This is a genomic window from Halobacillus sp. K22, from assembly GCF_052246795.1.
Classification (GTDB): Bacteria; Bacillota; Bacilli; order Bacillales; family Halobacillaceae; genus Halobacillus.
Genome location: NZ_JBQQCN010000006.1, coordinates 57,672 through 149,421, shown reverse-complemented (window position 1 = coordinate 149,421; position 91,750 = coordinate 57,672). Strand labels below are relative to the sequence as shown.

Sequence of the window (91,750 nt, the reverse complement as noted above, 5' to 3'; positions counted from 1 at the left end):
GAATAACGAACCCTGCCAGAATAGAGTGTGCTCTTTTTCTTAACAGGTCTTAAATGCTCCTATGACAGGTTATTCCCCATCTTTATAGCATGACAAATCCTCATGCTCCCATGCTCATTTTGTGCATCAAGAAGATATCTTAAGTGGTTTAGAGTTGCTGATTTGGCAAATTCCGGAGGGGGACGATGAAGAGTCCTGCGGGATGAACATGATCGGTGAGATCCCGCAGGGCTGTTAAGCCCGAGGAAGCTCACCACATGCCCGCGGAAAGTGTTCAAGAGCGGAATCGCCCCGATAGACACGACACGCATAAGCAGGAAATTCAAAAGGGATGCGTTCATTCGTCCCGCTGAAATTCCTGCTTATGACGCGAGTGTCTGGGCGATGCAGCTGGCCCAAATCGTCCCCCGAAGGACCTTCCTCATAACCAATATCTCGAAACTGAGTCTTAAAGTAAACGGCCCTTTAGTTTAATAACCAATTTATAAACATAACAACCGAGTTTAATAAATATTTTATTAAAAGACTCGTACGGGTTTTACATATCCTGCCTTAGTTGGATGCTGCTGATAGATGGCCAACGCTTCTTCTTCACATAGTACTAGAAAGTTATCGGCATCAAGATGCTCTGGCTTATCTAATACCCGCCCATGTTGAATCAGAGGCTTCATATCCTCCGTTACCTTCCAGGATGGCATGTGGGCTAGTCCTCTTTTTATGGGTAACAGGAGTTCATCGTGTTTTTGCTCATCCACTTTACGTTGAATTTCGTCAAAGCGAAAACACTCTTGCTCGGTAATATCAGCTGTCTTTGTACGCACAAGGGCGGACATATGGGCAGGATATCCAAGAGCGCGTCCCAAATCTGCGCAGAGCGTTCGTATATAAGTCCCCTTTGAACATACGACTCGAATAGAAAAAGAAGCCGTTTGTTGTTCAAACACTAAATCATCACTGGTTAATTCTATTTCTTCGATTCTTACCTGACGCTTAGGTCGTTCAACTTCAATGCCTTCTCTAGCATATTCATATAACTTCTTTCCATTTACTTTAACAGCTGAGTACATAGGAGGAATCTGCTCGATATCCCCTCGAAAAGAAGCTATTACTTTTTTAATTGTTTCTAAGTTAAGTAAAGGCTCAACCGCTTTTCTTTCGATTATTTCACCCTCAGCATCTTCTGTAGCTGTTGAGTAGCCAAGCATTACCGAAGCTTCGTATACCTTTATCGTATCGGTTAAAAATGGAACGATTTTAGTAGCTTTTCCTACACATAAAGGTAATACTCCTTCTACTTCCGGGTCAAGCGTTCCCGTATGACCAATTTTCTTAGTTCTTAACATCCCTCTTGCTTTACTTACACAATCATGGGAAGTAAATCCTTTAGGCTTCCACAATGGAAGAATCCCATCCATGAAACCACCTCAGAGTAAGTTTTTTTACACACATAGAATCCGTGCTGCAGGAGCACGGATTCGTCATAACCTTAGCTATCTGTATCATTTAAATCGCGAAGGATCGTTTCAATACGATTTCCTCTTTCAATCGCCTCGTCAAACTCAAACATGATTTCTGGAGTTTTACGAAGACGAATACGCTGCCCGATCTCGGAACGTATGAACCCTTTGGCTTTTGCTAGACCAACCAGGGTATCATGTTTTTGTTTTTCATCCCCTAATACAGAAATGTAAATCTTAGCTTGCTGCAAATCGCCAGTGACTTTCACTTCAGTCACTGTAACAAAGCCCACACGCGGGTCTTTGATTTTTTTGCCGATAATATCGCTTAATTCTTTCTTCATTTGTTCTCCGACGCGATTGGCACGTAAATCATTCATAACTTCTTCACCTCTTCTAAACGAACGTTATAGCCATTCCAGAACGGTTTCCGTTCTTTCCAATTCTGGAAAAGAATCGATGAAGGACAGGGTCCTTTGAATGGTTTGTTCGGCTATAACCTTATCACTGGCTATCGTAACTAAACCGATACATGTGCGCTGCCAGAGATCTTGATAATCAAGTTCACTGACAGCTACATTGAATTCATTTTGAATCCTTGTTTTCACACGCTTGAGGACAGACCTTTTTTCCTTCAGCGACTGAGCATCATAGATGATGCATTCGACCTCAGCACTCAAAATCATGTGCGTTCGATTTCCTGCATTTCATACGGCTCGATAATATCTCCAACTTTAATATCATTAAAGTTTTTGATCGTAATTCCACACTCATAACCTTGCTGAACTTCTTTAGTATCATCTTTATAACGTTTAAGGGCATCGATCTCCCCTTCAAATATAACCACGCCATCACGAATAATACGTACTCCGGAGTTACGGGAGATCTTTCCATCTGTTACATAAGAACCAGCGATTGTGCCCACTTTGGAAACTTTGAAGATTTCCCGAACCTCAACTTGACCTATGATTTTCTCTTCATATTCAGGATCAAGCATTCCTTTCATCGCTGCTTCAATCTCTTCCATTACTTTGTAGATAATGTTATGAAGTCGAATCTGTACATCCTCGGATTCAGCAGCTTTTCGGGCATTGCCATCTGGTCGGACATTAAATCCGATAATGATCGCGTTAGAAGCAGCGGCCAGGGCCACATCCGATTCTGTGATAGCGCCAACACCCGTATGGATGATTTTAACTTTAACGCCTTCAACGTCAATTTTCTCAAGAGAACCCGCTAGAGCTTCCACAGAGCCTTGAACATCACCTTTAACAATCAAGTTGATATCTTTAATATCCCCTTGTTTGATTTGTTCAAACAAATCGTCCAGGCTTACTTTAGCTGTAGAGCTTCGATTTTGTTCAAGAGCCTTCTGGGCGCGTGCTTCACCGATAGAACGTGCTTTCTTCTCATCTTCGAACACGAGGAATCGATCGCCTGCTTGAGGTACATTATTTAAGCCTGTTATTTCCACAGGAGTGGACGGTCCTGCCACTTTCACGCGGCGTCCGACATCATTCACCATGGCCCGTACACGTCCATACGTATTTCCCACGACTACGGAGTCGCTTACGTTAAGTGTTCCATTTTGGACGAGAAGGGTTGCAACAGGGCCACGACCTTTATCAAGCTCTGCTTCAATAACCGTTCCATTCGCAAGACGGTCAGGATTAGCTTTCAATTCTTCCATTTCAGAAACGAGTACAATCATTTCCACTAACTCATCGATTCCTTCACCTTGGACCGCTGACATTTTAACAAAAATGGTTTCGCCACCGTAATCTTCAGCAATTAATTCATATTCCATTAATTCCTGCATTACGCGATCAGGATTCGCACCTTCTTTATCCATTTTGTTAACAGCAACAATAATTGGAACTCCTGCAGCTTTTGCATGACTAATTGCTTCCTTCGTCTGCGGCATAACGCCGTCATCCGCTGCTACTACCAAAATGGCAATATCTGTAACCTGAGCACCGCGGGAACGCATGCTGGTAAAGGCAGCGTGACCTGGTGTATCAAGGAAGGTGATTTGTTTCTCATCATGTTTGATCTGGTATGCACCAATATGCTGTGTAATTCCTCCAGCTTCACCTTCCGTTACTTTCGTATGACGGATTTGGTCGAGTAATGTAGTTTTACCATGGTCAACGTGTCCCATAATCGTCACGACAGCTGGTCGTTCTTTCAAGTCTTCAGGATCGTCATCAAATGCGATGTTTTCGATATCCGTTTCATCAACGATTACTTCTTCTTCCACTTCCACATTAAATTCATCACAGATCAATTCAATGGAATCAGCCTCAAGTTCCTGGTTTTTTGTAGCCATTACGCCTAGGAACATTAATTTTTTTATAATTTCAGAGGAATCTTTATTTAGCTTTTCAGCCAGCTCTCCTACCGTTAAGCTTCCGGAATACGTAACTTTTTCTGGAGTTTGTTTCTTCTGCTTTTTCTGAGGAGGCTGCTGCTGGTTGGAAAACTTTTGATTTTTCTGGTTTTTATTCTTATTATTTTTCTGGTTTTTCTGGTTTGGTTTTTGCTGCTTATTAGATGGTTTAGTGTTCTTTTGGCCATCAGTTTTTTTAGCTTCAGTCTTTTGCTGACCTTTGCCAAAAGCTTGGTCCAATTGTTTCGCCACATCATCCTCTACGGTTGACATATGGTTGGAAACTTCCACATTCATCTTCTTCAATTGCTCAATTACTTGTTTACTTGCTAATTCATTTTTCTTGGCATATTCATATACGCGCATTTTAGTCATATATATCTTCACCCCCGAATAGATTCATCGAGTAGCGATTGCAACTTTTTCGCAAATCCTTGGTCAAGAACTGCGATCGCGACTCTCCCTGCCTTTCCGATGGCTTGTGATAGTGTTTCCCGATCATCCACCATGTAGCAAGGTATATCATAAAAGCTGCATTTATCTGTCAGCTTTTTTTTTGTTTGTTTTCCTGTATCCGAAGCGATAAGAACGATTTTTGCTCTGTTTTTTTGGATATCACGAACAATCGCTTCTTCCCCAAGTGTACACTTTCCGGCACGGAAAGCTAATCCTAATAAATTCAAATAACGTTTGTTCATTTTTCGTCTGCCTTAATTGTTGCTTTTAGTTCTTCATAAACGGCTGCGTCTACAGATGCATTCAAATGGCGATTCAACACCTGTTGTTTTTCTGCTTTTTCTATCACATCAAGGTCTCTGGAGAGGTATGCTCCTCGTCCGTTTTTTTTGCCGGATTCATCTACAAAGACTTCTCCTTCTTTGTTGCGAACGACCCTGATCAACTGTTTCTTAGGGTACATTTCTTGAGTAACTACACATTTTCTGAGCGGTTGCTTTTTAGAACGGGACATGAGTTCCCCTCCTTACTCATCAAACAATTCATCTTCTAATTCTTCGTCGAGCTCACCTTGTTCATTCTCATCAAGCAAACCCTGTTCACGTGCTTCGCTTTCACTCTTAATATCAATCTTCCAGCCGGTCAATTTTGCAGCAAGACGAGCGTTTTGACCACGTTTGCCTATAGCAAGAGAGAGTTGATAATCAGGAACGATAACCGTTGTGGCCTTTTCTTCCTCATCCACAAGAACTTCCACTACTTTTGAAGGACTTAGAGCATTAGAAACATATTCAATCGGATCTTCCGACCACTGAACAATGTCAATTTTTTCACCCTTTAATTCATTAACGATAGCCTGAACCCGCTGACCTCGCTGGCCGACACAGGAGCCGACTGGATCAATTTCCTGGTCCTCAGCGTAAACAGAAATTTTAGAGCGATCCCCTGCTTCCCGAGCAACCGAACGTACTTCTACGGTGCCATCATAAATCTCAGGAACTTCCATTTCAAACAATCGTTTTAAGAGTCCAGGGTGTGTACGGGAAACATAGATATGAGGACCTTTATTACTGTTTTCCACCTTAGTTACAAATACTTTTAAACGATCATGAACTTCATAAGTTTCCGTGGGCATTTGTTCGCCTTCAGGCAGTCTCGCCTCAATTTTACCAAGGTTAACATAAACAAAGCGTGGATCTTTACGCTGAATAATGCCAGTCATGACGTCTTCTTCACGGTCAACATATTCACCATAAATGATGCCTCGTTCAGCTTCCCGCACTCGCTGAGTCACTACTTGTTTGGCTGCCTGCGCCGCAATTCGGCCGAAGTCCATAGGTGTTACTTCGACTTCAATGACATCTTCTTCCTCATAGTTTGGATCAATTTCTTTTGCGCTTTCTAAAGCAATTTCCTGCTGGGGATCCATCACTTCATCCACGATTGTTTTTCTGGCAAATACTTTCATGCTGCCTTCATCTTCATTAATATCTACCCGAACATTGGTGGCTGAATTAAAGTTCTTTTTATATGCAGAAATTAACGCAGCTTCAAGTGCTTCCAACAACAAACCTTTGTCGATGCCTTTTTCCTTTTCTAAATAATTCATGGCATCAAATAGTTCACTACTCAACAGTTTTCTCCCCCTTAGTTAAACGTGACAGCCAGATTCGCCTTAGCGATTTTGCTGAATGGTACTTCCAGCTGTTTCTTTTTTGTTTTTATACGAATTTCTACTATAGCTGTTTCATTTTCGAAAGAAACGAGCGTTCCTTCGAATTCTTTCTCTTGATCAATGGGTTCGTATAGTTTCATATATACATGTTCGCCTACATACTTTTTAAAATCTTCTTGAGTTTTTAAAGGTCTTTCAGCCCCAGGTGAAGCTACTTCTAAAAAGTATGGAAACTCAATAGGGTCCTCTTCATCAAGTTTTTCACTCAATTTCTCAGAAACCTGACCACACTCTTCAATATCTACGCCTTCAGGTTTATCGATAAATACACGAAGGTACCAGTTTTTCCCTTCCTGTTTATACTCGACCTCAACCAGCTCCAGGTTCATATCCTCCAAAATTGGCTGAACGAGCTTTTCCGTAACGGCTGTTACATGATGATGACTCATGATTTTCCCTCCTTTAAAAACACTTTTATACATTTTAATTTAGTATGGCATCTAATCATTGATTTCATTTCAATCTTGCTTGAGCGGTGAAGACTAAAGTAGGTCCACGAGAAACCGCTATGAAATAAATCATAGCGGTCGAGTCACTCGGCCTTGAAGCCTCTAATGGTTCCGGTTTCTTGACAGTCATCAGCATTAAATATGACGAAAGAGTGGGTTGCCCCACTCTTCTGGTCGTCCATATCGCTCTTCTCACCATAAAAAAATATACCATAGATGCTTAAAATATGCAATAGAGGAAGAACGGTACCACTACTTAGAAGGTAAAGACTTCCTTGATGTTCATCAAAACAAAGAGAGCTGATTCTCATCAGGCATTCCTTCCAAACAACCGAAGTTATCCAGATACTCAAGCACAGTCTTTGAAATCCTGCTTCTTTCTCTTAAATCCTGTTTAGATAAGAATTCTCCTTCTTCTCTAGCTTTTACAATGTTAATAGCTGCGTTCGTCCCTAATCCATCCACAGCATTAAACGGAGGAATTAATTGATTGTCTTCCACAAGAAAGTCAGTGGCACTGGATTCATATAGATCCACATTCTTAAAGCCATAGCCGCGCTCACACATTTCCAAGGAAAGTTCCAGCACGGTCATAAGGCTCTTTTCCTTAGGTGTTGCATCTAGACCTTTAGCCTGAATTTCCTCAATTCGTTTTCGAATCGCTTCTGATCCTTTAACCATCGTCTCTAACTCAAAGTCACTGGCTCTTACTGTGAAATAAGCTGCGTAAAAATAGATAGGATAATGGACTTTAAAGTAAGCTATGCGTACAGCCATCAGTACGTAAGCCGCAGCGTGAGCTTTAGGGAACATGTACTTGATCTTTTTACAAGAGTCAATGTACCAGTCTGGCACCCCATGCTTCTTCATTTCTTCAATCCACTCGTCCTGAAGCCCCCGGCCCTTACGAACAAATTCCATAATTTTAAAAGCTAATGAAGGCTCAAGACCTTTATGCATAAGATATACCATGATGTCATCACGGCAACCGATAACTTCAGGAAGTGTACAAATCCCATCATTAATCAACTGTTCAGCATTACCAAGCCAAACATCCGTACCATGAGACAGACCAGATATAATAACTAGTTCAGCAAACGTACTAGGCTTTGTATCCTCAAGCATTTGCCGTACAAATCTCGTTCCAAATTCAGGAACGCCAAGCGTCCCTGTTTTACACATAATCTGTTCAGCATTTACACCTAGTGCTTCCGGTCCGCTGAAAATCTTCATTACTTCCGGATCATCCACAGGAATTTCCTTCTGATCAATTCCACTTAAATCCTGGAGCATACGAATAACGGTAGGGTCATCGTGCCCGAGTATATCAAGCTTCAGCAAGTTATCGTGAATAGAGTGGAAATCAAAGTGTGTAGTTCGCCATTCCGATTTTGTATCATCTGCTGGAAACTGAATTGGAGAAAAATCATAGATTTCCATATCATCTGGCACTACGATAATCCCTCCAGGGTGCTGCCCTGTCGTACGCTTAACCCCTGTACACCCTTGAACCAGACGGTCAATTTCAGCATTTTTATACTGCAGCTGGTGATCGCCAGCGTAACCTTTAACGTAACCATAAGCGGTTTTTTCAGCAATTGTTCCTATAGTCCCCGCACGAAATACATTGGCTTCACCAAATAAATATTTCGTATAATTGTGAGCGTGAGGCTGGTATTCACCAGAGAAGTTCAGATCAATATCGGGTACTTTGTCGCCTTTAAATCCTAGGAATGTTTCAAACGGGATGTCCTGTCCATCCTTACGGAAAGCTGTACCGCACTCAGGACAATCTTTCTCAGGCAGGTCAAATCCACTGCCCACCGACCCGTCCGTGAAAAATTCATGGAACTGACATGATGGACAAACGTAATGGGGCGGAAGCGGGTTTACTTCGGTAATATCCGTCATCGTTGCGACAAAAGAAGACCCTACAGAGCCACGGGACCCAACGAGGTAGCCATCCTCCAAGGATTTTGTTACAAGCTTCTGAGAGATTAAATAGATTACAGCAAATCCATGGCCAATGATGCTCTCCAGCTCTTTTTCCAGTCTTTTTTCAACCAGCTCTGGGATTGGATCGCCATACAGGCTCTTCGCTTTATTATAAGACATCTCGCGGATTTCCTGGTCTGCACCTTCGATATTAGGCGTAAAGAGGTCTTCCTTTACCGGGGTTACTTCACCAATTTGAGACAAGATCTTACGAGTATTAGTGACTACTAGTTCTTTAGCTTTGGCATCTCCAATAAATGAAAGCTCTTCAATCATCTCATTTGTGGTTTTGAAGTGAACATCAGGCAGCGTCTGTCGATTAAGCGGATTACCACTTTGTGAAGCAATCATTATTTGCCGGTATTGCTTTTCATGAGGTTCTACATAGTGGGTATTACCTGTAGCCACTACTGTTTTCCCAAGGCGTTCTCCCATCGCGACCAGTCTTTTCAGAATGTCATAGATTTGAGCTTCGTTCTGAACCAGGTCTTTCTCGAGTAAATGATAATAGTTACCTGGGGGTTGAATTTCGATATAGTCGTAGAACTCAGCAACCTTTTCTGCTTCTTCTTCTGACTTTTGCATGATCGTTTCGAATAATTCACCTTTGTCGCATCCGGAGCCCACAAGAATACCTTCTCTCAGCTTGGCTAAACGTGACCTGGGTATTCTGGGCACGCGGTAAAAGTAATCCACATGTGCCTCTGATACTAGTTTATAAATGTTTTTCAGCCCGGTGCTGTTAGTAGCTAGGAGCGTACAATGAGAAGGACGTGAGCGCTGATATGCTTTTCCTTCCCCCATATAATCATTTAAATTCTTATGATTTGTAATGCCACGCTCTATGGCTCGCTTAATAAGCTTCCACAATAAATAACCCGTTGCTTCAGCGTCATAAATAGCCCTGTGGTGCTGAGTTAATTCGATGTCGAATTTCTTACAAAGTGTATTTAACCGGTGATTCTTAAGCTCTGGCACGAGAAACCTTGCCAGTTCGAGCGTATCGATAACTGGATTTTGGGCCTTCTCATACCCAATCGCTTTAAAGCCTGCATTCAGGAATCCCATGTCAAAGCTTGCGTTATGAGCAACAAGTATATCGTCATCCATCCATTTATGAAAATCTTTTAATACTTCCTCAATCTCTGGTGCATCTTTAACCATGTCATCTGTGATTCCAGTTAAATCCACAGTGGTCTGGGACAGAGGCTGATGAGGGTTTGCAAAGGATTCGAATCGATCAATAATTTCCCCGCCTTTAACTTTAACGGCTGCTAGTTCTATGATTTTATCATAGACAGCAGATAGACCCGTTGTTTCTACGTCAAAGACAACGTAAACATCAGATTCGAGATCACGATCCTGTTCTTCATACGCGATCGGAACACCATCATCGACCAAATTAGCTTCAAGGCCATAAATAACTTGGATCCCGTTTTTTTCACCAGCTGCATGGGCATCCGGGTAAGCCTGGACAACGGCGTGGTCTGTGATCGCAATTGCTTCATGACCCCATTCTGCTGCTTTAGCGATAAGCCTCGATGGAGATACTGGAGCATCCATCTGGCTCATCGTCGTATGAGAATGAAGCTCAATTCGTTTTTCTCCTTCTGGAGCTTCGTCTTTTCGCAGGTTAGGTTTAACTTCATTAATGTCATTAGCCATCATAGTGAGTTCGCTCGTAAAATTGTCCGTTTGAATACTTCCGCGTGCCTTTATCCAAAGTCCTTCTTTTACATGCTTAAACATTTCTGCATGCTCGTCTCCACGTGAGAACATCTTTATGGAGAAAGAATCCGTATAATCCGTAACTTTAAGAAGTAGCAAAAACCTGCCTGATCGAAGTTCTTTCACTTCAGCATCAAACACATATCCCTGCACAATTTTGCGACGCTCTTCTTCCAAAATATTTTCCATAGGTTCAGGATCCTCTTGTATTTTGTACCCAATCTCAATAGGTCCCTTAGGCTTGGAATCGTCTTTCTCTTTTGCCCGCTCTTCTTGATCTTTGACCGCCTGCTGGACGATCTTCTTATCCTCTTTCTGGCGCTCTTCCTGGAATTTTTTAATTTGTTCCTGTTCCTCTTTTACTCGTGTTGAGACCATATATGGAGGAAGTCCTGACTTTATACAAAATTTTTGCAATGGTTCTTCCAGCTTCTTCTTAACTGCATGACTTTCAGCCAAATTTCTACAGGTTAACATAATCTTGTTTCCGATAATCTCCGGCTTTTGCTCCATCAGCAGATCTTTATAACCCGGAGACAAATTGGTCATCGTTTTGATAAACCCATTCCAATATTCAAGAGTATCGCTTTCTGTGATGTCTTTTTCATTGGTTTCAATGGTCCAATTTACTTCAGCAATTGCTCTAAAAGCTGATTGGAGTTTTGTAGTAAACAACTCATAAACCGCCGGTGGTAATGGCTGTTCCATTTTAAAATGAAAATGCCACTCTTTCGTTTCTCGATAAACGATAAGCTTTTCCATCGTGCTATCTCTAAAATGAGGTTCAATCAGTTCGTGTGGAAACTGGATCTGTTCCAGTAAATAATGCATTTTATCCTTATTGGTCACACCCAATATGATTCCTCCCCCTATTCTCCCCTGTGCAAGGTCTTTACATGAATATACCCCTGCTCACCTTTAAGCAAGGGTATATTCAAAGCTGTACTTGAAGTCAGGCTTTATACCAATTGGTTACATAGTCCAAAACTTCTTTTTGTTCCAGATCAAACTGTTCACTGGAGATTCGTTCTTTTACTTCTACAACCCCTTCAGAAGCACGCTTTCCTACCGTAATACGAAGCGGAATTCCAAATAGGTCGCTGTCAGCAAACTTAACGCCGGCACGCTCTTTACGATCATCATACAAAACTTCTACTCCTGCTTCAATGAGTGTGTTGTATAGAGCATCTGCCAATTCTTTCTGTTCATCTTTTTTAGAATTTAAGGATAACAAGTGAACTTGATAAGGTGCAATATTCTTAGGCCACGTGATCCCACTTTCATCATGGTATTGCTCTACAATAGCTGCGAGTGTCCGGGATACACCAATACCATACGACCCCATAATCATTGTCGTTGCTTTCCCTTGATCATTCAGGAAAGTGGCATTCATTCGTTCTGAATAAAACTCTCCAAGTTTAAATACGTGGCCCACTTCAATACCTCGAGCAAATAAGATCTTTCCTTCACCATCCGGAGATGGATCTCCTTCTTCGATAAATCGGAGGTCAGCATATTGGCTGACTTGGAAATCTTCACCTGGAGTAACATTGGTAAAATGATAGCCTTCTTCATTGGCTCCGCAGGAAACGTTAACAAGAGCTTCTACCGCAAAATCTGCTACAACTTCAACATCTTCAGCCACTTGAACAGGGCCTAAAGAGCCGAAACCCGCACCTATGACTTCTTTTGCTTCTGCTTCACTCGCAAGCTCAATAATTTCAGCATCATATAGATTTTTAAGTTTCACATCATTTACTTCATGATCACCGCGAGTAATGGTCATAACTAACTTTTCATCCACTTTAAATAAAATGGACTTTAATCCTTTTTGAAGTTCGTGACCTAGAAAGTCCGCTACCTCCCTCATGGTTTTTTGATCAGGTGTATGGACTTTTTTAATATCTAAAGGAGTTTCATCAGATTTAGTGTATGTCTGGTTCACCGGAGCCATTTCAATGTTTGCGGCATAACGTGAAGTATCCGAATAAGCAATTACATCTTCACCTACTTCAGAGAGTACCATGAATTCATGTGTATCTTTACCACCCATAGCACCTGAATCTGCAATAACCGCTCTAAAATTCAGACCGCATCGCCTGAATACATTCGAATAGGCATCAAACATTTGCTGATACGTTCGATCCAAGCTTTCATAAGACTCATTAAAAGAGTAAGCATCTTTCATTAGAAATTCGCGCCCTCTTAAAAGGCCAAATCGTGGACGAGCTTCATCACGGAATTTTGTTTGAATCTGATAAACACTCAAAGGAAGCTGTTTATAACTTTTTACCTCATTGCGAACCATGCTGGTGATTACTTCTTCATGAGTTGCTCCTAGTGCAAACTCTCGCCCATGACGATCGTTTATTCTCATTAATTCGGATCCAAAAGTCGTCCAGCGTCCAGTTTCTTTCCATAATTCCGATGGTTCAAGCGCAGGCATCAACATTTCATGAGCACCAATCTTTTCCATCTCTTCTCTTACAATAGCTTCCACCTTAGAAAGGACCCGTCGTCCAATTGGTAAAAAGCTGTAGATTCCTGAAGCAAGCTGACGTATGTAACCAGCACGAACGAGGAGCTGGTGGCTCATAATTTCGGCATCTGCAGGATTTTCTTTCAAAGTAGGGATCAGCATTTGGCTTTGTTTCATTAGATGCACCTCAGTTCTATGAATTAATAAATTTTTTATGTTCATTAACTTAAAAAGCAAGCCGGAAGCCAATGAGAGCTGTTGTCTCCACAGGCTTCCAGCTCTTTATTTTACAAGAATAGTCGTTGGATATCATTCCATGTGACAAGCAGCATCAACAACATTAACAAGGCGAATCCGATAAAGTGAACAATCCCCTCTTTCTGAGGATCTACCGGTTTTCCGCGTACCCCTTCTAAACCAACAAACAGCAAACGTCCGCCATCAAGGGCTGGAAGCGGGAGTAAATTTACAATACCAAGGTTAATGCTTAGAATCGCTGTCCACATAATGAAGTTTGTTAACCCCGTTTTTACCACTTGATCTGTGGCATCATATATACCTACGGGGCCAGATAACATGTCCAGTGAAAATTGTCCGGTCACCAATTTACCAAGATTAGTTAAAATCAACGTAGACCATTCATAGGTTTGAGTAAATCCGAACGTAATCTTTTTGAAGAAAGAATCTTCAAAAGAAGTCGCTACTCCAACTTGGCCAATCTCCATGTCCTGATTCTCAATCGTTGCTGGGGTAACAGCTATCTGCTGGGTCTGACCCTCACGATCCACCGTCATCGTAATTTCCTCCGACGGGTGGTTGCGTACAATTGTGGTGAATTCATCCCAGCTGCTTACGGATTCTCCATCAATGGCGATGACTTCATCACCTTTTTGAAGTCCAGCAGACTGTGCAGGTGAGCCTTCTTGGATTTCGCCAAGTACTGCTTCGTTCGACGGGACCCCTTGAATAAATCCAAGAATCATGAAAAGAACAATAGCAAGTACAAAATTCATGAGAGGCCCAGCGAAGAGCTGCATTGCTCTTTGAGGGACAGATTTAGAAGCAAATTGGCGATCATAAGGAGCAATTTGTGTTTCTTTTTCATCCATAACGAACATAGCTTTGGGATCCACTTCAAAGACCAACCGCTCATCCTCATCAATTTCGTAACCTTCGATCATTAAACGATGATCAAGGTCAGCTCTTTCTACCTCAATCACCCGAGCATGAGGATGCTTAGATTTATTATTGACAATAATCCGCTTGACCTTTCCTTCATCATTGAACTCAAGACCTACATGATGGCCCGCCTTTAGTTCAACTAGTTCAGGATCCTCACCGGCCACACGAACATAACCGCCAATAGGTAGAAGACGAATCGTGTACAATGTTTCATTTTTTGTGAAAGCAAATATTTTTGGCCCGAAGCCAATTGCAAATTCACGTGCAAGCATGCCAGCTCGTTTGGCAAAAATCAGATGCCCCCACTCATGCACAAACACCAGTAGTCCGAACATGAGTATAAATGCAATCACTGTAGTCAAATGAAGCACCTTCCTTTTAATTTAAATGGAAACGAACTCGTTTCCTAGTTTCCTCGTCAATAGAAAGTATGGTAGACAAGTCAGGGTTATGAATACGATCGTGATTTTCCAAAGACTGTTCGATCTTTTTCTCTATATCCAGAAATGAAATTTCTCCTTCTAAAAACAGCTGAACGGCTTCTTCATTAGCTGCATTTAACACAGTCGTCATGGAACCTCCAGCACGTCCTGCTTCATAAGCCATCCGCAGACAAGGAAAACGTTCAAAGTCCATTTTCTCAAAGTTCAGAGTAGCTATTTCCTCTAAATTAAGCTGTTTTGTAATCGGTAAATTCAGTCGGTTTGGATAAGTTAAAGCGTATTGGATTGGAACCTTCATATCAGGGGTTCCAAGCTGAGCCATGACACTTCCATCTACATACTCAACCATTGAGTGGATGACACTTTCTCTATGAAGAATAACATGGATCTGGTCATAAGGTACATCAAAAAGCCAATGAGCTTCAATAACCTCTAAACCTTTATTCATCATAGAGGCAGAGTCGATTGTGATTTTTGCTCCCATACTCCAGTTTGGATGATTAAGAGCATCTTTAACCGTCACTCCTTCAAGTTCTTTTCTTGTATTATCTCTAAAGCTCCCCCCTGATGCCGTAACAATTAACTTATGAAGATCTTCTTTACGTTCACCATTCAGGGATTGGTATATGGCAGAGTGCTCACTATCCACAGGTAATAGTTCTACCTGGTGTTTGTGAGCTTCTGCCATTACAAGATGACCGGCGGTTACGAGCGTTTCTTTATTAGCGATGGCAATCAGCTTTTTAGCCTGTATAGCTTTAAGTGTTGCTGGGAGACCTATGCTTCCCATTACAGCATTTACTACAACATCTACCCTGTCTTCAACACTCGCTTCAATCATACCTCCACTTCCAGTAAGAATAGGAGTTCCATTTACATGACTTTCTAACCTTTTCTTTGTATCTTCGTCTTGTACAACGATCAAGCGAGGTTTGAATTCCTTTATAAGTGGCAATGCTTTCTCGATATTCCGGCCAAAGGCCATAGAATGGAGGGAAAATTCTTCAGGGTGCAGACGGATCACATCCAAGGTTTGCAATCCAATAGACCCTGTTGCGCCTAGCAAAGTTATTTGCTTCATTATTCGCGCTCCTCTCTAAATTGAGATGAAATTAATGAGGTGAAGAATCGGCAGGATGAAAATTAAGCTGTCAAAGCGATCAAGCACTCCACCATGTCCTGGCAGGATTTTTCCTGAATCTTTAACCGCATAGTGCCGTTTGAATGCTGACTCCACTAAATCTCCAATCTGGCCCGCAATCGAAACGAGTACAGTAACGAGAATCACTATGAAAAGAGAATGATCAAGAGGAGCAACCGATTGGAAAATAATCGCTACCAGTACAGCTAGAAGGACGCCGCCGACGGAACCTTCAATTGTTTTCTTTGGGCTTATCTGCGGCCACAATTTGTGTTTTCCAAATGCCCTTCCAAACACATAAGCGCCCGTGTCTGTGGACCACACCACAAACAAAGCAAAGAAAATATAAGCAAGTTCCGCCTCTCGCGTTTCAATTAAATAGTTAAAGCCCATCCCTATATAGATAGCTGATAGTAGCAAGAATCCAGCGTCGTCAAATGTAAAGCGGTTCTTTACAAGTACGGTATAGCTAAGCAGTACCAGTACAGCAAGTAAAGTAATTTCTGATTTTGTAATTAAATTCTCTAAATCCATGTAAGCATTCAGATCCCTGTAAGGGAACATAAGTGCCCACATTAATAACAAACCCAGCCCCGAAGGAACAGAGTATCTTGAAATTTTCTTCATTCTTACAAGCTCCAGGAGAGCAATACTTGCAATGATATAAATAAAGATTCTAAACAGTGTCCCACCGGTCATTACGATCGGTAAAAATATTAAAGCCGCGACTACGGCCGTTATTGTCCGTTGTTTCATAGCATACGTTCACACCTTATACTCCGCCATAACGACGTTTCCTTTTTTGGTAATCAAGCAGCGCCTTTTCAAACTGGCTTTCATCAAAGTCCGGCCAATACACTTCTGTAAACCAGAACTCTGCATATGCTAACTGCCACAATAAAAAGTTGCTCAAACGTTGTTCCCCACTAGTCCGTATTAGTAAATCCGGCTCAATTAACTCACACGTGTAGAGTTTAGAGGTAAACAACTCTTCATTAACATCTTCACTGGTTATTTCTCCATCTTCTACTTGAGCTGCTATTTGCTTCACTGCATTGATCATTTCAAAGCGGCTGCCATAGTTTAAAGCGAAATTAAGAATAAGCCCATCATTGTGCTTAGTCTTCTCAGTTGCTTCCTGAACTGCTTTTTTTGTATGGGGTGGCAGAACACTAAAATCACCAATTGTCCTAACTTGGACGTTTCTCTCAATGAGTTCTGGCAAATATGTATTCAGAAAATCTACAGGTAATTTCATTAAGAAATCAACTTCATTTTTAGGGCGTTTCCAGTTTTCAGTAGAAAATGCATAAAGTGTTAAAACTTTTACACCGATGTCCGAAGCATGACGTACAATCCTTTTAACCACGCCCATACCTTCTTTATGGCCGGCAATGCGCGGCATGTTACGGTTTTTAGCCCAACGTCCATTTCCGTCCATGATAATCGCTACATGTTGGGGCAAATGGCTTTGATCGAGACCTAGAGGCTGCGGCTTTATTTCTTTTCTATTTTTTGTAAATGGAAACTTGAGTGGCATACTAGATCCTCCAGTCCGTTTCTTCCATCTTTCTATTATATACTATCATCCTACAACATGCTGAGCATGACATAAAGACCTGTGTAAAAGAAAGCGTAAAGGTGGAAGAATCATTTTACTTCACAAGAGCTTAGGGAAGAAGAGCTCCCTGGTCCTTATTACTACTGTCACAGCATTGCTTTTCTTCAAAGTTATATAACAGACCTAACATAAAAAGCCGCGCTGCCTAACATCAACAGCGCGGCTCTATATACCTATTGGCATAACTGAAAATGAAGCAGATTATACTTCCATGATCTCTTCTTCTTTCGTTTTAGCCAACTGATCGATTTTTTCAACGTGCTTGTCCGTAGTCTTCTGCACGTCGTCAAAATAGGAGCGGAGATCATCTTCAGTTAGTTCTCCGTCTTTTTCAAGTTTTTTCAAACGATCGTTGGATTCACGACGAATGTTTCGAACCTGTATTTTTGCTTCTTCTGAATATTTACCTACAACTTTAGCCAAGTCTTTACGGCGTTCTTCAGTTAATGCTGGAATGTTAATACGTACAACATTTCCATCACTGGAAGGAGACAAGCCAAGATCTGCTTTCTGAATCGCTTTTTCAATTTCCGCAATCGCTGATTTATCATATGGAGTAATAACCAGCAGGCGAGGTTCTGGAGCACCAACCTGAGCCAACTGGTTCAAAGGTGTTGCTGCACCATAATAGTCAACATATACATTGTCCAGAATAGATGGGTTCGCACGGCCTGCCCTTACAGTAGCAAGCTGACGAGAGAAAGCTTGTACGGCTTGTTCCATTTGTTGATTTGTCTCATTAATCACTGCTTTAGACATGATTATTTCCCCCTTACAATCGTTCCAATATTTTCGCCCATTACGGCTTTTTTGATATTACCTTCTTCTGTAATAGAGAATACCAGTAAATCAATATCATTGTCCATACATAATGATGATGCTGTTGAATCCATAACCCCAAGCCCCTCATTTAATACATCCATATATGAGAGCTGATCGTATTTAGTTGCATCTTCATTCAATTTAGGGTCATCGGTGTATACGCCATCCACATTATTCTTCGCCATAAGAATGACATCTGCTTCTATTTCGGCTGCTCTAAGCGCTGCAGTTGTATCTGTTGAAAAATAAGGATTTCCGGTACCTGCAGCAAAAATAACGACGCGCTTCTTTTCTAAATGACGTATGGCTTTACGTCTAATGTAAGGCTCGGCTACTTGTCTCATTTCAATAGAAGTTTGAACACGGGTCGGGATGCCCTGGTTTTCTAAACTGTCCTGCAAGGCTAGAGAATTCATTACAGTAGCCAGCATTCCCATATAATCGGCATTGGCACGATCCATACCCATTTCACTTCCGACTTTCCCGCGCCAGATGTTGCCGCCACCGACAACCACGGCAATTTCTACACCGAGTTCGGCCACTTCCTTCACTTGACGTGAAACAGATTGGATAATACTTGGTTCTAGTCCGAAACCAGCTTCACCGCTCAAAGCCTCTCCGCTGAGTTTCAGTACAATACGACGATAACGAGCAGTAGTCATAGTAACCTCCCGTGTAATTGCTATTCTTTAAGTTGGTCTGCTACAAATTCTTTAGTGTTATGTAGCCTTTGAAAATAGGGAACACGCCATGTGTGTTCCCTATTTTCAGCAGTCATTATTTTTTAACTTGGCTCATTACTTCATCAGCAAAGTTTTCTTCACGTTTCTGCATTCCTTCACCGACTTCGAAGCGTTGGAAAGAAGTAACAGAACCGCCAGCAGATTTAACAAACTGCTTCACTTTTTGATCAGGATCTTTAACAAAGTCCTGTTCAAGCAGGCAAATCTCTTGGAAGAATTTATTCAGACGGCCTTCTACCATTTTCTCAACGATATTTTCCGGCTTTCCTTCATTTAGTGCCTGAGTCTTAAGCATTTCGCGCTCACTGTTAATTTCTTCTTCAGGAATAGCATCTGTAGAAACATAACGAGGATTTACAGCTGCGATGTGCATAGCTACATCTTTTGCTGCAGCTTCATCTGTAGAGCCTTCAAGTACAGTAAGAACACCGATGTTACCGCCCATGTGGAGATAAGCACCAAAAGCGTCATTATCTGTTTTTTCCTGGATAGAGAAGCGGCGCAGGGAAATCTTTTCACCAATTTTAGCTACTACGTCTGTAATATAGCTGCTTAGTACTTCCCCTTCACCATGAAGTTTCTGTTCTAGAGCTTCTTCAACTGTTGCTGGTTTTTGATTTACAAGGTGCTGTCCAAGTTCTTGAAGCAATTTTTTAAACTGATCGTTTTTTGTTACGAAATCCGTTTCACAGTTTACTTCGAAAAGAACAGCTGTGTTACCAGAGATTTCAATTGCGGCTGCACCTTCAGCAGCTACACGGTCTGCTTTTTTCTGTGCTTTGGAAATTCCTTTTTCACGAAGCCAAGCCATTGCTTCTTCCATGTTTCCGTCCGTTTCAGTTAGTGCTTTCTTACAATCCATCATTCCAGCACCAGTTTTTTCACGAAGTTCTTTTACCATTTTAGCGTTTACAGCCATTGTAAAGCCTCCTTATGAGTTGAACTAATTTTATTATGTTTTTAAGCACCTTGCACCGAAGTGGAGGTGCATTTCTTCTTTAAAAAAGGTGATAAAAGGAAAACCCCCTTATCACCTCCTGAAACTTCATTACTCTTGAGCAGCTTCTACTTGAGCTTCTACTTCTTCTGTAGCTTCAGTTTCTTCCCCTTGCTTAGCTTCAAGAACAGCATCTGCCATTTTAGAAGTTAGCAGCTTAACGGCACGGATTGCGTCATCGTTTGCCGGGATAACGTAATCGATCTCGTCCGGGTCACAGTTTGTGTCAACAATTCCTACAACAGGAATGTCCAATTTATGAGCTTCCGCAATAGCAATGCGCTCTTTACGTGGATCGATGACAAACATTGCATCTGGAAGACTCTTCATTTCTTTAATACCACCTAGGAATTTAACTAGACGATCTTTTTCTTTAAGCATGTCAACAACTTCTTTCTTAGGAAGTACATCTGTTGTACCGTCCTCTTCCATACGCTCAATATCTTTAAGACGATTGATACGCTTACGGATCGTTTCGAAGTTTGTAAGAGTTCCGCCCAACCAACGCTGGTTGATGTAGTACATGCCGCAACGAGTTGCTTCGTCACGTACAGTATCCTGGGCTTGTTTTTTAGTACCTACGAAAAGAATGTTACCACCATCAGCGGCTACATCTTTCACATAATTGTATGCTTCATCTACCTTCTTAACGGTTTTTTGCAGGTCGATGATGTAAATTCCGTTACGCTCCGTGAAGATGTATTTCTTCATCTTCGGGTTCCAGCGACGGGTTTGGTGTCCAAAATGAACACCAGCTTCTAAAAGCTGTTTCATAGAAATTACAGACATAATTTGTTCCTCCTGTTTGGTTTATTTTTAGTATCCTCCGCCTTTATCATCTTCTTTTACAAACTCTTTTTGTAAGAGCAACCTATAAAAGAATCCAAAGACGTGTGTATTGACACCGACAGTAAATATACCATAACACCGTGGCTCTATCAAGTTTTTCAACTAATGTTTTTGCTGAAATTTAAGAAATAGTTCAATTTCTGTTTTACCCCTGTCTAATTTCTTCGCAATATCATCTACTGAATAACCCGCCCTGCTTAACTCTTGAATTCGGTAGTTGCCGCTGCGTTCAAAAACGTCTTTCTGTTTGTCGGGCATTGGAGGTGAATAAATTTTGTTTTTTCCCGAAGCTTCATCCAAAGAATCATTCGAGAATCCAGTTTCTTTAGAATCAGATTTACTATCTTCTGTTTTTATTCCTCTTAATGGATCCGTTTCGGACTTAAGCCACTCGCTCATTCGGTTGTTCTCTTCTTTGATTTCAATTAAATATGATGTAAACATATCTTCGATTTCTTTAGCTACTTCCTCCTGGCGCATTTCAAGCTTTTCGTTCTTTTTCACTCTGATAGATAGAGTGATAAAGGCCAATATTAATACACCATCAAATATAAAACTGACGACTAATAAGAACGTGGTCATCTTGATTTTCACCTGCTATACACGATCAGTCTGTTAATACCCTGTCGTTTGTTTTGATTATTCGTGAAGCACTGTAATAAACTCTATTCGTTTCAGCTGACCGGTAAGAAAAGACGGCTGATCCGTCCTTTCCATTAAATAGGCTTTACTGCAAGCAGCAAATAGGCTGAAGTAGAACCTGTTTGAAAAATGACTCTCCAGGGTTGTTTCCATGAACCCAAACGGTATATGACTTTATTCAAGGCTCCGTTAAACATTATGGTTGATTTTTCATAAAAATCTTTCTTAAGCTATCGGGCCGTATATTGTAAGAATCAGTTTCGAGATACCAGGTTACAGTGAAGGTCCTGCGGGAGACGATTCGCTTTCCGGCCCTGCACGATGCAGGGTCGATCGACCCTACGTCGTGTAAGGCCATAGGAAAGTGTTCAAATATGGAATCGCCCCGTTAGACTCGACCAGCATAAGCCGAGCATCAAAAGGCTGGTGGTTTTTCCAGCCGTTGATGAACGGCTTATGTCTCGAGTGTCTGGGTGATGAAACAAGACGAGTTATTCCCCCACCAACCCTTATCCATTTTACGTAAGGGACCTAACTAACTTCCAGTATCGGGAGCTTATCTGTAAAGTCAACACTGAGATTTAATATAGTCTTTTTCAATAGAAGAAGACGTTCCTCTACACGGATTTCTGCCGGTTGAAAATCTGACATTTCTATGTAAGCTACCATTTTATCCTGAAAGACCATTATTTTAATTATTCACACATTTTTCCCGCGCTTAAATTTCCATTAAATACCTTAATGCGGATTTCAGCTTAAATATAGCCTTTGCATGAATCTGAGAAATTCGAGATGTAGTTAAGTTAAGCACTTCGCCTATTTCCGTCAGCGTAAGTTCCTCATTGTAAAATAGACTTATCACCAACTGTTCTTTCTCGTTAAGCTGTTGAATTTGAATCGCCAGCTCCTGATAGTTCTCTCCTTGAATCATTGAAGCCGAGGGAGTCATTGTCTGTTCATCGGGGATAGAGTAACCGATCCCTTCTTTATGTTCCTCTCCCCCTTCTTTCGGTCTTTCTTCCATTGAAAGCACATTAGCGTATAACGAATCCTTAACCGTTTCTTCTACCTCTGCTGCTGTCATATTTAATTCTTTTCCGATTTCTGCTGAAGTAGCCGGCCGCTGAAGACGCTGCTCCAGCTTTTCAGTCATCTGCTCAATCTTTTTTGCCCGATCCCGAACAGAGCGCGGCAGCCAGTCTTCTTTTCTAAGACCATCCATAATAGAACCGCGGATTCTGAAGGAAGCATATGTATCAAACTTTAAATCTCTTGATGTGTCGAACTTCTTCAGTGCATCAAATAATCCGAGCATGCCTAAGCTTCTAACGTCGTCCTTACTTACGCTTTTGGGTAAGTGGGCAGATATTCTCTGCACATGGTAGCTTACTAGGTAATCATAAAGCTGCACTAATTGATTAGCAGCTTCCCCATCTTTACTAGTTGTCCATAGTTCCCATAACTTTTCTTCTTGAGGAGATGAACAGTTTGCCATTATAACCCTCCAAGCTCGTTTTTATATTAATTTCATTTTCTGTATCTCATTATTTATTTTAAAATGTGTGTATATATCAGAAGGCTCTTCTCAGTGTTAGCCTCCTTTTACTTCTGCATGGAAATTGACAGAGGTAGAATCAAACCTAAGTTCTCGTTGTCCGGCTTTCAAACAGCTCGCTGGTCCTCTTATGCTATAAGAAGCAAAAAAGAAAAACCTATCCACCTCGTACAATAGAGATTTTCCATATATTTTACATAAGGGTAAGAAACAGAAAAAGCATCCAAAAATAGCAGCGTACAAGTTCCATTTAATAGATCCACTCATCAAATAATCAGGGAAAGTAATTCAGGCTTTTCCTCTGAAGAAAGTATTTCTCACACGTCTTTCTACAAGACGAGCGGGACTACTTTCCCTCTGAAATCGATAACTTGTTTTCTATGAAAAAACATCACCTCTTCTTTCTTAACAATAGCTGTCTCAATATCGAGCTAAGAGGGATCGCAAATTTCTCTTCTTGCACTTCTACTAGGATGACAGCTATGAGGGAGTTGGACAGAAAATGTACTGCCGCGGTCAATCTCTGAATCTATGGTAATGGTGCCTCCAAGCGATTCGATCGTATTTCTTACCACGTCAAGTCCCACCCCACGGCCGGAAACATCAGAAAGCGTGTCGGCGGTCGAAAAACCACTTGTCATTATTAATTCAAACACCTGTTCCTCGGTCATATTCAAGGCTTGTTGCTCTGTAACTATATCTTGACTTACCGCTTTACGAATCACTTTATCTCTGTTAATTCCTGCACCATCATCAGCTATTTCTACAAATATGTGATTGCCGCTATGGTAAGCTTTTAACTCCAGTTTTCCTGAAGGATCTTTTCCTTTATTTTCCCTTTCCGCCGGCCTTTCAATTCCATGATCGAGAGCATTGCGAATTAAATGAACAAGCGGATCTCCAATTTCGTCTATAACTGTTCGATCAAGTTCAGTATCAGCCCCAACTATATGTAAATCAACTTGTTTACTTAGGGCTCTGGCAAGTTGCCGAACCATGCGACGGAACCGGTTGAAAACTTGTTCGATCGGCACCATCCTCATATTCAGAATAATACTTTGCAAATTCTCTGAAATCCTTGTCATGCTTTCAACCGTTTCATGAAGCTCAGCGTGATTCAATTCACTTGAGAGTCGTTCCAGTCTTCCTCTATCAATTACAAGTTCCTCGAACAAGTTCATTAGATCATCCAAACGATCTATGTTTACACGAATCGTTTTATTTCCAGGCTGCTTTTGACTTGAATCCACTAAAGTCTCTGATTCTATTCTTCCTTCAGACGCTGCTTCATTTACAGTTTCTAAGCAAGAAGTTTCTTCCGAGGATGATGAGTCGGTCGAGGAGGGTTCAAGCAGGAATTCAGCTGCCGTAACTTTCTCAATTTCCGATACTTTATGTATCTTATTTTCTACTTCTTCAATGGTGGAAGTTGTAACCAATAGCACTATAAAACTTTGTTCGAATTCCTCGTTTTCCAACCGATCCACAGAGGGGATAGAAAGAATAACTTCTCCCATCTGCTCCAGAGTCTCAAAAACCATATAAACACGGGCAGCTTTTAATAGACAATCATCTCTTAAAGTGACTTCAATTCGATAGTTTTGCTGACCTTGTTCTTTAGAATGCTCTAGAACCGTCCTTGTAAATGCGTCAATAGAAACACCTAAGGAAGTATGCGACTGCTGGGCAGGTTCTAAGTTAGAAGTTATGGATTTTTCTCCTATTTCAAAACTTTCAAGCATTTTTAAGACTTGTTCAACGTTACGGTTACCAGTTCCTCCATCAGCTATATCCATGACCATCGCTTCTAATTCATCCACTGAGTCGAATACGACATCAAACATGGCAGCATCAACCTTAATTTGCTTATTTCGTATTCCATCTAGAACATTTTCCATCTGATGTGTTAAGTTTGAAAGGTCCTTATACCCCATGGTTGCTGACATTCCCTTGAGTGTATGGGCAGATCTAAAAATTTCAATTACGATAGAAAGATCTTCAGGGTTTTCTTCTAATAATAAAAGATGATCATTAACTGATTGCAGGTGCTCTTTACTTTCATCTATAAACACCTCTAAGTATGGATTATTCATTTATCTTCCCCCTCTCCGATCTAAGAGCGTTATTATACTCGAACCAATTTCTGATAAAGGAGTAACTTTATCGGCTAAATCGGATTTACTAATAGCGTTCATCCCAAATACAACACAACCCTTGATCATCCTTATTTTAAATATCGGAAAGAAGAGCTCACATAAATGCAGAATCATCCACCACCATAACTTTTACAATTTTCATAGTCTTGTTTCTTTGGAAATAATCTCCCTCAATTTAAACGAAAATTCACGATGATAATGAATGTTCTTTTCGGAAAAATTTACATAGTTATAAACAATATTACTGAGAGCTTTACTTGCCGGACACTTAGGATACTGAATCGTAAAAGGCTTCCTCTGTATAACTGAACGGATAACTGTACGATCTTCAGGAACGGATCCTAAATAATGGACTTCAGCTTGTAAGAAACGCTGAATAACTTCCTGAAGACGAAAGCGGGATTCATCACTTATTCTTTCCGACGATGAACGATTAAAGAGTATGGAAATCGGAAACTCTACTTCCTTTGTTAACAGATTTTTAATAAGAGCGTATGCACTTGTGATTGATCTTGGGGCTGGTGTGGTTACAATAAAAACTTCATCAGCAGCCGTCATAAATTTTATTTGATTCTCTTTACCTTCTGATCCCATATTAAAAAGAATGTAATCATAAGAATTATTTAATTCTTCAAACTGGGATTGAAAGTATTCCAATTTAAACTCATCAAGCTCAAAAGCCTCTTTAACCCCTGGACCTCCGGCGAGGTATGACAAGGATATAGGTCCTTGTTCCACAATATCCCATATTGTTTTTCCATCAGAAAAAAGATGAGAAAGTGTAAATAAAGGAGGAACTTCTAACAATCGGTCGATGGTTCCCTTACCATTATTTAAATCAAAGATTAATACGCGTTTATTCTGTTGCATAAGTTTAATCGCAAAATTAAGGGTGAAGTTTGATTTTCCTACTCCTTCGCTGCCACTGGCAATGGCAATGGTATGTTTGCTTTCCTTAACTCGGCTGCCCGCTATACGCTTTCGTAACTGTTCAGCTTGATCAAGCATGCTCATACCCCTCTGTAATCTTCTTTGCAAGATAGCCAGGTGAAGCTTCTTCGATGTCATCCGGAACGTTTTGTCCGTTAGTTAAGTAAGCAACACCAATCTTGTGGTGGACCAGTAAATTTATCCCACTTCCATAAGTAGAAGTTTCGTCTCCTTTTGTAAAAATAATCTTACTGATGCGAATAAGGCGAAACTTTTCATAAATGTCTTTCATATCACGATACTTGCTTGTTAGCGATAGAACTAAAAAAGTTTCGGAATCATCATCAAATTGCAGCAGCTGGTTTAACTCTTCTACATAAGAAGCCTGGCGATAATTACGTCCGGCTGTATCTACTATTACAAGATCAAAATTTTTATACTTCTCTCTTGCTTGTTCATAGTCTTTGAGATTGTAAGCAACTTCAAGCGGCACGTTCAGTATTTCCGCATAGGTTCTCAACTGATCAATAGCCCCAATCCGGTAAGTATCTGTGGTAATAAAAGCTACATTTAACTTTTGATTTAATACAGCTTCTGCTGCCAATTTAGCAGCGGTAGTGGTTTTTCCAACTCCAGTAGGTCCTACTAAATGCACAAATGTCTTTCTGAATTGTTTATGGCCAAAAGGGAGAGGTTTTAGCCAGTTTGTAATCTCTTCAGTTAATAAATGCTGCATTCCACCCTGGTAACCTGCATCCCCTGCCCTTTGTTTATAATCGAATTCTTTTACAATACGTGCAGCAATCTCGGGTTCTAGTTCTTGCGCTATTAAATGTTTATACCCGGCTTCGTATTCTTCCCGAACTGGTAAGTGATTATTTTTTGATTCAATCATTGAGCGAAGCTGCTTCAGCTCGTTTATGATTGCTTCATTCGGAGGTGCTTCCGATTTCTCAGAATTCAATGTTTGCGAACTTTTTGAAGCATGCACTTTTTCCTGAGTAGATACAGAAGAATCTATCGCTGCAATAACTTCAATAAGATCCTTTTTAAACCTTCTGAATAGTCCTCTTGCTTTAAGCGTTTTGGTATTCAAAATCACCGCTTCTGATCCTAATTCACCTTTTACCTTTTTCATGACTTCCGGCATAGTTGGTGCCTGAAACTTTTTTACCTTCATGCGACATTCACCACTCCTACACTTTGTACTTCGACAGTAGGCTCTAATTCGTTATATGACAGCACAACTACTTGAGGTAAGAACCTTTCCAGCAGTTGTTTTATGTACATACGGACAGCTGGCGAGCACAATAAAATAGCCGTTTCTTCCTGGAGTGAAACTTGTTCAACTTGAGCGGCAACAGCACTAATAATGGATTGCTGACTTTCTGGATCCAGCGCTAGATAACTGCCATGTTCTGTCTGCTGAATATTATCTGCAATGATTTTCTCTACCTTGCCGGATACGGTGATGACTTTGACACTTTTGTCTGCTTTCATATATTGACGGGTGAGCTGGGCTGCTAATGACTGTCTTGCATATTCAGCAAGCAGCTCCGTATCAGAGGTCATTCTGCCAAAGTCAGCAAGCGTTTCGAAAATCACAGGTAAGTTATTGATGGAAACATTCTCACGTAGAAGCTTTGCAAGGACCTTTTGGACCTCGCCCACCGATAAAGGCTCAGGTGTAACTTCGGCAACCAGAATTGGATAAGATGCTTTCAAATGGTCAATTAGCTGTTGTGTTTCTTGACGGCCAAGAAGGGAATGGGCATGCTGCTTAATTACCTCAGTAATATGAGTCGATACCACGGATGGGGGATCAACGACGGTATAACCAGATAATTCAGCATCATCTTTCTGATCTTCGGTAATCCATTTGGCAGGTAAACCAAAGGCAGGTTCCTGCGTTTGGATTCCGTCCAACTCGTCATCGTCGTCTCCTGGGCTCATAGCTAAATAATGATCAAGCATAAGTTCCCCACTGGCTTCCTCGTTTCCTTTAATTTTCAGCCGGTATTCGTTGGGGTGCAGCTGGATATTGTCCCGGATTCTTACAACTGGTATAACAATTCCTAATTCAATGGCCAACTGCCTCCTAATCATGACAATGCGGTCTAATAAATCCCCTCCCTGATTTGAATCGGCGATGGGAATGAGCGCGTAACCAAATTCAAACTCAATCGGATCCATACTGATTAAGTTAATCACATTTTCGGGCGATTTCATCTGATCACTTTCCGTTTCATCCAGCTCTTCGGGCTCGTCTTCTGCAGGTTCTTCAACTTCTCTAGATAGCCAATAAGCTCCAAATCCTAATACGGAAGCTATAAGTGTTGTAAGGAAGAATGGAATCGGAGTTAAACCTAATAGAAAGATGGTTCCAGCAGCTATGTAAAGCAGCTTTGGGTATCTAAGCAGCTGACTGGTTACATCAGTACTTAAATTACCCTGGGAAGCTACCCGTGTTACTACAATTCCGGTGGCCGTAGATATGAGCAAGGCAGGTATTTGGCTGACAAGACCATCCCCTACGGTTAATCGCATATAAGTATCAATGGCTTCAGTGAAGGACATGCCCATCTGGACCATTCCTATTATTAAACCGAATATTATATTAATAAGCACAATGATAATACCGGCTATAGCATCTCCTTTAACAAACTTACTTGCACCGTCCATCGCTCCGTAGAAATCGGATTCATTTTCAATTTTTTCCCTGCGCTCTTTAGCCTGGTGCTCATTGATCATTCCGGCATTCAAATCAGCATCTATACTCATCTGCTTCCCGGGCATAGCATCTAAGGTAAATCGCGCGGCTACTTCTGATACACGCTCTGCCCCTTTTGTGATCACAAGAAATTGAATAATAACCAGGATGATAAATACAACAAACCCAACCAATGGATTTCCTCCAATAACGAAAGTACCAAAGGCAGCAATCACACCTCCCGCTTCCGCTTCGGATAGGATAGAGCGGGTTGTAGAAACGTTCAATCCAAGCCGAAATAATGTCAGCAATAACAATAGAGTCGGAAAGACAGCAAATTGAAGGGCTTCTTCCATGTTCATTGAAACTAGAATGACAATCAGAGCAAGTGTTATATTAATTAGAATAAAAAAGCTAAGGAGCCACCCTGGGAGTGGGATAACAAGCATGACAATGATCAAAATCACACCTAATAAAACAGATAAATCTCTTGCTGACATCGGGGGTCCTCCTTTACTTTAGATTTTTTTCTCCAATTGATAAACGTAAGCCAGAATTTCTGCTACTGCCTTATAGAATTGCTCATCGATAGGTTGATCAATTTCCGAGTTTTGATATAAAGCTCTTGCCAGGGGCCGGTTTTCAACAGTAACCACGTCGTTCGCTTTAGCTACTTCTTTAATCTTTAAAGCGATAAAATCAACCCCTTTTGCTACAACGTAAGGGGCATCGCCCTGATCCTCACTGTACTTTACAGCAATAGCATAATGAGTGGGATTCGTGATCACTACATCAGCGTCCGGAACTTCACTCATCATACGAAAAGCAGACATTTGCCGCTGCTTCTCTTTAATTTTTGCTTTAATCTGCGGATCCCCTTCCATGTTCTTATGTTCATCTTTAATGTCTTTCTTTGACATTCGAATGTTCTTTTCATGGTCGTAACGCTGGTATGTATAATCAATGACTGAGAGAATAAGCAGGGCGAGTGCAGAAGCAAGCCCCATTAAAATGGTAGTGTTTCCAAAAAAAGCAAGGGCTGCCTGTACTGATTTTTGGGACATCAGCATCATTTCATCCTTATTAATCCAGATAACTGCAAACGTAATCGAACCCACCATAGCAATTTTCAGCAATGACTTTACCAATTCGACGAGAGCACGTGCTGAAAATATCTTTTTTGCTCCCTGAATAGGATCCAGCTTTTTTAAATCTACTTTTAATGGTTCACCGGTGAACATAATTCCTACCTGCAAAAGGTTGGATGCAATACCCGCTACAATAGCCACCCCCATAACGGGGGCAATGACTTTACTAATCTCCCAAGTCATTTCTACAAAAATCGTATGAACTTGCATTTCAGTTACATCCCAATAAACGTATTCTTGAAACGCATGTTCATACATTCCTGTCATCGTTGATTTCATGTGTCCGCCTAATAAGAAGAGAACCCCAAATACCATTAATAGAAGAAAGCCGGTATTTACATCCTGACTTTTGGGAACCTGTCCTTTTTTACGGCTATCCTGCCTCTTCTTAGGTGTAGCTTTTTCTGTTTTTTCATCTGCAGCAAAGAACTGTAGGTCTAAATGTAAGTAGTGCATGTGCAGCTAGCCTCCGAATATTTGCATTAACCCACGCATGGTCTTAAGCATGGTTTCGAATAATTGTCTAATCAGTATCATATAAAAAGTCATTGCAATCACTAGAACAGAGAGAGCTATGAATATTTTAAGTGGTAAACCAACTACGAAGACGTTTAACTGGGGTACCGTCCGGGCAATAATTCCAAGAGCAATGTCCACAAGGAACAAGCATCCTACAATAGGCGCAGCCATTAAAAAAGCAATTACAAACATCTGGTTGAAAGTTTCTATTACATATTGGATCCATGCTTCGTCCTGAAGCGGCAGCAATTGATCAATTGAAATAAGTGAGTAACTGTAAAACACGCCTTCAATCATCAGGTGATGTCCATCAACGGCCAAGATAAACAACAGTGTAATAATATTGAAGTATTGCCCTATTAAAGGACTTTGAGCTCCTGTTTGTGGGTCTATAACATTAGCAATCGCAAATCCCATCTGAAAATCAATAAAGCCTCCTGCAATTTGAATCGCTGCAAGTACAATATAGGCTAATAAACCAACTGCAATTCCAACTGCTGCTTCTTTGAATATAAGCAAAAAATATTCCTCATCAACGGTAAGCTCAGGAACAGAAAGGGAAAAATACATAAGTAAAGCAATGAAGAAACTGAACGCAACTTTATGCTGATTCGGGACATTTCGATAGGAAAAGAGCGGAAGTGTGACAAAAAATGAAGTCACTCGAATGAATATTAATAAAAATGCGGGAAGGCCCGCTAAATTAATCGAGTCCAGCATAGCTAACCTACTAACATATTTAAGTTACTGAATATACTGGCAGCAAACTCCACCATATTTGTCAGCATCCAGGGACCAAAGAATATTAACCCTACCATCACCGCCACAATTTTAGGAATGAAAGCAAGCGTTTGCTCCTGTATTTGTGTTGTTGCCTGAAAAATACTGACGAGGAGGCCGACCGCCAAAGCTAAAATCAGCAAAGGACCAGTAATTAATAAGACGGTATAAATGCCTTCTTTAGCAAATGAAATGACCATTTGATCGTTCATTCAATTGACCTCCCTCCTAAAACCCTTCCAATAAGGATTTTGTTATTAAGAACCATCCATCAACTAAAACAAATAATAAAATTTTAAAAGGAAGTGAAATCATTACTGGCGGCAGCATCATCATTCCCATGGACATGAGTACACTTGCTACAGCCATATCAATAACAAGAAAAGGAACAAATATCATGAACCCCATTTGAAAAGCTGTTTTAAGTTCGCTGATTGCAAAAGCCGGCACAAGTGTGGTTAGTGGAACGTCCTGAATAGTTTCCGGCGGCTCCATATCTGAATAATTCATAAATAGTGCTAAGTCCTTCTGCCTCGTATGTTTCCCCATGAACTCTTTCATAGGAATACTTGCTTCTTCATAAGCCTCATCCAATGTAATTTCTTCGTTAAACAAAGGTGTTAACGCTTGATTGTTTACTTCCTGGAAGGTAGGCGTCATTATGAAGAATGTTAAAAAAAGAGCAATCCCCACTAAAACTTGATTGGGCGGCATTTGCTGAGTCGCAAGCGAAGTCCTTACAAAAGAAAGTACGATTAGGATCCTTGTAAAACTTGTCATCAGAATCAGAATTCCAGGAGCAAGGGACAAGACTGTTAACAAGAGCAGCAATTTGACGGAAGTAGATATATCTTCAGGATTTGAGCCAGAGAATATGTCGATGAATTCATTCATGATCTCTGCCCTCCTGCTGCTGCTTTGAAGCATTCTTTCTCTTTACTTTCATATCTTTCAGTTGTTTCTCGAATAACTGTTGAAACTGTACCGTTGGAGTACCTTTATCCGTCCTTTTTTCCTTTTTCCATTTGCCGAGCCATTTATCAAATGGAATGACTTGTTCCATTCCTTGATGTTTATCCCTTTGGACCAAAGCGTTTTTAGTAGATGGATCTGTGATCTCGGTGATTATTTCTACTGATTCCCCGACCCCAAGGATAAATACCTGTTCGCCAATACGCACCGCCTGTATGGACCGGTTCGGAGCAAGATTCATTCCTCCGAGGTTTTCCATTGTTCGATTCTGATTGAATACTTTATTCTTAGAATTAAAAAATTTCAATAGTCCATATATGAGAACTAACACCAGCAATAGAACAAATATTAATTTCACGATATTCCAAAGTAAGGAACCTTCAGTTTCTTGCAATTGGGATTGCTCGTTTCCAGTGGGAGCCTCAGAATCTTCTGACGAGTCAGAAGAAGGACATCCCTCGAGCTGAGGGTTTTCTAAACACTCAGCAGCAGAGGGTGCCGCTTGAACGAACTCTGCACTGCCGAGACAAATAATAAATAAAGCGATAAGTAAAGCTGTCGATCTAGTTGTTAGTTTCATAATCAATCCTCTTTAACTTAAGGCTTTTTGTATAGCTTCAATCACACGGTCAGCCTGAAAAGGTTTAACAATGAAATCCTTTGCCCCTGCTTGAATAGCATCGACAACCATCGCCTGCTGCCCCATGGCAGAACACATAATTACTTTAGCATTCGGGTTGTACTGTTTTATTTCCTTCAGAGCTGTAATCCCGTCCATTTCAGGCATGGTGATGTCCATAGTTACGAGATCGGGTTCCTTTTCTTTATATAATTCCACCGCTTTTTTTCCATCTTCGGCTTCAGCTGCAATTTCATAACCATTTTTTGTGAGAATATCTTTCACCATCATTCTCATAAAAGCCGCATCATCTACAATCATTATTCGTTCTGCCATCTTACATCCTCCTTGATTAACGTAATTTACTTAATCGGTCTTTAGGGCTTAGAATATCAGTAACCCGAACACCGAAGTTTTCATCGATTACAACAACTTCTCCCTTGGCCATTAACTTTTCATTTACGAGAATATCTACCGGTTCCCCTGCTAACTTATCAAGCTCCACGACAGACCCTGCTGAAATTTCTAAAATTTCTTTTATCGTACGTTTCGTACGTCCCAATTCCACGGTAACCTTTAATGGAATGTCCATCAGCATATCTAAGTTTCTCTGTTCACTATTATTCAACTGTACAGATTCAAAGTTTTGAAATTGAGCCGACTGGATATTGGCTTCGTTAACACTTTGCCCTGTGGGCCCTCCCACATACTGAGGTTCATCATTCTTCTGGTAGGATGATTTACTTGAACCCTGTTGAACTTCTTCGATTTTACGGGCAGCTGTATTTGAATGATTTTTCCCTTCTAAAACTGCGGACTTTTCAGGAGGGACCTGTACTGGCTCGCTTTCCTCAGGATTCATAAGCTGGTCTACTAGTTCTCTGGCAAAACCACCAGGAAGCAGCTGCATAATATTGGAATCGATTAAAATTCCCACTTTAAGCTGAAAAGAAACTTTCACTAGTGTTTCATCGTCTGGAATCTGTTCAGTCCCGCGATCTTCTTCAAGATGTAAAACATCAATGGAAGGAGGAGAGATATCCACTTTTTTATTAAATATAGTCGACATGCTGGTTGCTGCAGATCCCATCATCTGATTCATAGCTTCCTGAACAGCACTTAAATAAATTTCATTTAATTGTTCATCAGGAGAGCTGCCATCTCCGCCTAACATAAGATCCGCGATAATAGCCGCATCTTTCGTATTAATAATTAAAACGTTTTCGCCTGAAAATCCATCCGTATAAGTAACGCCTACGGCAACGTATGGTTTGGGAAATTCATTAGGCAGGCGGTTACGGTTTACAACTGTAATTTTTGGTGTTGTAATTTGCACTTTCTGATTTAATAAGGAAGATAGAGCTGTAGCGGCACTCCCAAAAGATATATTTCCAATCTCACCCAGTGCATCTTCTTCAAGATTAGATAATTCGTCTGCCGAATCCTTACTAGGAGATAAACTACGATTAAGATCTTCCCCTGTACTCTCGTTCAGAAGGGCATCTATTTCATCTTGAGATAACATATCATCACTCATTATTTTTCGGCCTCCTCTCGATAATCTTCTAACACTTGCACAGCAAGATGGTTTTTAATCATTCCCGGCTGTACGTGAAACTTTTGTTCATCGTCTACTTTTAATGTCATAGGTCTGTCAATTTGCTGACTCAGTCGAATAACATCATTTTCTTTTAACCCTAAAAACTGCTGAATAGATATGTTGGACTCTCCGAGCAGTGCTTTTATATCGACTTCTGCCCCTTTGATGGTTTTCGCTAAAGCTTCATATTCATCAGGATCTTTATCTTTCGGCTGCTGCTTTTGCATCCAATAATGCACAGAAAGCTTCGGAATGATCGGTTCTAACACTACATGAGGGATACAAATATTAATCATCCCGCTTGATTCCCCAATGGTTGTATTCAAGGTAACGACTACCACAGTTTCATTGGGCGAGACCATTTGTAGAAATTGAGGGTTTACTTCAAATTCCTCGAGTAACGGATCAATCTCCACAATAGAACCCCAGGCTTCTTGATAGTTATAGAGGGCTTTCTCGAATAAATGAGACATAATAGTTGTTTCGATTTCTGTTAAGTTATCCACTTTGCTTACACTGCTTCCTCTGCCTCCCAGCACTCGGTCCATCATGGCATACGCTACATTAGGGTTGGTTTCCAGCAGTATTCTTCCCTCTAATGGAGATACACTGAAAATATTCAAAATAGTCATCGTTGGAATAGATCGAATAAATTCTTCATAAGGAAGCTGATCCACTGAAGCGATTTCAATATTTACATACGTGCGCAGCTGGGCTGAAAAATAAGTAGTGAGCAGTCTACAGAAATTTTCGTGTATTCGTGAAAGACTTCTAATTTGGTCTTTGGAAAACCGCAGTGCTCTTTTAAAATCATAAGATCGAACTTTTCTTTCTTTTTCTTCATTCTTTAGTTCTTCAGCATTCATTTCACCCGTTGATAATGCGGATAACAAGGAATCTATTTCATTCTGAGAAAGAACCTCTTCTGCCATATGCTCACCCCCTTACCTCTTTCTTAACTATTGAAGAACTTTGTCTACCGTATAGACGTCAGTAACTGTTCCCTGACTCATTACTTCATTCAATTTTATCTTTAACTGCTCTTCAAGTTCTCCGAGACCCGATTGAAACGATTTCAAATCCATGACTGCAAGTTCTTTAATTAAAATGTTTTGCATTTGGAAATCCCGTTTTTGCAACTCCTCTAAAGACCTCTTGCTGTCTGTGACAATACGAAAGCGAATGCGGACAAAGTCTCCATTTATTAAATCCGTTGTAATATCTTCTGTCAGCATCGAAGATTCCCGCATTTCATCAATGGATCTTTTTCCGCTTGCTTCCTCTGTACCGTTTAAGTTCATTACAATAATGAGGATCGCTGCACCGATAAGGGTGAGTGCACTGAAAACAATAATCATCGTCTTAAAGACTCGATTTTTAATCTTCATCACCTGCTTGTCCAGCTATTCTAAAAAGTCCTACTTCTCTATAAAATTTTTTAATTTTTTTAACTACCAGTTCTTCCGTCTCTTTAACGAGAAGCTTTTTCCCTTGAGTAGTAGTAATCATAGTGTCCGGATTGGATTGGATTTGCTCTATGTAAATCGCATTGAATGTAAACGAATCTCCGTTTAATTTCGTTAAAGCTATCATAATGATCGGGGAAGCTTTACAGTCAGCCTCCCCGCCCCCCTCTCCGATTATCGTTTCAAGTTGACAAGTTCTTGAAGTATTTCATCTGATGTTGTAATAATCCTTGTGTTAGCCTGAAACCCTCTCTGTGCTGTAATCATTTCAGTAAAGGATTCAGCTAAGTCCACATTGGACATCTCAAGAGCCCCCGCGACCATTTGACCTGTCCCATCTTCTCCTGCAACCGCCAGGTCTCTTAAATCCTCAATAGGTTCACCTGCGTTAGTGGTATAACGATAGGAATTACCACCGATTTTTTCAAGTCCGCTCGGGTTAGCGAAATTTGCCAGTCTAATTTGACCAGCTACTTTAGGAGTACCATCAGCATCTACATAACTTACAGCTCCGTCCGGCTGGATACTAAAACTTTGGGCATTTTCCGGAATGGTAATCATTCCAGCATTGTTCTGAGCAGTATTTAGGCCATTCTCGTTTAAGGTATAAGGCTCTCCAACTAAGTATTTTCCTTCATTGTTAACGATTGCCCCTTCAGAATCCAAATAGAAATTCCCTGCTCGAGTAAAGCTCGTATTCACGTTATCAAGGTCAAATGCTTTCCCGTCAGTATCAATATCATCCGTTCCACCTTCGGCAAGCATAAACATTCCATCTCCTTCAAGAGACAAATCCAATGGGCGATTCGTTGTCTGGCGGTTGCCTTGAGTATAGATCGTATCAATGGATCCTGTTTGAGAGCCAAGCCCTACTTGAGAGGGGTTCAAGCCTCCTCTTGAATTGCCGTTTGCTCCTTCAGTTGGTCCTTGGGCTCCTGTCATCGTTTGACTCATCATATCCTGAAATGTAACGCGCCCTTTTTTATATCCGTACGTATTTACATTGGCAATATTATTTCCTATCGTATCTAACTGTGTTTGAAAGCCTTTCATTCCGGAAATACCGGCATACATTGAACGTAGCATGGTGCAACATTCCTCTCGTTTTTAATTAAATTAGCCGCTTCCATCAGTCAGCGGTTTATACGGCCTCCCTTAAGGGTCCAGCCTAGTCTTCCAAGACAATGGTTCCATTAATGTTTGTAAATATTTGAGATGATGCTTCTTCTCTTCCAAGCGCTGTAACTACGGTGTTGTTTTTATTACTGACTACTATAGCTGCCTGATTAGTAATAACTAAACTGTCTGTAACACCTTTGGATTTAGCTTCAGCCATCTTATTTGAAATCTCTTTCCATTTGTTCTGATCAATTTCTATATTGCGTTCTTTCAACCGCTTTTCTGCATGTTTACTAATCTTTAACGTCTGAACTTCATTCAAAACCTTTTGAAATGAGCTCTCCGTTTTCGACTCCGTTTTTTTCCTCTGTGGTGCCTGCAGCGGCTGGTGTAATTGATGAATGCGGGGATTCATTTTATTCACCGAAACTTTCTTCACCTGTTTCACTGACAGATGTAATTTGGTTGACAGGGAGTTTATGGCCTGAGTTCAACTCCAGTGATGTGCTTCCATCTTTTTGACTGACAGATGCCACTACTCCTTTTTCTATCCGCTCCTCAGCACCCGTTTCTTCATTAATCACTGGGTAAGTGACCTCCTTACCTATCAAACTGCTGTACTGGACCAGCGGAGGTAAGCTTTGAGTGTCTAGGAACTGCTGCATGGACTGGGACATATTTGTCATTTGTTCTAAATTTGAGAACTGAGTCATCTGGGATATAAACTCTTTATCCTTCATAGGGTCCAGAGGATTCTGATTCTGAATTTGTGCCATTAATATCTTTAGGAAATCATCTTTTCCAAGCGAGGTGTTTGTGCTTCCTTTAGCTGGTTGATTCTTTAAATAGTAGGACGAATCAATCGTATTCATCTCATCACCTATACTTTCTCATTCATTAAAATTTCGTAAAAAGAAACTTCCTCCTCAGACTGCTCTTCACTTTCCGAATTCATTTGAGTCGATTGTTTTTCTTGTTGTTCTTCGTGCCCATCTTCTTCTTTAAACGACTGGAAAGACTGCTGGTCAGTTAACCCTTCATTCTTTTCAATTACTACCTGCTGGGGAGAGAACATATGACGTAACTGACTCATATTACTTTCCAGCATATCTTTCGCTACTTGACTGCTAGCGACAATCTTCACGGTTAGTTCACCATTGATCTGCGCAAGCTTTATGGTCATCTCCCCAAGATTTTGAGGTTTAAGCTTTAACTGCATTTCCATACTGACCGGCTTGCTTGTAAACCACCTACTGGACTGAAGAATACGTTCCATTTCCTTAATAAGCTGGTTGGGAAAAGCAGATGAAGACTGATTCTGATAGAGCTGGATAAAGTGTTGTTCCACTTTTGACATCGGCATGGTCTGAAGAGAAGGTGCAGATATCCCTCTATTGTCCTGATGCTTTTCTATATACTGAGAAATCCACTTCCCGAATTCTTTTCCATTTATCGGTGACAAGTGTTGATATCCAGGTGGAACAGTTTGTCTGTTACGATACATCTGCCACAGGTCTTTAAATAGCTTATTTTCGAACTCTGTTCCTTGCTCTGAAAGCTTATTAAGCATGGATGTCCATTTTTCTTTCGGGACCTGATAGGATAACTCGGATATCGATTGAATAACATCTTTAAGGATTAAAACTTTAGATGAATAACCAAGCGTCTGAGCTTTCCTATTATTGTTTTCGAGAGTATGGATGTTTTGCTGGAACTTACTCCATAAATTCTGGAGTTTTAACTCTTCCTTCTCAAAGTTATAATTAGCTTTGCTTGTTTTTGATTGTACCTGATGGGAAGTAACCAGCCCTGTAAAGGAATGGACATTCTCCGCTATTTTCACCTTCTGCTCTACAGTGCCTTCACGTAACTTTTGCATTGAATGTATGGCTCCATCCATGGTTTGCAGTAATTCCAATACCTTTTGGTCTTTCACATCTTCTTTTGTAATAGTCCCTTCTTCATCCCCCGAAACAAGCGATTCTTGAAGCTTTTTCAGTACGGATTCGGTACTTATTAATATTTGTAAGCCTGAAGGTATATCCTCAGCAGCTTCAAGCTGGTTCTGGATATCAACTACCTGTTCTAATTCTTGTCCACGCTCTCGCTCTGTTTCCTTGTGGTAGGACTTAACTTTCTCCAGGAAATCATTCAATTGAATACGAAGCTTTTGAAACACTTCATCTATTGAACTATTATCTTCCTTGGCAGAAATACTTACACTTTCCATATTCTCTTGAAGGGTGGATAAAAGATCCTGAAATGATCTTCCTGTACTCGTACCTTCTGCATGGGGATTCAACAGAAGCGAACTGCGGGAACCTGCAGTGGTAAACAATTGATGGACAAGATTGATTGTTTTCACCTCCTTTCAAGTAAACAGCCGGTTCATTTTCTGATTAGTCTATGATTTCGCCGGCGATACCTGCGGCTGTTTCTGGATTCATTTGCCCAAAGATCTGCCCTCTTTCTCCGCTTGATATATTTTCAAGAACCTTTACGGCCAGCTCCTGGCTCATGTTCTCGACAATGGGCGCGGCTTCTTCTGGGTCCATTTCTTGAAAGGAAGCTGCCATGTCCATTACTTTCTCATTCTCAGGGGGCTCTACTTTTTCTTCTTGAGCAGCCTTTACATCAGCCTCTAACTTAGCTACATTTTGTTTAAGTTCATCTACCTCTGCCTGTTTGGTGCTGAGTTCTTCTTCAAGCTGTTCAATCGTTTCATCCCTTGAGTCAAGAGAAGCCTGAAGTTCATTATTATTTAATGTGCTTTTTTCTTCCGCGGGTTTAGAAGCACTCTGGGTTAGACCAGGCACCGTACTTACATACTTGCCAGCTTGTTCTGTAACATTTACACCTAAAAGAGATAAAACAATCCAAGCTAAGGAAATTGCAAATACTGCGGGAATGACTACCACAAAGAAGAACCATTGAAGTCTACTTCCTTGCTCCTTTTCCATTTTTTGCTTTTTTGCCATGCCATCACCGATCCTGGAAGCTTAAAAATTGTCTCATGGACAAGTCATCCATTTGTTTATTTTCTTCACTTTTAAGCCATTGTTGGTGCTTTGTCTGCTTTCGTTCAATGAGCTTCTCAAATTTTTTCACTTCTACATAGGCGTCTGTTAATTTTTCCTGAGAGTGATACATAGCCTGTCGTGCGTGTTGAACTTCCGGCTGCAGCAACTCAATTCTTTCTTCTAAGCGTTCTATGTATTGTTGGTGTTGAATAAAAGTTATAGCTTGAACAGTTCTTTCTGAAAGGGTTTCGTGGAATAATTGCTCGGCTTGTTCTTTTTCTTTCAGTGCCTCATACAATTGGGTTGCCTTTTTCTCAAATGCCTCTACTTGAGATTGATGATGCTTTTCTTGTTTTGTTCTCTCCCGGTCTCTTAAATCCTTAATTTTATTAAAAGCATGCAAACGAGCCATACAATTCTCACTCCTATGTAAATAACTGTTGTAGCAAATCCTGGGATCCTTCAAAGCTTGACGGTTCATGTACGCCTTGCTTCAGAAATTTAATAATGGAAGGGTGATAATGAATCGCCTGATCAATCTCTTTACTGCTGCCTTTTTTATAAGCTCCTATTTGAATCAATTCACTGTTTTCCTCGTATTTCGCCAGCAGAGCACGAAGTTTTTCGGCTGATTGTTTATGCTCATTTGATGTAATCTGCTTCATGACGCGGCTGATTGATCTTAAAATATTTATAGCTGGAAACTGTCCTTGTTCTGCCAGACTGCGATCCAGTACAAAGTGCCCATCAAGTATACCTCGTACAGTGTCGGACACCGGCTCATTCATATCGTCACCATCAACAAGCACTGTATAAAAAGCTGTAATGGTTCCTTTACTGCTCGTTCCGGTTCTTTCGAGGAGCTTAGGCAATAAAGCAAACACGGAAGGAGTGTAACCTTTGGTGGTGGGGGGCTCTCCCGCAGCAAGTCCGATTTCACGTTGAGCCATGGCAAAGCGTGTGACAGAGTCCATCATTAGATTGACGTTATACCCAAGATCTCTAAAGTACTCGCTTATCGCAGTTGCTGTGTATGCTCCTTTGGTTCTCATTAGAGCGGGCTGATCAGATGTAGCAACGATTACGATGGAACGCTTCAGCCCTTCTTCCCCTAAATCATTTTCAATGAATTCCCTCACTTCTCTTCCCCGCTCACCAATTAGTGCTATGACGTTTAAATCGGCGGAACTGTTTCTCGAGATCATTCCCATCAAAGTACTTTTACCCACACCACTCCCGGCAAATATACCTATACGCTGTCCTTTTCCAACCGTTAACAAAGAATCAATCGCACGGACCCCTACTTGGATCGGCTCCTTAATAGTAGGTCTGGATAATGGATTAGGCGGCGCTTGGTCAGTGGGGTACATGGTTAAGCCTTTGGGAAGCGAACCACCGTCCAGCGGCTGCCCGGTTGCATCCAGAACCTTCCCAATTAACCCTAATCCAGCCTTGACTTTCATCGGTTCACCTGTCGCTTCCACTAAACTCCCTGGACTAATATCACGCATTTCTTTATAAGGCATCAGAAGAATATTTTCCTGGTTGAACCCGACCACTTCTGCAGCAATGGACCGATTTCGATCAGAATTTGAATGAATGTAACACAAATCTCCGATCGAAGCTTCCGGTCCTTTCGATTCCACCATCAAACCTACTACCCGATGAATGCGTCCATATCGTTTAAAGGTATCTGCCCGATCAATGACTTGTAAATAAGTCTCCTTATTCATGCGGAACCGCCTCATGGACTACCTGGAAAACTTTCTCTCGTAGTTCTTTCAGTTGACTGTCGATTCCCGCCTCGATACGTCCGAATGGGGATTCTAGAACACAAGAGAATGGCTCCATGTCATCTTTTACATAGATCGATAGGTTTGTTTTCAAACTTGTCATTCGCTGTAATTCTTCTGTCCGGGACTGTAAATAACTGTATTGATCAGGATGGACATAGATGGCTATTTCGGGCTGGTCCTGTACTTCCTTAACTACTTTCTTAACAAGATGTGAAAAAGACTCCGGCTGGTCTAACAAATGGCAGTTTAATATTTTTTCAGCCGCACGCAGAGCAAGTTCCACAATCGTTTCTTCACTTGATTCTACAATGGAGTGATAAGACTGATTTGCTTGCATAATAATATGATTTGCTTTCTCCAGCTTTTCAGTGTAGTCATGATATCCCTGAGTTACACCGGCTTCGTAACCTTTCTTTTCTGCGGCTTGTACCAATTGGATTCGTTCTTCCTCCCAGGCTTTCTTATCTGCCCGGATTTTATTTTCTGCTTCCTGCATCATTTGTGAAACCTTTTCCCTTGAATCTGCTAATATTTTTTCAGCTTGCTCTTTTTTTTGCTGAGCCAGCTCGTGTTCATCAGAATGAATTTGTTCCATCGAATCGTCAGGCGCTAGCTTTTCCAAAGGCTTAATTTGGATAATACGATGAGAATTTTCGTTGACTCTAGACAATAATGTCGTCACCTCCGCCGCGTGCAACCACAATCTCGCCAACATCTTCCAAACGCCTAATGGTAGCGACAACTCTGGTTTGAGCCTCTTCCACATCGCGCAAACGTACAGGCCCCATCACTTCCATCTCTTCTTCAAATGTATCAGCCATTCGCTGGGACATATTGGAAAATACTAGATTCTTAACCTCATCACTTGAAATCTTCAATGATAAGCGCAGGTCTTCGTTTTCAACTTCTCTTATAACTCTTTGAATTGCTCGATTATCAAGAGTGACGATATCCTCGAAAACAAACATACGTTTCTTAATCTCCTCGGCTAGTTCCGGATCCTGAATTTCTAATGAGTCTAATATTGTTCGCTCAGTGCTGCGATCCACTCCATTTAGCACTTCTACTACTGCTTGAATGCCTCCAGTTTCTGTATAGTCATGTGTCATTGTGGCTGAAAGTTTCTTTTCGAGTACCTTCTCTACCTGGTTGATAATTTCAGGTGAAGTTGATTCCATCGTAGCAATCCGGCGTGCAACATCGGCCTGAAGCTCCTGCGGAAGTTCTGAAAGAATCTGTCCGGACTGGGCCGCATCCAAGTAAGATAATACAAGTGCAATTGTTTGAGGATGTTCATTTTGTATAAAATTCAAAATTTGAGTAGGCTCAGCATTTCTCGCAAAATCAAATGGTTTCACTTGAAGAGAAGATGTTAAGCGTCCAATAATATTCGAAGCTTCCTCTTCTCCCAGAGCTTTTTCAAGAATGGTTTTGGCATAGCCAACCCCTCCCTGCGAAATATAATCCTGTGCCAAAGCTATCTGGTGGAATTGATCGAGTATTTCTTCTTTCTCTTTTGAATTTACTTTTTGAACAGAAGAGATTTCGAGTGTTAATTGTTCTATTTCTTCTTCGTTTAAATGTTTGTATACCTGTGCGGCTACAACAGGTCCTAAAGAGATTAAAAGGACAGCAGCTTTTTGCTTTCCTGATAACTCTGACTTTTTCAAGGCCATTTATGAACCTCCTTAATCTTCAGCAATCCACGATCGCAATAGTTTTGCAAATTCTTCCGGCTTTTCTTTTGCCATTTTTTCTAATTGTTCTCTTTGTTGAGTAGAAGCAGTCACCTTTTCTTCAATGCCTGGAACAAAAGGAGGTATTTCCTCTTCTAAAGTTTCTTCATAATTTTCTTCTTCTTCCTCTTGCTTTCTTTTTCTCAGGAGCATAACAATAAGTACCACAATAATAGCCGCAAGAACAGCCCCGATTGCATACATCCACATTGGAATGCCTGGAGTTGTTTGAGAAGAATCAGGCTGGTCATTAAATTCTTGGAATACGATTGATATTTTTTCCTCTGGATTTACTTCACCATAATTTTCATTGATCGATGTAGTAATTATTGAATTAAGGATCGACTGTACGCTTTCCTCAACGGTTTGCTGCTCTTCAGCAGATAAGAGTTCAACTGTTCCTTCTTCATCAGCACCTTTTGTACGATCAATGGCTACCTGAATTCCAAGGTCCCTTACTTTAAAGGGGCTCTCCTCTATATTTCTCTTAATCCGATTAAATTCATTATTGATCGTTTCACGATTCATTTCATAATCTCCGTTAGAATCTTCAGCATCAGCAGGGTAGTTAGCTACATCTTCCTCCCCTGCTCCCGGGACTCCTCCTTCAGGAATTCCGCCTTCATAAGTTTCTTCAATCCGTTCTATGCTTACCGGTAGCCCCTCCATCGTTTCAGAGTCAACTGGCTCTACCAGCTCTTCCACACGATTTTCTTTTGTAAAATCGATATCAGCCGTAACCGTTGCGATCACTTTCTGCTGGCCGATCATCCTGCCTAGCATCCGTTGTACATCCTGTTTGATGTCCCTTTCGATATCCTTTTTTACATTCTGCTGATATGTATAAGCATCCTGACTTCCAGATGAATTTGAATTTTTTAAATCAAAATACTTAAAGTTTTGATCCATGATTACGATATTATCGTTAGACAAGTTGGGAACCGACTTAGAGGCGAGATTGTAGAGTGCTTCTATCTGGCTGTTTTCCATCTGATAGCCGGGTTGAACTGTCAGCACGATCGAGGCAGATGCTGCTTGCTCTGTCTCTGATGCAAATACTTCTTCTTCCGGAATATTGATCATAACTTTTGCATCTTGAATGCCTCCGATGCCCTTCATCATATTAGCAAGCTCACTTTGCATTGCGTCCAGCTTGATCATATTAAACTCATTATCCGTCATTCCCCATGACGTATTATCACTAAAAAATCCATAATCAATCGAACCGCTGCTAGGAAGCCCTGCCGCAGCTAAATCCACAAGCAATGTCTCTGCCTGAGGTTCTGGGACTAGGATCGAGGTACCACTTTCCTCTAATTCGTATGGTACTCCTCTGGTATCCAGTTCTGTTTTAATCTGGCCAATTTCCTGGATCGTTAAATCCTTGTAAAGAGGGACCATTTTTGAGCTTGATGCAAAGATGCTTACTATGGCTATAATTAAAAGGACAGCTCCTACACCGCCTATCAAGGCCACCTTTTGACCCTTGCTTCTTTCTTTCCAAAAGGAAGTACTATGACTTTTGTACTTTAATAGTTTTTCTTTCATAACTGCCCCCAAAAAAAGCACGTTCTCTGCGAATGATTTAACAACTTATGTAAGATCTGTCATACTTGCATTCGCATAATTTCTTTATATGCTTCTACTACTTTATTTCTCACTTCTATCGACGTCTGCATAGTGATGCTTGCTTTCTGTGAAGTAATCATCATTTCATGTAAATTATCAATCTCACCGCTGGCCATGGCTTTTGTTTTCTCATCCGATTCGATTTGTGTTTGATTTACTTTATCGATCGCATTTTTTAATTGATCAGCAAATTTGGCTTGAGCCTCTGCCGGAGAATTGTTTGACCTGATACGAGGTGACATAGTATTGAATTGGACTGATGGTGACCCAATTGTAGTATTCAAGTTTGGCATTTAATCTCTCCTTTTAATTATCTTCCTATTTCCAGAGCTTTCATCAGCATACTTTTAGAGGCATTAAGAGAAGTGACATTAGCTTCATAAGAACGTGTGGCACTCATCATGTCCACCATCTCTTGTAAAGGGTCCACGTTAGGAGTCTGGACATACCCTTCTGGATTAGAGTCGGGATGGTCAGGATTGTACACTTGTTTAAAAGGTGTCTCATCTTCCGTAATTTTCGCAGCTTTCACGCCCTGGCTGTTCCCTGATTGAATTGATAATCGAAAGGCAGCTTCGAGGTGAGATTTAAAGCTCTGGTCTTTTGGTCCAAATACAACCATTTTTCTGCGGTATGGCTCCCACTCTCCTTGAGCATTGAGTGAGGCTCTTGTTGAATTTGCATTTGCGACATTTGAGGAAGCCACGTCCATTCTTAGCCGCTGGGCTGTCAAACCACTGGCGCTTGCATTCATTGCATCAAATATACCCACGGCTAATTTCCTCCTTTAATAACGGATTCCATGCTTCTGAACTTAGAACTCATCCGATCCGCTAGAGCTTGATAATAAATCTGATTTTTAGCCAAGCTGCTCATTTCTTTATCAATATCGACATTATTTCCATTGTGGTTATATGTAGTACTATTGTTTGTGGTTGTTTTGTAGGAGACGGCTTCTCTGTTTTGAAAATCAATATGTTTCTGATTGGTTTTCTTAGTTGAAAGAGAAGCGGTAGCGCGGTTCAGATGATCTTTGAAAACAACATTTTTAGCTTTATATCCAGGAGTATCTATATTAGATATATTGCTAGAAATTGCACGATTCTTTTCAGAAGCGTAGTTCAATGATTTTTCCAGGGTGTTAAAAGTGTCATTAAATAACTTCAGCGTAATCACCTCAATTCGACATGTTTCTAGGTTCACAAACCTAATTGTAAAAAAGTATGTATACTTCTGTCTATGTAGTACAGCAGTATTTTTTGAAATATAGGTATAAATAGAACTATATAACCAGGCTTATAAGCCTGGTTTAATGGTTTTTAATGGTTTTTGTCGAAATTTCTATTATAATGAACATTATTACACAGTTCGTTCGGTAAATACATTAGATTTAAATAAATTTTATAAAAATATGATTTAAGTGGATATATAACCTAAATTATCCTTTTTAACCATAAAAAACCGCTGCTTTTTAAAAAAGCAGCGGATCTTTATATTTAACTTGTGCGAAGCTTTTGAAGCTCTACTAAGAAATTATTGTTTAACACTTTAATATACGTACCTTTCATTCCTAGGGAACGAGATTCAATAACTCCAGCACTTTCTAACTTACGCAAGGCATTAACAATTACTGAACGTGTAATTCCTACTCGATCTGCTATTTTGCTAGCGACAAGCAGTCCTTCGTTTCCTTCAAGTTCTTCAAAAATATGCTCAATAGCCTCGAGCTCACTATAGGATAAAGAACTAATCGCCATTTGCACAACAGCTTTACTGCGAGCTTCCTGTTCAATCTCCTCTGTTTTTTCATGAAGGATTTCCATGCCGACAACAGTTGCTCCATATTCCGCAAGCAGTAGATCATCATCATTAAAACTTCTGTTAATCCGGCTGAGAATCAACGTACCTAAGCGCTGTCCCCCACCAATAATTGGAACAATGGTAGTCAATCCTTGCTCGAATAATTCACGGTTCTCAACTGGAAACGCGGTATATTCACTATCGATATCAATATCAGGAGTTGTTTCCTGGATATTAAATAAGTTCTGAGTATATTCCTGGGGAAACTGACGCTCAGTAAGCATCGTCTTCATACGTTCATTTTCAATTTCTTGATTAATGGCAAACCCTAGAAGTTTACCTCGGCGGCTTAATACAAAAGTATTTGCTTCGATAACATCCCTCATCGTAGCGGACATATCATTAAAATCCACCGATTTTCCTGTAGTTTTCTGCAGCATAGCATTAATTCTTCTGGCACGGTCTAATAATTTCATCTGTTATTCCTCCTTATGGTATTTCTATAAAATGAATCGGCTAAGATCTTTATTTTTTACAATAGAGGACAATTTACTGTCCACATATTGTGGTGTGATTTCAATGGTTTCCAATGTTACATCTGGTGCTTCAAATGATAAGTCTTCCAACAGCTTTTCCAGAATGGTATGCAGCCGTCTCGCACCAATGTTGTCTGTTTCCTGATTCACTTCGTGGGCAATTTCTGCGAGTCTAGTAATAGCATCGTCAGAAAATTCCACCTTTATACCTTCAATTTCCAATAAAGCCTTATATTGTTTCAATAAAGCATTGGAAGGTTCCACTAAGATATTTCTAAAGTCTTCCACGTTGAGCTTATTAAGTTCAACACGAATCGGAAATCTTCCTTGCAGTTCAGGAATTAGATCTGAAGGTTTAGCCATATGGAAAGCCCCAGCAGCTATAAATAAAATGTGATCCGTCGAAACGGCACCATATTTGGTCACAATTGTCGAGCCTTCTACAATCGGAAGAATATCACGCTGAACACCTTCTCGGGAAACATTAGCCTGATTGTCCCCTTTTGCAGCAACCTTATCGATTTCATCAATAAAAATCATACCAGACTGTTCGACTTTGTTTACGGCTTCCTGACCTACCTCATCCATATCCACAAGTTTACTCGCTTCTTCCTGAGCAAGGACTTTGCGTGCTTCAGAAACGGGGAGCTTTCTTTTTTTGGTTTTTTTAGGCATGAATTGACTAAATGCATCCTGCATGTTCATCCCCATTTGTTCCATTCCTGATCCTTGCATCATGTCAAACATAGATGATTGTGATTCTTCCACTTCAATAGTGACCATACGGTCTTCAAGTTCACCCAAATCCAACTGCTGCCGAATACGGCTCCGTTTCGTTTCAATTTCTTTTTCATCCTGATCCGGCTGAGGTTCACTTTCCTGCTGATTGCCCTGATTAAAGAACATCTCCAGAGGATTTTTGAAGTTATTCTGCTGCTTTTTCCTTGATGGAACAAGGAGTTTTACAAGCCGCTTATTGGCTTGTTCTTCGGCCCTTTCCTTCACTTCTTCCATTTTTTCTTCTTTAACCATTCGAACAGCCATTTCAACAAGATCTCGAACCATTGATTCAACGTCGCGTCCTACATAGCCGACTTCAGTAAACTTCGTGGCCTCTACTTTCACAAAAGGCGCTCCTACCAATTTGGCTAATCTGCGTGCAATTTCTGTTTTTCCGACTCCGGTAGGGCCCATCATAAGAATATTTTTAGGTACAATCTCATCACGGATATCACCAGTGAGCTGCATACGACGGAATCGATTTCTAAGCGCGATAGCAACCGATTTTTTGGCGCTATTCTGCCCTATAATATATTGATCGAGCTTTTCTACGATTTGTTTAGGAGTTAAATTCAACGACATCTTCTAGGTCCCCCTTATTTGAGAACTTCCAGTATAATTTGATCATTTGTAAACACACAAATTTCTCCAGCTATTTCTAGTGCAGCTTGAGCGATTTGTTCAGCTGATTGATCAGGTGAATAACGCTTCAGGGCACGACCTGCACTTAAAGCAAAATTACCACCGGATCCAATAGCCAGAATTCCATCATCCGGTTCTATAACTTCCCCAGTCCCGGAAACAAGAAACATATGATTTCGATCCATGACAATAAGCATGGCCTCAAGCTTTCTTAAAACTCGATCACTGCGCCATTCCTTAGCAAGCTCCACAGAGGCTCTTGCTAAGTTGCCATCAAAGCTTTCTAGCTTTCCTTCGAATTTCTCAAACAAGGTAAAAGCATCTGCTACAGATCCTGCAAAGCCTGCTAATACTTGATCATTATAAAGGCGCCTTACTTTTCGAGCTTTATGCTTCATGACTACCTGATTCCCAAGCGTTACTTGCCCATCTCCACTCATCGCACACTGACCATTATGCTGGACAGCAAATATCGTGGTTGCGTGAAATTGTTGTTCCATATTCTCACCTCATTTATTTGCTCTTGGATGGCTGTTCATATAAACATGCCGCAAACGATCTTTTGTTACATGGGTATAAATCTGGGTTGAAGATAAGTGCTCATGTCCAAGCAATTCCTGTACTGAACGGAGATCGGCTCCTTCGTTCAGCATATGAGTAGCAAATGAATGTCTCAGTTTATGGGGATGAATATCCACGGTTAACGCAGCATCTTCCACCATCTTATTGAGAATCATCCGAATGCCTCGAGCCGTTAAAGGCCCTCCTTTAGAATTCAAAAACAGTACAGGGGTAGGATTAGAGTTCTTATGCTGAAGTTCCCTTCTTCCATCTTCTATATAAGACTTCATGGCCTGACTGGCAAATTGTCCAAAAGGCACATACCTTTCCTTTCTTCCTTTTCCATGCACAAGTAAAGTAGATAGAGAAAAATCAATATCATATAGTTCGATACGGGTCGCCTCGCTCACTCGAATGCCAGTACCATATAATAATTCAATTAGTGCTTGATTACGCTGTCCCAGAGGACTTTTCTTATCGCTTACCGTAAACAAATGTTTCAATTCCTCCTGATAGAAAAAATCAGGAATAGGATTAGCTTCCTTAGGGAGTGAAACATTTAGAAAAGGGTTTTGTGTGACAATTTGTTCCCGCTCAAGAAACCGAAAAAAACTTCTCAAGCTAGATATTTTTCTAGATACCGTTCTTCTAGAAAGAAGATTTGCATGAAGTTGTGATAAATATATTCGTATAGATGAATAGTCGCAGTCTACAAGTTTCAATTGTTCCACTTGCAAAAAGCTTGCGAATTCATCCATATCAATAGAATAATTCTCCACCGTTAGTGGTGAGGCATTTTTTTCTATCTGTAAGTACTCGAGATACATCTGCTTATATGTTTGAAAATCTTCCATAGTTCACCTCACAAAGGCGTTTAAATTTTATCACACTTGGAATCGTAATCACAATGATATTAATAAAAATGTAACAAAATTCTGAATTGTTTCCAACTGAATTGAAAAAAATAACTCTTTATGGAAAAAAACAGGGAAGAAGTGGAATCATTTACCTGTCAAGTAAATATCCTTACCAAATCGTAATTATAGCTTTCCAGAAGTAGTGTGTCAATTCAAGAATGAAGAAGCTTACCACCTGCCCACGGAAAGGAAACATTTTCCCAACTTCAGCATTCGGGCGAGCTTACCTTAAATATTGTGGAGATTTGAGCGAAAATGAAAAGAGTCTATGACTATCATGATAGTCATAGACTCTCTCTTTTATAACCACCGGCTATGATTGTGGCTCTTCTTTATAATCACAATTGGTACATGTAATCTGAGTTCCTTTTTTCGCACGCTTTTCAACGAGAAGAGATTCACATTTAGGACAAGGGCGGCTGATTGGTTTATCCCAGGAAATGAACTCACAATCCGGGTAGCGGTCGCAGCCGTAGAACTTGCGGTTTTTCTTGCTCTTTCTTTCTACAACATCACCTTTTTGGCATTTCGGACATGTGACTCCGATCTTTTTAAGAATCGGCTTCGTATTGCGGCATTCCGGGAAGTTGGAACAGGCTAGGAATTTTCCATACCGTCCCATCTTATAAACCATCTCATGGCCGCAATTCTCGCAGTCAATGCCTGCAGGCTCATCTTTGATTTCTATCTCTTCCATCTCTTTTTCCGCTTTTTCCAAGCGAGGCTGAAAGTCTTTATAAAAGTCGCCGATAATGGATACCCAGTCTTCTTTCCCGACTTCAATTGCATCCAGGTCATCTTCCATTTCTTTTGTGAAATCAAGGTCAATAATCTCTGGGAAGTATTCGATCAGCTGCTCAAGAACAATCTCTCCCAGTTCAGTGGGCACGAACCGCTTGTTATCCAGTGCTACATACCCTCGGCGCTGAATGGTATCGAGTGTTGGAGCGTAAGTGGATGGACGTCCAATCCCTAGTTCTTCTAGCGTTTTAACCAATCGAGCTTCCGTGTACCTTGGAGGCGGCTGAGTAAAGTGCTGATTCGGTGTGATCTCTTCTGCTTTTACGGTCATTCCTTCCTCTAAATGAGGAAGCAATTTATCTTTTTCCTTTTTATTATCATCTCTGCCTTCAATATACACTTTCATAAATCCTTTGAACTTCACTTCAGAACCTGTAGCACGGAACTCGACTCCCTGGTTATATAAGTGAACAGTCATTGTGTCTAAAACGGCTGGTGCCATTTGGCTGGCAACAAAGCGGTCCCACACCAATTTATATAATCGATACTGATCTCTTGAAAGAATACTCTTCATAGCCTTCGGGTCGCGATCAGCTCCTGTAGGGCGGATGGCCTCGTGTGCATCTTGCGCACCTTCTTGTTTCTTGGCCTTCTTGCTGGAACCTAAGTACTCACTTCCGAAGTTATTCTCTATATATTGTTTGGCGTCTTCTTTTGCAGAATCTGATAAGCGAGTGGAGTCGGTACGCATATAAGTGATTAAACCAGTGGTACCTTGCTTCCCGCCCAAATCAATTCCTTCATAAAGCTGCTGAGCAATCATCATCGTCTTTTTCGCCCGGAAATTCAACTTACGCGCTGCTTCCTGTTGGAGGGATGAAGTGGTGAATGGTAAAGAAGGGTTACGCTTTCTTTCTCTTTTATTTACCTTTTCTACAGAGAAATCTTTGCCGTTTAAGCGCTGTTGAATTGTATTGACATCTTCTTCAGTCTTCAAATCCTGCTTCTTACCATCAACACCATAGAATGAACCTTCGAACTTCTCTTTATCTTTTAAGAAATCCGCTTCAATTGTCCAATACTCTTCTGGGACGAATTTTTTTATTTCGTTTTCACGATCAACGATAATCTTAACTGCTACTGATTGAACACGGCCTGCACTTAAACCTTTTTTTACTTTTTTCCATAGAATAGGACTGATGTTATAACCCACAAGACGGTCCAATATTCGTCGGGCTTGCTGGGCGTCTACTAAGTGTGAATTAATCGTCCTGGGCTGCTTAAAAGAATCTTTAATAGCTTCCTTTGTAATTTCATTAAAAACAACTCTGCATTCAGAACCTTCATCAATATCAAGACTGTGAGCTAAATGCCAGGCAATAGCCTCGCCTTCTCTATCAGGGTCGGCAGCGAGATATACTTTTTTAGCTTTCTTTGCTGCGGTTTTTAAATCCTTTAAAACAGGGCCCTTCCCGCGGATAGTTATATATTTGGGTTCAAATTCATTGTCAACATCTACACCCATCTGACTTTTAGGCAAGTCACGCACATGCCCGAGGGATGCTTTGACTTTATATTTCTTTCCTAGGTATCGTTCGATCGTTTTTGCTTTCGCAGGTGATTCGACGATTACAAGATAATCTGCCATATCGGTTCCTCCCATAGAGGTGTTTTCTCTATCTTCTTTACATAACTTAAATCTTCCCTATTATTAAATACAATGAAACCGTTTGTCAAACATACCTTTCCCTCGTTTTAGAAAAAATACTATCAACTGACCTTGAATGTAACACCTTTAAATCCAATTTTTCAAATTTTTTCTAACCAGTCTTCAAGAATATCTTTATAGCTGTGTACAAGTTTAGCCCCTTGATTAATCATTTTATGACAGCCCTCACTAGTAGCCTTACCTGCAAGCCCTGGCATTGCATATACGTCTCTTCCTTGCTCTAAAGCCTGGTCTACAGTAATAAGAGAGCCGCTTTTCAAGCGTGCTTCTACAACAAACGTCCCGCCAGTCAAGCCCGAAATAATTCGGTTTCTTTCAGGAAAATGATATCTTTCAGGCTTTCGATCCGGTGGATATTCGCTGATAACCAGCTGCTTTTCTGATAAGTATTGATACAAAGCTATGTCATTTGTGGGATAGATATGATGAAAACCAGACCCCAGGACCGCAATTGTTGTTCCATTGTTACGAATTGCGAGATGATGAGCATATTGGTCAATTCCTTTTGCCATCCCACTGACTAAAGTAAAACCAAAGTGAATGAGGGGCATAAGAATCGATTTCATAGCTGGAAGAGAATAAGAGGAGGGTGTACGTGTCCCCACGACACTCAAAGCTAAAGAGTTCGTCAAAAGTTGGGTATTACCTGTCATATAAAGTACGAATGGAGAGTCTGGAGTGGCCTTCAAAAGTGGGGGATACAGGTCGTCCATTATAGTGATACAATCATATTTTTGTAAGTTATTGTCGAGTTTCCTCATTATATTAGTGTCATGAATATGTTGGAGAATAGTTGCAGCTCTAGAAATCGGAATTGATAACCGTCGGGAAAGCTGTTCAGGAGAGGATGTGAAAGGGAAATTAAGCTGAGGATCTAATTGAAGCATCTTTCTAAGAAGGGGCCTGGTGACTTGAGGCGAGTGATGAAGACGTATTAAGTTTTCTCTTACTAATTGCATATCAAACCTCTTTTCATATAATAGAACCGTGCCTTTAGAGACACGGTTCTTAATCATGTTTTTCTTTAATTACGAATGGTTAAGGCAGGAAGACATACGAGCAGAATTTTTAAATCCACTCATGTTAAGCATCTACTCTATGAAGAAGTCATCCTATTAAACCGTTTTACACTTTTCCAGTAAACCTTGATCCTTAAGAACATTAATCAGGGTATCACCCATAACCGAAGGTGTTTCAGCTACTTGGATGCCGCATTCATTCATTACGCGGATCTTTTCGTCAGCTGTCCCTTTGCCTCCAGAAATAATAGCACCAGCGTGACCCATGCGTTTTCCAGGAGGAGCTGTACGTCCGCCGATAAAGCCAACCACAGGTTTATTCATATTTGCTTTCACCCATTCAGCTGCCTCTTCTTCTGCTGTACCTCCGATTTCACCGATCATGATAACTGCTTCTGTATCATCATCTTCATTGAAAGCTTTGAGTACATCAATAAAATCAGTTCCGTTTACCGGATCTCCACCGATTCCAACAGCTGTAGACTGTCCGATACCGGCTTCAGAGAGTTGGTGTACGGCTTCATAGGTAAGCGTTCCTGAACGAGAAACCACACCCACATGACCTTTATTATGAATATATCCCGGCATAATACCGATTTTACACTCATCTGGAGTAATTACACCTGGACAGTTTGGACCGACAAGGCGAGTTTTCTTACCTTCCATAAATCGCTTCACTTTAATCATGTCCAAGACCGGGATGTGCTCTGTGATACAGATCGCCAAATCCATCTCTGCGTCGGTTGCTTCCATGATCGCATCAGCGGCAAATGGAGCAGGTACATAAATAACAGAAGCATTAGCCCCTGTTTTTTCTACGGCTTCTGCGACTGTGTTAAAAACAGGAATTCCTTCTACTTCTGTTCCACCTTTACCAGGTGTTACTCCTCCGACGATTTGGGTTCCATACTCCACCATCTGTTTCGTATGGAACAAAGCGGTAGAGCCTGTAATCCCTTGTACAATAACTTTTGTATCTTTGTTAATATATACACTCATCTGATTTCCCCGCCTTTCTTTACTTTACTAATTCTACGATTTTTTGAGCGCCTTCCGCCATGGAGTCTGCAGAAGTAATATTCAATCCGGATTCATCCAGAATTTTCTTGCCTTGTTCAACGTTCGTACCTTCCAGTCGGACCACTAAAGGAAGTGTCAAGCCGATTTGTTTCGTTGCCTCTACAACACCTTCAGCAATTACATCACACTTCATAATGCCGCCGAAAATGTTCACGTATATACCTTTTACATTGTCATCGGACAAGATAATTTTAAATGCTTCCGTAACTTTTTCCGTGGTGGCACCGCCCCCAACATCAAGGAAGTTAGCTGGATCGCCTTTATAATGTTTGATTGTATCCATGGTTGCCATCGCAAGACCTGCTCCGTTAACCATACAGCCAATATTTCCGTCAAGAGCAATATAACTTAAGTCATATTTAGATGCTTCTACTTCCTTAGGATCTTCTTCTTCAAGATCACGCAGTTCAGCCACATCTTTCTGACGGAACAGTGCGTTATCATCAAAATTTAATTTAGAATCGAGTGCAAGTACCTCGCCATCACCTGTAGTAACAAGCGGATTAATTTCTGCTACAGAACAGTCTTTCTTTACAAAGACATCGTAAAGTCCGAGCATAAATTTAACAGCTTTACCTAAAGCTTCTTTTGGAATGTTGATATTAAATGCTAATCTGCGAGCCTGGAAAGGTGTTAGTCCTGTCACAGGGTCAATAACTTCTTTAAAGATTTTTTCAGGTGTTTTTTCTGCCACTTCTTCGATTTCTGTACCGCCTTCTTCAGAAGCCATCATCGTAATTTTGCTTGTGGCACGGTCAAGTACTAAACCTACATAATATTCGCTTTGAATATCGCAGCCTTCTTCAATCAGTAAGCGCTTTACTTCTTTTCCTTCCGGCCCAGTCTGATGGGTCACAAGCGTCTTACCAAGAATTTCTTCAGCGTATGTACGCACATCATCGAGGTTTTTAGCAATTTTAACTCCACCGGCTTTACCTCTGCCGCCTGCATGGATTTGTGCTTTTACAACGGTTACATCGCTGCCTAGTTTCTGAGCTGCTTCAACAGCCTCATCTACGGTATAAGCTACATGGCCATTTGGTACAGAAACGCCAAAATCGCGCATTATTTCTTTACCTTGATACTCGTGAATGTTCATGTTTCATCCTCCCATCAAATTTCACTGCATGTACATTGTATAAAAAAACGCTATCAATTGTCCACACAAAGGCAGATATCTGTCGAAAAATTCGCCAAATTAACAAATAAATCATTATGTAAACCAGTAATTGTAATCTATTTTTTTATAAGACTAACCTGAATTTTTAGTCTCTATAATCCTTATCTGTCTTATAAATAAAAGCAAATACTTCAGCCACCACATGATACAACTCTTCAGGAATCTGTTCATTAATATTTAATTCTGATAATAGTTCAACGAGAGTTGAGTCTTCTTGAATAGGTACCCTATTGTCTTTCGCTTTCTCCAGTATATTATCCGCTATATAACCTCTTCCTTTTGCTACTACCTTTGGAGCTTCTTCATTCTCTGACTGATAACTGAGAGCGATTGCTTCTTTCCGCTTATTCTTCATATACGAAGATCAATTCCTTCCTTGTGGTTGGAGAGAGGGCCCTCTTTACTAGAATTATGCTCACTGCTCATATCCTTTACATAAAGTGAGGTTAATTCATATCCCATTTGCTCGAGTCCACTTTTCAGGGAAGCTTTATGAGTTTCTATAAGTTCTATTGATGAATTGTTATTAAACACAGTTACCCCTACCCGCCTTGAAACTATGTTTAGGTTAATAATTGTCTCTTTAAGGTTGTTCAGATCTAAAATAAACACAATGGGACAAAAATTGGGGTCGATGTTACCTTCCGTCGTTTTTCTTCCTTCCATATCTAAATAGATATCATTCTCGGAGCCTATTATATTTCCTGAAAACTGAAGAGACATCTGTACACTCTGACTCGTTTCCTGGTGTGCTGTCAGCTGCATTCCCATTTAGCATTTGTATCATTTTCTTAGCCGTTTCTGTTCGAATGCTGCTGTTCGTATCGTTCATACTTGATAACAACAAAGATTTAAGTGAATTTTCTGGAGCGGTCATTTTTTCCTGGGCCGATACAGTTTTTATCTGGGACTCGTTTTGGATGCCTGATAGGTCAAGTATAGCTTTCATTTTAATAAATACAGCTTCTTTTTCTGAAAGATTTGAAAGTTCAGCAGCCGTTCTTCCAACCCATTCGGTCAGGGACTGGCGAAGAACTGGAGGCAATTGCTTAGACTGCCATTGTTTCAAAAGTATCAGTCCCTTCCTAATGTTCTGCCTTTCCGCTGATTCACCTTCTTTCAATAAAGCAGAGGCAGAGCGCAAGAATTCCTGCAAAAGTTTTTGATTTTCTTACTCAGTTTGAAGGTTGCTTATTCTCTTTAAGACTTCACGTTCTTGTAAAAATTGAAGATCTGCAGTTATTTGTTTGGTTACGATTAGAGCTGCGGTGCGCTTATTACTTAATGAATCGTTTCCAGATGAGGTCTGCTTTACTAAATTACTTTCTAGCTGGTTCGTTATGCGATAAAGAGCCTGCTGTTCAGGAGTTGTCAGCGGGAGCTGCTGATGGAATAGCTGCTGAAGCAGGGCAGCCATCTTTTCAATGGGCATTGGAAATGGAGGCAACGCCTTATTAGCGAGACTAGCTAAGTGAATAGCGAGCTGATTGGCGTCACTTTTCCCGTGGACGCCCGCCCATTCCCTCCAGGTACTTTGAAAGGAGGTGTACGAAGCCTTGGAGTTGAGAATCTCTGCTTTCTTAAATAACTGAAAAGAATTCTGGCTGTTGATATTCAATTCTGTCATCAGCTTTATTACAGATGGTTCCTTCACAGCTACAGAGGAGCCTTCTCCTTTTAAAGATGCTAAAAGAGAGACAGCGGCCCTGTCGACCGCTGATTGACTTTTAGCAGCCTCTAAATGGACCTGGTTCATGATTTCAGTGACACTATTCATCTTTTTAGTATGTAGCGCGTTATAAGTGGAAGCTTTAAAGGGAAGCTGTTTTTGAGACATCTGCACTATAATTTCCCGTGCAGCTGCTTTGTCTTCTGCACGCTGATACAAAGCAGACGCCTGCTTGGGGTGGGAAGCTTGGAAAGGTATATTTTTCTGTACCAGCTAATTAGTAATCAGATGGGTTTCTTTCGTGGATTTGATCCCTAGCTTATCCAGCAACTGTCTTACAGTCGACTTTCCGTACGTCTCTCCCAACTCTGACATTACTTTCAGCTGAATTTTTTGATCGGTTGAACTCACCTGAAATAAATAAGTTATCCCCTTTGTAAGCGAAACTTCTAACTGAGCTTTCACTTGTTGAGCTCCTAGCTGTACGACCGCACGATTCTGTGGAAGAAGTTCAAGAACCTTTCCGTTTATAACCTGCCCGGTTTTAAGAGAAGCCCGTACCTCCAGTTGCTGAACTAATTTGCTTAGGCTTGAAATCAAATTCAATGATGTTCACTTTTTATATTCGGCTGCACTCCCTGACAGGGGCAAAGCTTTTTCGATGCAGTGGAGATACTCCGTGTATTTTTAAAGCTTCTAAATGCTCTTTGGTTCCATATCCCTGGTTGGACTGAAACTGGTACATAGGATAATTGGCATGCCATTCGGACATAATCCGGTCTCTTGTCACTTTAGCGATAATACTTGCTGCTGCGATCGATACACTACGCTGATCACCTTTAACCAGGTATGTCTGGGGAACTTCTAATTCCTCTAAATACATCGCGTCAATAAGGAGATGCTCAGGCGTTTGCTTAAGATCCATAACCGCCCTCTTCATAGCTAATTTTGTAGCTTGATAGATATTATGCTGATCAATTTCATCGTTAGATACAATCCCTACTCCAAAATCTGCCTCAGCTTTTAAGCATTGAAAAAACTCTTCGCGTTTAGCGAGCGGGATCTTCTTGGAATCATAAAGCCCCTCCAGATAATAATCGTCAGGCAAGATAACGGCAGCTGCTACTACTGGACCTGCCAGAGGACCACGACCAGCTTCATCAATTCCTGCTATTATTCGCCTTCCCTCCTTTTTACAAGAGTACTCAAAGGACTTCATCCGCTCAAATTGGTCTTTATACTCTTGTTGCTGAGCCTTTCTCTTCTCATATTGTGCCAGAAGTTTTTGAACTCCTTTGCGCTTATCGCTTCTCAGCAACTCCATGTCTTCTTTCTTTAAAATCTCGTTTTCTAATTGTTGTTTGATTTGTGCAATCGTCCTAACTGTCATCGTATGTAAAACCTCCGCTATTATCTTCATCGGTTAATTTAGTTCACTTTGTAATGAAAAAAACGCAAAGTGAGTCTACTCACGTTGCGTTTCCGTTTTGTTTATTCAGGACTTTCAAAACTGATAAGACCCAGTTTACCATTTCGTAAATCCTGTAGAATAACATCTGAAACTTTATCAAAATTAATACGGCCCCCGCTCTCAAGGCACCCTCTTTTCTTACCTATCAATTCAAATGCTGTCATAATGTCATCATAACTCTCAAAGCCATAACGTTCTTCAAGCATAGAGGGATAATAGGCTTGTAAATAATCCAGCACATAAGCTGCCACATCTTCTGTGGGCAATATTTGGTCTTTGATCGTTCCAATCGAAGCAAGACGGTAACCTACTTCTTCTTCTTCAAACTTAGGCCATAAAATCCCAGGTGTATCCAACAGATCAAATTCATTTTTCACTTTAATCCATTGCTGTTTCTTAGTCACCCCAGGTTTGTCACCGGTTTTTGCAATACTCCTGTTTGCAAGTCGATTGATCAAAGTGGATTTTCCAACGTTGGGTATCCCCAGTATCATGGCTCTGGAAGGCCTTGGCCGAACACCCTTCGCTTTTAATTTTTCAATTTTTTCATTGCCTATAGTTTTCCCAAGATTGATAACTGCCTGGATATCCTGCTTATTGTTTGCCTCAATCGCTATCGAAGGAAACCCGTTTTCTTTGAAGTGGTCCAGCCACTCTTTTGTTACCTTAGGATCCGCTAAGTCTTTTTTCATGAGTACCATCATTTTGGGCTTGTCTTCTAATATTCCTTGAAGCATGGGGTTTTGTGAGGAAAGTGGAGCACGAGCATCAACCAGTTCGATAACAAAATCAACTAGTTTCAAATTTTCTGATGCTTCCCTTTTTGCTTTAGCCATGTGTCCCGGGTACCATTGTATCGTCATGCTATCACTCCTAATTAACGAATTTGATACGATTCAAGGGCCAGTATAAAAAGACGGCTTCGCCTACTACCTGCTCTTTAGGAATCGTACCAAGCATCCGACTGTCTGTTGAATTGTTACGGTTATCACCAAGTACTAACAGTTCATCCTCTGGAACTTCTTCATTACTGCCAGGTAATTGATCAATTGTGAAATCGTTTGTCAAATCTTTCCCTTCCGGCAGGTCGTTTTTAAGCTCCTGTAAATAAGGTTCTTCGAATGCTTCTCCATTTATGTATAACTGGTCATCACTATAACTTACCGTGTCTCCAGGAAGACCGATGATTCTTTTGATATAGTCTTTTCTTTCTGTGGCGTGGAAGACTACTACATCAAACCTTTCAGGGTTTCCCAGGGTATAATTAATCTTACTTACGATTAAATGGTCACCGCTATGAAGAGTATTCAGCATGGACGGTCCTTCAACCACCACTGGAGCCAGTAGAAAGACACGCACAATTACTGCTAAAACTGCTGCTATCGCAAAGGCTTTAACCCACTCTAACCACTGCTTTTTCATCAATCCCCGCTCCCTTAGAAAGATTAGAAAAAAGGAGCTTGGCAGATGCAAGCTCCTTTCTACTAAAATTAAATAATTTCTTTAATACGGGCTGCTTTACCGCGCAGGTTACGTAGATAGTAAAGACGTGCTTGACGTACTTTACCACGACGAGAACGCTCAATCTTAGCAACTCGTGGAGAATGTACTGGGAATGTACGCTCAACACCTACGCCGTAAGTAATCTTACGAACGGTAAATGTTTCGCTGATTCCGCCATTCTGACGTTTAATTACAACACCTTCGAATACCTGAATACGCTCACGGCTACCCTCTACTACCTTCACGTGCACTTTAACTGTGTCACCTGGACGGAAGTTTGGGTGATCCGTACGAAGCTGTTCTTTTGTAATGTCATGAATAAGTTGTTGCATCGTATTTCACTCCTTTTTAACTAATGCTCTTGCCCTCTAAGAGACAGCGGAACATCGTTTTCCACTTAAACCGAACGTTTAAGCACAACGTATAATATACCATACTAGCTGTTAAACATCAACAATCCTCAAGAATTTTCCCATTCATTAATCCAATTTTTCTCTTTGTCAGATAGTTCTCTGTTCGTTAACAGATCGGGGCGTCTTTCATACGTTCTTCTTAGCGATTGATAATGACGCCATTCATCAATTTTAGCGTGGTTTCCTGAAAGTAGCACTTCCGGGACCTTTTCACCTCTAAACTCAGCCGGTCGTGTATAATGAGGATGTTCAAGTAAGCCGTTCGAAAAAGAATCTTCCGGAGCTGACTGCTCATTTCCAAGCACACCAGGAAGCAAGCGGACTACAGAATCCATTACCACCATTGCCCCAAGCTCTCCACCGGTTAATACGTAATCCCCAATAGATATCTCATCCGTTACGAGTTCTTTCCGGATCCGCTCATCATACCCTTCATAATGACCGCAAATAAATACAAGGTGTTCTTCTTCTGATAATTCTTCAGCCTTTTCTTGTGAAAAAGGTTCCCCTTGAGGGCACATTAGAATGACCCGCGGTTTATGAGTAACATGGGCTTTAATATGGTCCACTGCATCAAAAATAGGCTGTGGAGTCAGCACCAGTCCTGCTCCTCCTCCGTAAGGGTAATCATCGACTTTATTATGCTTGTTAGTTGTAAACTCACGAAAATTGACATATTGGTAGGAAAAAGCTTCCCGATCCTGTGCCCGTTTCATAATCGATGTATTCAGCACACCTTCGAACATTTCAGGAAACAAAGTTAGTATATCAATATGCATTAGTCCAGCAGCCCCTCTATTGGATCAATGATAATTTTTTGTTGAGAAGGATCCACTTGCTTGACCACGGGTTCAATGTACGGAATAAGCAGATCAGTATTGCTATTTCTGTCAACAACCCATACGTCATTAGCCCCAGGAGTAAGTATTTCTTTTACACGTCCGATCTCTTCACCAGATTCGAGATAAACCACGCATCCGATAATTTCACGAAAATAAAACTCGTGCTCCTCAAGCTCTGTTTGCTCCTCTTCAGACACCATCAACATACCATTTTTATAACCCTCAACGTCATTTATGGATGGATGGTCTTCAAAAGCAACCAGATCATATCCCTTATGAATACGGTGAGAACGAACCACAAGGGACACAGGTTCACTCGTATCATTTACCCAATACAAAAGCTGTCCAGGCTGGAAACGTTCATCAAAGTCAGTGATACGATGTACCTTCACTTCACCTTTAATGCCGTGTGTATTTATTATTTTCCCTACATTAAACATTTGTTTTTCCATGAATTTCATTACCTCGCTCGTATAACTTTTCCATCTTTGATGATAATTTGCTGATCCGTCACGGCTGTTTTCCAGTCATCTCCTTCTTCTAACGTGAGAATGGCTTCCACTTCATCTGTTTCCAATTCACTATTTTCAGGAAGGATGGCGAGCTGGGAAAGCTGACCCGTAATCCACCGCATTTGATCTTTTCTTCGGCTAATTTCCTTAGAAAAGCGTCTTTCTACTTCTTGTTTAGACATGCCAGGCTTTCGTTCGAGCTTTTTTTGCTCAAAAGCTAATTGCCGGCACTCCTGGTCCAATTGCCTTGATTGCTTTTCAAAGCGCTCTTTTAAGAGTTCACGGCTGGTTTCAGTTAAGACTTGTTTCACGGGAATTTTCCGGAGAATCTGCATCCACGAACCGCCTTTCTCAGTTTGTCTCTGAATGGTAAAAAAGGGAAAGGTTAGCCCTCTCCCTTTTACATGAAAAGAAATATAAGTTTGGTGGACGAAGTCTGGATTCGAGAACTTTCCACGCTTCATTCTTACATGATATCCAGATAGATTCTTTTCTCAGAATCAGAACCGGCCGCGTAAACGACCGTTCGAATCGCTTTTGCAATCCGCCCGTTTTTTCCGATCACTTTTCCAACGTCATCAGGGTGAACGGAAAGATGATAAACAATTTTGTGCTCCTCTTCCTTCACATCCACTTTCACTGAGTCTGGTTGATCGACAAGCGGAGTAACAATCGTTTCGATCAAGGCTTGCATGATATCACCACTACTTTATTATTTGTTTTTCTTTTCGTGGAACTGCTTCATGATGCCTTCTTTTGAGAATAAGTTGCGGACCGTGTCACTAGGCTGAGCACCATTTGACATCCAGTCCATCGCTTTATCAGCGTCAAGCTTAACCTCGATTGGGTTAGCTACTGGGTTATATGTGCCGATTTGTTCAATGATACGGCCATCACGTGGAGCACGTGAATCTGCAACTACTACACGGTAAAATGGGTTACGTTTAGATCCCATACGTTTAAGGCGAATTTTTACTGCCATTTTTAACAACCTCCATATTTCTATAAATGTTTCACACAGATAAAGATTTTAGCAGATCTTCAATTGTGTGTAAAGGACTTTTCCATTACATAAAAGGAAAATTCATTCCCTTGCCTTTTTTCCCTTTAGTATTGCTCATTTGTTTCATCATTTTCTTCATTTCTTCAAACTGTTTTAAAAGTCGGTTAATCTCTGAAACTGAGGTGCCAGAACCCTTGGCAATCCGTTTCTTTCGACTCGCGTTCATTAATGATGGATCCTGACGTTCTTTTTTGGTCATTGACTGAATAATTGCCTCTACGTGGACGATTTGTTTATCATCAAATGAAGCATTCTTCAGCCCTTTCATCTTGTTAGCGCCTGGAATCATATTAATGATTTCATCCAGTGGACCCATATTTTTTACTTGCTCCATTTGATCGAGAAAGTCTTCAAACGTGAACGATGCTGTACGCATCTTGGATTCCAGTTCTTTTGCCTGTTTTTCATCCACTTGTGTCTGTGCTTTCTCAATCAGGGTGAGCATGTCACCCATTCCAAGAATCCGTGAAGCCATTCGTTCGGGGTGGAAAGGTTCAAGTTGATCGAGCTTTTCTCCCATACCCGCGTATTTAATCGGTTTACCCGTTACCGCTTTAATCGATAGGGCAGCACCACCGCGGGTATCGCCATCCAACTTCGTCAGAAGAACGCCTGTTATATCAAGCTGATCATCAAAGCTTTGAGCCACGTTTACGGCATCTTGACCAGTCATAGCATCAACAACCAGGAAAATCTCGTCTGGATTAACTGCTTCTTTGATCCTCTGCAATTCTCCCATCAATTCTCCGTCAACGTGCAATCGGCCGGCTGTATCCACAATCACATAATCATGATTGTCTTCTTTCGCTTTTTCAATTGCATTCTTGGCTATATCCACCGGGTCTGCCTCAGTGCCTTCGGAATGAACCGGCATTGTAAGCTGTTTACCGATGGTTTCCAGCTGTTGAATAGCTGCTGGCCGATAAACGTCGGCCGCTGCAAGAAGAGGTTTACGGTTATGATTTTTACGCAGTACGTTAGCAAGTTTACCAGTTGTGGTGGTTTTACCTGCACCCTGCAATCCGACCATCATAATAACAGTAGGCGGACGCTTAGCAACGGCGATCTTGCTCTCATCACCGCCCATTAAGTCGGTCAATTCTTCCTTGACTACCTTAATGACCTGTTGACCTGGAGTCAAGCTTTCCATGACTTCCTGGCCAACTGCACGTTCACGCACACGCTTCACAAAGTCTTTAACTACTTTAAAGTTAACGTCGGCCTCAAGGAGGGCAAGACGAACTTCACGAGTCATCTCTTTTACGTCTTGCTCGTCTACCTTCCCTTTGCCTTTAATTTTCTTAATCGTTTCCTGCAAACGGTCGGATAAACCTTCAAATGCCATCGAAGGGACCCCCCTATTCTAAATCTTGTAGTTGCGTCAACCAGTCTTGAAAATGTTGAGGAAGACCGTTTTGTTTCACTTCATCCTCCATCTCCTTAAGGACTTGCTGACGCTTGCTGAATTTCTCATATAATAGCAGCTTTTTTTCGTATTCTTCCAACATTGTTTCTGTTCGGCGAATATTATCATAAACCGCTTGACGGGAAACATCGAAGGTTTCTGATATCTCACCTAAAGAGTAGTCTTCTAAATAATATAGTTCCATATAGTTTCTCTGTTTCGGAGTCAACAATGATTGATAAAAATCAAATAGATAGTTAACACGGGTCGTTTTTTCAAGCATCCTTGAAGCACTCCTTGTTAAGTGAAATACCTTTACATAAGAATACTAACGGAGTCACTCTATCCCTGTCAAGGTTTAAGCTTGATTTTCCTCTTCTTCCTCATCGAATTCTTCAACCATATCAGCGAATAACCCGTAAACAAACGCATGGGCATCAAATGGTTCCAGGTCCGTTACTTTTTCACCCAGCCCCACTAGTTTAACTGGAATCGAAAGTTCTTTTCGTATGGCTAAAACGATTCCACCCTTTGCTGTACCATCCAGTTTAGTTAAAACAATGCCTGAAACGTCGGTCGCTTCCGAGAATGTCTTCGCCTGGCTCATGGCATTCTGTCCTGTAGTAGCATCGAGTACAAGGAGAACTTCGTGGGGAGCATTTGGAATTTCACGTTCAATGACCCGTTTGACTTTCGACAATTCGTTCATCAGATTCACTTTATTTTGAAGTCGGCCAGCAGTATCACAAATTAACACATCCGCATTACGGGACTTGGCTGATTGGATCCCATCATAAATGACGGCAGCAGGATCACTGCCTGCACTGTGCTTAATCACGTTGACTCCTGCTCGCTCTCCCCAGGCGTCTAATTGCTCTATAGCACCCGCCCGAAATGTATCGCCGGCAGCAAGGGTTACTTTCTTACCTTCAGATTTCAGGCGATGAGCAAGCTTACCGATGGTAGTAGTTTTCCCAACACCATTTACGCCGACAAATAAATATACAGTAGGGCCATCCGGATTTTCTTTCAGCCCTTCTACCTCTTCAGCTTCGTCGTTTCCATAATAGATCTCTACTAACTTTTCAGAAATGACTTCTTTTACCTGGCTTGTGTCTTTGATATTTCTCCTTTTCACTTCCATCTCCAGTTCATCAATCATTTCCATAACTGTATTGACCCCAACATCAGCTGAAATTAGGATTTCTTCTAATTCCTCGAAGAAATCTTCATCTACGGTACGGTATTTTGCTACTAAGTCATTTATTTTAGTTGAGAATGACGTTCTGGTTTTTTCCAGTCCTTTTTTAAACTTGGAAGCTATAGAGCCTTCTTCGATTTGTTCGGGAGGTACGGAAAGTCTATCAAGTTTATCTTCATACTCCTCCGTTTCTCCTTCGAGGCTTTTTTCTTCCGATTCCTCTAAAGCTTCTTTTCGCAGCCTTTCTTCTTCTTCTGCTTTGGAGTAAACAACTTCGCCGTCTTTATAGGCTTCCCCAGTGTAAGGGTTAAATGAATCTGCTTCCTCAAGCGATTCATTTTGGGGTTCTTCTTGTATGGTGCTTTCTTGCTGGTCTTCTTCCCCTTTTACAAATCGATCTTTCAATTTCTTAAAAAAACTCATCAACTCATCCTTTCTATGCTTCTAGTAATTCAGGTGTTTCTTCCAGACGAACCGAAACTAGTTTCGAGACACCTGATTCCTGCATTGTAACTCCATATAAAACGTCTGACTCCTCCATAGTCCCTTTGCGGTGTGTAATGACAATGAACTGAGTATCCGTGCTGAACTCTTTTAGGAAACGAGCGAACCGGTCCACATTTGCTTCATCTAGTGCTGCTTCTACTTCATCGAGCACACAGAATGGTACTGGACGCACCCGCAAAATGGAAAATAGAAGAGCAATCGCAGTAAGAGCACGCTCTCCACCGGACAATAGACTCAGATTCTGAAGTTTTTTCCCAGGGGGCTGAGCAACAATATCCACACCTGTTTCCAGCATATTTTCAGGGTCCGTTAATTTCAGATCGGCCCTTCCGCCTCCAAACAATTCCCTGAAGACATCTTCAAATTCTGCACGAATTTTTGTAAATGTTTCCTCAAAACGACGGTGCATTTCTCCATCCATTTCACTAATTACACTATGAAGCGTCTGCTTAGCTTCCAGCAAGTCATCCTGCTGCCCCTTCAGAAATTCGTACCTTTCCAAAATACGATCATATTCTTCAATCGCACCAAGATTGACAGTGCCAAGTTCTTCAATTGACCTTTTAATCAACTTAACATCTGTGGCTGCCTGTTCAATATCTTCTACAGGAGGATAATCATTCTTGGCTTTTTCAAATGTAATAACATATTCCTCTTGCAGATAATTCAGCAGGTTCTCAAGTTCTACGTCTAAGCGGTTAGCTTTCACTTCTTTTTGCTGAATATCCTGGGTGAAGTTTTGCTGACGCCTTTTTTGTTCTTTCAACAATTGTTCAGCCTGCTGAATTTCCTGTCCGTACTGATTCCTCTCTTTTCTTCTATCCTGAATGAGGGAAGATGTAGCTTCCTTTCGCTGTTTCGTTTCCTCTATGGAGGCCAAGACTTCTTCTTCAGTCTGATTAGAATCAAAGACTTCCATCAAACGTTTATGTTCTTCACGGTTTTCTGTAAGTTCAGCTTTGAGTGAAGCTAATTCCTGGTTGTAGCGGTCGGCTTTTTCCTGCTGGTTTTGGACAGATGACTCTTGTTCTGCCAATTGAATCTGCAGTTCTTGTCGCCGGCTCTGTAATTTAGCTTCGTCCACTTTCTGGCGGTCCTTCGCAGCTGTTAAATCGTCAATTTCCTTTTGAATCTTTTCTAAATTCTGCGTTAATACTTGCAGATCTTTATCAAGTTCATTCATCTGATTATCGGCTTGATGCATGTCTTGATCAAACTGAGCCTGATCCTGATCAAATAGCTGAAGCTGACTATTTAAGTGATTCATTTTCACTTGCTGTTCACGCTTATCTGACTGATTCTCATATTCCTGATTCTTTAGGTCTGATACTTCTTGGTTGACTTGCTCTACTTCTTGCTGCTGTTTAGTAGTTTCGTCCTTTAAATTCTTAACTTTTTGCTCCACTTGCTCAGTTTTAGTTTGAAATTCAGCGATTTTTTCCCGTAGTTCCAGGAGCTCTTTCTCCCGGGTAAACAAGGACTGTCCAGATTTTTTCTGAGCTCCACCGGACATGGCCCCTCCAGGATTAACGACATCTCCTTCAAGCGTCACAATCCGGTATTTCCGATTGAGGAATTGAGCAATCGCATTGGCATGCTTTAAGTCTTCGGCGATAACAATATGTCCCAGAAGGTGTTGGATCGCTTTTTTAAAACTACTGTTATAAGTTACTAGATCAGCGGCCACACCGATAAAACCTTCCTGCTCTGGGAGTTTTGAAGCCGCTTGGCTGTGTACGTAACGCGGCTGTATAGAAGTTAAAGGCAAGAAAGTGGCACGCCCTTTATTATTTTTCTTCAGCCAATGGATCGCCTTTCTACCAGCTTGATCATCTTTAACAACGATGTGCTGCGCCTGGGCTCCAAGAGCCGTTTCAATAGCTGTTAGATAATCCCCAGGAATATCGATTAGTTCAAGTACAGCCCCTTCAATATCCCCCAATTGCTGATTTTGTCTTGCTTTTAATACTTCACGAACGCCCTGATAATAGCCTGAAAAGTCTTCTTTCATATCTTCCAGCATTTCTTTTTTGGAACGAAGTTTTTCTAAGTATTGGTAGCCTTTATATAGTTTTTCCTGCCAATCCTGATAGGACTGCTGATTTACTTCCAGTTCTTTCTGAAGCTCTGTTAGATATTTTTCCTTATTCTCGCGCAAATTGGATATACGCTGAAGATTTTCAGCAGCTTCTGTTAAACTGGTTTCAAGCTGCTCGCGTTCGTCCCTTAGGTCACTGAAGCGTGTCTGTTGATGGTCTTTTTTATAGTTGATTTGTGAGACCTGCTTTTCCAGCAGCTGCTTTTCATTTCTTTTGGCAGCCTGTTCATTTAGAAGATCAATATAATCACTTTTTAAATCCTCAATCTGCTCTTCAATAACTTCAATATCTTCACTAAGAGCCTGGTTCGTCTGTTCAAGATCGTCCTTGGTCTGCTTTCGTTGTTTCTTCACAGCATTTAATTGATTTGTTTCCTTTTTAGCTGTTTTTTGAAGGTCCTTCAATTTCTCTGAAAGCTCTTCATAATCTTCTTCCACTTTTGTTTTATTTTCTTCAAAGTGTTTGTGACGTTCTTTCATAAGTTCTCTTCTGCCTTCAAGGTTCTCTAGATCTTTGGTTAGGACAAGTAGAGTTTCTTGTAAATCTTCAATTGACTCATCAAGAGCCTGCATCGTGTCTCGTTGTTTCACGACGGCCGTCTCTTTTTCTTCAATGTGTGACTGCAGTTCGGATTCCTGTTCTTTAACCGCAGCCAAATCCTTAAGAACTTCCTGCCAATCCTCATGTAAATTCTCTATTTGTGTGATTAATAAGGAAACCTCTATTTGTTTTAGGTCTTCCTTTTTCTCTAAGTAGTCTTTAGCCACAGCAGCCTGTTCTTTTAGCGGTTCAAGCTGACCATCTATTTCATGAATAATATCTTCTACCCGATTTAAATTCTCCTGGGTTTCTGCAAGTTTATACTCTGCTTTCTTTTTCCTCTGTTTGTATTTCAAGACTCCAGCTGCTTCTTCAAAAATGGAGCGGCGCTCTTCCGCTTTAGAACTTAAAATTTCTTCCACTTTCCCCTGGCTAATAATGGAAAAAGCCTCTCGTCCGAGACCTGAGTCCATGAATAAATCCACAATATCTTTTAATCTGCAGGTTTGATTATTAATATAAAATTCACTTTCTCCAGAGCGGAACACTCGTCTAGTAACACTAACCTCTTGATAATCAAGAGGAAGGGCCTGATCAGAATTATCAAGCGTTAAAGTGACTTCAGCCATATTCAACGCTTTTCTTGTGTCACTGCCGGCGAAAATGATGTCTTCCATCTTTGTTCCTCTGAGAGATTTGGCTGACTGCTCACCCAGCACCCAGCGTATAGCATCAGTAATATTACTTTTGCCGCTTCCGTTCGGTCCGACTACCGAGGTGACGCCCGGTACGAAATCCACAGTTACTCGTTCAGCAAATGATTTAAACCCTACGGTATCTAACTGTTTGAGGAACATATTCATCCTCCTGTATATTCGCAATCTTTCATTCAACTAATATATTTTATCATAAACATAGGCCCTACGGTAGGAAGCGATTACGAACGATAAGAACTTTAATTTTTCCAAGTAGTCAAGGGTTTTAAAAAACGGCAAAGTATTTTATTATATGTATTAGCCCACTACAGGAGCTTTGAAGGAGGATTTATCTTGAGTTTAGAAGAACCTACGCGCGAGAACCTTGAATTCATAATTAATGATATGGCGGATCGGTTGCAAGTTGTGAACCGCACAATTATGGATCCAGATGATTATGATTTAGAAAAGTATGATGAGATTAAGGAATTACACGATATTGTTCAAATGAAAGGACAGCTGAGTGTTTCAGAGATCCAGACGTTCGTCCAAGAATTGGGAAGGTTTCGGAAACCTCAATAATGATGAGTAATAAAAAGGACAGGCCAGAACTTCTTCCGAGTTCTAGCCTGTCCTTTTTTCAGGAAAGGGCTCCGTGGTTTTCTAATGCTTTTTGGGCAGCACGCTGCTCTGCCTCTTTCTTTGTTCTGCCTACTCCAATTCCACCAACTTCTCCCTGGATCCGGACATGAGCAATAAATTCTCTGCTATGGGCAGGTCCTCTTTCTTCAACAATTTCATATTCAATCTTACTATTCTTATCCCGTTGTATAAATTCCTGGAGTTGACTCTTAAAATCCATCGCATGAGAAAAAGCACCTTTTTTAACCTTAGGGTACACATACTTTTCTAAGAATGTAACCACTTCTTGAAAGCCCTGGTCTAAATACAAAGCACCAATAAAGGCTTCAAATACATCAGCGAGCAAGGCCGGCCGGTTGCGCCCACCTGTTAATTCCTCTCCTTTGCCCAATAAAATAAGCTCATGAAAGTTCAGGTCTTTAGCGAAATCTACAAGAGATGCTTCACATACGATTGAAGCCCGGAACTTGGTAAGCTCCCCTTCTGCCATTTCAGGAAACTCCCTATACAGATATTGGGAGACGCCCAGCTCTAATACAGCGTCACCTAAAAATTCCAGACGCTCATTATCCTTGCGATCCGTTTTGCGATGCTCATTCACATAAGATGAATGTGTGAAAGCTTGTTCCAGTATCGAGACATCTTGGAAGTGGATATTGACTCTCTTCTGGAAACTGGAAAAATCATCCATAAATCACCTTGTCCTTTACTAAAAATTTCTCATCAATAGGAAAGGCTGCCTGCTTTTACACAGACAGCATGTTTGAAGGGTTACAATACACTGTTTATGTAATTCACAGCGTCCCCAACTGTATTGATTTTTTCAGCTTCTTCGTCAGAGATTTCCGTATCAAACTCATCTTCAAGCTCCATTACAAGCTCTACTACGTCTAAAGAGTCTGCTTCTAAATCTTCTTTGAAGGAAGCCTCCATTGTTACTTTAGATTCTTCAACGTCTAAACGATCAACGATGATTTGTTTTACACGATCAAATGTATCTGCCATTGGACTTCACCTCCCTTCAGTCATTATAGTAAATTTTCAATCGAAAAACCATAACCTTTTTACATGACCATTCCACCATCGACATGTAAGGTCTGCCCAGTCATATAAGCAGCGTCTTCTGAAGCAAGGAATCGGACGACTCGAGCAACGTCTTCCGCTTCACCCAGACGGTTCAGGGGTATTAAGGATAACATCTGCTCTCTTTGTTCGAAAGTGAGTGCATCTGTCATATCTGTAGTAATATAACCCGGCGCGACAGCATTAACCTGAATATTCCTTGAAGCAAGTTCTTTGGCATTCGACTTGGTAAGGCCAATCACGCCTGCTTTTGCAGCTACATAGTTAGCCTGTCCTGGATTTCCTGAAACCCCCACAATAGAAGCTACATTAATAATTCGCCCATACTTTTGTTTCATCATCTGGCGCGTTACGCCTTTGGTGCATAGAAATACACCTTTAAGGTTTGTATCAATAACGGAATCGAATTCTTCTTCTTTCATTCTCATTAGTAGATTATCTTTGGTAATTCCTGCATTATTAACGAGAATATCCAGGCGGCCGAATTCATCTACGACTGTTTTAATCATTCGTTTAACATCTTCTTCACTTGTTACATCCGCCTGGATCTTTATAGCTTCTCCACCCTGATTAATAATTTCCTGCACGACGGCTTCTGCTTTTTCTTCACTCCCGGCATAATTAACGGCGACTTTAGCCCCTTGAGAAGCAAGTTCCATAGCAATGGCGCGTCCGATCCCTCGAGAAGCACCAGTAACGAGAGCTGCTTGTTGTTGTAACATTAAGAGTCCTCCTTATACCATTGGATAAATTGATCAACTGATTCCGGATCGTGAATATTAAAGGTTTTCATTCTGCGCTTAACCTTTCTCACAAGTCCGCTTAAGACTTTCCCATGTCCAATTTCGACGATGGCATCTACATCCTCTTCTACAAAGGCTTCCAGGATCTGTTGAAAACGAACAGGGGAATATAACTGTTTAACGAGCAGCTGTTCAATCTCACTTGCATCTGTAACAGGCCCCGCTGTTACATTCGCATATACAGGTACAGCCGCTTCCGCAATCGAATGTTTCGACAAATGGTTGGCAAAGTCATCGCTTGCGGACTTCATCAGACGGGAGTGAAAAGGTCCGCTCACGTTCAAGGGAAGTACGCGCTTGGCTCCAGCTTCAGATAACTGCTCTGAGGCCTGAGCTACTCCGTCTTTTGTTCCAGAGATTACAATTTGCCCAGGGCAATTAATATTTGCCAGGTCAACAGGTTCCTCATCATTAAATCCTTCCAGAACTTTTTCGATTTCCTCCTGCGAAAGTCCCAGCACAGCTGCCATGGAGCCTTTACCGGTCGGGTAAGCTTCTTCCATCAGTTTACCTCGCGTGTGCACAAGCTGGACAGCATCTATTGGTTCAAGGGATCCGGAAGCTACAAGAGCACTATATTCACCGAGACTATGTCCTGCTGTCATGGAAGGTTCTATACCCTCTTCTTTCAACACGTGGTTAATAGCGACGCTATTCAGCAGTAGAGCTGGCTGAGCATTCTCCGTTTTAGTTAGTTCTTCCTGGGGACCTTCAAACATAAGTGTGGTCAATGAATAACCGAGAACTTCATCGGCTTCATCAAACATTTTCTTAACAGCAGGATAGGATTCATAGATCGCTTTCCCCATGCCCACTTCTTGTGATCCTTGTCCCGGAAAAATAAAAGCTGTTTTTTTCACTTTTCTTCCTCCTTTGATTGCATGGTCTTCAATGTATTCGAGATGATGTCCGTTACATCAAGTTCGATCATTTCACAAGCCTGACGAATAGCATTGTAAGCAGCCCGTTCGTTAGACGAGCCATGCGCTTTAATCACTGGTGCAGCAAGCCCAAACAGCCCCGCTCCTCCATATTCTGAATAGTCCAGCTGATCTTTAAGTTTTCTCAGATCTTTTTTAGCTAAACCCGCAGCAAATTTCGTCTTTAAATTACTCATAAAAGTTTTTTTCATCATGGAAAACATGGTCATTGCCGTTCCTTCTATAGTCTTCAGTGCCACATTTCCGGTGAATCCATCAGTTACGACGACATCCGCTGCACCATCCAGAAGATCACGCGCCTCTACATTTCCAATGAAATTAATGGGAGCGTCTTTCATAAGCTGGAAGGCTTTTTTAGTAAGGTCTGTCCCTTTTCCATCTTCAGTCCCGACATTGAGTAAGCCTACACGAGGCTTGGAAATCTTTCGTACGTTTTCTGCATAAATGGAACCAATAACTGCGTATTGGAGCAGATGATCAGGCTTAGCATCTACATTGGCACCCACATCCAGCATTAAAAACCCCTGACCATCCTGGGTAGGTAATGTAGGACTGAGAGCTGGACGCTCTACGCCTTCCATCCGCCCTACTACAAAAAGACCTGCGCTCATTAATGCTCCTGTGTTACCTGCAGATACACATCCGTCTGCTCGTCCTTCTTTTACCTCTTTAGCCATTAATACCAGGGAAGCGTTTTTCTTCCTACGCACAGCCCTGACCGGCTCATCTTCCGAAGTAATTACTTCTTTTGTATGTACTACTCTAATATTAGACTGTCCTTTTAGAAAAGGGGCAATCTGTTCTTGATCTCCGACTAAAGTAATTTCCACGCCTTTAATCGTTTCAGCTGCATGGACAGCCCCTTTTACCATGGCTTCCGGTGCGTGATCCCCGCCCATAGCATCAATAGCTAGTTTCATTAGTTGTCCTCCTTCTATTGATTCGAACGGAACATCTCAAATGTGCCCGCAAACACTTCCTCGTTTCCAACGTAACTCTGCACCCTCACAACGGTATGCCCCCTGGAGTCTTTCCCCTCTACTGTGGCTTTTGAAACAACACGCTCTCCAAGCTTTACTTGTCTACGGAAATGGATATCCGAGCGTGCGGTTAATGCAAGTTCATCGTTAATGACGGCCACTGCCAATGAATTGGCCTGAGCAAAAAGATGATGACCTCTTGCTATATTATTCCGAGAGAATACGTGCTCAGGTCTAATATCTAAAATAGAAATGGCTCGTTTATCCAGCTCTAAGTCAACAACTTCGCCGATGATTTCTTCGATCGGCAGGGCTTTTACCGTCTCATTCCATTCCTGGGTAGCGACAGACTTAATTCTTTCTCGTAATTCTGGAATGGACATTTCCATCCGGTCCAACCGTATGGTTTGGATGCTGACTCCAAAGCGGCGAGCTAGTTCTTCGTCCGTAGTAAATGGAGAGACCTTTAGTGTCTCCTTCAACTCTTTTTGCCTCATCTTTTTAGACTTTTTCATCGCAATTCCACCGTCCAATTAATCAAAAGCAGTTGCTTTATGACTAGGTACTAATAGTAATATATAATACCAAATTCAATTTCGCAAGGCTCATGTATTGACCATTGGCAGCTCAGTTTACCCCTGCTTCAGTTTGTAAGAAAAGTGTAGTCGAATCTAAGTAAACTCTTGTACCTAAAGGAATACCATAATTGGGTGCACAATGTCCGGCTGGGAACCCTTGCAGGACGGGGAAATTGTATGGCATAAAGAATTGGCGCAGTACCTTTTGGGTCTCAGCAAGCTCAGAATCCCTGAGGTTGAAATCACCAAGAATGACACCTTTAACGCGAGCGAGCTTTCCTGCAAGCTGTAGTTGTAGAAGCATAGCATCGATTCGGTAAGCAGGCTCATCAATTTCTTCAATAAACAGAATCCTTCCATCTGTATCCAATTCAAAATCTGTCCCCATTGAATCAGCAAGCACAGTTAAATTCCCTCCCACAAGCACTCCCACCGCCTTCCCGTTTTTGATAGAACTAAAAGGAAACTCTGGGTAACGCCAGGTTATATTCTTCGGCATAAAAAGTTGGTCCAAGGAGAGGATGGTTTCATTATTCAGCGGAGTTCTTCCTAAATCAGAAGCTACCATAGGGCCATGGAAAGTAACTAAGTTACTGTATTTATGGAAGGCAGTATGAAGGTAGGTAATATCACTGTATCCCCAAAACACCTTAGGGTTGCATCTGATCATCGAATAGTCAATATAAGGAGCAAGTCTTGCTGTACCATACCCTCCCCGCGCACAAAATACAGCTTTAATGCAGGGGTCCAAAAACATATGATGCAAATCCTCTAACCTTGCTTCATCACGAGCAGCTAAATAAGAAAAAGTATGGTCTTGATTAAACACGTGGTTACCTAAAACAGGTTCGAGTCCTAATGAGTGTAAGACACTTAATCCTCTATTTAGCTCTTCTTTTTTTGGAGGTCCTGCAGGGGCTATAACTCCAACTCTGTCCCCGTAGGTAAGTCGTTGCGGTTTCACCATTCTAACACCTGCTTTCATCAGGTCTTCCCAGCCATCTATGATGTTCACTATAAGGACAGGGAATAGGTTATGCGAGAGAGATAAATTAATCCAATACTTCCTCCATTATTTGTTTATCCTGATAAATAAGTTCTCTTAATAAACGGTAACGACTATCCTTTTCAAGTCTTTCTTCTGTGATGATTTCAGCTGCATCGCGGCGTGCTGTTTCAAGAGCCCGGTAGTCATGAACCATATCCGCTACCTTAAATTCCGGCATACCACTCTGCTTTCTTCCGAAGAAATCACCCGGCCCCCTAAGCTTCAAGTCCTGCTCCGAAAGTTCAAATCCATCTGTCGTTTCAGTCATAATTCTCATCCGCTCTTTCCCTACATCACCTTTAGGGTCGGCAAGTAAAATGCAATAACTTTGATCTGACCCGCGCCCTACTCTCCCACGTAACTGGTGAAGCTGGGAAAGTCCAAAGCGCTCCGCATCATAGATTACCATCACTGTTGCGTTCGGCACGTTAACTCCAACTTCCACAACTGTAGTTGAGACTAGGACTTTTAATCGGTTTTCAGCAAATTCTTGCATGACTTCCTCTTTTTCTTCATTGTGGAGCCGTCCATGCATCAGTCCCACAGGTATATTTGGCTCATAAACAGAGGAGAGCTGATTATATAGTTCAACGGCGTTTTGAATATCCAACTGGTCCGATTCTTCAATCAGCGGGCAGATCACATAGGCCTGGTGTCCTTGATCAATTTCTTTCTGAATAAACGATAACACCCGATCTGTCATTTCTCCCTTTACCCAGTAAGTTTCTACCGGCTTTCTCCCTGCCGGCATTTCATCAATCACAGACACATCCATGTCCCCAAATGCTGTAATCGCAAGTGTCCTTGGTATTGGGGTAGCCGTCATAAATAGAACATCCGGATGAAGTCCTTTATCTCTGAGTGTTCTCCGCTGGCGGACTCCAAAACGATGCTGTTCATCAACAATAACAAAACCCAAATCATGAAACTCGACTTCATCTTGAATCAGTGCGTGGGTCCCAATTAATATATCAATTTCCCCTGCCCGAACGGATTCTAAGATTTCACGACGTTTTTTGCCTTTAATCGATCCGGTTAGGAGAGCGACAGTAGCACGACCTTCAAACATTTCCATAAGCGACTGGAAATGCTGCTCCGCAAGGATTTCAGTCGGAACCATAAGCGCTCCCTGTTTCCCTGCGGTAATTGAGGCATAAAGAGCAATGGCAGCCACTGCAGTTTTACCAGACCCTACATCACCCTGCAGGAGACGATTCATTCGGTGAGGGTTTTTCATGTCTTTCAGAATTTCCGCAAGAGAACGCTTCTGCGCCTGGGTCAATTCAAATGGAAGGGCCTGCACAAAAGAGGTTAGTTTACCATTATCATAAGCCTGGGCGTTCCCTGTAGTTGACTCCCGATGATGTTTTCTCAACAACTGCATTTTAAGCTGAAAAATGAGAAACTCCTCATATATGAATCTGCGCTTGGCGTGCTTCAACATAATTCTGCTCTCAGGATAGTGCATCTGCCTGACAGCTTGAGAGCGCTCCGGTAATTTATACGTACGTTGTAAATCGTCAGGCAGTATTTCAGGTATATGATTTTCAAAAGCATCGATCGAAGCCTTAATAAACTTCCGCAGGGTAGTGAGAGAGACTCCCTCCTTTAAGGTATAAACAGGCTGAATGGGAGCCTGGCTTTTGGACTCTCCCTTTTTAAATTGACTGACGGTTATCTGCAGCCGCTGCTGATCCCATTTCCCAGTAACCGTTACCGTATCGCCAGCTTGAAGCTGTTTTTTTGCAAAAGCACGGTTAAACATAACTGCTTTTACAGCAAATTGCTCTACTTGGAGCGTAAACGTTAATCGGGATTTTTTCCGGCCAAAAAAGCTAAGGGAAGGTTCAGAAACAACCTCCCCTTCGATCGTAGCTTTTTCATTATGGGTCAATTCAGTTAATGGTTTAACTTCATAAGAATCATATCGAAACGGGAAATAAAACAGAAGATCCTCGATCGTAAAAAGACCAAGTTCATTCAACTGAGATTCAAGTTTCTCTCCAATTCCTTTTAATTCACTAATCGATTGGGTTAACACACTATTCACTCTTTCTTCAACGAAATTCCATATACTTTTGCTTCTAATTCTCTTCCCGTCGGAGTGGCAGCAAGGCCACCCTGGGCAGTTTCACGAAAGGCTGATGGCATACGCTGCCCCACTTTATACATCGCATCAATTACTTCATCACACGGAATACGGCTGGTTACTCCAGCTAAAGCCATGTCAGCTGCAACGACAGCATTTGAAGCTCCCATGGCGTTTCTTTTCACACATGGAACTTCCACCAGGCCTGCAACAGGGTCGCAAATTAAACCTAGCATATTCTTAAGGGTAATGGCCATCGCTTCTGCCGACTGGGAGGGTGTGCCCCCTGCCATTTCAACGATGGCTGCAGCTGCCATCCCTGCTGCTGAGCCTACTTCAGCCTGGCAGCCTCCTGCAGCACCAGAGATTGAGGCATTATTTGCGACTACAAAACCAAAAGCACCGGACGTAAATAAGTAGCGTACCATTTGTTCGCGCGTTGGGTTCAGTTGGTTTTTCACAGCAAATAAAGTGCCCGGGACACAACCCGCACTCCCTGCTGTTGGGGTTGCACATATTGTCCCCATGGCTGCATTAACTTCATTAGTAGCCACTGCTTTACTAACCGCATCCATCAGTAAATTACCCGAGAGAGGTGTATGATTTTTCATATAATTCTGGATGAGAACAGCGTCTCCACCAGTAAGCCCACTGTGGGATTTTACGCCCTTCAAACCATCTTCGATCGCTTTTTCCATAACCTCCAGGTTTTTTTCCATTTGCTTATAAACTTGCTCTCTCGTTAACTCTTTAACTTCCATCTCCTGCCTGATCATGACTTCTGAGATTTGTATATTTTCACTTTCAGCTAGCTCGACCAGCTCGGCAACATTTCGAAACATAGTTAAACCCTCCCTGAATAGATTTAGTCGGATATTTTTGCAACCTGGGTAATGTGATCGGCACGTTCAAGTTCACTCAAGACCGAATCATCAATATTCTGATCCACTTCTATGACCATAAGTGCCTGTTCGCCCTGAGCTTTTCTCGACACTTCCATGCGTCCGATATTAATTTCATGTTTAGCTAGAATGGCTGTAGAGGATGCAATGGCACCATATCGATCATTGTGAATTAAAAGAATAGCCGGGTGACTCCCGGATAACCGTAATTCAAATCCATTAAGTTCTGTAATTTCCGCTTTTCCTCCGCCGATCGAGATTCCGACAAGCTCTAGTTCACCATCATCATCTCCTATTTTGAGGCGCGCCGTATTCGGATGATCCGAATGAGCTTCTTCTTCGTAAAAGCGGATTTTCATGCCATTTTTCCGGGCTGTTTCCAAAGAACTGCTGATTCGTTCATCGTATGTTTCATAATCCAGCAAACCGCCTATTATGGCGACATCCGTTCCATGACCTTTATATGTTTTTGCGAATGAGCCATATAAATGGACGTTTGCATACTTAGGTTCTCTTCCAAAGAGATGACGGGCGGCTCTTCCAATCCGAGCTGCTCCCGCCGTATGTGAACTGGACGGTCCAATCATTACAGGACCGATAATATCGAATACTGATCTATATTTCATTCATTCCACCATCCCTATTTTCTCTCTTTTTATATTACCGAGAAAACGCTTTCCAGCACAAGCTGATCCTTCTTTATTTTATCACATTCCTAATCTGGTAACTCACGATTTATAAAAAAAGGAACAGATGAACTTGATAGAAATGTGGGAGAAGAGTAAAATAAAAACTTGTGGGTTACTCGGTAACCGGGCGGGAGAGGGATAATTTCATAGAGGAGATTGAAATGTTCAATCACCAGACTCAACACGTCAGCTGGAAGAAAGAATGGACAGCCGGACTGATCGGGTACTTTACAACTGTTTATATCGTAGCCGTTAACAGTCAGATACTCGAGAGTGCCGGACTTCCGCTTGAGAGCGGGATGGTAGCCACTATTCTTGCCAGTGCGATTGGCTGTTTGATCATGGCCATATACGCGAATGCGCCTATGGTTCTCATTCCAGGTATGGGTGTTAACGCCTTATTCGCCTACTCGATTGTCGAAGGGAGCGGTCTTAGCTTTCAAGAAGGACTGGCCGTCGTATGTATCGCTTCCCTGCTGTTTCTAGTAACAGCTTTTACTAGACTTGGAGACTGGCTTAAGCACGCAATTCCCGAATCGTTAAAGCACGCGATCACTGTCGGGCTTGGTCTGTTCCTGACACTAATTGGCCTAGAGAAAGGCGGGCTCGTTGTTCGCGGGGAACATTCCTTGATTAGTTTAGGAAACCCATCTTCAGCCGTTGTGATCACGAGCCTGCTCACCCTGTTTATCGGGATTTTTCTTTTTACACGGAACGTTCCAGGGAATTTTCTTGTAACCATGGTTATAGGAACGATCATTGCCCACTTCACCGGAATTCTTGAGGCTCCAGGATCCATGATTTCTCTTGATGAACAATCCTGGGTATTTATCCCTGACTTCTCAGGAGTTAGTGATTTTGGATTTTGGATGGCCGTATTCCCACTTGCCATTGTTCTTATTTTCGAGAATATGGGATTGATTCATGGGCAGCTCGGAATGCTTGAACAGAAAGGAAAGTTTAAACGATCCTTTCAAGCCGCTTCTTTTTCTGCGTTGAGCAGTGGGTTTTTAGGTACTTCTCCTACGGTCTCATCTGCTGAAAGCGCAGCAGTCATTGCCTCCGGTGGAAAAACAGGAAAAGCTTCCTTAACGATGGCTGTCCTGTTTATAGGAACCCTGTTTTTGATTCCTTGGATATCAATGGTTCCCTCAACAGCTATCAGTCCAATTCTGATCATAGTTGGGGCTTTAATGGTTCAAAATATTAAAGTAATTCCACTGGATGAATTGTCAGAAGCCATGCCTGCTTTCCTGATTATCGTTATGATCCCTTTCACCTACTCCATCGCTGATGGGATGGCCTTTGGATTTATTGCGTATCCGATTGTCAAATTCGCCATTGGGAAGCAGCGAGAGCTCTCAACTCCAGTCGTACTCATCGCCATGGTCTTTCTCATTGAATTTATCATGCGCTCGCTTGGACATTAATAAAATATAATAATGCCTGATTTTTGGACAGGTATTTGTCCTCATTAAAACCCATGAAACTAGCAACCTAGTTTCATGGGTTTTTATATTTTACCCCATTTGAATTATCTCCAGCGAATCGATATCTTCAAATGACCGCAATCTAAATCTCCAACAGAAGTATATAACATAATGTTCAGTCCATCTGGCGTGTAACTCACATCCATCTTTGACTCAATACCCGAAGATTTTAATAATTGAATTAGTTTACTTTTATTCGATTGTTGAGCTGCACTCATAAGTTCTGAGGCCAATTCTGTAGAACTTTTTATGTGATCCATTAATACGTCTGCTTCTTTTAGCAAAACCTTCATTTGCTCAGCCGATTTAATAAGCAGCTCAGTATTCACCTCAGGGTAATGTCTGTTATCGAAAGCATGACTTTGATAATTAGGGGTTACATAATAAACAGGCCAATACGCCGGGGGATAGTAATAAGGAAAAAACAACCCCACCCCTCCTCTTTGTCTTTTGCAATCTACAACAGTATATGGATCCGATTTCAATAAGAAAGTTGTCCATAATAAAAGCCGTTTCTGAAGGGATTAGTTATGGACTGTAGAAGCTTTGTTTTTACGATTAATAACCGTTTCCACCCTCCATGCTACTATCAACAATGTGCTAGTTTTTTGGGAAATAATAGGTACTATATTTAAAATACTTATAATCATAATCTAGAGTAAGGGTGTAACCGATAAACGGCTTGCACTGGTAGTCAAAGCGACCCCACACTGAGATTTAGTTCCTATACTGCTAGCTGCCCACTTACAGGATTATACTGGTCTAGTGTACCCACACCAATCGAAAACACACCGTAGTTATCGCCGCTTGGTTATACTTCCCCATACGATCCCTAAAAAAAATTCAACCCTGTACACACCAATTAATAAACTCGCCCCTTCTAGTGAAGGAGCGAGTCGAGATTGGTTTATAAAACTTCATAGAATCGCTTCTTTCCCCTCCGCAAGTATGAAGGGATCGGGGAATAAGAATCAATACTACGCTGCTTTTCTCAGCTTGGTTATGCTTCATAAATGAAGATTATCTTATTATTTGTTTCTTAAATTATAAACTACCCGAGCGGCTTCTGCACGAATGGAAGAGTCCTTAGGCAAAAACTTATTTCCTGGTACACCGATCATCAGCTTAAGCTCATAGGCGGCGTTAACCTCTTCAGTAAATACGCCTCGAATTTCAGCCTCATCTTTGTAAGTGTGCTCACCTTCAGCCTTGTACTCTCCATTTTTAAACTCGTAGGCTCGGACGACCATGGCAGCCATTTGCTCACGTGTAATGGAAGCATATGGGTCAAATTCTGTTTGGCTTACACCATACACAATTCCATTTTCGTAAGCTGCAGTGACTTCTTCCTGGTACTTCTCAGGTACGTCGTTAAATGGATTTTCACCTGTTGCGGTTAGTCCTAGTTCCCTTGTAAGCAACATGGCAAATTCAGAGCGGAGAAGCATGTCTTTTGGACCGAAATTGCCATTTGGGTAACCTTTAATAACCCCATCTTCAGCTAAGGCATATATTTCTTCAGCAGCCCAGTAATCTTCAGGGACATCCGCAAAGACAGGCGATTTCTCGGATGATTGAAGATCGATGCTGTACTCCGCGTAACCGTCATTTCTTTTTTCGAGAAAAGAAATTTTTTCCTCATCGTCCGCGTACTTTTTAGCCTCAGGAGACGAACGGAAGGTTAAAAGAGGATCTCCATTTATAGGTGCAAAGGACCAATTACCATCTGCTTCGGGATTAATTGTTTCATTCTGACGGATATAGTTTACAAGAACTTGTCGATTTTCATCAGGAGACTTAACCACTATATTGTCACCATCAGGATTGGCAAATTTGGAGGCTGCCCGATAATTATTGGTAGCGACTAAAAACTCTTGTGCTTCATCAATCGGTTTGCCTTTGAATTTCACATTTTTAATACGATGACTATCGTTGATCTTTTCCCCATCATTATTGTAACGAGGTGGTTCAGTTACTTCGATTTCATAGGTTAAACCATCGATTACGTCAAAATTATAGCTGCGGAAATCATTATTCACGAGCTCCTGCTGCTTATCGGAGTCTATGTTAATTTCGTTAAATTGTCCCGCACTCCATTCAAGCCATTCCATTACTTGCTCACCAGTTATCTTAGAAGCTTGAAGAGTATTCGGATACTTGTACAACGAAGTGGTATCTTTAATCGCAAGCTCTCCTGCTGGAATATCCGTGAAATCGCTGACCCCATCTCTTCCTGCTTTAAAAGGTGCAGCAGCTGATAATACAGGCAATCCGTCTAATTCAGTTCCTTGTATATATTTTTCAAGATAAGCCTTCTGGGCATCGTTCACAATTTGAACCGTTGGGTCATCTAGTACTTGAGCAAAATAACTGTAGAGCGGAACTTCAGTTTCGCCTACAGGTGTAGCCACATACTCTCTAGTGGCCTCATGATCATGTTCAATTTGATTTACAATTTCCTGATCTGCTTCCACCAATGCCTCTCCATTTTCAGAATCATAAATGGGTTTCGCCTCAGCTCTACCTTGCGTAACATCCCACCCACCTTCTGAATATTCGAGCTTCAAATCTATAATTCCAAGGTCTGAGCCCCAAAAACCAGCTTGCGTAGTTGCTACACCGTTAATTGTTCCCTGGTCAAGGTTGATATTATATTTGCCATCTAAAGAAGCATAATCCTCACTCGGGAAAGTTTGATGAGAATGACCAAACATAAGTGCATCAAAACCTTCTACTGTGGATAGTTGATATGTCTGGTTTTCAGCACCTTTTTCATACTCTTCCTTTGAGCCTAGTCCAGAGTGGGCAATGCCAATAATAACGTCAGCACCTTCTTCTTTCATTGCAGGAATGAATTTTTCCGCGGTTTGTCTTAAATCACGCGTGGTGACCTTTCCTTCCAAGTTATCTTTATCCCAGGTCATGATTTGAGGAGGGGTAAATCCAATAACCCCAACTTGAATCGTATGTACGTCCCCATTTTGATCTGTAACCTCGCGGGCCAGGATAACGTATGGATCGAAGTAGTTCTCATCGTTAGACGGGTTGTCGTCACCATCATCTTTATACACATTGGCATTAACATAAGGAAAATCGGAACCTTCCACTGCTTTATCTAAATACTCCAGACCATAATTGAATTCATGGTTGCCATAGTTACCAGCATCATAGTCCAGGAGATTCATAGCTTGATAGACAGGGTGTGCATGACCTTTTTCATCTAATACTTCTTGATCAACGATATAGTCAGCCATTGGGTTTCCCTGAATCAAATCTCCGTTATCGAACAGCATAGAATTCTCTGCTTTGTCTCTTGTCTGATTGATAAGAGTTGCCGTATTAACAAGCCCAACCGTATCATCCTGCTTGTCCGTGAAATAATCATAATTCATCACATGACTGTGCAAATCCGTCGTTTCCATTAACCTTAAATCTACTACGTCTCCCTCATCCGTTTGAGCTTCTACGTTAGTCGTCCACGATGAAGCAGCTAATACTCCAAGGACCATGGCCGAACGAAACAACCATTTCTTCTGATAGTGTTTCAAATCTTCACCTTTCCTTCCAAATGTAAATTATGTAGAATATTGTAATCAATTATATATTTTAACATTTGAAAGGGAGGATAAGCAGAATTTTATTACAATGCAAAATAAAAATAGTATTAATTCCCCAGCTGCCTTCCAATAAAAAGACTTGAAGAGAATAAAACCTCTCTTCAAGTCTTCTTCATAATACGCTGCTGGATTCAGAATTCCCTGCACGTTTATGATTACTAATACTCCCAACGCTATTAAATCTCAGCTTTCACATACTGCACGCTTCTCACAAGAATCTTTATCGAAATAATCCTCAATCACTTGAAGCTCTGAGTAAGGCACTTTTTCATCTCCAATAACCTGGTAACCGCCGAACCCAATTCCTGTTAATAGAACCATGTCCCCTGGTTCGGCTAAATCAAAAGCATAATGAATGGCCTCTTCCCTATACAACACAGAATGAATTTGAGAGGAAAGAGGTTCATTGAACCCTTTGAATACATCATTTATGACTTCTTGTCGATTAGCGTGTCCTGGCTGATCCACACTAACCACAATTTCCTCTGCCATTCCCTCAGCTGTTTCCGCCATCAAGGGACGTTTTTTAGGATCCCTGAGACCAACTCCTGTAATCATAACAATTAAATTGCGATAAGGAATATGATGAACAGCATTTAAAATGTTATACAGAGCATCTGGAGTGTGGGCATAGTCCAAAACAATTTGAAAAGGGGCTTCGTTTTCCACAATTTGAAAACGCCCTTCAGGACTCTTAATTGCTGAAACGACAGATAATATCCGTTCTACAGGATAGTCCATTTGGTGACAGACCGCTACAGCAGCCAGGAAATTTGATACATTATATGTCCCAAAAATAGGTGCATGCACCTGGTACTCTTTCCCGAATAAATTCAATTTAAATGAAGTTCCTTCCAAAGTAGTATGGATTTCTTTGGCTGAGACATCGGCCGATTCTTCAATCCCATAAGTGATTAAGGGCCCTTTGAAATCTCTTATTAATTCCCCTGCCATTTGAGGATCATCCGCATTAACTATTGCCCTTTTAGCCTGGGCAAACAACTTCATTTTCGCCTGTTTGTAGGCTTCCATTGTGCCGTGAAACTCTAAGTGTTCGGGAGTGAGATTCGTATGAACGGCCACGTCAAAATTAATCGTTGCCAAGCGTTTCTGCTCAATAGCTATGGAGGTGGATTCAATGATTGCAGCATCCATCTCTCTTTGCCGGAAATAATGCAATACTCGGTGAATATCTGGAGCTTCAGGAGTGGTAGGTACCGTCTGTTTATACTCTGTTTTTCTCTCATCATCCCATATTCCTGAAGTACCTAAACTGCCTGTACGCTTGCCAAGGTCATTTAAAAGTGAATAAAGGAAAGACGAAACTGTTGTTTTTCCATTAGTTCCTGTGACACCAATGGTGTAGAGGGAATTCGATGGGGAATCATAAATGTATGACGCTAATTGTGCTAAAGCAGGTCTCGTTTCAGGCACGCTGATGAAACTTATATCCTTATAAATGGACGAATATATACGCAGTTTTTTGCTCTCCGTCCCAATTATGGTATTTGCACCATTTTGAATCGCTTGCTCAATAAATCGATGACCATCGTGTTTTTCACCAGCAATACAGACGAAAGCATCGTCCACTCCTGCTTCACGGGAATCATATACTACCGAGGAAATATATTGACTCGAAGGTCCATAAACAATTCCTTGAAACAGGTTTTCAAAAATCACTTCTTTGTTGGTCATAGTATGTTATCATCCTTTATTTACGCTTTATGGTACTAAAGTACCTTAGTAGTTGTAAATTCCCATCGGTTTATGCCTATAAACTTATCGAGTGGTCTCGATGGGCTATGAATATGCCGCCTTTCAAAAACATGACTTATGTCCTATATTTTAATATTATAAACTTAGGAGTTAAAATGAAATTGTAAAAGCATGTTCAAGTGTGATGGTTATAGTAATTACACGTATTTTTGGGTATTTTTCTATTTTCTATAAATTGGAAAAAAGATGGTTGGAAAATAACCAAAAATTTGTCGAAAAAAATGTTGAAAAAACTATTGCGTTACACCCTTCTTAGAGAGTAAAATTTTCAGTAATTCATCAGTTAAGTAAATAAAAGCTGAGCGAAGCAATAACTACTTTTAAAAGGAGGTCATTAAAATGACCATGCTTTATTCCAAGGCTCGCGAGCTATTCGAACAGGACTACAAAAACAGCCCGGAAGCCAAGGAATCTCAACTGTCTGCTTCTACAAAAGTGAAGCGAACTAAAAGCGGCAAACTTCTTATGCCTTTTCGTAAAAACAAAAGAAAATAAGACAAAGAAGTGGTGACATATAGCTATGAGAAAGAAAGAAATAAAGAAGAACGGTGCTCAAGCCGTTCCGTGGAATCAACGTCTGTATGACTAATGTAGTCAAAAGACGTTGATTTTTTAATGAACAGATAGAAGAGTTAAATTTAGTGTGGGCGTGCTTATAAAATTTTCCTTCCGGGTGGTTAAAAATGGCAGCTCTATATTTCTCTTCCTAGTGTTCCAGATTTTTTTGTCATACTTTCATTTTTTCTAGTAAACTTCATCTCTTTTCATTATCCGATTTAATGAATGTAGCGTAGGAAAGCGAAGTAATTGGTTCTACGGATTTCTACTGACCCCTTAAATACTAAAACCACCTGTTATTTGGAATATAAGTAAACCTTCTTTCTCCCTTCGCTCTATAATCAAAGCTCCCCTTATACCAATCTTAAGAGCGTTCAAAATCTATTAACTGAATAACTAAGATTTTAGTATCCAACCATTCTTATTTTTCTTCCAGACCTTCTTTGATTTAATAAAGAACTATATCACAGATAAGCTTGAGACTTGCAATCGCTTGATGCAAAGTCCTCGGACGCCCTGATAAGTCTTTTGATAAAAGAAGACTGCCGCCCCTTTATCTTTGAGGGGAATACGGCAGTCTTGCGGAAAGCTTAAGTTTGGTTACGCAGTTGTTTTAAGATTTCAAAACCTTTGGTTACGGATTGACTCATAGCTGCGCCGCCACCATAAGCAGCAGCAACACCCATGGCTTCATAAATCTCCTGGTCTGAGCATTCCATCGCTACACATTGATCCATATGGTACGTAATACTTGGTTCGTCGCCTTCTTTCAAGCTAATTGCCAATGCCATCAAGTGTTTATTAGCCTTGGTAACTTCTCCATCATCAAATGCTTCCCCTGTAAATCGATTGTATTCCTGAATGGTTTTTGGTAGATACTCTGCTAATTGGTCAATTCCATTACGGTATTCCTCTAATATAGTATGGGCTTTTCTTTCCATGATATCACTCCTTAATGTGTTCTATTAGGAGATTCCTTTTTATGCCAATCTTAAACAAATGGATGTGCTAATTATTTACTTTCCATAATCTGTATGACCTGAGGATCCAAATTTTAGCATAAAAAAAGCAGCCGTCTATCGGCTGCTTTATTATTTACATTGTTTGGTCAGTTGGACGTACTACAATTTCATTAATAGTGACTTCTGCAGGTTCTTCTAAAGCATAACGAATCGTTCTTGCAATACTATCTGGAGTAATCGCTTGTTCATACAAATCATCTACTCCACCTTTAACGTCCTCATCGGTAATGGTAGATGTCAATTCAGTAGAAACAGCGCCAGGGGAAATGATAGTTGCCCTAATCTTACTCTCCGCAGATTCTTCCATTCTAAGGCCGTCCGTAATTGCACGCACAGCGAATTTCGTACCGCTGTAAACAGCACTTCCCGGAAAGACTACATGTCCGGCCACGGAGGATATATTTATAATGTGTCCTTGTTTGCGCTCACGCATGTGAGGCAGCACAGCAGATATTCCATAAAGAACACCTTTAATATTTACGTCGATCATTTGATCCCATTCTTTAACCTTTTGTTTATTTAGTAATGAAAGTGGCATTAAGCCAGCGTTGTTTACCAGAGCATCAATTTGTCCCAGTTCTTTTTGAGCGAACTCAGCAAGCTCTTCCATTTCCTCATAATTGGTTACGTCGGTTGTCTTATAAATCGCATGTCCACCATCATTATTTACTTTATTCGCTAATTCTTGCAGTCGCTCTTCACGTCGTGCTGCCAATACAAGTTTAGCTCCTTTGGAAGACAGTTCTTTCGCTGTCTCCTCTCCAATTCCACTGGATGCTCCAGTGATAATAACAACTTGATTCTGTAAACTAGACAATGAGTAGCCTCCTAAATATATTAATAAATCTATTATTTTATTTTGACTTCAAAATGTATGTTACCGAAATAAATTCGAATTAAACATGATCTTGGTTTTAAATAGGCCGAGTCAGTAATAATAAACTGAAAACCTTACTTGTTTCTTTAGCCCTTATAGGAGTCATATTCCCAGCTATCTCACTTCTACTCGCAGCTTATTACTTGAATCTGTATTAAAAGAAGCCCCCTTAATTAGGGAGCTTCTTATCACTGAACATTTTCTATAGGTTCTTCATTATTACTTTCTTCATAGTCTAATACTTCTGCATACTTTTTCTGCCACTTCTTAATGGACAGCATAACCAGTGCAATGGTTGCAATAAGAAGCACGCTTAGTGCCGGCCAGAAATAGGGAGATACAATTCCTTTTGAATAGGCTACACCTATAGGAGAAAAAACCACATAAGTAGCGCAAATACTTGCAATTAAAATAACGGACGTAGCCACACTGTACTTCCAGGGTGTCATATTGATTTTAGGACTTTTATAAAATTGAAATGCTTTAGTTCTTGGCTTAAAGTAAGCAATAGTAAGCATAATTATAACTTCTGTCGCAAAAAGAATGCCGTAAATATGAATAAAGTGAACATTAACTGCAATTCCAAATAATTGATCAAACCCCCATACCATTAAGTAATAAGCGAATACATGGAATATTATTGCCGTCTTAGCTGCAATCGCAGGAACTTTTCTGGAAAGGACTCCTACCAGAACTACAGCAATAATAGGAATATTAAAGAAGCCAGTAAATTTTCTGATCAAATCCCATAAACCATTAGGAGCGTTCATAAGTAACGGAGAAATAAAAAAAGTAACGAGCGCGATTATACTTCCGAATTGTTTACTTACCTTAATCAATTTCTCCTCTGAAGCATCCTTGTTAAAAGCAGGTTTATAAACATCAAGTGCAAACATTGTGGCTGCACTATTTAATAATGAATTATACGAACTAAGGACCGCTCCAAGCAGAACAGCTAAGAAAAAACCAGAAAGGTATGGTGGAAGAACATTCGTAACAAGGGTCGGATATGCGAGGTCCACTGATCTCAAATTTCCACCGTACTGATGAAACGCAATCACACCAGGTATCATCATAAAAATAGGAACTAATAGTTTATAAAAACCTGAAAATATAACACCTTTTTGTCCCTCTTTCAGACTATTCGCGCCAAGCGTACGTTGAATGACATACTGGTTGGATGCCCAATAAAACATATTCGCAAAAATAAGCCCAGTAAATATAGTTCCAAACGGCACAGAATCATCAGGTCCTCCAATTGCATTCAATTTTTCCGGGTTTTCGGTGGTCATCGTTTTAACACCGTTTAAAAATTCACCATCGCCTAAAGTAATTAAACCTAAAATCGGCACAAGAGCTCCGATAATTAATAAACCAATTCCATTTATCGTATCGGATACGGCCACAGCTTTGAGCCCTCCAAATATAGCATAAATTGCCCCTATAATACCTATTGCCCAAATAACAGTCCATACCGATTGGGTGTAAGAAATATCGAGAAGTTCCGGTACATTAAATAGTTTTAAGACGGCAAGCGCACCTGAATATAACATCGATGGAATCGTGATAAGTACATATCCAACCATAAATAATATAACCGTATAACGCCTAACCCCTTCATCAAATCGCTTACTTAGAAATTCAGGCAGAGTAGTAATGGATAAATTCATATATTTAGGAAGTAAATACAATCCCATTAATACAATGGCCAAACCGGCGGTGACTTCCCAGGCCATGTTAGAGAGATTAGTGCGATAAGCCTGACCATTCAACCCAACCAATTGCTCCGCAGATAAATTAGTCAGCAATAGAGAGCCTGCAATAAAGCCTCCGCTTAGTCCTCTCCCTGCAAGAAAGTAACCAGCAGAGCTATTGGTGTTTCCTTTCGTTTGCCTGTAAGAAATATAAGCTACGAGTGCCATAAAAAATATGCAGGATAACAATGTAAACCAAATATTAGATGTATCCATCTACCTCACCCTTTACCAATCATTTCATCCAATATATTATATTAATATAATTGATACATTTGAAATAACCTTAATTCTCAATATTCAAACCTAAAATAATAAATCTATTAAATACCCCTTGTTAGATTCATCTAATTTAGAAGAGATAGAATGAAAAATAGGTCTGGTTTGTGATATATTAGATGAACTTCATGTCTAATCGTAACTGTGAGAGGGGACTATAGTGATGGGTATTTTACCACCAGAATTTTATAACCAGCCTACTTTAGAACTTGCAAAATCTCTATTAGGCGCCGAGTTAGTTAAAGAAACAGATAAAGGTACAGCTTCAGGATATATTATAGAAACCGAAGCTTATATTGGTCCTGGAGACAGGGCCGCACATAGCTTTAAAGATAAACGGACTCAACGAACTGAAGTCATGTTCGGACCGCCTGGACATGTCTACACCTACGTTATGCATACTCATTGTCTAGTGAATGTAGTAAGCGGTGAATGGGATCATCCAGAAGCCGTTTTAATAAGAGCGGTTGAACCTGTAAAAGGCCTGGACCTTATACGGGAAAGAAGGGGAGACAAAAAAGATAAAGACTTAACCAATGGCCCCGGAAAATTAACAAAGGCTTTAGGAATTATCAAGTCGGATTATGGACATCCATGGGATCGTCCCCCCCTTTATATAAAAAAAGGGTATCAACCTGAACATATTTCTCAGGGTAAACGAATCGGAATTGATAATGCTGGAGAAGCCCGTGATTATCCGTGGAGGTTTTGGGTCACAGGAAACAAATTTGTTTCTAGATAAATTTGCAGCTGATACTCCCATAAAAAAAGCACAGCCTATTATAGGATGTGCTTTTTAAACTATTATTGTAGTTGTACAGGAATAGCAGGGTT

91 protein-coding genes and 1 pseudogene are annotated in these 91,750 nt (G+C 41.0%); 4 read left to right on the top strand and 88 right to left on the bottom strand.

Annotated elements, in window-relative coordinates; translation table 11 throughout:
* Positions 1-518 precede the first annotated feature (518 nt).
* From truB to smc, 72 genes and pseudogenes are all read right to left on the bottom strand, one after another.
* Entirely contained in the window at positions 519-1,415 is an 897-nt protein-coding gene (truB, locus tag ACTWPM_RS06985) for a tRNA pseudouridine(55) synthase TruB (RefSeq protein WP_443132344.1), read from the bottom strand.
* A gap of 71 nt (positions 1,416-1,486) precedes the next feature.
* A complete protein-coding gene (rbfA, locus tag ACTWPM_RS06980; RefSeq protein ID WP_443132343.1) occupies positions 1,487-1,837 on the bottom strand; it encodes a 30S ribosome-binding factor RbfA in 351 nt (116 codons plus the stop codon).
* A 27-nt stretch (positions 1,838-1,864) separates the two neighbouring features.
* The gene (locus tag ACTWPM_RS06975) at positions 1,865-2,143 is read right to left on the bottom strand and encodes a DUF503 domain-containing protein (protein WP_443132342.1); all 279 of its coding nucleotides are present in this window, start codon (positions 2,141-2,143) and stop codon (positions 1,865-1,867) included.
* Positions 2,140-4,221 (bottom strand): translation initiation factor IF-2, encoded by a 2,082-nt coding sequence (gene infB, locus ACTWPM_RS06970; protein WP_443132341.1) that lies wholly within the window; start codon positions 4,219-4,221, stop codon positions 2,140-2,142. Before infB ends, ACTWPM_RS06975 begins: the two co-directional genes overlap by 4 nt.
* Positions 4,222-4,229: 8 nt before the next feature.
* Complete coding sequence (locus tag ACTWPM_RS06965; protein ID WP_443132340.1) at positions 4,230-4,544, bottom strand: YlxQ family RNA-binding protein; 315 nt, start codon at positions 4,542-4,544, stop codon at positions 4,230-4,232.
* Positions 4,541-4,816 (bottom strand): RNase P modulator RnpM, encoded by a 276-nt coding sequence (gene rnpM, locus ACTWPM_RS06960; protein ID WP_443132339.1) that lies wholly within the window; start codon positions 4,814-4,816, stop codon positions 4,541-4,543. The genes ACTWPM_RS06965 and rnpM overlap by 4 nt, the downstream gene beginning before the upstream one ends.
* 12 nt (positions 4,817-4,828) lie before the next feature.
* Positions 4,829-5,935, bottom strand: coding sequence for a transcription termination factor NusA (gene nusA / locus ACTWPM_RS06955; protein ID WP_443132338.1), 1,107 nt, complete (start codon positions 5,933-5,935; stop codon positions 4,829-4,831).
* A 14-nt stretch (positions 5,936-5,949) separates the two neighbouring features.
* Positions 5,950-6,426: a ribosome maturation factor RimP gene (rimP, locus tag ACTWPM_RS06950; protein ID WP_089750959.1), complete on the bottom strand. Its 477-nt coding sequence runs from the start codon at positions 6,424-6,426 to the stop codon at positions 5,950-5,952.
* Positions 6,427-6,771: 345 nt separating this feature from the next.
* On the bottom strand, positions 6,772-11,064 hold the full coding sequence (locus tag ACTWPM_RS06945) for a PolC-type DNA polymerase III (protein ID WP_443132337.1): 4,293 nt from the start codon (positions 11,062-11,064) through the stop codon (positions 6,772-6,774).
* A 97-nt stretch (positions 11,065-11,161) separates the two neighbouring features.
* Entirely contained in the window at positions 11,162-12,865 is a 1,704-nt protein-coding gene (locus ACTWPM_RS06940) for a proline--tRNA ligase (protein ID WP_443132336.1), read from the bottom strand.
* 110 nt (positions 12,866-12,975) lie between these two features.
* On the bottom strand, positions 12,976-14,232 hold the full coding sequence (gene rseP / locus ACTWPM_RS06935; protein ID WP_443132335.1) for an RIP metalloprotease RseP: 1,257 nt from the start codon (positions 14,230-14,232) through the stop codon (positions 12,976-12,978).
* A gap of 16 nt (positions 14,233-14,248) precedes the next feature.
* Positions 14,249-15,394, bottom strand: a complete 1,146-nt coding sequence (gene dxr, locus ACTWPM_RS06930) for a 1-deoxy-D-xylulose-5-phosphate reductoisomerase (protein WP_443132334.1) — start codon at positions 15,392-15,394, stop codon at positions 14,249-14,251.
* A gap of 15 nt (positions 15,395-15,409) precedes the next feature.
* Positions 15,410-16,210, bottom strand: a complete 801-nt coding sequence (locus tag ACTWPM_RS06925; RefSeq protein WP_443132333.1) for a phosphatidate cytidylyltransferase — start codon at positions 16,208-16,210, stop codon at positions 15,410-15,412.
* A 16-nt stretch (positions 16,211-16,226) separates the two neighbouring features.
* Positions 16,227-16,994, bottom strand: a complete 768-nt coding sequence (locus ACTWPM_RS06920; RefSeq protein ID WP_443132332.1) for an isoprenyl transferase — start codon at positions 16,992-16,994, stop codon at positions 16,227-16,229.
* Positions 16,995-17,276: 282 nt separating this feature from the next.
* The gene (frr, locus tag ACTWPM_RS06915; protein WP_443132331.1) at positions 17,277-17,834 is read right to left on the bottom strand and encodes a ribosome recycling factor; all 558 of its coding nucleotides are present in this window, start codon (positions 17,832-17,834) and stop codon (positions 17,277-17,279) included.
* Between the two features lie 2 nt (positions 17,835-17,836).
* On the bottom strand, positions 17,837-18,559 hold the full coding sequence (pyrH, locus tag ACTWPM_RS06910) for a UMP kinase (RefSeq protein ID WP_422168689.1): 723 nt from the start codon (positions 18,557-18,559) through the stop codon (positions 17,837-17,839).
* Positions 18,560-18,674: 115 nt separating this feature from the next.
* Positions 18,675-19,559, bottom strand: coding sequence for a translation elongation factor Ts (gene tsf / locus ACTWPM_RS06905; protein WP_443132330.1), 885 nt, complete (start codon positions 19,557-19,559; stop codon positions 18,675-18,677).
* Positions 19,560-19,688: 129 nt separating this feature from the next.
* Positions 19,689-20,426 (bottom strand): 30S ribosomal protein S2, encoded by a 738-nt coding sequence (gene rpsB, locus ACTWPM_RS06900; RefSeq protein ID WP_443132329.1) that lies wholly within the window; start codon positions 20,424-20,426, stop codon positions 19,689-19,691.
* A gap of 162 nt (positions 20,427-20,588) precedes the next feature.
* Entirely contained in the window at positions 20,589-21,068 is a 480-nt protein-coding gene (locus ACTWPM_RS06895; RefSeq protein WP_443132328.1) for a hypothetical protein, read from the bottom strand.
* Between the two features lie 778 nt (positions 21,069-21,846).
* On the bottom strand, positions 21,847-22,623 hold the full coding sequence (locus tag ACTWPM_RS06890) for a FliA/WhiG family RNA polymerase sigma factor (protein WP_443132327.1): 777 nt from the start codon (positions 22,621-22,623) through the stop codon (positions 21,847-21,849).
* Between the two features lie 395 nt (positions 22,624-23,018).
* A pseudogene (locus tag ACTWPM_RS06885) lies at positions 23,019-24,776 on the bottom strand (Hpt domain-containing protein); the annotation flags it as partial.
* A gap of 201 nt (positions 24,777-24,977) precedes the next feature.
* Complete coding sequence (locus ACTWPM_RS06880; protein WP_443132326.1) at positions 24,978-25,847, bottom strand: nucleotide-binding protein; 870 nt, start codon at positions 25,845-25,847, stop codon at positions 24,978-24,980.
* Positions 25,840-26,949 carry a flagellar biosynthesis protein FlhF gene (gene flhF / locus ACTWPM_RS06875; protein ID WP_443132325.1) on the bottom strand — a complete coding sequence of 370 codons (1,110 nt, stop codon included), beginning with the start codon at positions 26,947-26,949 and terminating at the stop codon, positions 25,840-25,842. The genes ACTWPM_RS06880 and flhF overlap by 8 nt, the downstream gene beginning before the upstream one ends.
* Positions 26,946-28,979, bottom strand: a complete 2,034-nt coding sequence (flhA, locus tag ACTWPM_RS06870) for a flagellar biosynthesis protein FlhA (RefSeq protein ID WP_443132324.1) — start codon at positions 28,977-28,979, stop codon at positions 26,946-26,948. The genes flhF and flhA overlap by 4 nt, the downstream gene beginning before the upstream one ends.
* Before the next feature lie 18 nt (positions 28,980-28,997).
* Positions 28,998-30,083 carry a flagellar biosynthesis protein FlhB gene (flhB, locus tag ACTWPM_RS06865; protein ID WP_443132323.1) on the bottom strand — a complete coding sequence of 362 codons (1,086 nt, stop codon included), beginning with the start codon at positions 30,081-30,083 and terminating at the stop codon, positions 28,998-29,000.
* A 6-nt stretch (positions 30,084-30,089) separates the two neighbouring features.
* Positions 30,090-30,866, bottom strand: a complete 777-nt coding sequence (gene fliR, locus ACTWPM_RS06860) for a flagellar biosynthetic protein FliR (RefSeq protein WP_443132322.1) — start codon at positions 30,864-30,866, stop codon at positions 30,090-30,092.
* A gap of 2 nt (positions 30,867-30,868) precedes the next feature.
* The gene (gene fliQ, locus ACTWPM_RS06855) at positions 30,869-31,138 is read right to left on the bottom strand and encodes a flagellar biosynthesis protein FliQ (RefSeq protein WP_443132321.1); all 270 of its coding nucleotides are present in this window, start codon (positions 31,136-31,138) and stop codon (positions 30,869-30,871) included.
* 16 nt (positions 31,139-31,154) lie between these two features.
* A complete protein-coding gene (fliP, locus tag ACTWPM_RS06850) occupies positions 31,155-31,820 on the bottom strand; it encodes a flagellar type III secretion system pore protein FliP (protein ID WP_443132320.1) in 666 nt (221 codons plus the stop codon).
* Positions 31,813-32,478, bottom strand: a complete 666-nt coding sequence (locus ACTWPM_RS06845) for a flagellar biosynthetic protein FliO (RefSeq protein WP_443132319.1) — start codon at positions 32,476-32,478, stop codon at positions 31,813-31,815. The genes fliP and ACTWPM_RS06845 overlap by 8 nt, the downstream gene beginning before the upstream one ends.
* A 12-nt stretch (positions 32,479-32,490) precedes the next feature.
* On the bottom strand, positions 32,491-32,853 hold the full coding sequence (locus ACTWPM_RS06840; RefSeq protein ID WP_443132318.1) for a response regulator: 363 nt from the start codon (positions 32,851-32,853) through the stop codon (positions 32,491-32,493).
* Positions 32,854-32,869: 16 nt separating this feature from the next.
* Entirely contained in the window at positions 32,870-34,054 is a 1,185-nt protein-coding gene (gene fliY, locus ACTWPM_RS06835) for a flagellar motor switch phosphatase FliY (RefSeq protein WP_443132317.1), read from the bottom strand.
* The gene (fliM, locus tag ACTWPM_RS06830; RefSeq protein ID WP_443132316.1) at positions 34,054-35,049 is read right to left on the bottom strand and encodes a flagellar motor switch protein FliM; all 996 of its coding nucleotides are present in this window, start codon (positions 35,047-35,049) and stop codon (positions 34,054-34,056) included. The genes fliY and fliM overlap by 1 nt, the downstream gene beginning before the upstream one ends.
* Before the next feature lie 27 nt (positions 35,050-35,076).
* Complete coding sequence (gene fliL, locus ACTWPM_RS06825; protein ID WP_443132348.1) at positions 35,077-35,505, bottom strand: flagellar basal body-associated protein FliL; 429 nt, start codon at positions 35,503-35,505, stop codon at positions 35,077-35,079.
* Positions 35,495-35,710, bottom strand: coding sequence for a flagellar FlbD family protein (locus tag ACTWPM_RS06820; RefSeq protein WP_443132315.1), 216 nt, complete (start codon positions 35,708-35,710; stop codon positions 35,495-35,497). Before ACTWPM_RS06820 ends, fliL begins: the two co-directional genes overlap by 11 nt.
* Before the next feature lie 47 nt (positions 35,711-35,757).
* Positions 35,758-36,669: a flagellar basal body rod protein FlgG gene (gene flgG, locus ACTWPM_RS06815; protein ID WP_443132314.1), complete on the bottom strand. Its 912-nt coding sequence runs from the start codon at positions 36,667-36,669 to the stop codon at positions 35,758-35,760.
* Between the two features lie 82 nt (positions 36,670-36,751).
* Positions 36,752-37,117: a TIGR02530 family flagellar biosynthesis protein gene (locus tag ACTWPM_RS06810; protein ID WP_443132347.1), complete on the bottom strand. Its 366-nt coding sequence runs from the start codon at positions 37,115-37,117 to the stop codon at positions 36,752-36,754.
* Between the two features lies 1 nt (position 37,118).
* The gene (gene flgD, locus ACTWPM_RS06805) at positions 37,119-37,574 is read right to left on the bottom strand and encodes a flagellar hook assembly protein FlgD (RefSeq protein WP_443132313.1); all 456 of its coding nucleotides are present in this window, start codon (positions 37,572-37,574) and stop codon (positions 37,119-37,121) included.
* A gap of 8 nt (positions 37,575-37,582) precedes the next feature.
* Positions 37,583-39,067, bottom strand: a complete 1,485-nt coding sequence (locus ACTWPM_RS06800; protein WP_443132312.1) for a flagellar hook-length control protein FliK — start codon at positions 39,065-39,067, stop codon at positions 37,583-37,585.
* Between the two features lie 34 nt (positions 39,068-39,101).
* Positions 39,102-39,680, bottom strand: coding sequence for a MotE family protein (locus ACTWPM_RS06795; protein WP_443132311.1), 579 nt, complete (start codon positions 39,678-39,680; stop codon positions 39,102-39,104).
* A gap of 4 nt (positions 39,681-39,684) precedes the next feature.
* On the bottom strand, positions 39,685-40,134 hold the full coding sequence (gene fliJ / locus ACTWPM_RS06790) for a flagellar export protein FliJ (protein WP_443132310.1): 450 nt from the start codon (positions 40,132-40,134) through the stop codon (positions 39,685-39,687).
* Positions 40,135-40,147: 13 nt separating this feature from the next.
* Positions 40,148-41,455 carry a flagellar protein export ATPase FliI gene (gene fliI, locus ACTWPM_RS06785; RefSeq protein WP_443132309.1) on the bottom strand — a complete coding sequence of 436 codons (1,308 nt, stop codon included), beginning with the start codon at positions 41,453-41,455 and terminating at the stop codon, positions 40,148-40,150.
* Positions 41,448-42,188 (bottom strand): flagellar assembly protein FliH, encoded by a 741-nt coding sequence (gene fliH, locus ACTWPM_RS06780; protein WP_443132308.1) that lies wholly within the window; start codon positions 42,186-42,188, stop codon positions 41,448-41,450. The genes fliI and fliH overlap by 8 nt, the downstream gene beginning before the upstream one ends.
* Positions 42,181-43,194, bottom strand: a complete 1,014-nt coding sequence (gene fliG, locus ACTWPM_RS06775) for a flagellar motor switch protein FliG (RefSeq protein ID WP_443132307.1) — start codon at positions 43,192-43,194, stop codon at positions 42,181-42,183. The genes fliH and fliG overlap by 8 nt, the downstream gene beginning before the upstream one ends.
* 12 nt (positions 43,195-43,206) lie before the next feature.
* Positions 43,207-44,802 carry a flagellar basal-body MS-ring/collar protein FliF gene (gene fliF / locus ACTWPM_RS06770; RefSeq protein ID WP_443132306.1) on the bottom strand — a complete coding sequence of 532 codons (1,596 nt, stop codon included), beginning with the start codon at positions 44,800-44,802 and terminating at the stop codon, positions 43,207-43,209.
* A 59-nt stretch (positions 44,803-44,861) separates the two neighbouring features.
* On the bottom strand, positions 44,862-45,176 hold the full coding sequence (gene fliE / locus ACTWPM_RS06765; protein WP_443132305.1) for a flagellar hook-basal body complex protein FliE: 315 nt from the start codon (positions 45,174-45,176) through the stop codon (positions 44,862-44,864).
* Positions 45,177-45,193: 17 nt separating this feature from the next.
* Complete coding sequence (gene flgC, locus ACTWPM_RS06760; RefSeq protein WP_443132304.1) at positions 45,194-45,655, bottom strand: flagellar basal body rod protein FlgC; 462 nt, start codon at positions 45,653-45,655, stop codon at positions 45,194-45,196.
* A gap of 2 nt (positions 45,656-45,657) precedes the next feature.
* The gene (gene flgB, locus ACTWPM_RS06755; protein WP_443132346.1) at positions 45,658-46,050 is read right to left on the bottom strand and encodes a flagellar basal body rod protein FlgB; all 393 of its coding nucleotides are present in this window, start codon (positions 46,048-46,050) and stop codon (positions 45,658-45,660) included.
* Positions 46,051-46,379: 329 nt separating this feature from the next.
* The gene (gene codY, locus ACTWPM_RS06750) at positions 46,380-47,159 is read right to left on the bottom strand and encodes a GTP-sensing pleiotropic transcriptional regulator CodY (protein ID WP_014643267.1); all 780 of its coding nucleotides are present in this window, start codon (positions 47,157-47,159) and stop codon (positions 46,380-46,382) included.
* Between the two features lie 24 nt (positions 47,160-47,183).
* Complete coding sequence (hslU, locus tag ACTWPM_RS06745; RefSeq protein WP_443132303.1) at positions 47,184-48,581, bottom strand: HslU--HslV peptidase ATPase subunit; 1,398 nt, start codon at positions 48,579-48,581, stop codon at positions 47,184-47,186.
* A 14-nt stretch (positions 48,582-48,595) separates the two neighbouring features.
* Positions 48,596-49,141: an ATP-dependent protease subunit HslV gene (gene hslV, locus ACTWPM_RS06740; RefSeq protein WP_014643265.1), complete on the bottom strand. Its 546-nt coding sequence runs from the start codon at positions 49,139-49,141 to the stop codon at positions 48,596-48,598.
* A gap of 9 nt (positions 49,142-49,150) precedes the next feature.
* On the bottom strand, positions 49,151-50,056 hold the full coding sequence (xerC, locus tag ACTWPM_RS06735) for a tyrosine recombinase XerC (protein WP_443132302.1): 906 nt from the start codon (positions 50,054-50,056) through the stop codon (positions 49,151-49,153).
* Between the two features lie 376 nt (positions 50,057-50,432).
* A complete protein-coding gene (gene topA / locus ACTWPM_RS06730) occupies positions 50,433-52,508 on the bottom strand; it encodes a type I DNA topoisomerase (protein WP_443132301.1) in 2,076 nt (691 codons plus the stop codon).
* A gap of 161 nt (positions 52,509-52,669) precedes the next feature.
* On the bottom strand, positions 52,670-53,548 hold the full coding sequence (gene dprA, locus ACTWPM_RS06725) for a DNA-processing protein DprA (RefSeq protein ID WP_443132300.1): 879 nt from the start codon (positions 53,546-53,548) through the stop codon (positions 52,670-52,672).
* Between the two features lie 156 nt (positions 53,549-53,704).
* A complete protein-coding gene (sucD, locus tag ACTWPM_RS06720) occupies positions 53,705-54,607 on the bottom strand; it encodes a succinate--CoA ligase subunit alpha (RefSeq protein WP_443132299.1) in 903 nt (300 codons plus the stop codon).
* 19 nt (positions 54,608-54,626) lie between these two features.
* Entirely contained in the window at positions 54,627-55,787 is a 1,161-nt protein-coding gene (sucC, locus tag ACTWPM_RS06715; RefSeq protein WP_014643260.1) for an ADP-forming succinate--CoA ligase subunit beta, read from the bottom strand.
* A gap of 166 nt (positions 55,788-55,953) precedes the next feature.
* On the bottom strand, positions 55,954-56,223 hold the full coding sequence (locus ACTWPM_RS06710) for an EscU/YscU/HrcU family type III secretion system export apparatus switch protein (RefSeq protein WP_443132298.1): 270 nt from the start codon (positions 56,221-56,223) through the stop codon (positions 55,954-55,956).
* Positions 56,224-56,547: 324 nt separating this feature from the next.
* Positions 56,548-56,937 carry a hypothetical protein gene (locus ACTWPM_RS06705; RefSeq protein WP_443132297.1) on the bottom strand — a complete coding sequence of 130 codons (390 nt, stop codon included), beginning with the start codon at positions 56,935-56,937 and terminating at the stop codon, positions 56,548-56,550.
* A 102-nt stretch (positions 56,938-57,039) separates the two neighbouring features.
* Positions 57,040-57,756, bottom strand: coding sequence for a hypothetical protein (locus tag ACTWPM_RS06700; protein WP_443132296.1), 717 nt, complete (start codon positions 57,754-57,756; stop codon positions 57,040-57,042).
* A gap of 54 nt (positions 57,757-57,810) precedes the next feature.
* A complete protein-coding gene (locus tag ACTWPM_RS06695) occupies positions 57,811-58,143 on the bottom strand; it encodes a hypothetical protein (RefSeq protein WP_443132295.1) in 333 nt (110 codons plus the stop codon).
* Between the two features lie 13 nt (positions 58,144-58,156).
* A complete protein-coding gene (locus ACTWPM_RS06690) occupies positions 58,157-58,927 on the bottom strand; it encodes a ribonuclease HII (protein ID WP_443132294.1) in 771 nt (256 codons plus the stop codon).
* 101 nt (positions 58,928-59,028) lie between these two features.
* The gene (gene ylqF / locus ACTWPM_RS06685) at positions 59,029-59,871 is read right to left on the bottom strand and encodes a ribosome biogenesis GTPase YlqF (protein WP_443132293.1); all 843 of its coding nucleotides are present in this window, start codon (positions 59,869-59,871) and stop codon (positions 59,029-59,031) included.
* A gap of 10 nt (positions 59,872-59,881) precedes the next feature.
* Complete coding sequence (gene lepB, locus ACTWPM_RS06680) at positions 59,882-60,430, bottom strand: signal peptidase I (protein WP_443132292.1); 549 nt, start codon at positions 60,428-60,430, stop codon at positions 59,882-59,884.
* Between the two features lie 68 nt (positions 60,431-60,498).
* Positions 60,499-60,843 (bottom strand): 50S ribosomal protein L19, encoded by a 345-nt coding sequence (rplS, locus tag ACTWPM_RS06675; RefSeq protein ID WP_014643254.1) that lies wholly within the window; start codon positions 60,841-60,843, stop codon positions 60,499-60,501.
* Positions 60,844-60,971: 128 nt separating this feature from the next.
* On the bottom strand, positions 60,972-61,703 hold the full coding sequence (gene trmD / locus ACTWPM_RS06670) for a tRNA (guanosine(37)-N1)-methyltransferase TrmD (protein WP_443132291.1): 732 nt from the start codon (positions 61,701-61,703) through the stop codon (positions 60,972-60,974).
* Positions 61,703-62,218, bottom strand: coding sequence for a ribosome maturation factor RimM (rimM, locus tag ACTWPM_RS06665; protein WP_443132290.1), 516 nt, complete (start codon positions 62,216-62,218; stop codon positions 61,703-61,705). The genes trmD and rimM overlap by 1 nt, the downstream gene beginning before the upstream one ends.
* Positions 62,219-62,226: 8 nt before the next feature.
* Positions 62,227-62,613: a YlqD family protein gene (locus ACTWPM_RS06660; RefSeq protein ID WP_443132289.1), complete on the bottom strand. Its 387-nt coding sequence runs from the start codon at positions 62,611-62,613 to the stop codon at positions 62,227-62,229.
* 131 nt (positions 62,614-62,744) lie between these two features.
* Positions 62,745-62,972, bottom strand: coding sequence for a KH domain-containing protein (locus ACTWPM_RS06655; protein ID WP_443132288.1), 228 nt, complete (start codon positions 62,970-62,972; stop codon positions 62,745-62,747).
* An 18-nt stretch (positions 62,973-62,990) separates the two neighbouring features.
* The gene (rpsP, locus tag ACTWPM_RS06650; RefSeq protein ID WP_443132287.1) at positions 62,991-63,260 is read right to left on the bottom strand and encodes a 30S ribosomal protein S16; all 270 of its coding nucleotides are present in this window, start codon (positions 63,258-63,260) and stop codon (positions 62,991-62,993) included.
* Positions 63,261-63,345: 85 nt separating this feature from the next.
* Positions 63,346-64,686 carry a signal recognition particle protein gene (gene ffh / locus ACTWPM_RS06645; RefSeq protein WP_224892371.1) on the bottom strand — a complete coding sequence of 447 codons (1,341 nt, stop codon included), beginning with the start codon at positions 64,684-64,686 and terminating at the stop codon, positions 63,346-63,348.
* A gap of 13 nt (positions 64,687-64,699) precedes the next feature.
* Entirely contained in the window at positions 64,700-65,029 is a 330-nt protein-coding gene (locus ACTWPM_RS06640) for a putative DNA-binding protein (protein WP_443132286.1), read from the bottom strand.
* A 75-nt stretch (positions 65,030-65,104) separates the two neighbouring features.
* The gene (gene ftsY, locus ACTWPM_RS06635; RefSeq protein WP_443132285.1) at positions 65,105-66,370 is read right to left on the bottom strand and encodes a signal recognition particle-docking protein FtsY; all 1,266 of its coding nucleotides are present in this window, start codon (positions 66,368-66,370) and stop codon (positions 65,105-65,107) included.
* A 13-nt stretch (positions 66,371-66,383) separates the two neighbouring features.
* On the bottom strand, positions 66,384-69,950 hold the full coding sequence (gene smc, locus ACTWPM_RS06630) for a chromosome segregation protein SMC (protein ID WP_443132284.1): 3,567 nt from the start codon (positions 69,948-69,950) through the stop codon (positions 66,384-66,386).
* 192 nt (positions 69,951-70,142) lie between these two features.
* Between smc and ACTWPM_RS06625 the strand changes: the two genes are divergently transcribed.
* Positions 70,143-70,370 carry a DUF1128 domain-containing protein gene (locus ACTWPM_RS06625; RefSeq protein ID WP_014643244.1) on the top strand — a complete coding sequence of 76 codons (228 nt, stop codon included), beginning with the start codon at positions 70,143-70,145 and terminating at the stop codon, positions 70,368-70,370.
* 58 nt (positions 70,371-70,428) lie between these two features.
* On the opposite strand, the gene rnc is transcribed toward ACTWPM_RS06625, so the two are convergent.
* From rnc to sdaAB, 10 genes are all read right to left on the bottom strand, one after another.
* A complete protein-coding gene (gene rnc / locus ACTWPM_RS06620; protein ID WP_443132283.1) occupies positions 70,429-71,121 on the bottom strand; it encodes a ribonuclease III in 693 nt (230 codons plus the stop codon).
* A gap of 80 nt (positions 71,122-71,201) precedes the next feature.
* Positions 71,202-71,435, bottom strand: a complete 234-nt coding sequence (gene acpP / locus ACTWPM_RS06615; RefSeq protein WP_443132282.1) for an acyl carrier protein — start codon at positions 71,433-71,435, stop codon at positions 71,202-71,204.
* Between the two features lie 59 nt (positions 71,436-71,494).
* Positions 71,495-72,235: a 3-oxoacyl-[acyl-carrier-protein] reductase gene (gene fabG, locus ACTWPM_RS06610; protein ID WP_443132281.1), complete on the bottom strand. Its 741-nt coding sequence runs from the start codon at positions 72,233-72,235 to the stop codon at positions 71,495-71,497.
* Entirely contained in the window at positions 72,235-73,176 is a 942-nt protein-coding gene (gene fabD / locus ACTWPM_RS06605) for an ACP S-malonyltransferase (protein ID WP_443132280.1), read from the bottom strand. Before fabD ends, fabG begins: the two co-directional genes overlap by 1 nt.
* The gene (gene plsX, locus ACTWPM_RS06600) at positions 73,173-74,177 is read right to left on the bottom strand and encodes a phosphate acyltransferase PlsX (protein ID WP_443132279.1); all 1,005 of its coding nucleotides are present in this window, start codon (positions 74,175-74,177) and stop codon (positions 73,173-73,175) included. The genes fabD and plsX overlap by 4 nt, the downstream gene beginning before the upstream one ends.
* 14 nt (positions 74,178-74,191) lie before the next feature.
* Positions 74,192-74,752, bottom strand: a complete 561-nt coding sequence (gene fapR, locus ACTWPM_RS06595; protein WP_443132278.1) for a transcription factor FapR — start codon at positions 74,750-74,752, stop codon at positions 74,192-74,194.
* Positions 74,753-74,864: 112 nt separating this feature from the next.
* Positions 74,865-75,782, bottom strand: a complete 918-nt coding sequence (locus tag ACTWPM_RS06590) for a S66 peptidase family protein (protein ID WP_443132277.1) — start codon at positions 75,780-75,782, stop codon at positions 74,865-74,867.
* 85 nt (positions 75,783-75,867) lie between these two features.
* Positions 75,868-77,904, bottom strand: coding sequence for an ATP-dependent DNA helicase RecG (gene recG / locus ACTWPM_RS06585; protein ID WP_443132276.1), 2,037 nt, complete (start codon positions 77,902-77,904; stop codon positions 75,868-75,870).
* 5 nt (positions 77,905-77,909) lie between these two features.
* Complete coding sequence (gene sdaAA, locus ACTWPM_RS06580; RefSeq protein ID WP_443132275.1) at positions 77,910-78,794, bottom strand: L-serine ammonia-lyase, iron-sulfur-dependent, subunit alpha; 885 nt, start codon at positions 78,792-78,794, stop codon at positions 77,910-77,912.
* 23 nt (positions 78,795-78,817) lie between these two features.
* Complete coding sequence (gene sdaAB / locus ACTWPM_RS06575; protein ID WP_443132274.1) at positions 78,818-79,480, bottom strand: L-serine ammonia-lyase, iron-sulfur-dependent subunit beta; 663 nt, start codon at positions 79,478-79,480, stop codon at positions 78,818-78,820.
* 224 nt (positions 79,481-79,704) lie between these two features.
* Here sdaAB and ACTWPM_RS06570 point away from each other — a divergent pair, with 224 nt between their 5' ends.
* Positions 79,705-80,973 (top strand): NCS2 family permease, encoded by a 1,269-nt coding sequence (locus ACTWPM_RS06570; RefSeq protein WP_443132273.1) that lies wholly within the window; start codon positions 79,705-79,707, stop codon positions 80,971-80,973.
* A gap of 104 nt (positions 80,974-81,077) precedes the next feature.
* Here ACTWPM_RS06570 and ACTWPM_RS06565 read toward each other — a convergent pair whose 3' ends face one another.
* The 3 genes from ACTWPM_RS06565 to ACTWPM_RS06555 form a co-directional block, all read right to left on the bottom strand.
* Positions 81,078-81,467, bottom strand: a complete 390-nt coding sequence (locus ACTWPM_RS06565; protein ID WP_443132272.1) for a hypothetical protein — start codon at positions 81,465-81,467, stop codon at positions 81,078-81,080.
* A 594-nt stretch (positions 81,468-82,061) separates the two neighbouring features.
* On the bottom strand, positions 82,062-84,581 hold the full coding sequence (locus ACTWPM_RS06560) for a bifunctional 2',3'-cyclic-nucleotide 2'-phosphodiesterase/3'-nucleotidase (RefSeq protein ID WP_443132271.1): 2,520 nt from the start codon (positions 84,579-84,581) through the stop codon (positions 82,062-82,064).
* Positions 84,582-84,833: 252 nt separating this feature from the next.
* On the bottom strand, positions 84,834-86,345 hold the full coding sequence (locus ACTWPM_RS06555; RefSeq protein WP_443132270.1) for a UDP-N-acetylmuramoyl-L-alanyl-D-glutamate--2,6-diaminopimelate ligase: 1,512 nt from the start codon (positions 86,343-86,345) through the stop codon (positions 84,834-84,836).
* Positions 86,346-86,765: 420 nt separating this feature from the next.
* Here ACTWPM_RS06555 and ACTWPM_RS06550 point away from each other — a divergent pair, with 420 nt between their 5' ends.
* Positions 86,766-86,921: a hypothetical protein gene (locus ACTWPM_RS06550; RefSeq protein WP_443132269.1), complete on the top strand. Its 156-nt coding sequence runs from the start codon at positions 86,766-86,768 to the stop codon at positions 86,919-86,921.
* Positions 86,922-87,574: 653 nt separating this feature from the next.
* On the opposite strand, the gene ACTWPM_RS06545 is transcribed toward ACTWPM_RS06550, so the two are convergent.
* From ACTWPM_RS06545 to ACTWPM_RS06535, 3 genes are all read right to left on the bottom strand, one after another.
* Positions 87,575-87,925 carry a carboxymuconolactone decarboxylase family protein gene (locus ACTWPM_RS06545; protein WP_443132268.1) on the bottom strand — a complete coding sequence of 117 codons (351 nt, stop codon included), beginning with the start codon at positions 87,923-87,925 and terminating at the stop codon, positions 87,575-87,577.
* Between the two features lie 154 nt (positions 87,926-88,079).
* Positions 88,080-88,823, bottom strand: a complete 744-nt coding sequence (locus ACTWPM_RS06540) for an SDR family oxidoreductase (protein ID WP_443132267.1) — start codon at positions 88,821-88,823, stop codon at positions 88,080-88,082.
* Between the two features lie 248 nt (positions 88,824-89,071).
* Positions 89,072-90,853, bottom strand: coding sequence for a solute:sodium symporter family transporter (locus tag ACTWPM_RS06535; protein ID WP_443132266.1), 1,782 nt, complete (start codon positions 90,851-90,853; stop codon positions 89,072-89,074).
* 226 nt (positions 90,854-91,079) lie between these two features.
* Between ACTWPM_RS06535 and ACTWPM_RS06530 the strand changes: the two genes are divergently transcribed.
* On the top strand, positions 91,080-91,658 hold the full coding sequence (locus ACTWPM_RS06530; protein ID WP_443132265.1) for a DNA-3-methyladenine glycosylase: 579 nt from the start codon (positions 91,080-91,082) through the stop codon (positions 91,656-91,658).
* Positions 91,659-91,750 lie beyond the last annotated feature (92 nt).

Coding starts and splice junctions, on each gene's coding strand:
- flhA (WP_443132324.1), bottom strand. CDS start 28,979: ATGTCAGCAAGAGATTTATCTGTTTTATTAGGTGTGATTTTGATCATT.
- ACTWPM_RS06570 (WP_443132273.1), top strand. CDS start 79,705: ATGTTCAATCACCAGACTCAACACGTCAGCTGGAAGAAAGAATGGACA.
- ACTWPM_RS06710 (WP_443132298.1), bottom strand. CDS start 56,223: ATGAAGAATAAGCGGAAAGAAGCAATCGCTCTCAGTTATCAGTCAGAG.
- flhB (WP_443132323.1), bottom strand. CDS start 30,083: ATGCACTACTTACATTTAGACCTACAGTTCTTTGCTGCAGATGAAAAA.
- flgG (WP_443132314.1), bottom strand. CDS start 36,669: ATGCTACGTTCAATGTATGCCGGTATTTCCGGAATGAAAGGCTTTCAA.
- ACTWPM_RS06660 (WP_443132289.1), bottom strand. CDS start 62,613: ATGCAGATTCTCCGGAAAATTCCCGTGAAACAAGTCTTAACTGAAACC.
- fabG (WP_443132281.1), bottom strand. CDS start 72,235: ATGTTACAACAACAAGCAGCTCTCGTTACTGGTGCTTCTCGAGGGATC.
- ftsY (WP_443132285.1), bottom strand. CDS start 66,370: ATGAGTTTTTTTAAGAAATTGAAAGATCGATTTGTAAAAGGGGAAGAA.
- ACTWPM_RS06640 (WP_443132286.1), bottom strand. CDS start 65,029: ATGCTTGAAAAAACGACCCGTGTTAACTATCTATTTGATTTTTATCAA.
- ACTWPM_RS06795 (WP_443132311.1), bottom strand. CDS start 39,680: ATGGCAAAAAAGCAAAAAATGGAAAAGGAGCAAGGAAGTAGACTTCAA.
- dprA (WP_443132300.1), bottom strand. CDS start 53,548: ATGCAATTAGTAAGAGAAAACTTAATACGTCTTCATCACTCGCCTCAA.
- rplS (WP_014643254.1), bottom strand. CDS start 60,843: ATGCAACAACTTATTCATGACATTACAAAAGAACAGCTTCGTACGGAT.
- ACTWPM_RS06890 (WP_443132327.1), bottom strand. CDS start 22,623: ATGGCAAACTGTTCATCTCCTCAAGAAGAAAAGTTATGGGAACTATGG.
- trmD (WP_443132291.1), bottom strand. CDS start 61,703: ATGCATATTGATATACTAACTTTGTTTCCTGAAATGTTCGAAGGTGTG.
- rpsP (WP_443132287.1), bottom strand. CDS start 63,260: ATGGCAGTAAAAATTCGCCTTAAACGTATGGGATCTAAACGTAACCCA.
- ACTWPM_RS06845 (WP_443132319.1), bottom strand. CDS start 32,478: ATGAAACTAACAACTAGATCGACAGCTTTACTTATCGCTTTATTTATT.
- pyrH (WP_422168689.1), bottom strand. CDS start 18,559: ATGACTACTGCTCGTTATCGTCGTATTGTACTGAAACTCAGCGGAGAG.
- sdaAB (WP_443132274.1), bottom strand. CDS start 79,480: ATGAAATATAGATCAGTATTCGATATTATCGGTCCTGTAATGATTGGA.
- ACTWPM_RS06975 (WP_443132342.1), bottom strand. CDS start 2,143: ATGATTTTGAGTGCTGAGGTCGAATGCATCATCTATGATGCTCAGTCG.
- plsX (WP_443132279.1), bottom strand. CDS start 74,177: ATGAAACTAGCTATTGATGCTATGGGCGGGGATCACGCACCGGAAGCC.
- codY (WP_014643267.1), bottom strand. CDS start 47,159: ATGAAATTATTAGACCGTGCCAGAAGAATTAATGCTATGCTGCAGAAA.
- hslV (WP_014643265.1), bottom strand. CDS start 49,141: ATGGAACAACAATTTCACGCAACCACGATATTTGCTGTCCAGCATAAT.
- rimM (WP_443132290.1), bottom strand. CDS start 62,218: ATGGAAAAACAAATGTTTAATGTAGGGAAAATAATAAATACACACGGC.
- ACTWPM_RS06655 (WP_443132288.1), bottom strand. CDS start 62,972: ATGCAAGCCTTGATCGAAACGATTGTTACTCCGCTTGTCGATCAACCA.
- ACTWPM_RS06840 (WP_443132318.1), bottom strand. CDS start 32,853: ATGGCAGAACGAATAATGATTGTAGATGATGCGGCTTTTATGAGAATG.
- fapR (WP_443132278.1), bottom strand. CDS start 74,752: ATGAAAAAGTCTAAAAAGATGAGGCAAAAAGAGTTGAAGGAGACACTA.
- ACTWPM_RS06940 (WP_443132336.1), bottom strand. CDS start 12,865: ATGAAACAAAGCCAAATGCTGATCCCTACTTTGAAAGAAAATCCTGCA.
- fliP (WP_443132320.1), bottom strand. CDS start 31,820: ATGAATGAATTCATCGACATATTCTCTGGCTCAAATCCTGAAGATATA.
- ACTWPM_RS06590 (WP_443132277.1), bottom strand. CDS start 75,782: ATGGTGAAACCGCAACGACTTACCTACGGGGACAGAGTTGGAGTTATA.
- fliM (WP_443132316.1), bottom strand. CDS start 35,049: ATGGCAGAAGAGGTTCTTTCTCAGAATGAAATAGATTCCTTGTTATCC.
- flgD (WP_443132313.1), bottom strand. CDS start 37,574: ATGAATACGATTGATTCGTCCTACTATTTAAAGAATCAACCAGCTAAA.
- ACTWPM_RS06535 (WP_443132266.1), bottom strand. CDS start 90,853: ATGGATACATCTAATATTTGGTTTACATTGTTATCCTGCATATTTTTT.
- ylqF (WP_443132293.1), bottom strand. CDS start 59,871: ATGACGATACAATGGTACCCGGGACACATGGCTAAAGCAAAAAGGGAA.
- ACTWPM_RS06920 (WP_443132332.1), bottom strand. CDS start 16,994: ATGCCACTCAAGTTTCCATTTACAAAAAATAGAAAAGAAATAAAGCCG.
- ACTWPM_RS06820 (WP_443132315.1), bottom strand. CDS start 35,710: ATGATAGCTTTAACGAAATTAAACGGAGATTCGTTTACATTCAATGCG.
- rbfA (WP_443132343.1), bottom strand. CDS start 1,837: ATGAATGATTTACGTGCCAATCGCGTCGGAGAACAAATGAAGAAAGAA.
- acpP (WP_443132282.1), bottom strand. CDS start 71,435: ATGGCAGATACATTTGATCGTGTAAAACAAATCATCGTTGATCGTTTA.
- frr (WP_443132331.1), bottom strand. CDS start 17,834: ATGTCTAAAGCAGTGATTAATGAGACAAATCAACAAATGGAACAAGCC.
- topA (WP_443132301.1), bottom strand. CDS start 52,508: ATGGCAGATTATCTTGTAATCGTCGAATCACCTGCGAAAGCAAAAACG.
- flhF (WP_443132325.1), bottom strand. CDS start 26,949: ATGAAGGTAAAAAAGTTTCAGGCACCAACTATGCCGGAAGTCATGAAA.
- fliF (WP_443132306.1), bottom strand. CDS start 44,802: ATGAAAGAAAAACTATTAAAGTACAAAAGTCATAGTACTTCCTTTTGG.
- sucD (WP_443132299.1), bottom strand. CDS start 54,607: ATGAGTGTATATATTAACAAAGATACAAAAGTTATTGTACAAGGGATT.
- dxr (WP_443132334.1), bottom strand. CDS start 15,394: ATGAAGCAAATAACTTTGCTAGGCGCAACAGGGTCTATTGGATTGCAA.
- tsf (WP_443132330.1), bottom strand. CDS start 19,559: ATGGCTGTAAACGCTAAAATGGTAAAAGAACTTCGTGAAAAAACTGGT.
- fliY (WP_443132317.1), bottom strand. CDS start 34,054: ATGAGTGATGATATGTTATCTCAAGATGAAATAGATGCCCTTCTGAAC.
- ACTWPM_RS06925 (WP_443132333.1), bottom strand. CDS start 16,210: ATGAAACAACGGACAATAACGGCCGTAGTCGCGGCTTTAATATTTTTA.
- truB (WP_443132344.1), bottom strand. CDS start 1,415: ATGGATGGGATTCTTCCATTGTGGAAGCCTAAAGGATTTACTTCCCAT.
- fliJ (WP_443132310.1), bottom strand. CDS start 40,134: ATGGCTCGTTTGCATGCTTTTAATAAAATTAAGGATTTAAGAGACCGG.
- rnpM (WP_443132339.1), bottom strand. CDS start 4,816: ATGTCCCGTTCTAAAAAGCAACCGCTCAGAAAATGTGTAGTTACTCAA.
- fliG (WP_443132307.1), bottom strand. CDS start 43,194: ATGGCCTTGAAAAAGTCAGAGTTATCAGGAAAGCAAAAAGCTGCTGTC.
- fliQ (WP_443132321.1), bottom strand. CDS start 31,138: ATGAACGATCAAATGGTCATTTCATTTGCTAAAGAAGGCATTTATACC.
- ACTWPM_RS06545 (WP_443132268.1), bottom strand. CDS start 87,925: ATGGAAAGAAAAGCCCATACTATATTAGAGGAATACCGTAATGGAATT.
- ACTWPM_RS06555 (WP_443132270.1), bottom strand. CDS start 86,345: ATGACCAACAAAGAAGTGATTTTTGAAAACCTGTTTCAAGGAATTGTT.
- ACTWPM_RS06550 (WP_443132269.1), top strand. CDS start 86,766: ATGACCATGCTTTATTCCAAGGCTCGCGAGCTATTCGAACAGGACTAC.
- fliL (WP_443132348.1), bottom strand. CDS start 35,505: ATGAAGATTAAAAATCGAGTCTTTAAGACGATGATTATTGTTTTCAGT.
- smc (WP_443132284.1), bottom strand. CDS start 69,950: ATGTTCCTCAAACAGTTAGATACCGTAGGGTTTAAATCATTTGCTGAA.
- ACTWPM_RS06895 (WP_443132328.1), bottom strand. CDS start 21,068: ATGACCACGTTCTTATTAGTCGTCAGTTTTATATTTGATGGTGTATTA.
- xerC (WP_443132302.1), bottom strand. CDS start 50,056: ATGGAAGATTTTCAAACATATAAGCAGATGTATCTCGAGTACTTACAG.
- rimP (WP_089750959.1), bottom strand. CDS start 6,426: ATGAGTCATCATCATGTAACAGCCGTTACGGAAAAGCTCGTTCAGCCA.
- lepB (WP_443132292.1), bottom strand. CDS start 60,430: ATGAAAAAGCAGTGGTTAGAGTGGGTTAAAGCCTTTGCGATAGCAGCA.
- sucC (WP_014643260.1), bottom strand. CDS start 55,787: ATGAACATTCACGAGTATCAAGGTAAAGAAATAATGCGCGATTTTGGC.
- fliE (WP_443132305.1), bottom strand. CDS start 45,176: ATGCCAAACTTGAATACTACAATTGGGTCACCATCAGTCCAATTCAAT.
- fliI (WP_443132309.1), bottom strand. CDS start 41,455: ATGAATAAGGAGACTTATTTACAAGTCATTGATCGGGCAGATACCTTT.
- hslU (WP_443132303.1), bottom strand. CDS start 48,581: ATGTCGTTGAATTTAACTCCTAAACAAATCGTAGAAAAGCTCGATCAA.
- ACTWPM_RS06880 (WP_443132326.1), bottom strand. CDS start 25,847: ATGCTTGATCAAGCTGAACAGTTACGAAAGCGTATAGCGGGCAGCCGA.
- fliR (WP_443132322.1), bottom strand. CDS start 30,866: ATGCTGGACTCGATTAATTTAGCGGGCCTTCCCGCATTTTTATTAATA.
- rpsB (WP_443132329.1), bottom strand. CDS start 20,426: ATGTCTGTAATTTCTATGAAACAGCTTTTAGAAGCTGGTGTTCATTTT.
- ACTWPM_RS06810 (WP_443132347.1), bottom strand. CDS start 37,117: ATGAATCCCCGCATTCATCAATTACACCAGCCGCTGCAGGCACCACAG.
- infB (WP_443132341.1), bottom strand. CDS start 4,221: ATGACTAAAATGCGCGTATATGAATATGCCAAGAAAAATGAATTAGCA.
- ACTWPM_RS06690 (WP_443132294.1), bottom strand. CDS start 58,927: ATGACAGTTAGGACGATTGCACAAATCAAACAACAATTAGAAAACGAG.
- rnc (WP_443132283.1), bottom strand. CDS start 71,121: ATGGATGATTTTTCCAGTTTCCAGAAGAGAGTCAATATCCACTTCCAA.
- sdaAA (WP_443132275.1), bottom strand. CDS start 78,794: ATGTTTCGAAATGTTGCCGAGCTGGTCGAGCTAGCTGAAAGTGAAAAT.
- ACTWPM_RS06530 (WP_443132265.1), top strand. CDS start 91,080: ATGGGTATTTTACCACCAGAATTTTATAACCAGCCTACTTTAGAACTT.
- ffh (WP_224892371.1), bottom strand. CDS start 64,686: ATGGCATTTGAAGGTTTATCCGACCGTTTGCAGGAAACGATTAAGAAA.
- ACTWPM_RS06965 (WP_443132340.1), bottom strand. CDS start 4,544: ATGAACAAACGTTATTTGAATTTATTAGGATTAGCTTTCCGTGCCGGA.